The sequence below is a fragment of the Neobacillus sp. DFD-2R genome (assembly GCF_057747865.1).
The window spans coordinates 3,802,621-3,917,963 of the sequence record NZ_CM173228.1; the positions used below are offsets into that span (position 1 = coordinate 3,802,621).

108 protein-coding genes, 2 tRNA genes and 2 pseudogenes (1 of these 112 running past the window's edge) are annotated in these 115,343 nt (G+C 37.6%); 32 read left to right on the top strand and 80 right to left on the bottom strand.

Annotated elements, in window-relative coordinates; genetic code table 11:
- Positions 1-171: 171 nt before the first annotated feature.
- The 3 genes from AC3ANV_RS19000 to AC3ANV_RS19010 form a co-directional block, all read right to left on the bottom strand.
- Positions 172-1,464 (bottom strand): Glu/Leu/Phe/Val family dehydrogenase, encoded by a 1,293-nt coding sequence (locus AC3ANV_RS19000; RefSeq protein WP_488310245.1) that lies wholly within the window; start codon positions 1,462-1,464, stop codon positions 172-174.
- Positions 1,465-1,526: 62 nt separating this feature from the next.
- Positions 1,527-3,161: a glutamate/serine transporter AimA gene (gene aimA, locus AC3ANV_RS19005; RefSeq protein ID WP_488310246.1), complete on the bottom strand. Its 1,635-nt coding sequence runs from the start codon at positions 3,159-3,161 to the stop codon at positions 1,527-1,529.
- Positions 3,162-3,189: 28 nt separating this feature from the next.
- Positions 3,190-4,131, bottom strand: coding sequence for a glutaminase (locus tag AC3ANV_RS19010; protein ID WP_488314273.1), 942 nt, complete (start codon positions 4,129-4,131; stop codon positions 3,190-3,192).
- A gap of 286 nt (positions 4,132-4,417) precedes the next feature.
- On the opposite strand from AC3ANV_RS19010, the gene AC3ANV_RS19015 reads away from it, so the two are divergent.
- Positions 4,418-5,737 carry an ATP-binding protein gene (locus AC3ANV_RS19015; RefSeq protein WP_488310247.1) on the top strand — a complete coding sequence of 440 codons (1,320 nt, stop codon included), beginning with the start codon at positions 4,418-4,420 and terminating at the stop codon, positions 5,735-5,737.
- Between the two features lie 4 nt (positions 5,738-5,741).
- A complete protein-coding gene (locus AC3ANV_RS19020; RefSeq protein ID WP_488310248.1) occupies positions 5,742-6,680 on the top strand; it encodes a response regulator in 939 nt (312 codons plus the stop codon).
- 125 nt (positions 6,681-6,805) lie between these two features.
- Here AC3ANV_RS19020 and AC3ANV_RS19025 read toward each other — a convergent pair whose 3' ends face one another.
- Positions 6,806-8,308 (bottom strand): MFS transporter, encoded by a 1,503-nt coding sequence (locus AC3ANV_RS19025; protein WP_488314274.1) that lies wholly within the window; start codon positions 8,306-8,308, stop codon positions 6,806-6,808.
- 631 nt (positions 8,309-8,939) lie between these two features.
- Between AC3ANV_RS19025 and AC3ANV_RS19030 the strand changes: the two genes are divergently transcribed.
- Positions 8,940-9,086, top strand: a complete 147-nt coding sequence (locus AC3ANV_RS19030; RefSeq protein ID WP_488310249.1) for a hypothetical protein — start codon at positions 8,940-8,942, stop codon at positions 9,084-9,086.
- A gap of 24 nt (positions 9,087-9,110) precedes the next feature.
- Positions 9,111-9,379, top strand: a pseudogene (locus AC3ANV_RS19035) (transposase); the annotation flags it as partial.
- A 258-nt stretch (positions 9,380-9,637) separates the two neighbouring features.
- Here AC3ANV_RS19035 and AC3ANV_RS19040 read toward each other — a convergent pair.
- The 4 genes from AC3ANV_RS19040 to AC3ANV_RS19055 all read right to left on the bottom strand — a co-directional run bounded on the left by AC3ANV_RS19040 (position 9,638) and on the right by AC3ANV_RS19055 (position 13,148).
- The gene (locus tag AC3ANV_RS19040) at positions 9,638-10,495 is read right to left on the bottom strand and encodes an alpha/beta fold hydrolase (RefSeq protein ID WP_488310250.1); all 858 of its coding nucleotides are present in this window, start codon (positions 10,493-10,495) and stop codon (positions 9,638-9,640) included.
- Positions 10,496-10,752: 257 nt separating this feature from the next.
- Positions 10,753-11,841, bottom strand: coding sequence for a class III poly(R)-hydroxyalkanoic acid synthase subunit PhaC (gene phaC / locus AC3ANV_RS19045; protein ID WP_488314275.1), 1,089 nt, complete (start codon positions 11,839-11,841; stop codon positions 10,753-10,755).
- Positions 11,842-11,908: 67 nt separating this feature from the next.
- Positions 11,909-12,652: an acetoacetyl-CoA reductase gene (gene phbB, locus AC3ANV_RS19050; protein ID WP_488310251.1), complete on the bottom strand. Its 744-nt coding sequence runs from the start codon at positions 12,650-12,652 to the stop codon at positions 11,909-11,911.
- Between the two features lie 91 nt (positions 12,653-12,743).
- Positions 12,744-13,148 (bottom strand): polyhydroxyalkanoic acid synthase subunit PhaR, encoded by a 405-nt coding sequence (locus AC3ANV_RS19055; RefSeq protein WP_488310252.1) that lies wholly within the window; start codon positions 13,146-13,148, stop codon positions 12,744-12,746.
- 448 nt (positions 13,149-13,596) lie between these two features.
- Here AC3ANV_RS19055 and fabG point away from each other — a divergent pair, with 448 nt between their 5' ends.
- Both fabG and AC3ANV_RS19065 read left to right on the top strand, forming a co-directional pair.
- Entirely contained in the window at positions 13,597-14,331 is a 735-nt protein-coding gene (gene fabG / locus AC3ANV_RS19060; RefSeq protein WP_488310253.1) for a 3-oxoacyl-[acyl-carrier-protein] reductase, read from the top strand.
- Positions 14,332-14,929: 598 nt separating this feature from the next.
- A complete protein-coding gene (locus AC3ANV_RS19065; protein WP_488310254.1) occupies positions 14,930-16,117 on the top strand; it encodes an acetyl-CoA C-acetyltransferase in 1,188 nt (395 codons plus the stop codon).
- Between the two features lie 361 nt (positions 16,118-16,478).
- Here AC3ANV_RS19065 and AC3ANV_RS19070 read toward each other — a convergent pair whose 3' ends face one another.
- The 9 genes from AC3ANV_RS19070 to AC3ANV_RS19110 form a co-directional block, all read right to left on the bottom strand.
- The gene (locus AC3ANV_RS19070; RefSeq protein ID WP_488310255.1) at positions 16,479-16,826 is read right to left on the bottom strand and encodes a 2Fe-2S iron-sulfur cluster-binding protein; all 348 of its coding nucleotides are present in this window, start codon (positions 16,824-16,826) and stop codon (positions 16,479-16,481) included.
- Between the two features lie 264 nt (positions 16,827-17,090).
- Entirely contained in the window at positions 17,091-17,780 is a 690-nt protein-coding gene (locus AC3ANV_RS19075) for a GntR family transcriptional regulator (RefSeq protein WP_488310256.1), read from the bottom strand.
- 50 nt (positions 17,781-17,830) lie between these two features.
- Positions 17,831-18,370 (bottom strand): chromate transporter, encoded by a 540-nt coding sequence (locus AC3ANV_RS19080; RefSeq protein ID WP_488310257.1) that lies wholly within the window; start codon positions 18,368-18,370, stop codon positions 17,831-17,833.
- Positions 18,367-18,963, bottom strand: a complete 597-nt coding sequence (locus tag AC3ANV_RS19085) for a chromate transporter (RefSeq protein ID WP_488310258.1) — start codon at positions 18,961-18,963, stop codon at positions 18,367-18,369. Before AC3ANV_RS19085 ends, AC3ANV_RS19080 begins: the two co-directional genes overlap by 4 nt.
- A 132-nt stretch (positions 18,964-19,095) precedes the next feature.
- The gene (locus AC3ANV_RS19090; RefSeq protein WP_488310259.1) at positions 19,096-19,575 is read right to left on the bottom strand and encodes a GlcG/HbpS family heme-binding protein; all 480 of its coding nucleotides are present in this window, start codon (positions 19,573-19,575) and stop codon (positions 19,096-19,098) included.
- A gap of 27 nt (positions 19,576-19,602) precedes the next feature.
- Positions 19,603-21,066 (bottom strand): aldehyde dehydrogenase family protein, encoded by a 1,464-nt coding sequence (locus AC3ANV_RS19095; RefSeq protein ID WP_488310260.1) that lies wholly within the window; start codon positions 21,064-21,066, stop codon positions 19,603-19,605.
- Between the two features lie 202 nt (positions 21,067-21,268).
- Positions 21,269-22,000 (bottom strand): iron-containing redox enzyme family protein, encoded by a 732-nt coding sequence (locus AC3ANV_RS19100; RefSeq protein ID WP_488310261.1) that lies wholly within the window; start codon positions 21,998-22,000, stop codon positions 21,269-21,271.
- 264 nt (positions 22,001-22,264) lie between these two features.
- Entirely contained in the window at positions 22,265-23,035 is a 771-nt protein-coding gene (locus AC3ANV_RS19105) for a creatininase family protein (protein WP_488310262.1), read from the bottom strand.
- 61 nt (positions 23,036-23,096) lie between these two features.
- Positions 23,097-23,429, bottom strand: a complete 333-nt coding sequence (locus tag AC3ANV_RS19110; protein ID WP_488310263.1) for a 2Fe-2S iron-sulfur cluster-binding protein — start codon at positions 23,427-23,429, stop codon at positions 23,097-23,099.
- Positions 23,430-23,827: 398 nt separating this feature from the next.
- Here AC3ANV_RS19110 and AC3ANV_RS19115 point away from each other — a divergent pair, with 398 nt between their 5' ends.
- Positions 23,828-24,172, top strand: coding sequence for a hypothetical protein (locus AC3ANV_RS19115; RefSeq protein WP_488310264.1), 345 nt, complete (start codon positions 23,828-23,830; stop codon positions 24,170-24,172).
- Positions 24,173-24,577: 405 nt separating this feature from the next.
- Complete coding sequence (locus AC3ANV_RS19120; protein ID WP_488310265.1) at positions 24,578-25,960, top strand: hypothetical protein; 1,383 nt, start codon at positions 24,578-24,580, stop codon at positions 25,958-25,960.
- Between the two features lie 172 nt (positions 25,961-26,132).
- Here AC3ANV_RS19120 and AC3ANV_RS19125 read toward each other — a convergent pair whose 3' ends face one another.
- Positions 26,133-26,396, bottom strand: a complete 264-nt coding sequence (locus AC3ANV_RS19125; protein ID WP_488310266.1) for a hypothetical protein — start codon at positions 26,394-26,396, stop codon at positions 26,133-26,135.
- A gap of 299 nt (positions 26,397-26,695) precedes the next feature.
- Positions 26,696-28,144, bottom strand: coding sequence for a hypothetical protein (locus tag AC3ANV_RS19130; protein WP_488310267.1), 1,449 nt, complete (start codon positions 28,142-28,144; stop codon positions 26,696-26,698).
- Between the two features lie 631 nt (positions 28,145-28,775).
- Here AC3ANV_RS19130 and nadX point away from each other — a divergent pair.
- Complete coding sequence (gene nadX, locus AC3ANV_RS19135) at positions 28,776-29,582, top strand: aspartate dehydrogenase (protein ID WP_488310268.1); 807 nt, start codon at positions 28,776-28,778, stop codon at positions 29,580-29,582.
- A gap of 44 nt (positions 29,583-29,626) precedes the next feature.
- Here the strand turns inward: nadX and AC3ANV_RS19140 are convergent, their stop codons facing one another.
- From AC3ANV_RS19140 to AC3ANV_RS19165, 6 genes are all read right to left on the bottom strand, one after another.
- Entirely contained in the window at positions 29,627-30,310 is a 684-nt protein-coding gene (locus tag AC3ANV_RS19140) for a GntR family transcriptional regulator (protein WP_488310269.1), read from the bottom strand.
- A 157-nt stretch (positions 30,311-30,467) separates the two neighbouring features.
- Positions 30,468-31,070: a spore protease YyaC gene (gene yyaC, locus AC3ANV_RS19145; RefSeq protein WP_488310270.1), complete on the bottom strand. Its 603-nt coding sequence runs from the start codon at positions 31,068-31,070 to the stop codon at positions 30,468-30,470.
- A 251-nt stretch (positions 31,071-31,321) separates the two neighbouring features.
- A complete protein-coding gene (locus AC3ANV_RS19150; protein ID WP_488310271.1) occupies positions 31,322-32,089 on the bottom strand; it encodes a L,D-transpeptidase family protein in 768 nt (255 codons plus the stop codon).
- 114 nt (positions 32,090-32,203) lie between these two features.
- A complete protein-coding gene (locus AC3ANV_RS19155) occupies positions 32,204-32,992 on the bottom strand; it encodes a hypothetical protein (RefSeq protein WP_488310272.1) in 789 nt (262 codons plus the stop codon).
- 497 nt (positions 32,993-33,489) lie between these two features.
- A complete protein-coding gene (locus AC3ANV_RS19160; RefSeq protein WP_488310273.1) occupies positions 33,490-34,449 on the bottom strand; it encodes an aldolase catalytic domain-containing protein in 960 nt (319 codons plus the stop codon).
- Between the two features lie 572 nt (positions 34,450-35,021).
- The gene (locus tag AC3ANV_RS19165; protein WP_488310274.1) at positions 35,022-36,257 is read right to left on the bottom strand and encodes an ATP-binding protein; all 1,236 of its coding nucleotides are present in this window, start codon (positions 36,255-36,257) and stop codon (positions 35,022-35,024) included.
- 345 nt (positions 36,258-36,602) lie between these two features.
- Here AC3ANV_RS19165 and AC3ANV_RS19170 point away from each other — a divergent pair, with 345 nt between their 5' ends.
- Both AC3ANV_RS19170 and AC3ANV_RS19175 read left to right on the top strand, forming a co-directional pair.
- A complete protein-coding gene (locus tag AC3ANV_RS19170) occupies positions 36,603-37,610 on the top strand; it encodes a permease (RefSeq protein ID WP_488310275.1) in 1,008 nt (335 codons plus the stop codon).
- A gap of 10 nt (positions 37,611-37,620) precedes the next feature.
- Positions 37,621-38,541 (top strand): TIGR03943 family putative permease subunit, encoded by a 921-nt coding sequence (locus AC3ANV_RS19175; RefSeq protein ID WP_488310276.1) that lies wholly within the window; start codon positions 37,621-37,623, stop codon positions 38,539-38,541.
- Positions 38,542-38,748: 207 nt separating this feature from the next.
- On the opposite strand, the gene AC3ANV_RS19180 is transcribed toward AC3ANV_RS19175, so the two are convergent.
- Together AC3ANV_RS19180 and AC3ANV_RS19185 are read right to left on the bottom strand one after the other, a co-directional pair.
- Positions 38,749-40,335, bottom strand: a complete 1,587-nt coding sequence (locus tag AC3ANV_RS19180; RefSeq protein ID WP_488310277.1) for a bifunctional metallophosphatase/5'-nucleotidase — start codon at positions 40,333-40,335, stop codon at positions 38,749-38,751.
- A 215-nt stretch (positions 40,336-40,550) separates the two neighbouring features.
- Positions 40,551-40,742 carry a hypothetical protein gene (locus tag AC3ANV_RS19185; RefSeq protein ID WP_488310278.1) on the bottom strand — a complete coding sequence of 64 codons (192 nt, stop codon included), beginning with the start codon at positions 40,740-40,742 and terminating at the stop codon, positions 40,551-40,553.
- Positions 40,743-41,104: 362 nt separating this feature from the next.
- Here AC3ANV_RS19185 and AC3ANV_RS19190 point away from each other — a divergent pair, with 362 nt between their 5' ends.
- The gene (locus AC3ANV_RS19190) at positions 41,105-41,803 is read left to right on the top strand and encodes a hypothetical protein (RefSeq protein WP_488310279.1); all 699 of its coding nucleotides are present in this window, start codon (positions 41,105-41,107) and stop codon (positions 41,801-41,803) included.
- A gap of 193 nt (positions 41,804-41,996) precedes the next feature.
- Here AC3ANV_RS19190 and AC3ANV_RS19195 read toward each other — a convergent pair whose 3' ends face one another.
- Both AC3ANV_RS19195 and thrC read right to left on the bottom strand, forming a co-directional pair.
- A complete protein-coding gene (locus AC3ANV_RS19195; protein WP_488310280.1) occupies positions 41,997-42,989 on the bottom strand; it encodes a formylglycine-generating enzyme family protein in 993 nt (330 codons plus the stop codon).
- Between the two features lie 266 nt (positions 42,990-43,255).
- Positions 43,256-44,674, bottom strand: a complete 1,419-nt coding sequence (thrC, locus tag AC3ANV_RS19200) for a threonine synthase (RefSeq protein WP_488310281.1) — start codon at positions 44,672-44,674, stop codon at positions 43,256-43,258.
- Positions 44,675-45,687: 1,013 nt separating this feature from the next.
- Between thrC and AC3ANV_RS19205 the strand changes: the two genes are divergently transcribed.
- From AC3ANV_RS19205 to AC3ANV_RS19225, 5 genes are all read left to right on the top strand, one after another.
- The gene (locus AC3ANV_RS19205) at positions 45,688-46,608 is read left to right on the top strand and encodes a hypothetical protein (protein WP_488310282.1); all 921 of its coding nucleotides are present in this window, start codon (positions 45,688-45,690) and stop codon (positions 46,606-46,608) included.
- Between the two features lie 5 nt (positions 46,609-46,613).
- Positions 46,614-47,354: an SH3 domain-containing protein gene (locus tag AC3ANV_RS19210; protein ID WP_488310283.1), complete on the top strand. Its 741-nt coding sequence runs from the start codon at positions 46,614-46,616 to the stop codon at positions 47,352-47,354.
- A gap of 287 nt (positions 47,355-47,641) precedes the next feature.
- Positions 47,642-49,075: a PQQ-dependent sugar dehydrogenase gene (locus tag AC3ANV_RS19215; RefSeq protein WP_488310284.1), complete on the top strand. Its 1,434-nt coding sequence runs from the start codon at positions 47,642-47,644 to the stop codon at positions 49,073-49,075.
- A gap of 690 nt (positions 49,076-49,765) precedes the next feature.
- Positions 49,766-49,927, top strand: coding sequence for a hypothetical protein (locus AC3ANV_RS19220; protein WP_488310285.1), 162 nt, complete (start codon positions 49,766-49,768; stop codon positions 49,925-49,927).
- A 141-nt stretch (positions 49,928-50,068) separates the two neighbouring features.
- Positions 50,069-50,749 carry a hypothetical protein gene (locus AC3ANV_RS19225; RefSeq protein WP_488310286.1) on the top strand — a complete coding sequence of 227 codons (681 nt, stop codon included), beginning with the start codon at positions 50,069-50,071 and terminating at the stop codon, positions 50,747-50,749.
- 62 nt (positions 50,750-50,811) lie between these two features.
- On the opposite strand, the gene AC3ANV_RS19230 is transcribed toward AC3ANV_RS19225, so the two are convergent.
- The 6 genes from AC3ANV_RS19230 to AC3ANV_RS19255 form a co-directional block, all read right to left on the bottom strand.
- The gene (locus AC3ANV_RS19230; RefSeq protein WP_488310287.1) at positions 50,812-51,192 is read right to left on the bottom strand and encodes a VOC family protein; all 381 of its coding nucleotides are present in this window, start codon (positions 51,190-51,192) and stop codon (positions 50,812-50,814) included.
- Positions 51,193-51,276: 84 nt separating this feature from the next.
- Positions 51,277-51,792: an SRPBCC domain-containing protein gene (locus tag AC3ANV_RS19235; RefSeq protein ID WP_488310288.1), complete on the bottom strand. Its 516-nt coding sequence runs from the start codon at positions 51,790-51,792 to the stop codon at positions 51,277-51,279.
- 29 nt (positions 51,793-51,821) lie between these two features.
- Complete coding sequence (locus AC3ANV_RS19240; protein ID WP_488310289.1) at positions 51,822-52,166, bottom strand: ArsR/SmtB family transcription factor; 345 nt, start codon at positions 52,164-52,166, stop codon at positions 51,822-51,824.
- Between the two features lie 1,039 nt (positions 52,167-53,205).
- Positions 53,206-53,829 (bottom strand): FMN-binding negative transcriptional regulator, encoded by a 624-nt coding sequence (locus AC3ANV_RS19245; protein ID WP_488310290.1) that lies wholly within the window; start codon positions 53,827-53,829, stop codon positions 53,206-53,208.
- Positions 53,830-53,851: 22 nt separating this feature from the next.
- Positions 53,852-54,370 (bottom strand): spermidine/spermine N(1)-acetyltransferase, encoded by a 519-nt coding sequence (gene paiA, locus AC3ANV_RS19250; protein ID WP_488310291.1) that lies wholly within the window; start codon positions 54,368-54,370, stop codon positions 53,852-53,854.
- Positions 54,371-54,396: 26 nt separating this feature from the next.
- A complete protein-coding gene (locus tag AC3ANV_RS19255; RefSeq protein WP_488310292.1) occupies positions 54,397-54,849 on the bottom strand; it encodes a MarR family winged helix-turn-helix transcriptional regulator in 453 nt (150 codons plus the stop codon).
- Positions 54,850-54,958: 109 nt separating this feature from the next.
- Here AC3ANV_RS19255 and AC3ANV_RS19260 point away from each other — a divergent pair, with 109 nt between their 5' ends.
- The gene (locus AC3ANV_RS19260) at positions 54,959-55,603 is read left to right on the top strand and encodes a YczE/YyaS/YitT family protein (RefSeq protein WP_488310293.1); all 645 of its coding nucleotides are present in this window, start codon (positions 54,959-54,961) and stop codon (positions 55,601-55,603) included.
- A 301-nt stretch (positions 55,604-55,904) separates the two neighbouring features.
- Here AC3ANV_RS19260 and AC3ANV_RS19265 read toward each other — a convergent pair whose 3' ends face one another.
- From AC3ANV_RS19265 to AC3ANV_RS19285, 5 genes are all read right to left on the bottom strand, one after another.
- Complete coding sequence (locus AC3ANV_RS19265) at positions 55,905-56,201, bottom strand: Rid family hydrolase (protein WP_488310294.1); 297 nt, start codon at positions 56,199-56,201, stop codon at positions 55,905-55,907.
- A gap of 202 nt (positions 56,202-56,403) precedes the next feature.
- Positions 56,404-57,759 (bottom strand): hypothetical protein, encoded by a 1,356-nt coding sequence (locus AC3ANV_RS19270; protein WP_488310295.1) that lies wholly within the window; start codon positions 57,757-57,759, stop codon positions 56,404-56,406.
- 1,377 nt (positions 57,760-59,136) lie between these two features.
- Positions 59,137-60,306, bottom strand: a complete 1,170-nt coding sequence (gene tcuB / locus AC3ANV_RS19275) for a tricarballylate utilization 4Fe-4S protein TcuB (protein WP_488310296.1) — start codon at positions 60,304-60,306, stop codon at positions 59,137-59,139.
- Entirely contained in the window at positions 60,281-61,672 is a 1,392-nt protein-coding gene (tcuA, locus tag AC3ANV_RS19280) for an FAD-dependent tricarballylate dehydrogenase TcuA (protein WP_488310297.1), read from the bottom strand. The genes tcuB and tcuA overlap by 26 nt, the downstream gene beginning before the upstream one ends.
- A 132-nt stretch (positions 61,673-61,804) precedes the next feature.
- Complete coding sequence (locus AC3ANV_RS19285) at positions 61,805-62,986, bottom strand: 2-methylaconitate cis-trans isomerase PrpF family protein (RefSeq protein WP_144568501.1); 1,182 nt, start codon at positions 62,984-62,986, stop codon at positions 61,805-61,807.
- 168 nt (positions 62,987-63,154) lie between these two features.
- Here AC3ANV_RS19285 and AC3ANV_RS19290 point away from each other — a divergent pair, with 168 nt between their 5' ends.
- Positions 63,155-63,541, top strand: a complete 387-nt coding sequence (locus AC3ANV_RS19290) for a hypothetical protein (protein WP_488310298.1) — start codon at positions 63,155-63,157, stop codon at positions 63,539-63,541.
- A 213-nt stretch (positions 63,542-63,754) separates the two neighbouring features.
- On the opposite strand, the gene citG is transcribed toward AC3ANV_RS19290, so the two are convergent.
- The 9 genes from citG to AC3ANV_RS19335 all read right to left on the bottom strand — a co-directional run bounded on the left by citG (position 63,755) and on the right by AC3ANV_RS19335 (position 72,377).
- Positions 63,755-64,648: a triphosphoribosyl-dephospho-CoA synthase CitG gene (gene citG / locus AC3ANV_RS19295; RefSeq protein WP_488310299.1), complete on the bottom strand. Its 894-nt coding sequence runs from the start codon at positions 64,646-64,648 to the stop codon at positions 63,755-63,757.
- 112 nt (positions 64,649-64,760) lie between these two features.
- Entirely contained in the window at positions 64,761-65,297 is a 537-nt protein-coding gene (gene citX / locus AC3ANV_RS19300) for a citrate lyase holo-[acyl-carrier protein] synthase (protein ID WP_488310300.1), read from the bottom strand.
- Between the two features lie 2 nt (positions 65,298-65,299).
- Entirely contained in the window at positions 65,300-66,850 is a 1,551-nt protein-coding gene (gene citF / locus AC3ANV_RS19305) for a citrate lyase subunit alpha (RefSeq protein WP_488310301.1), read from the bottom strand.
- Complete coding sequence (gene citE / locus AC3ANV_RS19310) at positions 66,850-67,746, bottom strand: citrate (pro-3S)-lyase subunit beta (RefSeq protein ID WP_488310302.1); 897 nt, start codon at positions 67,744-67,746, stop codon at positions 66,850-66,852. Before citE ends, citF begins: the two co-directional genes overlap by 1 nt.
- A complete protein-coding gene (gene citD / locus AC3ANV_RS19315; RefSeq protein ID WP_488310303.1) occupies positions 67,747-68,061 on the bottom strand; it encodes a citrate lyase acyl carrier protein in 315 nt (104 codons plus the stop codon). It abuts the gene before it with no gap.
- Positions 68,062-68,077: 16 nt separating this feature from the next.
- Positions 68,078-69,127 carry a [citrate (pro-3S)-lyase] ligase gene (gene citC, locus AC3ANV_RS19320; protein ID WP_488310304.1) on the bottom strand — a complete coding sequence of 350 codons (1,050 nt, stop codon included), beginning with the start codon at positions 69,125-69,127 and terminating at the stop codon, positions 68,078-68,080.
- A 36-nt stretch (positions 69,128-69,163) separates the two neighbouring features.
- Entirely contained in the window at positions 69,164-70,345 is a 1,182-nt protein-coding gene (locus AC3ANV_RS19325; RefSeq protein WP_488310305.1) for an NAD(P)-dependent malic enzyme, read from the bottom strand.
- Between the two features lie 266 nt (positions 70,346-70,611).
- Complete coding sequence (locus tag AC3ANV_RS19330) at positions 70,612-70,773, bottom strand: hypothetical protein (RefSeq protein ID WP_488310306.1); 162 nt, start codon at positions 70,771-70,773, stop codon at positions 70,612-70,614.
- Positions 70,774-70,997: 224 nt separating this feature from the next.
- Positions 70,998-72,377 (bottom strand): MFS transporter, encoded by a 1,380-nt coding sequence (locus tag AC3ANV_RS19335; RefSeq protein WP_488310307.1) that lies wholly within the window; start codon positions 72,375-72,377, stop codon positions 70,998-71,000.
- Between the two features lie 364 nt (positions 72,378-72,741).
- On the opposite strand from AC3ANV_RS19335, the gene AC3ANV_RS19340 reads away from it, so the two are divergent.
- On the top strand, positions 72,742-73,611 hold the full coding sequence (locus tag AC3ANV_RS19340) for a LysR family transcriptional regulator (protein WP_488310308.1): 870 nt from the start codon (positions 72,742-72,744) through the stop codon (positions 73,609-73,611).
- A 373-nt stretch (positions 73,612-73,984) separates the two neighbouring features.
- Here the strand turns inward: AC3ANV_RS19340 and AC3ANV_RS19345 are convergent.
- Positions 73,985-74,081: transfer RNA gene (locus AC3ANV_RS19345), tRNA-Sec, on the bottom strand.
- A 146-nt stretch (positions 74,082-74,227) separates the two neighbouring features.
- Between AC3ANV_RS19345 and AC3ANV_RS19350 the strand changes: the two genes are divergently transcribed.
- On the top strand, positions 74,228-74,653 hold the full coding sequence (locus tag AC3ANV_RS19350) for a DUF2621 domain-containing protein (protein ID WP_488310309.1): 426 nt from the start codon (positions 74,228-74,230) through the stop codon (positions 74,651-74,653).
- 93 nt (positions 74,654-74,746) lie between these two features.
- Here the strand turns inward: AC3ANV_RS19350 and AC3ANV_RS19355 are convergent, their stop codons facing one another.
- The 3 genes from AC3ANV_RS19355 to AC3ANV_RS19365 all read right to left on the bottom strand — a co-directional run bounded on the left by AC3ANV_RS19355 (position 74,747) and on the right by AC3ANV_RS19365 (position 76,605).
- A complete protein-coding gene (locus AC3ANV_RS19355) occupies positions 74,747-75,223 on the bottom strand; it encodes a CcdC family protein (protein WP_488310310.1) in 477 nt (158 codons plus the stop codon).
- A 178-nt stretch (positions 75,224-75,401) separates the two neighbouring features.
- Positions 75,402-75,761 carry a response regulator gene (locus tag AC3ANV_RS19360; RefSeq protein ID WP_488310311.1) on the bottom strand — a complete coding sequence of 120 codons (360 nt, stop codon included), beginning with the start codon at positions 75,759-75,761 and terminating at the stop codon, positions 75,402-75,404.
- A 136-nt stretch (positions 75,762-75,897) separates the two neighbouring features.
- Positions 75,898-76,605, bottom strand: a complete 708-nt coding sequence (locus tag AC3ANV_RS19365) for a cytochrome c biogenesis CcdA family protein (protein ID WP_488310312.1) — start codon at positions 76,603-76,605, stop codon at positions 75,898-75,900.
- A 213-nt stretch (positions 76,606-76,818) separates the two neighbouring features.
- Here AC3ANV_RS19365 and AC3ANV_RS19370 point away from each other — a divergent pair, with 213 nt between their 5' ends.
- Positions 76,819-77,055, top strand: a complete 237-nt coding sequence (locus tag AC3ANV_RS19370; RefSeq protein ID WP_488310313.1) for a Spo0E family sporulation regulatory protein-aspartic acid phosphatase — start codon at positions 76,819-76,821, stop codon at positions 77,053-77,055.
- Between the two features lie 37 nt (positions 77,056-77,092).
- Here the strand turns inward: AC3ANV_RS19370 and AC3ANV_RS19375 are convergent, their stop codons facing one another.
- From AC3ANV_RS19375 to yneA, 9 genes are all read right to left on the bottom strand, one after another.
- Positions 77,093-78,886: an ABC transporter ATP-binding protein gene (locus tag AC3ANV_RS19375; RefSeq protein ID WP_488310314.1), complete on the bottom strand. Its 1,794-nt coding sequence runs from the start codon at positions 78,884-78,886 to the stop codon at positions 77,093-77,095.
- A 1-nt stretch (position 78,887) separates the two neighbouring features.
- Positions 78,888-80,639, bottom strand: a complete 1,752-nt coding sequence (locus tag AC3ANV_RS19380; RefSeq protein ID WP_488310315.1) for an ABC transporter transmembrane domain-containing protein — start codon at positions 80,637-80,639, stop codon at positions 78,888-78,890.
- 244 nt (positions 80,640-80,883) lie between these two features.
- Positions 80,884-81,159 (bottom strand): hypothetical protein, encoded by a 276-nt coding sequence (locus AC3ANV_RS19385; protein ID WP_488310316.1) that lies wholly within the window; start codon positions 81,157-81,159, stop codon positions 80,884-80,886.
- Positions 81,160-81,487: 328 nt separating this feature from the next.
- Positions 81,488-81,703 (bottom strand): YneF family protein, encoded by a 216-nt coding sequence (locus AC3ANV_RS19390; protein ID WP_488310317.1) that lies wholly within the window; start codon positions 81,701-81,703, stop codon positions 81,488-81,490.
- A gap of 78 nt (positions 81,704-81,781) precedes the next feature.
- On the bottom strand, positions 81,782-82,222 hold the full coding sequence (gene sirA, locus AC3ANV_RS19395) for a sporulation inhibitor of replication protein SirA (RefSeq protein WP_488310318.1): 441 nt from the start codon (positions 82,220-82,222) through the stop codon (positions 81,782-81,784).
- Positions 82,223-82,499: 277 nt separating this feature from the next.
- Positions 82,500-84,500, bottom strand: coding sequence for a transketolase (tkt, locus tag AC3ANV_RS19400; protein ID WP_488310319.1), 2,001 nt, complete (start codon positions 84,498-84,500; stop codon positions 82,500-82,502).
- Between the two features lie 180 nt (positions 84,501-84,680).
- Positions 84,681-84,911: a DUF896 domain-containing protein gene (locus AC3ANV_RS19405; protein ID WP_488310320.1), complete on the bottom strand. Its 231-nt coding sequence runs from the start codon at positions 84,909-84,911 to the stop codon at positions 84,681-84,683.
- A gap of 82 nt (positions 84,912-84,993) precedes the next feature.
- Positions 84,994-85,641: a YneB family resolvase-like protein gene (locus AC3ANV_RS19410; protein WP_488310321.1), complete on the bottom strand. Its 648-nt coding sequence runs from the start codon at positions 85,639-85,641 to the stop codon at positions 84,994-84,996.
- A 19-nt stretch (positions 85,642-85,660) separates the two neighbouring features.
- Positions 85,661-85,984: a cell division suppressor protein YneA gene (gene yneA / locus AC3ANV_RS19415; protein WP_488310322.1), complete on the bottom strand. Its 324-nt coding sequence runs from the start codon at positions 85,982-85,984 to the stop codon at positions 85,661-85,663.
- 159 nt (positions 85,985-86,143) lie between these two features.
- On the opposite strand from yneA, the gene lexA reads away from it, so the two are divergent.
- Positions 86,144-86,767, top strand: a complete 624-nt coding sequence (gene lexA / locus AC3ANV_RS19420; protein ID WP_488310323.1) for a transcriptional repressor LexA — start codon at positions 86,144-86,146, stop codon at positions 86,765-86,767.
- Positions 86,768-87,522: 755 nt separating this feature from the next.
- Here lexA and glnA (AC3ANV_RS19425) read toward each other — a convergent pair.
- The 4 genes from glnA (AC3ANV_RS19425) to hflX all read right to left on the bottom strand — a co-directional run bounded on the left by glnA (AC3ANV_RS19425) (position 87,523) and on the right by hflX (position 91,959).
- Entirely contained in the window at positions 87,523-88,857 is a 1,335-nt protein-coding gene (glnA, locus tag AC3ANV_RS19425) for a type I glutamate--ammonia ligase (protein WP_488310324.1), read from the bottom strand.
- Between the two features lie 32 nt (positions 88,858-88,889).
- A complete protein-coding gene (locus AC3ANV_RS19430) occupies positions 88,890-89,264 on the bottom strand; it encodes a MerR family transcriptional regulator (protein WP_488314276.1) in 375 nt (124 codons plus the stop codon).
- Positions 89,265-89,414: 150 nt separating this feature from the next.
- Positions 89,415-90,686: a methionine gamma-lyase family protein gene (locus AC3ANV_RS19435; RefSeq protein ID WP_488310325.1), complete on the bottom strand. Its 1,272-nt coding sequence runs from the start codon at positions 90,684-90,686 to the stop codon at positions 89,415-89,417.
- Between the two features lie 13 nt (positions 90,687-90,699).
- Entirely contained in the window at positions 90,700-91,959 is a 1,260-nt protein-coding gene (gene hflX, locus AC3ANV_RS19440; RefSeq protein WP_488310326.1) for a GTPase HflX, read from the bottom strand.
- Between the two features lie 199 nt (positions 91,960-92,158).
- Here hflX and AC3ANV_RS19445 point away from each other — a divergent pair, with 199 nt between their 5' ends.
- On the top strand, positions 92,159-92,764 hold the full coding sequence (locus tag AC3ANV_RS19445; RefSeq protein WP_488310327.1) for a trimeric intracellular cation channel family protein: 606 nt from the start codon (positions 92,159-92,161) through the stop codon (positions 92,762-92,764).
- 230 nt (positions 92,765-92,994) lie between these two features.
- Here the strand turns inward: AC3ANV_RS19445 and spoVK are convergent, their stop codons facing one another.
- From spoVK to miaA, 3 genes are all read right to left on the bottom strand, one after another.
- Positions 92,995-93,948, bottom strand: a complete 954-nt coding sequence (gene spoVK, locus AC3ANV_RS19450) for a stage V sporulation protein K (RefSeq protein ID WP_488310328.1) — start codon at positions 93,946-93,948, stop codon at positions 92,995-92,997.
- A 418-nt stretch (positions 93,949-94,366) separates the two neighbouring features.
- Entirely contained in the window at positions 94,367-94,597 is a 231-nt protein-coding gene (gene hfq, locus AC3ANV_RS19455; protein WP_307409213.1) for an RNA chaperone Hfq, read from the bottom strand.
- A 26-nt stretch (positions 94,598-94,623) separates the two neighbouring features.
- Positions 94,624-95,580: a tRNA (adenosine(37)-N6)-dimethylallyltransferase MiaA gene (gene miaA / locus AC3ANV_RS19460; protein ID WP_488314277.1), complete on the bottom strand. Its 957-nt coding sequence runs from the start codon at positions 95,578-95,580 to the stop codon at positions 94,624-94,626.
- A gap of 350 nt (positions 95,581-95,930) precedes the next feature.
- Between miaA and mreBH the strand changes: the two genes are divergently transcribed.
- Positions 95,931-96,941 carry a rod-share determining protein MreBH gene (gene mreBH / locus AC3ANV_RS19465; RefSeq protein WP_488314278.1) on the top strand — a complete coding sequence of 337 codons (1,011 nt, stop codon included), beginning with the start codon at positions 95,931-95,933 and terminating at the stop codon, positions 96,939-96,941.
- 222 nt (positions 96,942-97,163) lie between these two features.
- Here the strand turns inward: mreBH and rpsR are convergent, their stop codons facing one another.
- The 4 genes from rpsR to AC3ANV_RS19485 form a co-directional block, all read right to left on the bottom strand.
- Positions 97,164-97,406, bottom strand: a complete 243-nt coding sequence (gene rpsR, locus AC3ANV_RS19470) for a 30S ribosomal protein S18 (protein ID WP_307409275.1) — start codon at positions 97,404-97,406, stop codon at positions 97,164-97,166.
- Positions 97,407-97,457: 51 nt separating this feature from the next.
- On the bottom strand, positions 97,458-97,745 hold the full coding sequence (gene rpsF, locus AC3ANV_RS19475) for a 30S ribosomal protein S6 (RefSeq protein ID WP_488310329.1): 288 nt from the start codon (positions 97,743-97,745) through the stop codon (positions 97,458-97,460).
- A 139-nt stretch (positions 97,746-97,884) separates the two neighbouring features.
- Positions 97,885-98,664, bottom strand: coding sequence for a hypothetical protein (locus AC3ANV_RS19480; protein ID WP_488310330.1), 780 nt, complete (start codon positions 98,662-98,664; stop codon positions 97,885-97,887).
- Between the two features lie 112 nt (positions 98,665-98,776).
- Entirely contained in the window at positions 98,777-99,217 is a 441-nt protein-coding gene (locus tag AC3ANV_RS19485) for a hypothetical protein (RefSeq protein WP_488310331.1), read from the bottom strand.
- 295 nt (positions 99,218-99,512) lie between these two features.
- On the opposite strand from AC3ANV_RS19485, the gene AC3ANV_RS19490 reads away from it, so the two are divergent.
- The 3 genes and pseudogenes from AC3ANV_RS19490 to AC3ANV_RS19500 all read left to right on the top strand — a co-directional run.
- Positions 99,513-99,797 carry a hydrolase gene (locus AC3ANV_RS19490; RefSeq protein WP_488310332.1) on the top strand — a complete coding sequence of 95 codons (285 nt, stop codon included), beginning with the start codon at positions 99,513-99,515 and terminating at the stop codon, positions 99,795-99,797.
- A gap of 96 nt (positions 99,798-99,893) precedes the next feature.
- The gene (locus tag AC3ANV_RS19495; protein WP_488310333.1) at positions 99,894-100,379 is read left to right on the top strand and encodes a hypothetical protein; all 486 of its coding nucleotides are present in this window, start codon (positions 99,894-99,896) and stop codon (positions 100,377-100,379) included.
- 325 nt (positions 100,380-100,704) lie between these two features.
- Positions 100,705-101,075: pseudogene (locus AC3ANV_RS19500) on the top strand (transposase); the annotation flags it as partial.
- A 307-nt stretch (positions 101,076-101,382) separates the two neighbouring features.
- Here AC3ANV_RS19500 and mutL read toward each other — a convergent pair.
- Positions 101,383-103,305 carry a DNA mismatch repair endonuclease MutL gene (mutL, locus tag AC3ANV_RS19505; protein ID WP_488310334.1) on the bottom strand — a complete coding sequence of 641 codons (1,923 nt, stop codon included), beginning with the start codon at positions 103,303-103,305 and terminating at the stop codon, positions 101,383-101,385.
- Between the two features lie 22 nt (positions 103,306-103,327).
- A complete protein-coding gene (gene mutS, locus AC3ANV_RS19510; RefSeq protein WP_488310335.1) occupies positions 103,328-105,982 on the bottom strand; it encodes a DNA mismatch repair protein MutS in 2,655 nt (884 codons plus the stop codon).
- Between the two features lie 251 nt (positions 105,983-106,233).
- On the opposite strand from mutS, the gene glnA (AC3ANV_RS19515) reads away from it, so the two are divergent.
- Positions 106,234-107,583, top strand: coding sequence for a type I glutamate--ammonia ligase (gene glnA, locus AC3ANV_RS19515; protein WP_488310336.1), 1,350 nt, complete (start codon positions 106,234-106,236; stop codon positions 107,581-107,583).
- Positions 107,584-107,643: 60 nt separating this feature from the next.
- Here glnA (AC3ANV_RS19515) and AC3ANV_RS19520 read toward each other — a convergent pair whose 3' ends face one another.
- Complete coding sequence (locus tag AC3ANV_RS19520; protein ID WP_488310337.1) at positions 107,644-108,342, bottom strand: polysaccharide deacetylase family protein; 699 nt, start codon at positions 108,340-108,342, stop codon at positions 107,644-107,646.
- A 157-nt stretch (positions 108,343-108,499) separates the two neighbouring features.
- Between AC3ANV_RS19520 and AC3ANV_RS19525 the strand changes: the two genes are divergently transcribed.
- Positions 108,500-108,573: transfer RNA gene (locus AC3ANV_RS19525), tRNA-Arg, on the top strand.
- Positions 108,574-108,860: 287 nt separating this feature from the next.
- Here AC3ANV_RS19525 and AC3ANV_RS19530 read toward each other — a convergent pair.
- Positions 108,861-109,100, bottom strand: coding sequence for a hypothetical protein (locus tag AC3ANV_RS19530; RefSeq protein ID WP_488310338.1), 240 nt, complete (start codon positions 109,098-109,100; stop codon positions 108,861-108,863).
- A gap of 847 nt (positions 109,101-109,947) precedes the next feature.
- Between AC3ANV_RS19530 and AC3ANV_RS19535 the strand changes: the two genes are divergently transcribed.
- Both AC3ANV_RS19535 and AC3ANV_RS19540 read left to right on the top strand, forming a co-directional pair.
- The gene (locus AC3ANV_RS19535) at positions 109,948-110,712 is read left to right on the top strand and encodes a hypothetical protein (protein ID WP_488310339.1); all 765 of its coding nucleotides are present in this window, start codon (positions 109,948-109,950) and stop codon (positions 110,710-110,712) included.
- A 448-nt stretch (positions 110,713-111,160) separates the two neighbouring features.
- Positions 111,161-111,550 (top strand): YidH family protein, encoded by a 390-nt coding sequence (locus AC3ANV_RS19540; protein WP_488310340.1) that lies wholly within the window; start codon positions 111,161-111,163, stop codon positions 111,548-111,550.
- A gap of 110 nt (positions 111,551-111,660) precedes the next feature.
- On the opposite strand, the gene adhE is transcribed toward AC3ANV_RS19540, so the two are convergent.
- From adhE to AC3ANV_RS19555, 3 genes are all read right to left on the bottom strand, one after another.
- Positions 111,661-114,264: a bifunctional acetaldehyde-CoA/alcohol dehydrogenase gene (adhE, locus tag AC3ANV_RS19545; RefSeq protein WP_488310341.1), complete on the bottom strand. Its 2,604-nt coding sequence runs from the start codon at positions 114,262-114,264 to the stop codon at positions 111,661-111,663.
- An 86-nt stretch (positions 114,265-114,350) separates the two neighbouring features.
- Entirely contained in the window at positions 114,351-114,578 is a 228-nt protein-coding gene (locus AC3ANV_RS19550; RefSeq protein WP_488310342.1) for a hypothetical protein, read from the bottom strand.
- 293 nt (positions 114,579-114,871) lie between these two features.
- Positions 114,872-115,343, bottom strand: partial view of an ABC transporter ATP-binding protein gene (locus AC3ANV_RS19555; protein ID WP_488310343.1) — the 3' portion only. The gene runs 320 nt beyond the window's last position; 472 of the gene's 792 nt are visible here — the last part of the coding sequence; the start codon falls outside the window, past its right edge; its stop codon occupies positions 114,872-114,874.

Genomic DNA, 115,343 nt, shown 5'->3' on the forward strand with positions numbered 1-115,343 from the left:
CATTAAAGTAAATGATCTCAGTAAGGATTTTACAGCCTTGAATTTTTTTGAAAGCTTCTTTTGCTTCTTTTTCAGTGTCAAACTCAAACATGTTAAGGTTGTTTTTTGAATGGACAGTGATGACCCACACGTAAATTCACTCCTTCCAGAAAGTAATAAACATCTTATATTTTATACCCATCCACGGAAATGAGAAGCCTCTGCCACTTTTCTTATTCCAACCATATATGCTGCTAAACGCATATTAACCCGATGGGCCTGTGCTGTTTGATAAATATTTTCAAAAGAACCGACCATTACTTTTTGTAATTTTTCAGCAACCTCTTCCTCAGACCAATAATATCCTTGATTATTTTGAACCCATTCAAAATAAGATACTGTGACACCACCGGCACTTGCCAATATATCCGGAACAAGGAGGACGCCTTTTTCATCCAAAATTTTTGTTGCTTCCAGAGTTGTAGGCCCATTTGCTGCCTCCACTATAATCGAAGCTTTAATTCGGTCGGCGTTTTGTGCCGTAATTTGGTTTGAAATGGCAGCAGGTACAAGAATGTCACATTCTTTTTCGAGTAATTCTTGATTCGTGATAACATTCTTAAATAAAGGTGTCACTGTGCCAAAACTATCACGTCGATCTAGCAAATAATCAATATCAAGCCCTTCCGGATCATAAAGAGCACCATGAGCATCCGAAATACCAACCACTTTCGCTCCGGCATCATGCATGAATTTGGCCAAAAAGCTTCCTGCATTCCCAAAACCTTGAATCACAATGCGAGCATCTTGTAAGTTAATGTTTTTTTTCTTTACCGCTTCTTCAATACATATTGTTACACCGCGAGCTGTTGCCGTTTCACGGCCTTGTGACCCTCCTAACATAAGGGGTTTACCCGTGATGAAACCGGGAGAATCGAATTCACGTAGGCGGCTGTATTCATCCATCATCCAAGCCATGATTTGAGAGTTTGTATACACATCAGGTGCCGGTATATCTTTTGTAGGGCCGACAATTTGGCTGATGGCACGAACATAACCGCGACTTAATCTTTCCAATTCTCCAAACGACATGTTTCTTGGGTCACATTTTATGCCGCCTTTACCACCGCCGAAGGGAAGATTTGCAATTCCGCACTTTAAACTCATCCAAACTGACAAGGCTTTTACCTCTTCCTCATCCACATCAGGATGGAAGCGTACGCCTCCTTTTGTCGGACCAACCGCATCATTATGTTGGGAACGAAAACCGGTAAATACTTTGACCGTACCGTCATCCATTTTAACTGGTATACGAACAGTCAGCATTCGGAGAGGCTCTTTTAATAATTCAAAAAATTCATTTGAAAAATCTAATTTATTCAACGCCTCTTTTATAACTGTTTGTGTTGAAAGAAATAAATCCAGGGATTCCTTTTCTTTTTTCTGTTTCTCGGATAAGCTCTCAATAGTCTTTGTCAATGACATTTATACCACCCCATAATTAAATAATATTTATACAGAAATCGAAATTACATCCAATCTGATTTTTATACAGCTGTTTCTTGATATGATTCTGATGTAATCTCTTCCTCTCTTACTCTCATTTCTTCATTTACCTTGCAGGCTTCTTGCAAATATTCTGTTTCAAACCCGCTTTTTAAACCCCAGACATAAAAAACAAGTGAAATACCTGCAATGATAAGCATATCCCAACCATATGGAATGATGTTTTTTCCGCCAAACTTTTCACTTCCTAAATACGAAACAAGTATCATACATAATAAGTAAATAACCATCCAAAGCCCTGCTCGGAAGTTCTTTCTGAATCCCTTCCATTTCATTTTTGCTTGATAATAAAAGTAGATAGGTAGACCGCCCATAATAATGAATAACACTTGTCCGGTTAGAGGCCATCGCGCCCAATATAGAGTTAAAGATGCAAAGACAAATCCGCATGGGGCAATAATACTCAATCCTTTTAAACGTAAAGGCCGGTACAAAAGCTTACCGGTACGTCTTAATGTCATAACAGTAACAGGACCGGTAATGTAGGATATTAGGGTAGCAACTGAAATAACCTCAGCCAATGTTCCCCATCCTCTAAATAAGAACAAAAATAGTAATGATACAGCTAAGTTTAGAAACATGGCAGGACGCGGGATACCATAAATAGGATGAAGTTTTCCAAACACTTTTGGCAAATATTCATTTTTTTGCATCCCATATATCATCCGTGATGTTGTAGCTGTATAGGTTATTGCTGTACCGGAAGGAGAAATAAAAGCATCCGAATATAATATAATAACCAGCCAATTTAGATTTAGAGCGATTGCCAAGTCAGCAAACGGGGAATTGAAATTTAACTGATGCCAGCCATGAACAAGCAGTGAAGAATCCACAGATCCAATAAAAGCAACCTGCAATAAAACGTAAATAACGGTTGCAATCAGAACGGATCCGATTACGGCAATAGGGATAGAACGACTTGGATTCTTTACTTCACCGGCCATATTTATCGGACTTTGAAAACCGTTAAATGCGAAAATAATACCTGAAGTTGCTACAGCAGTAAATACACTCGCCCAACCATTGGGTGCTACACTATGATGGTACGTAAAGTTCCCACTATGGAAACCGGCAAATAGAAGTGCGCCAATCGTAAGTCCAGGGATAATAATCTTGAATATGGTAATGAAAGAGTTCGCTTTTGAAAAAAAGCTAACGGTCCAGTAATTGATGAAAAAATAAATAAGTAGTAATAAAGAAGCAATACCTAAGCCTTTTCCTGTTAGACTTCCGTTTAACACTAAACCATGTGTCCACTGGGCCCATTTCCAAGGAAGTGAACTCATATATTGAACAGAAGCGACTGCCTCAACTGGAATTACGGAGACAATAGCAATCCAGTTTGCCCATCCTGCAAGAAACCCGATAAAAGAACCATGGGAGTACTGTGTATATTTAACCATCCCACCGGCTTCAGGGAACATAGAGCCTAATTCACTATAAGAAAGTGCAATAAATAAAATGACAATCATACCGATAATCCAGGAGAAAATAGCAGCAGGTCCTGCAATTTGTGCAGCTCTCCATGCTCCGAATAACCATCCTGATCCAATAATAGACCCCATTCCTACCATTGTTAATGAAAACGTACCCATCCGTCTTTGCAATTTATTCATCTATTCAACTTCTTTCATGTAAGATGTTTTAGAAAATACTTAGATCCCATTCCTGTGCTATATGTTTCAATAACATAACACCCGTCAGGCTATTACCATATTCATCAATAGCCGGGCCATAAATACCAATTCCACATCCATCTTGAAAAGGCAGTTCTCTTTTAATTCCCGGGGGAACTAATGTTAAAATCCCACCAGAAACTCCACTTTTGGCCGGAACCCCGACAAAGGCTGCAAATTTACCTGAAGCATTGTACATTCCACAAGTAAGCATTAAGGCTTTGGTAAGTCTAGCCACTTTTTTAGGTAGAACTTGTTCATTTTGAATCGGATGATATCCATCAGACGCAAGAATCATTCCAATCATGGCTATATCTTCTGTGTTTACTTCTATAGAACATAGCTTTAGGTAAACCTCTAAAGCTTCTTCCACCTCAGATTCCAAAAAACCCGTCTCTTTTAGATAGTAGGCTATCGCTCTATTTCGATGAGCTGTCTTCCATTCTGATTGGAACACCTCCTCATTGATTCTTGGGCGTTTCCCTATCATTTTTTCGATTAATTCGTAAAGAAACTCTAATTTAGTCTGTGATGATTCTCCCGGGAGCAGTGAAGCGATGGTAATGGCTCCGGCATTGATCATGGGGTTAAACGGCTTGCCCGGTTTATGCATTTCTAAGCGGATAATTGAATTAAAGGCATCCCCGGTTGGCTCCACATCGACCCGATCTAGCACATAGGGAATCCCGCGACTGACACAAGCAGCTATAAAGCTGATCACCTTTGAAATACTTTGCAAAGTAAAGGCGGCTTGCCAATCACCTGACTTTATTACTGATCCTGTTGGTGTTACTATACAAATACCTAACTGTGAGGGGTCAGCCTTTCCCAAAGCAGGGATATAGCTTGCACAACGTCCTTCATGGGCGTAGGAACGGTAATGTCTCACCCATTCATCAATGCAATCCATCCCTTGATAGTGAAGTTGATTTTTTTCCCTTTTTTTAATCCCTAGAACCAAACTCTTCAAATCCTCCTTTACCTATTTCAAAAAGAATTGAGAAAACGCTTTCTTTTTTAAATAGAACACTAAAATTGATTCTATATTTCAACCTACAGAAGAAAACAAAAAACTACATAAACTTTTTTTACTTTTTAAATAATTTTTTTCAAACAAGGCTGGATTATTTAAAAAGGAAGTAAGATTTGTGTTGCGACGAATCTATCTGTATACTGATTTTCAGACAAATTAGGAAGTGAGATTCATGAACATCAGCCTTTTATTAAAAAAAGACATCTTCATACTTGTTTTGATGATGGTAACGGTGCCATTAGCAGGGGAATTAAACTTTTATCCGATTAATGAAACCTTTCGGATTAGTTTTGCTGTACCGACATTTCTATTCTTTTTGTTATTATTCCGAAAAATCCCCGTAGTTTTGCCCGGTTTATTGACAGCTATATTGATAGTGGGATTTCGAATTCTAATTGAATGGATTAAACAGGAGAATTTTAATTGGACCACCTCTTTTAATTCCAATTTTTCTAGTTTTTTCTTTTATTTCGCCTATTCTTGTTTCTTTTATTTTGCAAAAGTCTACCGTTTTACTAACCGACTTATTATAATTGGATTTATTGGCATCACAATTGAAATATTGAGTGATATGGTAGAGCTAACAATGCAATATTTCGTATTAGGAACAACTATTAAGTTAGCATCACTGAGCGAAATACTGATTATAGCAATTTCTCACAGTTTTATTGTTCTTAGCTTTTTCACTATGATGAAACTGTATGAAGCCCAGGCAAGAGAACGGCATACTAGAAAGCAAAATGAACACATGCTTTTGTTAATTTCCAATTTATATGAAGAATCCATCCATTTAAAAAAAACATTGGTAAATGCTGAAAACATCACAAAAAAATCATACGATCTATACAAAAGCTTAAACGGTTTGAAAAATAAATGGACAACTGCCGATTCTGTCGAGGAGCTCCGGAGAAAGGCATTGAAAATCGCAGGCGAAGTCCATGAGATAAAAAAAGATAACCAACGCATTTTTGCGGGACTTTCTAAACTCATATCTGTTGAAAGTTTTACAGATTATATGAACCTGCACGAACTTGTTTCCATCATTAAACGAACAAACGAAAAATATGCCGGTTTAATAAGAAAAGATATTCAAATTGTGTATTCAATTAAAGGAGATCATCCTCATTACCATGTATTTACCCTTCTCTCGATCATAAATAACATTGTCACAAACGCTGTAGAAGCAATAAATGATGTGGGATCCATTACGATTAACATTGAAAGGAAACAGAATTTAATTGAATTCCGGATTGAAGATAACGGCCCCGGGATTGCGCCGAAGCAAAAAAATTTAATTTTCAAGCCCGGGTTTACTTCTAAATATGATCATTCGGGAAACCCATCCACAGGTATGGGGTTATCCTTTGTAAAAGATATAGTAGAGCAACTTAAAGGTGATATTTCCGTAGAGGATAGAATAGGCGGAACAGGATCAATTTTCATGATTCGATTGCCGGTTGATCATTTAATTGAGAAAGGGTGATTTGATGCTTTTTTATATAACTGACGATGATGAAGCAGTTCGTTCGATGTTGGCCCAAATCGTCGAGGACGGTGGTTTAGGAGAAGTGGCCGGGGAAGCAGAAGATGGCTCATTATTAGATGGAAACATGCTAAATATGCTAAACATAGATATTTTATTAATTGATTTGTTAATGCCGATTCAAGACGGGCTTGAAACAATTCGTCTAATTAAACCGTTATTTAAAGGGAAAATCATTATGATATCTCAAGTAGAATCGAAAGAGTTGATAGCTGAAGCCTATTCGCTCGGCAGTGAATACTATATATCAAAACCGATCAACAGGATCGAAGTGATGGCTGTTATCCAGAAAGTCATTGAACGTATCCGATTAGAAAAATCAATCCAAGATATTCACAAATCACTCAATACCGTTCTTAACTTGGATAGCCCGAAAGATATACAACAAAAATCTTTCAAAGGGGAAGATATAAGAATTTCCGCTCATGTTTTATTATCGGAATTAGGGATAGCCGGTGAAAACGGGAGTAAAGATTTATTAGATATGTTGGATTATTTATATCAAAATGAACCAGTTCAGGCATTAACTAAAGGTTTTCCCACCCTTAAAGAAATTTTTGTCTATCTGGCTCAAAAACGACTTGGAAAATCCGCAACTGAGTCGGAGTTAAAAAAGGAAATAAAAGCTACTGAACAACGGGTGCGCCGAGCTATTTATCAATCATTGAGTCATTTGGCATCCATTGGTCTTGAAGATTTTTCAAATTGGAAGTTTGAAACTTACGCTTCAAAGTTTTTTGATTTTGCATCTGTAAGGAAAATGATGACAGAAATAAGGAATGGCTCCACACCTTCCACCTCTCTTGCTCGTATCAATACGAAAAAATTTATTCAAGTTCTCTATTTTGAGGCGAAGCGGGTACATTCAGAGGCTAATAACTAATCCATTTATTCATTACTTTAGTGAACAAATGGATTAATTTAGGTAATTTTATACGAAGTTTGTTTTTAAATTATGATCCGATTTTATTATCGAACTTTCTCCGAAAATTTTAGGGAATGCCTAACTCAAATAGGATGGTGGGCACCCTCTTTTTTTGTATTTCTCAAAAATGATGCTGCAATTGCAAATAAGGTAAGGAACAACATAACCAAAAACGCAATACGATACCCATTGACAATGAGGTGGGTATCTTCTTGAACAAGATGTGCACCTGCCCCTGAATAAATGGCCTTTTTTAATTGCAAGGGCAATACACTTGTAACAATCATTAATGATAGTGCAGTACTAATGACAGCGCCCATATTTTGCAGCATAGAACGAATGCCATTGGCTACCCCGCGTCGTTCATGCGGAACTGTCAACATAATGGACTGTGTATTTGGCGTCTGGAACACTCCGGTTCCTATACCGATTAGTAATTGTCCAAGACTTATCCAAAATAATGAAGCATGAATTCCAATTTTCCATGTAAGTATGAGCATTCCAATACAAGTACCGAAAAGACCTAAAGTTGACAAAAACCGTGCACTGTATTTAGCGGTTAACGTGCCAACAATTAGGGAACCAATCATTATCCCGATTGTCATAGGTACTACCTTAAGACCGGCATTAAATGGGTTTTCAAGGTCAACCACCTGATAAAAAAGTGCGATTAACAATACCACAGAGGAACGAGCCAGTGAATTAAAAAACGTGGCCAAATTGGCCATTGCGTACGGTCGATCATAAAAAAGCGAAAAATCAATCATGGGAAACTTTACTTCGCGCTCTATCCGGAAAAAAAAGATTGCCAGAACAACAAATAAAGTGACACCGGCAATCACCGGAATGCTCAACCAACCGGCAATCCCTACTTCAGACAGAGCAAGTATTAACCCGCCAAGTCCAAAAAATGCTATGATATTTCCTAGCCAATCCACTTTTTCTCCTTTTGCTTCTCCAGGTACAGCCCTTAGTGTGAAAAACCCCCAGATGACTCCAATAATACCGACTGGAACATTGAACCAAAAAACCCAGCGCCAGCCTAAATGAAAAACCAAAAATCCGCCTACTACCGGACCAATCAACGAAGCAATGGAAGCAACCAAAATATTAATACTTAATCCCGTACCAAGTTTCTTTGCTGGAAATGCATCCGTAATCAATGGGGTTGTGTTCGTAATAATAAGTGCTCCCCCGAGCGCTTGTAAAGCACGTAAAAGGATGAGTACCCAAACATTAGGCGCAAATCCACACAAAAAGCTGACAATGGTGAACTCTATCAGGCCAAACAGATACATCTTGCGCCTGCCAAAGATGTCTGCAATCTTTCCGAATACCAAAATAAATATGGTATTAACCAACATGTAAGATAGCAATATCCAATTGGAAGCCAGTTCACTGGCATGAAAATGGGTCACTACCTCAGGTAATGCAACATTTAAAGTGCTTAAGTTTAAAGTAGCAAGAAGAACTCCAAGACTCGTTACAGAGAGGAGGAGCCAAGGATAATATTTTTCTTTCATAAGACTTCTCCTTTGTTTAAGATACCTTATAGGATCTCTTTTTCTGGTTGATTTGTTTTTTATCGTAAAAAATATTTCGCAATACGATACACTTTGATATAATAACAAATTTAAAATTTTATGTCATACTATGTGCATTACCTCAAATCCTATAAAGCGTAATCTCCCAAAAAACAAAAATAAACAAGACCATTTTGGTCTTGTCAGGCTGTCGAAAAACCCTCGGTAGCCAATTATTTTATTCAATTACTTTAATAATTCACCGCGTTAATTTGTTATAATATTATTAGTATATCAATATGTCTGTTGATTGGCGCTCCAGGCACTTCGCTTTCCGCGGGCGTGCAGGGAAGCCTCCTCGTCGCTTCGCTGACGCCACTGAAAAAGTCCTTTTCTGCTAATAATGAGATTTCCTGCCAACTAAAATCCCAAAAAATTGCGTTTTTCACCATCAAAGTAGGGAGAGGAAAATGGTTTTCATCGATTTTTCAGTCAATAGTGGGGATGGTTTTTTCAGGGAATCACCTATTGCAAAATATCTTGGACTTTTTCAGTGGCCTCGCTTCGCTCCTGCGGGGTCTCCCCTGCCCCGTACTCCCGCAGGAGTCTTCGTGCCTTCCGCTCCAATCAACAGAGTGTTTTCAATACATACCTTCAGTTCAACTTATAAATAAAAAAATAAGTGGAGAATTCAATGTTTAAGCCAAAAGAGTCTAGCCAAAGTGAATATGAATTTGTTTCTATTGATGAATTGGTACCTAATGACCATCTTCTTCGTTTGATTGATAAATATATTAGTTTTCGTTTCTTCTTAAAAGGTCCGTCCTTATTACAGCGATGATAATGGGCGCCCAACTATCACAATGTAACACGACATGTATGGGAGGAGAACAAGGAAAAGGTAAGGTTAAATCGCTTATCTAAATCGGGAAAAATGCTTTATAAATTTAGAAAGGAAAAATTGAGCGAAGCTTCGCAGACTCAAAAGAGCTGCACGGGCTTCGCTACTGCCGGTTACGGGGATTGAGGAATGCAAGTGAGCAGGCTCTTCTAACTGCAGCCTGCCAAAATATAAAAAAGATTGCAATACACTTATCAAGGTTAGAAAAAGTGTGTTGCAATACTTTAGGTTGATTTGCCTCCCTGTTGATTGGAGCGGAGGGCACTCGACTCCTGCGGGATAGAGAGGTCACTGGAGACCCCGCAGGCGCCAAAAGCGCCGAGGAGGCCGCGGAAAGCGAGTGCCCGGAGCGGAAATCAACAGGCACTTTAGCAGGGAGAATCAATAAATTTGGTATTTAGATTCTGACAAAATAAAAAATTGCAGAGAAAAATACCCTTTCTCGACAATCTGACAAGACCATTTTGGTCTTGTTTTGCTTCCTTTTATATTTAAATTTGCTGCAGAAAATTCTCAATGATGGAGATTTGTTCTTTTGTATTTAAAGCCGGGGCATGGCCTAATTTTGGAATCGTTACCATTTGACAGTTTGATTTTTGCTCCATTTTTTTTGCTACATCAAGGGGCAGAACGTCAGATACTTCCCCTCGGATGAGTAGTATTTTCGATTGACTCGTTTCCCAATGATTCCATAAGTTTAAATCTTCCGTGTGCTGAAATTGCAAAGCAATTTTCGGGTCATAATCAGGACTAATACCACCCTCATCTCTTCTTCTGCAAGAAAACCGGGTAAAATCATTCCATTCATCCTCATTCGTGAGACCAAATGTGGCATAAATGTTTTTATAATAATTTTTTAAGTCAGTAAAAGTTTTAAATTGTGGAGGATTCCCAACATAACTTATAATTCGTTTAATGCCTTCAATATTTTGAACAGCGTTGTCAGAAGCACCTGCTCCAATGTCATTTAAAATTAAATGGGTAATGCGATTTTGGTGTAGTGGTGTTCCGGCAATACGTATTCCAATGGCGCCTCCCATTGAGGTTCCAACCCAACGGACTTGTTCAATTCCTAAATGGTCTAATAATCCAATGGCTAGGTTACTGTAATTTTCAAAACAATATTCCTTTTCAGGGGAAGAACTCCATTGGCTTAATCCCCTGCCAATCGTATCAGGGCAAATAATATGATATTTTGGGGCTAAATGGCGAGCTAGTATATCAAAGTCCCGCCCATTTCGAGTTAAACCGTGCCAACAAATCACCTTAGGTTTCTCCGGATCTCCCCATTCTGTAAAATGAACTTCCATTCCATGAATTGTTTCAAATCTTGATTTAGGAGAAAACATAAAAATACCCCCATTCAATTTAATACTATCTGCTTTCTACATAAAAATAGTTTTTCCTTCTTGATAATTATCAGAAAATTAAATATAATTAACATTACAACGACTATTATCTTCTATTCCTGGAAAAAATCTGCAGGTTGTACGTATTGAAAGGTAAAATAAATTCACATAAAATAAAAATAAGTGCTCCAATAGTAATAGTATTGGAGCACCCACACATGTTGAAAGAAATCATCGAGAATTATGCTATTATTTTATTAGTTAGACCGTTCAGCCAACCAGTCGGATATGGTTGGATACGTTATTTTTGAAGCTTTACTTCCAAATGTAATCGACGTATGACCAACCGGTAAATTTTTGAATTGCTTATCTTTACTGGATATAGCATTCATCAATGCTTCTACCATATGGGGTTGGGCTATAAGGTCATTTTGGCCTGCTAAGTTGAGCACATTAGCAGTAATATTCTCTAGTTTAACCTTTTGACCGCGAACAACTAGTTCCCCATTAATTAGCTTATTTTTTTGATAAAAATCTCTGATCCACTGACGATAGGCTTCACCAGGGAATGGAATACCGTCATTTAACCATTTTTGCAGCAATTTAAAGCTTTTTACGAAATTTTCATTATCAGCACGATCAACAAGACTAACAAATGGCCCATAGAAGTTTGCCATCGGTTTAATCATTTTGTTTCCAAAGTCAATCATTTCAGGTGGAATTACACCAAGAGTTTCTACTACTTTATCAATATTAAAGTATCGCTCATCCAGCATTTCACCATATAAGCCAGTATCTTCAAAATCAAACGGACTAGTCATAAAGACAAGGTTGCGGATCGGAAGTTCCGGGTGTAATGCAGCAAATACAGACGTCATTGTACCACCCATGCAATAACCAAGAATGGAAACTTCGTCAGCATTAGATTTTTTCATTACTTTTTGAACCGCCCGTGGGATATAGTCCATAATAAAATCATCTAGTTTCATATTCCTATCTTCGTAACCCGGTGTACCCCAATCAAGGAGATAGACGTCAAAACCCTGATTAACCAAATACTCTATTAAGCTCCCACCCTTAGTTAAATCTAATATATAGGGTTTATTAATTAGAGCGTAAACCAAGAGAAGTGGAATTTTATGTTTTTTCGGTTGTTCCGATATATACCGATATAACTTTGTTTTATTTTTTGTCCAAACTACTTCTTTCGGTGTTGGTCCTATTTCCGGCTCGGCATCGGTCGTTAACACTTCAGTAGCTCTTTTTACACGATTAAATAGCTGTTTATACTCCTGTGGGACAAATTCGGCAAACTCTTCCCATTCTTTATCAACAAGAACGCTAATGACTGCTCACTCCTTACATTATTTAGTTATTCTTTACTATATTGAGAGACTTGCTCCATCATGACAATTACATGTAAAGTCCGCCGTTAATATTTAATTGCTGACCAGTGATATAGGCACCATCTTTACATAAGAAAACTACACCGCGTGCAATTTCTTCCGGTTTTCCTAGACGTTTTTGTGGAACCTTAGCTACAATTCCTTCAAGGACTTTTTCAGGAATAGCTTGAACCATTTCGGTTCCAATAAATCCTGGGCAAATTGCATTAACTGTTACATTGCTTTTAGCTAGCTCTAAAGCAAGTGATTTTGTGTAACCAATCAGTCCCGCTTTTGCTGCTGCATAGTTCGTTTGGCCAAACCCGCCGGCTTGCCCAATAATAGACGAAATATTGATGATACGGCCTGCATCTGATTCAAGAAGGCTAGGTAAAGCAACAGAAGTAGTATTAAACACACTGTTTAAATTGACATCGATTACTTTTCTCCAGTCTTCTTCGCTTAGCTTTTTGAATGTACTGTCTCTTGTAATTCCTGCATTATTAATTAGAATATCTACTTTGCCGAAATGATTAACTGCTTCATTTACAAGGTTAGCTGCTTCCTTACTATTTGAAACATCAGCTTGTACAGCTAGAGCTTCCACGCCAAACTCATTAATTTCTGCAACCATTTTATCTGCTAGTTCTTTACGGCTATTATAGTTAATCACGATATTCACGCCGTTTTTAGCCAATTCTAATGCTATAGCTGCACCAATTCCTCTGCTTCCACCTGTCACAATTGCTACTTTGTTCTTTAGTTCTGTCATTTGTGCACACCTCATCTAGTTTAGTTTGTAGTAATAATTCAAAGAATGCTCGTTTTTTGTTGTTAATCCAACTTTTTATGTAAAACAATTTTTATTTTGTTGTCTCTGAAGATTTTAACAATGTAAGGATCTGATTCATCTTATTATCTAAACTTTTCATATCCTTTTTTAAGTCGGTCAATTCACGTTGAAATGACACTTTACTTCCTTGTGTATCCGATGTTTCTTCTAATAGTTCTTCTAAACTATCAACTTTTGCATCTACATTGACAATCTGGGATGAAAGGTTTGCGATGTCATTTCGAGATGGTACATTCACAAATTGCAAATAACGTTCTGTAGTTTCATCCATCAGTTTTTTAACTTGTAGATTCATGTCTAAAATTTGTCCAAGTCCTTCGGAAGGGAATGACTCCTTCACTTTCTCATCAAATAAATTGGTGGACTGGGAATAAAAATCTTTCCAAATTTCAAATACTTTATAGTCTTGGCTCACTTTTTTTCCTCCTTGATTATTTTCTCGACTTTTTTATCATACTAACATCCTCGGAACATTTAAAGAAGAAACATTAAAAATTATCAAAAAATATTATTGCATATTTCGACAAAAGTCTCCCTTCTATGTCATTTACATATATAGACTTTCTACAAAGAAATTGGTCAAATTCAATGATTGTAAGATTTCTATCAGGATTGAAAAGCTATATGTTAAAATAGACGATTTTTCCACAGTTCTTTTTTTGTTATTGAAAGAATAGTATTAGGTAGCAAATGGATAATACTTGTTTTAAAGGATGATTGGTTGATTACTGTCTGTAGGTAATTTTTGATTATTTGTACCCTAGGACGGTTCTACCTTTCACCGAAAAGTAAAGATTTTCCTAACTGTTGGCTGATGCTCTTATGTCTTCCGGATTAATAGAATTCAAAAAGAGGTGGGAAATTTGAAGTTTACTGAAAAGGTCGTTTTAATTACTGGCGGAGCACAAGGGATTGGAAAAGAGACTGCTAAAAAATTTCTATTGGAAGGTGCAAATGTCGTTATATGTGATTATGATGAATCTGCCGGTAAGGCTGCTTTAGAAGAATTGAACGATGAAAAGGTAGACTTTTTTAAAGTTAATGTAACGGAAAGCTCCCAGATAGATGAAATGGTTCAATCCATTGTCGAAAAGCATGGCAGAATTGATATATTAATAAACAATGCCGGTATAACACTTGATGGATTTCTAACAAAGATGCAGGAATCTGATTGGGAAAAAGTCATTTCCGTAAACCTTTCAGGTGTTTTTAAATGTACAAAGGCCGTAGCCCCTATCATGTTGAAACAGGGTTCGGGCGTCATTCTTAACGCATCTTCCGTAATCGGTATATATGGGAATATTGGGCAAACAAATTATGCTGCGACGAAGGCCGGAGTTATCGGACTGACAAAAAGCTGGGCAAAAGAATTTGGACCTAAGGGGATTAGAGTCAATGCAGTTGCCCCGGGGTTCATTGAAACAGGAATGACTGCAGCGGTACCGCAAAAGGTTCTAACTTTGATGAAGGAAAAAACTCCTCTTAAGAAACTGGGAAAACCGGAAGATATTGCTTCTGCCTACCTATTTTTAGCTTCTGATGATGCAAATTATATAAACGGAACTGTTTTAAGCGTTGATGGTGGTTTAGTTATTTAGACTGGATTGTTCCTTATCCCAAAGTGTCCGTGTGATTCCTCCGGATACTTCCAGTTAGAATAAACCACTTTAGTTTCAGCCAAGTTTAACTGTTAGGGAGAAAACATCAATCGAAGATGATTTACTCCCTTTTTGCTTTTTTCAAAACCCATTACTATTTTACTATTATATTCCTATATTACTAATTTCATCTGTTGAATACCTTTTATGGACAGCTGCGTAATGTATCTTATAGAAAAGAAACTCATTCCCTAATTATTTTTCTACAAATTTTGCTAAAATATTATAAAGTTCTGCATAGTAAAAATTTACATATAGTGGATAATATTATGTTATCAATTTTTGTAAGTAACATTATTCAAAATCACCTTATTTCCTTTTCAAATCTAGCTTTTCCAACTCAAAAGTACAGCGGATAAATGTATTCCTGCCTCTTTTATTTAGACAAAATAATGTGTCTTAAAACACAATTGGCTATTGAAGCAATAAAACAAACACTCTGAATTTGTCGAATAATTAGTAATAAATAATCCACCAAATGTAGTATTATATGGGAGGAATTATTGCCAAGATAATAATCATCATGGGGGAGATTCAAATGACATTGAACGAAGTTGTAATTGTGAGTGCGGTTAGAACACCAATCGGAAGTTTTCTAGGGGGATTGCAAAATGTTTCTGCAACTCAACTAGGGGCAACTGTAATAAAAGAGGCCATTCAAAGAGCTGGAATTACTCCTAATAATGTAGATGAAGTCATTATGGGGAATGTTTTACAAGCAGGAGCAGGACAAAATCCGGCAAGACAAGCTTCCCTAGCTGCCGGCGTGCCACAAGAAGCACCGGCCCTGACCATAAATAAGGTATGTGGATCAGGCTTAAAAGCCGTTCACTTAGCGACACAAGCTATCCTTGCAGGTGAGGCAGAAGTAGTTGTTGCAGGTGGAATGGAGAATATGAGTCAAGCTCCACACTTGTTAATCGGCAGCCGTAATGGATATAAGATGGGCGATCAGAAGGTAGTAGACAGCATGATCCAGGACGGATTATGGTGTGCTGAAAATAACTATCATATGGGAATAACAGCTGAAAACCTTGCTGAAAAATATGAAATTTCCCGTGAAGAACAAGATGAATTTTCCGCTTGGAGCCAGCAAAAAGCTCAAGCAGCGATTGAATCAAATCGTTTCGCTGATGAAATTGTTCCTATTGAGATCCCTGGACGAAAAGGTCAAGTAACTGTATTCAGCCAAGATGAGTTCCCGCGTTTTGGAACAACAGCAGAAAGCTTAGGAAAGCTTCGTCCTGCATTTAAAAAAGATGGATCTGTTACAGCCGGTAATGCTTCAGGGATAAACGATGGTGCCGCTGCATTCGTCGTTATGAGCCGTAAAAAGGCAGAAGAATTAGGCGTTAAACCATTAGTCATCATCAAAGCAAATGCAACTGCAGGTGTTGATCCAAGCATTATGGGAATCGGTCCTGTCCCTGCTGTCAAAAAAGCTCTTAAAGCAGCTTCTTTATCACTGGAAGAGATTGATTTAATTGAAGCAAATGAAGCCTTTGCTGCCCAATCCATTGCAGTTGACCGTGAATTGCATTTTAATAAGGAAAAATTAAATGTAAATGGCGGTGCGATTGCACTAGGTCATCCAATTGGTGCTAGCGGAGCCAGAATTTTGGTAACATTAATTCATGAAATGAAGAAAAGAGAAAATCGCTATGGTTTAGCTACCTTATGTGTTGGCGGAGGCCAAGGTGTAGCAACAATCATAGAAAAAGCCTAATTTACTTTTGAGAAACTAAACTCAAAACGAGACTCCTTAAGAAAGGAGTCTCGTTTTTTTATACCTTTCCAAAGAATCCTCAGGAGGCGTTTTCACATCTTTTTTTCAGGATGTTCTTGATGAAGAAAACATGAATTTTTTTTAGTAAATTGGTAAGTTTGGTGAGTATAATAAACTTTTGCAAACGCACGATTATTACAAAGGGAACACTTAATTTGATAGGAAGCTTTGCTAATATGGGGAGTTTCTAACAATGTCAGTGCTTCTCTCATATGTGTGGTACAGACCCACATAATCTCACCCCTAAATTAATATTTAACCGAAACACTTACTTTCAAAATCAAAAAAGAAAAAGTCTTTTCTAAGTGGAAGACACTTCCTTCTTAAGATGATCCGGCTTTCTTTTCTTCACTTGCTCAGTAATCTCCATATCCCATGAAATCGCAATATCCCCATTAGTCACAAACGTCTGGCATCCGAGACGATAACCTTTTTCCAACCACTCCTCACCTAATTTTCTTTTTTCCTGTATTTTTACTTTATCTAAATATTCCGCACCTTCTTCTGTCTTAAAAACACAAGTTCCGCATATTCCTCCTCCACATCGGTTCGGAAGCTCTCCATCATAACGAAGTGACATTCTCAAAATGTTTGAATCCTCAGGTACCTCAAACTGTTTTTTGCTATTTATGAACCGTATATTTGGCATGTGTTAATTCCTCCCGTCAATTTATCTATTTGGTATACAATATACCATATTTTTATTTTTTGGACAATATATAATATTTAAAATATTATAACTATTTTATTCTATTGAAATTATTACAAGTTTAATTTTTAGTTTAAGAGTCAAATTTCGCGGTCCATAGCAAAAAAAGTAATAAACATTCAATGTTATACCTTTAGTAGATGTATCCCTTCAGGAATAAAAATAAATAAATAAAACAGGCTACTTGTAAACCAGTGGCCTGCTTTATTTATTCTTTTTATTATGTTTATCTTTTAAAGTCTCTATATAATTGATATAGGCCTTTTTTGAGTTTTCAATATGAATTCTCATTAAATACTCAGCTATTTCCACATCCTTATCACGAAGTGCCTTCATGATATCAATATGTTCCTTTAATGATACTTTCCTTCTTCCCGGTGTCTCGTATCCCATATTTGCAGCCATATGAATATAGTCGATTAGCCCGGAAAGAATTTCAAATAATTTTGGGCTTTTAGATGCTTTATTAATTAGACGATTCATTTGAATGTGTTCAAAATTAAAGTTTTCTTCACCTTGTTCTTCCAATTCCTTCAGTTCTTTTATTTTTTGATCCAATTCTTTTTGCGTTTCGTTATCCATCCTTTGCGCTGCTAACCTTACCGCAAGCACTTCTAAAGAGGCAAGAATCGTAAATACCTCAATTACTTCATTTTTGGAAATATTAGTGACGACAACACCTTTCCTGGGTAAGGTTTTTACAAATCCTTGAGATTCAAGCCGGAACAAAGCCTCCCGTATCGGGGTACGGCTAATTTTCAATTTTGCTGCAAGCTCTCTTTCTATTAGACGGTCACCGGCCTGAAATTCACCTTCAAGAATGGTCTTCTTTAAATATAGATAAGCATGTTCCCTAATTGATAATAGATTGTTTTCCTCCCACATTGTTTCCATAATTACACCCGCTATTTATAGGATATTTGTTTGATTGAATACTGTAAGAGTTACTGAGATTTGGATAAAAGGATCCCGCCATAAAATAACGCAAAAATAATGACAAGAGAAGGATGAACCTTCATCTTACTTAAGGTGAAATAGCTGAGTACAGTCAACAGGACAAGGTGAAGTGCGCCACTTTTTTCAAAGGCTGATAAAAAGAATTGGTAAGCCATTACTCCGAGTAATACAGCAATAATCGGCTGCACTGATTTTGTCATTAACTTTACTTTTGGTGAATCTTTAAATAAATTCACAAACTTAAACAATAAAATAACGGCAATGGCTGATGGAAAAATGGTAGCGGCCAATGCCACGATCGAACCTGGAATCCCGCCCATTTGATACCCGATAAAGCCTCCCATTTTGGTTGCAATGGGTCCAGGTAAAGCGTTCGCAATCGCTAATACATTACTAAACTCCGATAAAGTCATCCAGTTATAATGATTAACTACCTCATTTTGAATTAATGGAATGGTTGCAGGACCGCCTCCATACCCCAATAAATTAGCAATAAAAAAGGACCAAAATATATGCCAATAAATCATGAGCTTTTCTCCTTTATTTGAATCACTTTTTTAGAGCTAGTGAGAGACGACTTTTCTTTACGATAGGCAATGAAAAAGGCAGATATGAGAAAAATGGCAATTAAAATACCCGGATTCACCCCAAGAAATTGGATAAATAATAAAGAAACGGCAGATAATAAAAGCATTTTCGATAAACCCAGCCCTTTACGGCCATTTTGGTAGAAACGATAGGCCATCTCCGCTAGCATAAACCCAATTACAGGAGTCACACCTTGAACCATACCACTTACAATCGGTGAGTTACGGAACGAATAAAGCACTCCTAACAATCCAATCATGGCAATAATAGACGGAAGTATGTGGGCCAAGATCGCCACAGCAGCACCCAGGCTTCCTTTTACCTTAAAGCCGATATACGCCGCCATTTTTGTGGCAATCGGGCCTGGCATTGTATTTGCTAGTGCCAAAACTTCCCCAAATTCCTCCTCCGTCATCCATTTATATTTTTGAACAGCCTCGAATTCAATCAACGGTATGGTAGAAGGACCTCCCCCATAACCTGTAACACCCGTGCGGGCAAATCCAATTGATAATTCAACATAGGGTTTCAATCCGAGTCTCCCCTTTCTAATTCCAACCAGCCATTACATCTAACTAGATTTAATCATCAGTAAGAGATAAAAATTCTTAAACCGGACCCCCTCCTACTGATCCTTAATCTAATGAATTAGGTCCGGTAATTCTTATTTTTTTATATCTGCTTCTGTGATGACTTCCAGTCCAACTTTTTCCAAATGCTTCTGCAAAGCTTTTAGTGCTTCCGTTCCTACGGCTGTATCCTGTTCACCATTACCGCCGCTTACACCAATTCCACCAACCACTTCACCATTAACAACGACTGGGAACCCTCCAACAAAAACAGCGAATTTGCCCGGGAGCATCTGTTGAATGCCAAATGCTTCATTTCCCGGAAGTGCAGGTCCGTTTGGTTCTTTATTAAATAAATGGGTAGATCGTTTATGGCCGGAAGCTGTGTAAGCTTTGGCAATGGCAATTTCAGGTCCGGTTATTCGCGCCCCATTCATCCTTTCAAGTGCAATCAGGTTTCCTCCCTCATCCACAATTGCAATCGTTTCAAGCACTTTAATTTCTTCTGATTTTTTCTTTGCTGCTTCAATCATTAATTTTGCTTCCTCTAATTCTAATTTTAAGGCTGTTTTCATATCTATTCTCCTCGAAGTTTTGTTAGTTTAATAGCCAATATATACGGTTTTCAATTGAGTGAAAAACTCCAAACCAACTCTTCCGGATTCACGAAATGTAGATGTACTTGATTTTTTGAGGCCTCCAAAAGGTGCATTGATTAGGTTACCGGTTGTTGTGCGATTAACCTTTACAGTCCCGGCCTGTATTTCTTTCGTAAATTTGTTTGCAATTTTCAGATTATTGGTAACGATAGAAGCAGATAATCCATACTCCACATCGTTGGCAACCTTTATGGCTTCTTCATATGTACCTACTTCTATCACAGCCACAACAGGACCAAAAATCTCTTCCTTTGCAATTCGATGATCAGGTTTTACATTCGTAAAGATCGCCGGCTGTACATAAAATCCCTGTTGAAATTCCTCTTTTGTTAGTCGCTCACCGCCATAAATCAACGTTGCTCCATCTTCTTTGCCGAACTCAATATACTTCAAGACATTTTTCATTTGTTTTTCATTTGCCAGAGGGCCGATTTTTACACCCGCTTCAAAACCATTTCCTATTTTAAGCGCACTGGTTTTTTCAATTAGTTTTTGGACAAACTGTTCTTTCACTTTTTCGATAACAATTACTCGACTTGTTCCAGTGCATGCCTGCCCTGTTAAGGAAAAGCCCCCGTTTACCGTTAAGTCAACAGCCAAATCGATATCAGCATCATCCATGACAATTAACGGATTTTTTCCTCCAAGCTCCATCTGCGTTCGGGTTGTAAAAGACGATTTTTTGTGAATATCTTCACCTGCAGCTGTTGATCCTGTAAACGTAACAGCCCTAACAGCAGGATGGGTTACCAAAAGATTCCCGACATCGGAAGCCTTTCCCGTCACAAAATTAATGACGCCTTTAGGAATACCTGCCTGATGTAATGCTTCAACAAGACGTAAAGCGATTAATGGAGTATCTGATGAAGGCTTAAAAACAACAGTGTTTCCAGTGATTAAAGCCGGAGCGATTTTTCTGGCAGGAATAGAAAGCGGAAAGTTCCAAGGAGTAATAACACTTACAACTCCAATCGGTTCTCTCTCCGTAGAAACCTTCATGGCAGGATCATCATTTGGAAAGGTTTCACCTGTGATGCTTTGTCCCTCTACTGCATAATACCGAAGAGTTTGAGCTGATCGAATTACTTCATTCTTGGCATCCGTTACATGCTTTCCTTCTTCCCTCGTTAATTCCCCGGCGAATTTATCAGCATTTTGTTCCAAAATACCGGCTGCTTTATTTAAGATGGAAGCACGTTTAGAAGGGGCTGTATTAGCCCAATCCGGAAATGCATTATAAGCAGCTTCAATCGCTATTTCTACATCTTTTTGATTTGAAGCCTGGAATGCCCCGACAATATCTTCAGTATTAGCAGGGTTTACACTATAAAACAGTTTGTTGCTCACTGATTCCCGCCATTCACCATCGATAAAGTTATTGAAAGTCTCAACTTTTGTAGTTAACAAACGATCACCTTTTTTCCTTTATTTCGTTCAAAAATTTTACAGTTATACAAATCACTGAAACGCCTACCCTGTTTAAATAAAAAATGAGCCGTCACTTAGAACCTCGAATTGACAAGATTTATATGACGGCCTGGAAAAGAGACGATTTCAAAAGGAAGTTACCCCTCATCAATCAATAGTATATAATTTTATAACTTGAGTTTTATTGAGTTTGGACTAAAGACCCAAGGTCCTGTTCAAGATACTCTCTCCATAGACCATCCATGTACATACGGCGCATTTTAGCACCCACTCGGACAATTTCCAGACAGCGCTGCTGTAATTCAGGAGTATCTGCATGGTCAAGAACAATTTTGAAACCGCGTTCACCATGAATTTCATCGGAGACGATGTGTAAATCGAAGAATTCAATCTCTTCATCAGTAAATTCGTATTGTGACCTTAAAGCAGGAGTCTGCTTCCGGTAAATATCAGGAACTTGAGATTCTAACCCTACAACTAATGCTGCTGTAGCAACAACGAAATGCTCGCGGGCTGCAACAGCAAAACACCAGCTTTGAAGCCCTAACGTAGTTGGAGCCATATTAGCCGGATTCATCACTCGTTCACGGGTAGTACCGCACGCTTCTGCAAAACGAATCAGTAAATCAGTATGACGGTCTGCAGCAATTTCTTCTTCGTACATGTTTTGCAATGTGAAATCTTTTGCAGCTTCAAATTTTGGATCGCTTGGAGTATTGTGGTAGATATATGCTAAGTAGTCAGCGAATGGCCCAACATAGTGGTAATGATTTTCTGCCCATCTTGCAAAGTGTTTTCTTTCAAGCTTACCTTCAGCCCAAGCTACTGTAAAAGGGGCCTTTTGGCTATGGTTTCCTTTAATTGCTTCCTCTAATTCTTTACGAAACTCATCTTTAGATAATAATTCTTGCATTTTTTATTCTCCTCCTCTATTTGTTATGTAGGTTCTCTTGTTTGCTGGTATTTGATATTTTGTATACCATAATAGTTTAAAAATAAAAAAATGTTGCACTTCAACACCTTTTAAAGCTAACTTTTTTTCTATTTGGTATACCTTTAATGAAATATTATCTTATTTTATTTTGTTTGTAAACAAAATTTTTAGAATTTTTAAAAGATTAATAATTTTGTTTTAAAAATAACAAATTCATAGTATCCTACCTTTTAGCAGACTATCTTAAAAATGTACATCTATTTTTAAGTTTAAGAGTTTGCGGAGCTCTTCAGTAAGGTTCTCCAGCGATTCCTCAACAATTTGCCGGCCTATATCCCTACTTGCTTTTGTAGCATCCCCGATACATCCATTATTGGTCATTTCTTCATAGTAATAGAATCCTTGGATAGCTTTACCCGGCCTTAGCTGCTTCCATCTTCCGTCTTCCTGAATATCACCTTTTTCCAGGTTCTGCGGCCTGACAAGTTCCGGTGCTAAATACAATGCTTCTGAAACTTCACGTTCACAGCTGTGGCCAAATAATGGTGATTGAATAAAGTTCCCGATAGATTTCTTAGCAGATGCGGTGGTTTTAGCATAGTAAATTTCTACCTCCAATTCCTTTGTTAGTATCATAGATGCAACATTTAAAGTAGATTGGTTGCCGCCGTGTGAATTTAAAAGTAAAAACTTACTTATACCATGCTGTTTCAAAGATGAGATTACATCCTTAAGAATCGCGATCAGCGTCGTTGGCTGCAATGAAATGGTTCCCGGAAAATTCAAGTGGTGCGGCGAAACCCCCATATTAATAGTTGGAGTAACCCAAGCAAACGGAAACATTCTTTGACCTAGCTTTTGCGCCATTTTCTCAGCAAGTACGGCATCACAGCTTTCTACCATATGTGGACCATGCTGTTCGTGGGCCCCAATTGGTACAATAGCAAGCTGAACCGTATTTAGCGATTCTTCAACTTCCTTCCATGTCATACCGGTAAGATTATAACAATCCATCAGAACTCTCCTTTTTTCATATTGTATTTCGTATACCAATTAAAACTTAAAAAATATATCCCTATGAAGTTTGGATAGCTGATTGCTTCTTAGGGGCTTCGATCGTAATGTTTTCTTGGGAAATCTCAATATCCTGTTGAATCGTTAACTGGCAAGTTAAACGGTAACCGTCATTCACCTTTTCACCCAGCATTTTTACTTCTTTCCAATTCGGCGGAGTTAATGCTTCTGCGCCGTTTATCACTTGACAGGTGCATTTTGTACATCTACCCATTCCGCATCCATACTTCAACATAGGAAATTGACGAGTGGCCGCCAGTACCACTAAGTTAGCAGTTTCCTTCACTTCTTGTTCCACTACAGTTCCATCAACATGAAGAATAACTTTTGGCAAAATATATCCCTCCTTGTTTATTCAGAAAATTTCGATACTTTCCTGAAGTATACAATCTTTTTACTGGAGAAGTAAACTAGATTTTTTGATTTCCTAACATTTTTTTGATTTGACCTAAATACAACTAAAAATTCTTCACCTTAATTAAATGCAGTTTTAATTCCTTTAATTGCCTCTTAAAGGAAATAGTAATAATTTTCTAAAAAATTAGAATATAATATTGAACATTTTAACAGCATGAGATAAACTACAGATAAGTAATTTGGTATACAATGTCCCACAAGAAGAGGTGATCTTGTTTAACAATGCAAAACTATATTTAGCTTCCTGGATATACGATAAACGCTTACGGCAGCTAATGCAGATAACGACCTAAAAACTATCAAATATAAGAAGGAGTGTTCAGATTGGAAAAATATATCGTGTTAACGAATAAGGATACTTTTCAAACCATACTTAACAATAACGGTTTAGAGCCGGTAGAAACCTATCACTTCTATTTTTTTGAAAAACTAAAAGCGAAATACACCATTGCTAAAGTATTAGATGAAAACATTAAAATTCAATTATTCGAAGTATTTGAAGGAAAAGAATATGTGAACCATATTGCTGTGAAATTCTTCGAAAAGTTTGAGACCATTGAAGCCGCACGGGAGGAATTGAATGAGATCGTGAAGGCGTCGGGTAACAACGAGGATTCTGTTAACTCCAGCCTAATAAAGTCCGATGAAGTAGGTGTATAGGGATTAAAAAAGGTGTTCAATTTAAAAGTCCGGAGAGCATCGGCATCTCTCCGGTTTTTGTATTATAAGTATTTTTATATTTAAAAAACATAAATAACCGCCACTTAAAGTGACGGTTTAAATAATAAAAGAAGAAATATTAAAATTTAAGTGTTTTTCTCAACGAAGCTAATTTTCTCTCAGCCTTTGTAGCAGCTTTTTTAGATCCAAATAAAAAGTTAAACATTTTAATTCCCCCTAATTAATGAGTTTATTTGTTACTCTTATTGTATTATGAGGAAAAAAATTTTACAACAAAATTGTATACCAAATACCAAATTTTTAAGTAAATATGACGGATTTGTGACTATTTCATTATAAAAATCCACGTTTGGTATACCGGGTTAGAAAGTGTTAGGTGATGATATGCTGAGGTTAATGTTTTTTTTAGTGATTTTATTTTATTTATTTTCTGTGCTTTTGCCTCAACTGGATATTGGCGTACTTTTATCGATTTTAAGTTTCTTTATTGTATTATGTACATGGTTCGAAGCAAAACGATTTGTTAAATTATTGGGAAGTACCTTCTTAGTTCTTGGTTTGCTATTACTATGGACAAGCGGTGCTCCATTACATCAATACATTCTTTCCTTTGGTCCCATGCTTGACTTGCTTACAATGTTTACGTTAATACCGATTTTAGGTATACCCATTAAATTAGGCGGCTACAGCGGAGGTATTCAAACGGTTATTCAAAAAAGAGTAAAGACCTCCGGGCATCTTTATATGATTACTTCCGCAATATCGTATTTTTTTAGTATTTTTATGAATCTTGCAACCTTACCCATGACTTACTTCTCCATAAGGCCTGCTTTAAATATCATTCCTGTACAGAATAAAGAACGATTCATGAGCAGAGCCATTACCAGAGGGTTTGCAATGCCTTTATTATGGGCACCTGTTACCCCAATTGTTGGAATTGTCATTACAATGACAGGAGTCAGCTGGGTATCCATTCTACCTTATGTTGTGCCCTTAAGCTTAGTGGGAATGGGATTGGATTGGTATATAGGATCACGCAATTCAAAATTAATCAATAAAAACCATAAGAGTGGATCCGTCCATGAAACTGCAGCAACAATAGAACCCGGTCAAAACGACCGCTCCGGCAGAGTCTATCAAATTTTGCTGGCCATCATTATCTTCAACGTTGCCATTTCACTAGTAGAGAAAATATTTCCTTATCCCTTCTTAATTCTTGTATCCTTACTGGTCATCCCATTTGCCTTTACTTGGTCGATATTTTTAAAACAAGGAAAAGAGTTTGCTGTTCATTTACTTAAGCATTTTCAGTCGTTCTCTTATAGTATGAAAGATCAATTCTTCATTTATTTATCTGCAGGTTTTTTTATCTCAACCATTAACGTCTCTCATGCTAATGAATCGTTATCAGGCTGGATTACAAAGTTTATTCATGTGGCAGGTGTAGACATCTTTTTGATTTTGTTACCCTTAATTCCTTTGGCTTTTGCATTCCTAGGTCTTCATCCCGCTGTGTCACTGGCACTAATGACTGAAGGATTAGATCCAAAAGTTATAGGTATTTCACCGCATATTTTGACAGTTGCTATGTTAGCAGGGGCTGTGTCTGCATTTCTGGTAGGCCCTTATAATGCCACATTAGGACTAATGTCAAGCATAGTAAAGGAAAGTTCATATAAAGTGTCGAATTGGAATTTAATTTTCACAGGACTTTATATCGGCTGCGTCATGGTGTATTTACTAGTATTACAATTGATATTTGCGTAAAGTTTGGATTTAGGAAAAGTGGGCAGCTAACTTGTAAGGTCGTTGGTTGATTGGTTTATGAGTTAGCTTTGCTTTTTTACATCTATATATACCGAATTCCTCTTAATAACACCTAATAGAAAAGACTGCTCAAAATATATCAATCTTGGACAGCCTCTTATATTTGAAATAGTTAATTATAATTCTTTTTAATTTCCGTAACAATTTCCATTGCAAAGTGTCCTAGGCTCCCTCCACTATAGGCACGTATCACTTCAGAAGCAATGGATGTCAACGCTCGTTTAACATAGTGTGGAGAAAATCCTTTTTTTGCAAAGTCATCCTCTATCTCAATAGCTGTTTTTACTGCTAAAAAGATTGCCAATTTGTTTACTTGAGTTAAACAATCTTCACTATCAATTTTTATCATCCCAAGATAATGATAGAGTTCCCCCATTGTTAAATGGTTGAACAGACTGTTCTGCTTTTGTTCTGAAAGGGTGAAAAACCCCTATAGCGATGTTATTTTTATTCCAGTGTGCCATCATTGCGGTACCCCAATTTACCAATACCCACCAATCCGATTTTATTTTGTCTCATCTTTTCTCCCTCTTTACCTTTCATTAAAAACCTTGCCACAACTGCTTTAATAATTTTTCTAAAAAATAGGGGCTTTCCAAAAGTTATGGATTAACAACTTTTGGAAAACCCCATATTTCTAACAAAACATAAACGCTTTATTTTGTATGATAAAATTCACCAAATTATTACTGCTAAGATAGTTGCAAGCAGAAGTCCAGAAATGACGGGAATAAAGTTTTTTCTGGCCAATTCTAAAGGTGATACTTGTAAGAAGCCTGCTACAGCTACAAGAGAAGACCATGCAATAAGAGTCCCTCCACCGCTCCAAACCGCCCCCATCTGCCCAATTGCTGCCATAACTGAAGGATCCAGGTTACTTCCATGCGCTAATGCTCCGGACAAAGCGCCCGTTAAAGGAAGACCTGCAAATCCGGAACCATCTAATCCGGTAATCATTCCAACAATCAATATACCAATTGCTGCAAATATTGGGTTATGCGGAATATAATGTTGACCTGCTTGGATCAAATCAAATAGAAAGGCCGGTTTAGCTGCTTTGTCACCTAAAGAAAGGATAGAAGCTGAAAAGTCCCCGCTTCCCATAAAGAAGAAGCCTGCAATTGGAATTACAGGAGCCATTGCTCTAAATGCGAAAACAAAACCCTCGGTAATATGATCGCTTATTTTATCAAGTGCATGAATTCGGTTAAAGGCAATAGTCGCCAAAATTAATAGGATGGTTGCAACTCCACCAATAAAGGCTGCACCGTCCCCTCCCTCAAAGCCGGAACCGCCGCCAATCTTGGTTTGGAACATGAAAATCATTACACCTAACATCGCTAAAGGCACAATGATAGCAAATATTTTTCCCCACGTAGCTTTTCTTTGGATAATTTCAGCACTTTCTTCTACCGTAGCAGCCAGCTCATCAGCTACTTCAAAGAATGCTGTTGCTTCTTTATTTAAGTCACTTACAGATCCGGATTTTTTAGAAATAGCTTTTCGATGTGACACATACACAATGGCTAAAGAACTTAAACCAGTAATAAGAGAAAGAATGAATGCCTTATCCGAAACTAAGGATTTATCAATACCTGCAGCTTTCGCACTTAGCATAGGAGCTACTTGCATTATATAGTCTGATGAAAGTGCCATCCCTTGACCTGCAATGACAATAACCATTGCTGATGTCATGACCGGCAATCCTGCACTCACTGCAGCAGGAACTAACAATGCACAAATTAGCGGAACAGCCGGGGTTGGCCAGAAAAAGAGCGAAATCACATAGGTTGTGACCATTAAAACGAGATAAGAGACATGACCGTTTACCATTATTTTTTGTATTGGTACGACCATCCTTTTATCCGCCCCTAAATCCCTCAAAGAATTAAGGAGACCTATCATGATAGAAATTATTAGGAAAATACTGAATAGCTCCTTTGCGGCAACGAGGTTAGCGTTAAAGACTGCTTGAAACCCTGCAATAAGACTTCCTTTATACACTGCTGCTACTAAAAAGGTACCAATTATAAGAGGTAAAACGATACCTTTTCTAAAAAGCATGATAACAATTACAGCTACAGTGACAATTAGATACATCCAATGAGCTACTGTTAATTCCATATATTACCTCCATCATTTGATAAAATCTAAAGCTCTTTTCATTTAGGTTTTTTGAAAAGGATTGTAGGATGAGGTAATTTTTGTGATATTTATCGTCGAAGACTATGTATTTACCCATTCACAATCATTTAGTCCATTTAATGGTAAATTAGGAAAATAGGAGATCATTTCACCAAATTAATTTTTAATTAATATTGCGAATTTTGTATTTTGTGGATTGTATACCAAAATAAAATAAAGTTATGCACATCTTATGATTCTTGCTAAAATGAATCTTTCCTACATCAGTCAAACAAATTGTTAGTTATACCAAAAGCATGTCCCTATTAATATCCGAGATAAACATCATATTCTTGTTTATTTGTTTAGAAAATCAACACCCCCCTTTTCCCAATGTAGGTAGCTTATAATTTATAATATATTAAAAGTGTTAAACTTGCAAAACAATTTTAAAAATTTAGATATTTTTTTATATTCAAAATATTATTATTGTCTTTGAACAAGTAGTTCAGTAAAATAGAGAAAAATCAGTATATAGTATACCAATTTTACATATTACTTTTTACCCATTAGATTAGAGATTCAATTATATGATTCTAAATTTACAAAATAATTATGAGGTGAATTAGAAATGCTAAAAGCCGGGATCATTGGTTATGGAACGCTAGGAAAGAGTATTGGCGATTTAATTCAAACAAAACAGGCAGGAAATATTGATTTAAAGGCTATTCTAGTTAGAAACCAGCGAAGTTCAATGGAGTCTTCCCTGCATAATTTTACGATTACTACCGATGAAGATGTGTTTTTTAATCAAGATTTGGATATCATCATTGAAGCGGCCGGTCATCATGCTTTACAGCTTTACGGTGAAAAAGCCTTAGCAAACGGAAGTAATTTGATGATCCTTTCGGTAGGTGCTCTAGCAAATATGGACTTTTATGAAAAATTACAAAAGGCAGCGAAAGAAAATAATAAGCAAATACTTATTCCTTCTGCTGCTATCGCTGGTTTAGATAGAATTGCCGCCGGGGTATTAGGAGAAATCGAAGAAATTACACTTATTACTAGGAAACCTGCCAAAAGCTGGTATGGGACAATCGCTGAGGAAAAAGTTGATTTAAAAACGATTGCCGAACCATATTGTATATTTGATGGTAATGCGAGAGAAGCTTCGAAATTATTTCCCGAAAATGTAAATGTGTCCGCTACATTAAGTCTTGCTGGAATAGGATTCGAAAAAACGAAAGTTCAAGTTTATGTTGATCCCACAATTCAGTGTAATACACATACCATACAGGCAAGGGGCTTTTTTGGTAAAGTTGAAGTATCTGTTCAAAATATACCGTTTACTCAAAATCCTAAATCCAGTCCAATTGTAGCGATGAGTGTGGCAAAGGTGTTAAAAAGCTTAACCTCACCTGTTGTTATAGGGGTATAAATTGTTATGGAGAAAGGGCTATTACTAGCTCTTTCTTGTTCATATTATTGTTTTTCCTTATCTTTTCCTTGCTTGACAGCCTCCATGTAAGTCTTTCTAGAATTTTCAATATGGATCTTAGTCAAATACTCTGCCATTTCCATTTCTTGATTAATGATTGCCTCCATAATTCTTACATGTTCTTCCATTGACTGTTCTGCTCTTCCTGGTTTTTTAAAACCAACCTTTGCAAATGCTCGTATATAATCCGCTAATCCACTTAGCATTTCAAACAGTTTTGAATTCTTTGCAGAACTGTATAAAAGATAATTCATTTCAGCATGTAAATCAGAGTATTCAGCTTCTTTTTTATCCCGAAGGCATTCTTCCACCTTTTTAATACAAGCAATAAAGTTACTTTTTGTTTCTTCATCTAACTTTTGAACAGCTAATTTTGCAGCTAAGACCTCAAGAGATGAAAGAATGGTAAACACTTCAATAATTTCCTTCTCCGAAATATCAGAGACAATAACACCTTTTCTTGGGACTGTTTTTACAAACCCTTGTGATTCTAATCTAAATAAAGCTTCACGAATAGGCGTTCTGCTGATATTCAATCTTTCTGCAAGTTCCCGCTCCACAAGACGGTCACCTGTTTTAAATTCACCATCTAAAATTAGATCTTTAATGTGAAGATAAACCCTTTCTCGTATCGAGATTAGATTTTCCTCCGTCCAATTATTGCTCATTTTTTTCTCCTCTTTCTACTTGGTATACAATGTAGTAATTATAACTTAATTTCTTTGCTAACATCAATTATTTTGGAATATATATCCATAGTAAGAGACCAATAAGCTGGATTGAAATGTCTCTGATTGACTTTTGCAACGTTTTTATAAGTGACATCTATTTCACTTGGTCATTTCCCCCGGTCCAAAATACACCTTGAATAATAATCTTTGTCATTATTTCCGCTATTTTTAATACAGTATACAATCGAGTACTATTTAAAGACTGCATGGGAGACAACGGATCGAGATAATTTACAATTCCCTTCATATGGTAATCACCTACACTAGGTAATTCTTTATTTAGAGCATTCCCTGGAATAAATGCTCCTTCCTTTATAAAGATAAAGCCTATTTGTCTTTCATCCCCCAAGCAGGCATCGATCCCAAAAATAAAAGGGTCTTCATACGAATCTTGTATATCCTTCAAAACCCTTTTAAGATTTAACGCATGTACCGGCGCTTGCAATGTTCCATAAACAGGAAATGGTATATTCTTTTCTTTTAACATCGTTCCAACCAATGGTCCGAGTGAATCTCCTGTTGACCGATCTGAACCAATACATAAAAAGATAATCTCCTTAGAAGGATTGTTAAGTACCGCATTAAGTTTATTTGCCATTTTTTCAATTTCAATTACTTCAGTTGTTTCATGTACGTTTATATAATCTGACCTTTCACCCTTTTCTTTAATCTTTTTTTTGTTTCCAAAAGGCCACATATTGATCTAACTCCCCTCTATTTGTTTTCTGCCTATAGAGTTTAGAGATCAGCCAACTATAGAAAGATATCCGGATATTCAAATTTAACAAAGCTTTATTTGAAAATCCAGACTTTTCTACCATATATATATTCTTGAATGGAATAGGGATAGACCTATCATTAGAACTCATACAAATGTGATTTACCGTATAAACAAAAAAAGCTGCTCATTAATTTGAGCAACTAAATTGTTAAAAGTATTCTTTACTATTATATTCCCAGCGCTTTTTTCGTTGCAGGTCCAACAATACCATCTACGGCTAATTTACGGGATTTTTGAAAATTACGGACTGCATTTTCTGTGGTTATCCCAAAAATCCCATCTATCCCTCTTGTATTGTAGCCAAGAGAGGTCAGTTTGCGCTGAAGCTCTTGTACAGCAGAACCACGGCTTCCTCTTTTAAGGACTCCTTCACTTGTAGCAACAGGAACTGAAGGTGTACCAGGCCCACCTGTTACTTTAAATCCATAGGCTGTTGCAATCGAGTTGAAGGATTTCCCCGAAGAAGTGATTATAACCGGGGTATTAATTGGCACTTGATTAAATAGCCACTCTACCTCATTATCATACATCCGAATACAGCCGCTGCTCACATACCCGCCAATAGAGCCGGGGTTGTTGTTTCCATGAATCGCATATGTTGTCCCCCATGTTCCACGGGCATTCAAACCAAGCCATCGGTTACCAAGAGGATTCCGAGGGTCTCCTCCCGGGATGTGTCCCGTATAGTAAGGCCTATTTACAATTTTATTCACAATCTTAAACTTGCCTTCAGGTGTTAACGATTGACTTCTCCCTGTTCCGACTTTAAACTCTCTTTTCAACTGTCCGTTTTCATAATAAGCCAGTCTGTTGTTTTCCTTGTTAATGATAATAAATTTTCCGATAGTAGCCGCTGAACCAGAGGGAACACCTACACTAAAACCCGAAAACAAAAGAAAAGCAAAAATAAAAATAATAAACCATCTTTTCGCCAATCTAATCCCTCCAATGTGACATATAAATCACTGACCGTGTATCCTATGTCGGAGGGGATTGTCCAAATTACAATTTATTAAAAATATTACAGTGTCTTGAGGTCGATGAATCTATTATTCCTTGATACTATTTCTAAAATGATCATAGTCGGTTTTAATGTAATGAAAGGCTGTTGCGTTGCCGCCTTGATCGGGGTGTGTCATTTTTAATAATTTTTTATAGCCTGCTAAAACTTCTTTAGGGCTCGCCGCTTTTGAAAGTCCTAATTTTTGTCGATAATCAATCTTTTTAGGTGGATATGAGGCCTGATTCTTTTCAGGGTTGCTTGTATTTCCTTTAGAAAGTTCTTCTTTTAATTTTAATAATGCATTGTGTAAATCAATATTCTCTTTCAGTAACTTCTTAGTTTCCCTTTGTAATTCACTTATCTCATTTTCCAGGATGAAGATTTCTCTATTTAATTTATCTTTTTGCTGGGTTAAGGTATTTATTGAAGTCCTATGAAGCTGTTCGATCCCTTTTATATGCTCATCCTGTGCTTTTATTCTTACTTTTAATTGACGAATGATCTTATCCTCATCGGTAGGATTATTTAAAAACCGCTTAGAGGTTGCTTCAGCCGGTCTATATTCGGTTTTCCGATTCCCAGTCCCTATGGTTTTAATCTTACCTTCACTCAGCCAGCGTTGGACAATTTGAACACTAAAACTTTCAGCTACACCTGCATCCTTTAACATATTTAAAGCTTGATCTGTATCATCAAGTATGTATCCTGTTTTCCGAAGTCCTGTTCCCTCATAGTTAATCTTTCTTTCTCGCAGCCAACGTCTAACTGTTTGAATACTACTATCTTCAGTAAGTCCAGCTTCCATTAACAATACAAAAGCCTGTTCTGTGTTCACAATGCTCCTCCTTTCCCTCTAAATATCGGCTTACGGGGATAATTTTTTATTATTTATAATATATGAGTTAATGAATAAAGTGAATGGATAAAAAAGACTATAAGGAAAGTGTGAAGAGCAATTGAGGCATACAGCTCACCACTGGATGCATTCAAGGCATCTACATATCTTTTTGACACTAAAAAGAGAGTGTCCCAAAAGTATAACTTTTAGGGGCACCCCTTTTTTGTGTATCTCTCTGAACCTTGTCTGTTGATTTCCGTTCCAGGCGCTTCGCTTTCCGCGGGCGTGCAGGGGAGCCTCCTCGTCACTTACGCTCCTGCGTGGCCTCCCCTGCACCGTACTCCCGCAGGAGTCTACGCGCCTTCCGCTCCAATCAACAGGCCAATTAACAGAGACAATCAATTAATAAAAATCGGTAATTTAGATTCAGGACAAAATAAAAAAATTGCCGAGAAAAATACCTTTTCTCGACAAATCTTTTTTAGCAATTTAACCTATTTTGACGCTGGAGCGAGAGCGACTTCGGGTGATGTTACCTTGTCATAAAAATCTACGAATTTATCACGATCGTTACTGCCCCGGTAAGCCATTGCGACACGCGGATGTTCATTAAGTACACCGGAGATCATATATGGAATGATATAGCCCCACTCCCACTTTTCACGCATTTCTAACATGTGCGTTTCAATTACCTTTAGAACCGGTTTAATCTCATAGCTTGCTTTTTGTATGTAGCTAACGAGAAGCTCTGTGTTACAGTTACCGGCAGCACGGCCCATACCATAAACAGATGAATCAAGAAATGTTGCCCCATTTCGCATCGCAGTCAAGGTATTAGCGAATGCTAACTGCATGTTGTTATGCGTGTGGATCCCAAGCTGTTTATTAGGAAGCATCGCTTTGAACTTTTTCACTTGATGCTCAATATCCGCAGGATCTAAGCTTCCAAAGGAGTCGACGATATATACAACATCAACAGGACTTTCCTTCACCATTTCAAACGCTTCAATAAGCTGATGTTCAGGTACACTGGATAAAGCCATAATGTTAATTGATGTCTCATAACCTAAATCATGAAACATTTGTACAAGCTCTATTCCTTTATCTACTTCGCGGATATAGCAAGCTACTCGAATCATATCTAAAACACTTTGCTCACGTGGTAGAATGTCATTTGGATCTACACGCCCAATATCTACTAGAGCAGATAGCTTCGTGAACTTTTTCTCAGGGATAATTTCTTTCAGGAAGTTATCATCAAGAAATCTCCAAGGGTTGGGTTCAGTCGCTTTAAGAAGCTTAGGGGAATTTTTGTAGCCGATCTCCATGTATTCAACACCCGCTGCACTCAGCCCGTTATACAAGTCTTGAACAAATTCAATACTGAAATCCCAATTGTTAACCAAGCCTCCATCACGAATCGTACAGTCTAAAATTTTGCTACGATGTTCCATTTTAGTAATCTCCCCCTGTTTATCCTGCTTTTATCAATATTATTTTTTAACTTTAAAGCTTTTATGTACTAAAATTCTTATTGTGTTTATATCATGGTTCGTTCGAAGGTGTCAATCTATTTTTCCAAAATTCGATTTATTATAGTAAATTATTTCAAAAATTTTATCACAATCGAATGTAATTTCTACATTAAGAAATCTTCCTATATGTCACCTCTACCAAAATTGGCCGTCAGTTGGAACGCAGATTGTTGAAAAATTTATGAAAAAGCTTGGATAATCATAATTAAATTACTTAAACCATACATTTTTTATAAGCGATCAATAAAAGTTCTTCTCTTGAAAGGGGGATTTTGCAAATGGATGTGTGTATTTCCTGTGGAAACGAGTTGTCAAAAATGGAGAGAATTAGATGTGAATGTTGGAATTGCAGAGACCAGTCAAATGAATCTTATGAAGAAGAATCCGATAGTTGTTCAAATAAATAATAAACATTTTTAGAAGTAAGAGCGCTATCCTTGGGTGACTCCCAAAATCGGTATTTACCGTTTTTTTGGAGTCACCTCTTTTTTCTAAACAGGAATGGATATATGAAAAGTTGTTCCTTTCCCTTTTTCACTATCTACATCAATTTTGCCATTCACCTTATTAATCGTACTATATACCATTAGCATTCCAAGACCCGTTCCTTCTTTTTTCGTAGAATAATAAGGCCTCCCTAAACGTAAGACTTCTTCTTTAGTCATTCCGACACCTGTATCACCTATTTTAATGATAATGTTTTTCTTATGTTCCGAAACATCGATGGAAAGAATCCCGCCTTTTTCTTTCATCGCTTCGATTGCGTTTTTATATAAATTGATTAAACACTGCTGAATTTGGTTTTTATCATATCTAATATGTAAAGTGTTATGAAAACTAAATTTTACATCGACTTGATGCATGTTTGCATACGGAGTCATAATGTTATTTACATACTCTGTTTCATCTTTAAGATTGGAATAAATCATGTTTTCAGATTGAGGCTTAGCGAAAGCTAGAAAATCACTAACTATTTTTTCAGCGCGTTTTAATTCTAATAATGAAAACTCAATATATCTTTTATCTTCCTCCGTTATCGTCTTAGAGTTATTTAAGAGCTGTAGAAATCCGTTCGTTACGGTAAGCGGATTTCTGATTTCATGTGAGACACTGGCCGATAAATCACTCATCACATTTAATCTTTCAGACTGCAAAAAAGATTCACGATTTTTTTTATTCGCAATAATTTTTTCGATTAAAATCATGATGATGATCATTACTACAACATAAGTGGTCAAAGCGTTAATGGTTAAGATCCAGAATTCTCTATTCAATGCCGGTAATTGTAAACTGAGGGTTGAAAGGTAGAGTACCATTGTAAGAAAAGAAACGATTGCCGCACCTGAGATACGTTTCTGAGAGTTCTGTTTCATAAATAGTTTATTTAATAAAGGCACTATAATGAAAATAACGGTAGAAAAAATAAGCGATTGAAAACTGCCTGCCCCACCGATAAGAAACCGATAGGCATTTAAAACCAGATAAATTGGGAAGGTATATTTGTATCCCCCGAAAAGTGCAACAATTATAAAAGGAACGTAGCGTAAATCAAAAATAAAGCCGATTTCTAATTTTATCGGAAATCTCATACATAGAACCATTGAAATTGATGAAAGGAGTATTAGAATGTAATTGTTATATGTATGGAGTCTGTTTTCAAAGAATATTAGAAAAATTAAAACCGGAAAAAGTAGGAAAAGGAAATTTAAAAGTAAAGATTCTATCAATTTGGTACTCCTCTCGTAGCGGCCGTAAACTTTAAAAAATAGTTTAGCAATAATAGTTTAGATTAATAGTGTACTACACTATTGGATTTTCATACAATGACCGATGTGCTATTCATGAGTGAAAGTGGAAGTCTCACCAATTACTTAGTAAAGGGGCCTTTTAATGGTTTTTAATAAAAAGTCACTTATATTAACTATATTAAATTCATCCATCGATTATTAAAACAACCCTTGATCATCTTTCCCAAGTAATCTATTTAGAGAATTAATAATTTTTAATGAATTAACTCCTTCGTAGTGCATAACAATATGATAGAGCTACTAGATTAAGGAGGTAAATGTACGGTGAAAGTATTAACAAGGATGATTAGAGATTGGACGATTTTTCTTCTGTTTTGTGTATTTGTGTTTCTCTTTCTTTTTGCAGAAGAGATTAAAACTAACTCTATTTTTAATAGAATCCCAAGTTCTTTTTTTAATGTTAATACCATTTTTCTAAGTATCATTTTAGAAGCCATACCATTTATTTTATTAGGTGTATTTGTATCAGCAATTATCCAATCTTTTGTTTCGGAGAATACCATCCAAAAACTACTGCCGCGTAATGCTTATTTAGCGATTATACCCGCTGCACTTCTAGGAATTATTTTTCCAATTTGTGAGTGTGCCATTGTTCCTGTCATTCGCAGGTTAATAAAAAAGGGCTTGCCTTCACATGTTGGAGTTGTCTTTATGCTTAGTGCTCCAATTATCAATCCTGTTGTCTATGCTTCTACCTACTTTGCTTTTAAAAGCACATCCTACATGGCAAATGCTAGAATGCTTGTTGGTTTTATTAGTTCAATAATCATTGGACTGATCATTTTCCGAATATATAAAGGGAAAAATATTTTAAAAGATCGATTGGATGAACACCGTAATCCACACCATCATCACCATATACAAGGAAATAAATTTTTAGAAACCTTATATCATGCAAGTGATGAACTATTTGATACGGGAAAATATTTATTTATCGGAGCGTTCCTAGCAAGTATGTTTCAGGCATTCTTTGACCGAAATGCACTTTTATCATTAGGGACAAACACTGCCTTAGCACCGGGAGTTATGATGGGTTTTGCCTATGTTCTTTCCGTTTGTTCTTCAGCAGATGCCTTTGTTGCATCTTCATTTGGTTCAACTTTTACGGAAGGAGCACTGCTTGCTTTTCTAGTATTTGGACCTATGATTGACATAAAAAACACCCTGATGTTATTCGGCTATTTTAAGAAAAGATTTGTTCTTTCACTATTAATGGTAACGCCAATCGTCGTCTATATAACGGTTTCTGTTTTTCAATTGATCTTTTTATAGGAGGTACAAGATGAGGAACAATTATGATGAAGCACCTTCCTTTCATCATCTGATAAGAGGAATTATTCTTATAGGGTTTATGCTGTTTTTATTTAAATCACTCCTAACAAACAATATTACACTTTTAATTGCACCCAAAATGGTTCATTTCATTTATTTTACTCTTTTTATTTTTCTAATCTTAGGCGTTCTGTTAATAATTAGAGGAACTTCGGATCAAAAACATCATTACCATTGTGATTGTGATGGAGAACATTCCTACCCGACAACATTCATTAAAAGTCTATTTCTTTATTTATTGTTTATAATCCCTATTATCACCGGATTTCTTTTTTCAAATAACGTTCTTAATAGCTCAGTGGCAATGAACCGAACGATTAAACTGGGAGCAAATTCACTAGATACGAACAAAAGCAATAATGTTAATAACATCTCAAATTCACAAACAATAAATCCTTCTGCCAATACTGCTTCAACAGCCAATAATCAAATCAGTAATCAACCGGAACCTTTAACTGAATCAGAATACGGCGCATTAAAGGCGCAACTGTTAAAGGCAAAAATTATAAACATTAATGATGACCAATATGTACCCATGATGGATATCATTCAAGTAAATCTAAAGGATATGATTGGAAAAACCGTTACCACAATAGGGTTTGTCTATCGAGAAAAGAATTTCATGCAAAACCAAATGATCGTGGCTCGATTTGGAATTACTTGTTGTGTGGCTGATGCTTCGGTTTTTGGATTTATGGCAAAAGGAGAAGTCGCAGCCTTGCAAAAAGATAAATGGGTAAAGGTGACCGGTACGATTGAGAAAACCCAATATGATGGCTCTACCATCCCAATCATAAAGATAAAACAGATGAAAAAAATTTCAGCTCCAAAGCAGCCTTATGTGTTTGATGTAGGTGTTAAAATAGAGTAGGGTTTTACTAACAATTCTTTTTGGCTGTGAAAAACATTCTAAGAAAGCCTGATAAAACCAGGCTTTCTTAGGTAAATTGAAAATGAAAGGCTAAACACATTTATATCTTTCGTAGAATTGTTTACCAATTCGTCATTCATACCACTAAGGTGAATACCCGAATTGCAAGTTCTTGTATTTTCCCTTCATCCAGTATAGTACTTTCAATTAACGGAGAACCATTTCGTGAGGATACTTCTGTTGGATATAGTGTATAAGTGCAGTGACAACTTGTGGACCGGTTTCTACGAGTCTACCTTGTTCAAATGCAGTGAAGCCATCACCGCCTGAAGCTAAATAATTACTTACCGCAACTTCATATTCCTTGTTTGGCTGAATCGCTTGACCCATTGTGTCTTTTATGGCAACAATACGGCTGCCAATTGGGGCATTCGGGTTCCAACTATACGTTAGACCAACCGTCTGTAATCTATTTTCATAATCTTTCGTCCACTGCTGTTCTAAAGCAAGTTTTATTTGGTCTCCTGTTAAGATTAATTTATTGACACTATGACCAAAAGGCAAGTCTGTATAAAGGTCTTCAATAGTGATATCTCCTTTTTTTAAATTATTCCTCATTTCGCCTTGATGGACAAAAGCTATATTTACCTCCATGGCTTCCCGCTCAGATTCTCCAATCATTTTTGCTAAAGGGGATTCACCGTTTGCATCTTGATTCCGTGTGATTTCTTCAGGCAGTTTTCCTACGATCTGATAAAAATAGCTACCCAATCTTTTTCTATAATTATTTAGAAGGGAAATGGTTTCTTTATCCGGTTTTATATGATCATGTGAAGTGACAATAATCTTTGCCTGTTTCTTAACGATATCTTTAGTATTTGGGTCTATTTCAAGATTTACTTGAGAAAAAGCTTTCCCATAAGAATAAGCTTGAACGATAAGTTTACCGGCTACAACGGTATTGGCATAATCATGGCTGTGACCGGCAAAGATGATATCGACCTCATCATCGATTTTTGGAGCCATCTCCACTATAGCTTCTTGTGGATTTGCTCCTGTCTGATCCGATTTAGCCGACTCATGTGCCAATACAACAATCGCTTTGATTCCTTTTTCCTTTAAAAGCTTAACGGTTCGGTTAATTGCTGAAACTTCATCCGCAATTTCTACTTCTTTTCGATTTTCAGGGGCCACATACAGATCAGTATCGGTTGTGACCACACCGATAAATCCAATATTAATTCCATCAATTTGTTTAATAATATACGGTGGTAACAATGGGGTACCTGTTTTTTTATCGATGATATTTGCAGAAATGTAAGAGGTATCAGAACCTTGAAAATAACCTGTTTTATTATTGAATCCCCCATAAATAAGACGTTTCATTTCATTTACACCTTGGTCTAATTCATGATTTCCCGGTGTCCCGACATCAAAGTGCAGGAGGTTTAAAAATTCAATCGTAGGCTCGTCGTGAAATTGAGAAGAGATTGGCGGACTTCCTCCTACCATATCACCGGCATGAACAAGTAATGTATGTGGGTTTTCTTGTTTATATTTTTTTAAATAGGCAGCCAGGTATTCAGCACCCCCTGCCATGGTTCCCGAAACCCTTTGATACTTGTCTAGTTGACCGTGAAAATCATTAACGCCTAACAATTGGACTTGAATGTAGCGGTTTGAAGTGGAATGAGTCGTAGTGGAATGATTGGATGAGAATGCTGTTCTTTCATACGTTACGAAAATGATAAATGCCAAGATGAACAAAGAAGCTACGATCTGAAATTTTGACAACTTCCGATCCCTCCCTCCAGATGTAAATATAGGATAACTCCGGAATTTTATATCCGTATAAAGGGATCGTAAAGTTTCATTACATTTTTTGTGTCAATTGTAAAATTAATCCAATAGATGCATATCTTTTTAAAATATTCATACGGCTTTACATTAAAAAAGATGCCAAGATTTTAAGTAGGTTCTCACTTTAAAATAAAAAAAGGAGAGAAAAATTACTCTCCTTCCGATACTACGATTTCATAACCAAGTTGTTTTGGACCATTTTCGTATACTTCAGGCGTAACAATGTAATATGTTTCGCCACCGTTATCTGTGATCACGATTTCACTCGGACTTTTATCTACTTTCGCTTCAATTAGATTATCGTATGAAGCACCAAGCAATTCTGTTAAGTTATTAGCCATCGTAACACCTCCTGTTTGAGTGATTCTAACAGATTTTCGCGAAAAGGGGAAGGAGAAAATAGTAGATTATTATGCAATTTGAATTCAAGCTAAACTTCACTGTTTTCTATTTGGAATAATGGCCTTATCCTTTTGAAAAGTAAAAGGGGAATCGTTGAATGAAACGACAAAAAACTGTTCATTCTATGTTTTTCGATAATAGATTTGCTCATAATTACTCAACAAAAGGGAGGAACCATCGCATTTCATAAGAAAGTGACGATGAAAACACTTCATACTTGTACAGGAAAGAAAAGAAACGATATTGAATTATACTCCTACAAGGAAAATACCTTGTAACAAACCGGAAAGGTTGTGAGTTTATGAGACTTCTGGATGTACAACCTAAGAAAAACTTCAGCTACATCTTCGTTCAATTTCCAGGAATGAAAATGAATGTCCCAATGCTCTCTCAGGTTGAGGGAAAGGCGGTGAAAGAAGATGTTGCTTTATGTGTCCAATTAAACAGCAAAGAAAAGGTTAATAATTTGTACCTTGTACGCACACAGAGTATAAAACCCTTTGACTTCACAGATGAAGAAATTGGAGCAAAAGCATTTTTTCGAGTCATCAAGAAAAAAGAAACCTCTCATAACTCACCCACGAATGAATCCGAAGATTTCGTCACGTTTATAACAGATGAAGTGGCTGTTGTCCAAAAGAAAACGGAAACAGGATATAACTTCGTCTTGTTGTTAAATAATCGTGAAATCGGTATTGTCGCTTCGATTGAAGAAGAAGTTTTACAAACTGAGAAAGTATCATTGCAGCTTAAAGAGGATGCGAAAGAGCATGTCGCAGTTAACACTGTAAGTAAGAAAAAGATGGCTGTCCTCGGAAGGAGAGCCAAAAAGAAGTTGTTCTTGGGAGGCTATGTCTTTCAGGATAAGGAAGTTTTTGAGCCCATCCGAATTCTTTTGGAGGGCGTTAAAAGAAAAGTTACCGTATTTTCTCCTGCCGCATTAGATTTTATTGGTCCAGGTGATCATAACCAAACCATTTTTATCATGGGAGGAGGGTGAAGGGGCTTTCCCATAAAAGGAATTCACAACTTCATACAAGTAAAATAATCGAAACAAAAGGATTAAAAGGATAATCCTTCTCGATTGAATAAATTTGAAAATACTAAGGAAAGGAATAATAAAAGAGGCTGCTAGTATTTCCCTTAAAGGAGACCTACGCTAATAAATACATTAAAGGGACTTAACCAAGGTGTTAAGTCTCTTTACTATTTGTTTGTATATATACATCAGCCGCGCAGCGAAATCCAATATTTCCGGTTGAACTATCCGGAGTATTGGAGCTGCGGGCAGCAACTCGGTAACGATTGCAGTAAGAGTTGTGGCAGAGATAAGAGCCCCCGCGAGTAACTTTTGCTTTACCGTTGATTGGTCCCTTTGGATTCTCACATGTACCATCGATATAAAATGTTGGACTAAACCAATCTGAGCACCATTCCCATACATTCCCGGATACATTGTATAACCCATATCCATTGGCAGGGAAAGATTTTGCCGGAGCAGTACCCAGGTATCCGTCCTTCCCTGTGTTTTTTTCTGGAAACATCCCTTGCCAAATATTACACATATGTTTACCGTCAGGATGCAGCCGATCCCCCCAAGGATATCTCTTTTGAACGAGTCCCCCACGGGCAGCGTACTCCCATTCCGCCTCAGTGGGTAATCGTTTCCCCGACCAACGGCAGTAGGCAAGCGCGTCATTCCAGGACACATGGACTACCGGGTGATCCATTCGATCCATAATAGTTGAATCCGGGCCTTCCGGCTCTTTCCAATAAGCTCCTTTTACAGCCCACCACCAGGGGGCATTATGTACAACTTCCGTCACGGTTTTCGCCACTTGTTCTGAAACAAAACCGGAAAATACAAACGACCATCCGTATTGTTCAGCTTCAGTCATGTATCCTGTATCTGTAACAAATTTTAAAAATTCAGAATTTTTAACTGTGCATGGGTCAATATAAAATGGATTGACCTTTACGTTTCGAACAGGACCTTCTCCATCTCCGGGAAATCCTTCATTACTATTTGTTCCCATTAAGAATTCCCCGCCGGAAAGGTAAATCATTCCTTCCGTTACAGACCTATCACGCTTTGCCATCATTTCATGTTGTTGTGTAACCTCCATTTTGTTCAGCGATTTTGGTCTGCTTGCACAACAACATGAGGTTTTCTTTTCATTAGACATTTGTTTCACCTTTTTCCTCTATTTTGTGCAAAGCATACTTAAAATGAAGATGAATCTATTTATTAAACTGCAGTTTTTTTCTTCTCAATTAGATCAACCGTCATTTTAGCTTCTACTTTCACTAATCTATGAAAAAGTACTGCAACAATTTCAAAAATATAACAAATAATTGGAATCCACACAAAGTTGAATTCAATGGCAAATAATGCCGAGGAGCTTTGATTAGCAAGACAAAAGGGGTAGAATATTTACCCCTTTTCAGCATTCTATATATTAGGTTTTACCTGAGCGGAGGGACTAAAAAGTTTCTCTAATTTACGAACGATTTCGTCCTTATCAGCCTCGACAACTTCCTGATATTGCGGTTTATCAAACAATTGACTTATTTGTTCAGGAAATGTTTGCTTAATATTACAACGTTCAATCGATTCATTAAATTTTGCCGGATGAGCTGTGGCAAGTGTGACACAAACCTCATTAGGTTCATTACATGTTTCGTATGCAGCGACCCCACAAGCAGTATGGGGATCTAGTAAATAATTGGTTTGTGAATAATATTTGTTAATTGTTTGTAAGCATTCTTCTCCTATTACTCCATGAGCCGCAAAATCCTCTTTCACCTGACGGAGATGCTCCTCGTTCACGACAATTTTGCCTTCTGATTTGAATTTATCCATTAAGTCAGACACTGCGTTTGGATTTTCCCCCAGCAAGTAGTACAGATAACGCTCGAAATTGCTTGCGACTTGGATATCCATAGAAGGGCTATATGTGCTGCGGAACTCCCCTGGCATGTAGACTCCATCATGGATAAAACGTTCTAAAATATTATTTTCGTTCGTTGCCACAATGAGCTTTCCAACTGGAAGACCCATTTTCTTTGCAAGATAACCGGCAAAGATATCTCCGAAATTCCCAGTCGGTACACTGAAGTTAACGCTCTTTACGTCTGTCTCTTTTGCCACTTGGAAATATGCATAGAAATAATAAACCGTTTGCGCTAAAATCCGAACAAAGTTAATGGAATTAATCGCACGCAGGTGATATTTGTTTTTGAAATCGACATCCGCGAACAATTCCTTTATGATTCTTTGACCATCGTCAAACGTTCCTCTTATCGCCAAATTCAACACACTTTTATCATCAACAGTGGTCATTTGCAATTCTTGTACCTTACTTACTTTTCCATAAGGGTGCAAAATACAAATGCGAATGCCTTCTTTTCCTCTAACTCCCTCAATGGCTGAAGCACCTGTATCGCCGGAGGTTGCGCCAAGAATATGAATGATTTCACCTGTCTTCTTTGATACATACGAATATAAATTTCCTAAGAATTGCAAAGCAATATCTTTAAAAGCAAATGTCGGACCATGGAACAGTTCTAACACATACATATTTTCCTTCACCTTTTGGACAGGAGTTACTTCCGGGTGGCGGAAGGTTGCATAGCTTTTCTCGATTAATTCCTTTAGCTCATTTTCCGGAATTTCCCCATCAACATAATAGGAAAAGATTTCGTAGGCTAATTCCTGATAAGTAAGTTGGGACATTGTCCGGAGCTTTTCTTCAGGAATTTGCGGGATTTTTTCCGGGATTAAAAGGCCTCCATCATTTGCCAATCCCATCAAGACAGTATCAATAAAACCAAGTTTACTTTCATTTCTGCGAGTACTAATAAAGTTCATAGAATCCTCCAAGTTAAAAAATTAAATGTAGTACTATCGTTACCTAAAATTAGATGTAAGTCAATAAATTTAGAATAATAAGATATTAGTAAATTATTGTCTTTGATTCCTAATTGAATGGATTTATCTTTTAGTTTGTATAATTCTAACATGTAACCACATAAAGCATTAAAGTACTTTTACAGTGCAAAAAAACGTCACATGATTAAGGTGACGTAAAATGAATTCGCTTATTGTTAGCTACTAAATTAAATTCCCGGATAGCTTATATTTCTTCCATAATCCTAAATCTCCAAGGTGTTAATTCTACCGTTTCTCCGTTTCGGAATAATTAATAAAAGCTGGTCCATGAAAAATACCCTTCCGAAAATGAATCATATTTTATTGCCCCCCTACTATTGTTGCCAGAAGGAGGGCAAATGGAAATCATAATTTTACTTATTTATTTACAATTTTAAGTTCATTACTACCCGAAAATTGATTTACCTGATCGATCATATTTGTTAGCATTTCTTCAGTAAAGGCACCCATGCTGAAGTTCACCATTACTCCCTCATCCTATCTTGTATTTTTGTAAGATTTTAAGATAATGAAAACCCAAAATTTCATTATTATATTAATGATAGAATAATTGAAAGCCCTTTCCTACCGCTAAAACGACATATTATTTTCACTTTTCCTACTTTTTTGAAAAATAAAGAAATACCTGTAATTGGATGGTGAAATATTTTAAGTGAACTTAAACAGTTAGTGGATTCATGTATCGAAGAGTTCAGTAACCATCGTTACCATTGGGGATTGGCGGGACCCGGTGGGAATCGAACCCACCAGACCACACATGGTGGTCTCAAGCAGTTTTGAAGACCCCACGCCTTTTAAATTATGTTACTTCAACTCCCTCAATCTCCAATTTCTGCAAAGATATCGGGCTTTTCTTCCGATTGTCTGCATAGTATGTAGACAAGGGTAAGTGATCTCTCAATGAAAATAATTAACTTGGAGGGAATAACCTAATGCAATTTATTGAAGATGTTAAAAACGTGAAATTTAGTTTTTTGGAAAAACCGCCGGCGTCGTCTATGAATTATGCTTTTGTTTATGTTAATAATGACAACGAATACTATGCAGTTAAAAATGGAGAGCGTTTGTCACGCAGTGAATTGCGGATTGGTAAATATAAAAGGGTTTATTCCGTCAATATGCAGCAGCAAACCATCACCTACAATGAGGAGGTCCCTTCGGCAACAAGAGGAAGAAGGTTTTCTGTCAATTTATATATCGATATCGCCGTCGAACACCCGGAACGATTAGTTCAACAAAATGCTGGAGAATTTGGCACCATTATAAACAATAATCTGCCCTTCTGGGTGGAATCAGAAGCAAGATTTTTTCCTATTGAGGAGGAACTGAGATTTGCCCGGCATATTGAAGAATTTTTTCAAACCTCGCCATTAGTTAAGGTGTTAAGAGATGCTGGAATTGTTGTTCGAAATGTTCGTGTTTTGATCCGGCAAGGTTTTAGGGACCAGCGCCATGATGAGGTAATCGCCGATTTAGACCGAAATGCAGAACTATCTGCCTATCAAGAGGCTCTGGACTTGGAGGAAGCGCGCCGGATTTCGGCCTTGATTAAAGAAGCTCTTGAAGCAGGTGATTTTATCACTGCAGGGAAGCTTGGAGAAAAGAATGAAATGGCAAAGCGGTTAGTGGAATCGGAGTTTAGCCAAAATCAAACCTTCAAATATGAGGTAAACAAACAACTTTTAAATTTGATCAACGATCACTCTATTGACCAGTTTGAGGCAGAACAAAGATTAGCCAAGCTAAAGAAATTATTCCCCTATCTCCCCGTTAATCCGGAAAAAATAAATAGAAAAAAACAGATAGCCGGTCCAAGGAGAGAACTTCCATCCTATTTAAATAAAGGAGATTAGCGATTGTGGAATCCATTTTAAATCAGCTGTTTTGGATCTGGTCACCTATTTCTGTCCTGCCGGAATGGTTGCGTATTTTTTTGGCTCTCTTTGTGCTCCTACAGCTCGCAAGGCTGATTTTGTTGTACATTGTTCCGCCCTTCTTAAACTTGTTGTGCTTTTTGTTGAAAAAAATGCTTTATCTCATTTCTTATCCAATCATGGCTTTAATTTGCACGATGCAAAGAAGCCGGAGAGAAGCAGGAAAAACGGGCATACCTGTTTGGACAGATATCATTGAAGGAATGTTTGCCTTGTTCGAAAGCTTTTTCAACAAAATAATTCAGCTGTTCATGAAACGGAAAAGGAATAAGACAAGGATTACAAGAGGGACCTTCTATTCCGCCACAGCTTTAGCGATTTTGCTTTCTACAGCAATCATGAACAATCCAAATGAGTGGTATACACAGAAATGGAAGAAAGCTGAGGTATGGTTAAACCAAGAACATGTACACATACAAGCAACCGGGGCTGCTTCTCCTGTTCAAAAAGAATTAATTTTAAATAAGAAATATGAAGATGGAGGAAATATTCGTGAAGCTCCCACACTAACCGCGCCTCGTCTATACACGATTACAAATGGAGAAATAATGCACTTTCTGAATGAAGAACAAGTAGATTCCAAAGGAATTAAGTGGCTAAAGGTTCAAACCGCAAACGGGATCGAAGGCTGGATTTCAGCTGGGATTGTCAGGGAAAAATACTAAATTGATAGGGATATTACCATCATAGTGTCGCAATGAATTGAACAATTCCCGTGATATTATGATTCTTTTTCCAGTTCATAGAACATCTTAAATAAGGAGAGTTGACTCCAATGGGAATAGTCCACTCTCCTTATTTAAATTTACCTAACCATGAACATCCAACTATAAATGCTGGTGCGGAAAAGGGTGCTATGCCTATCAGATTCCCCAGCCTTGATTTAGTACTATTAGAACAGTTCTAATCATATTCTTATTGAAGAAAACAATAAGAAGGAGTGTTAAGTTAGGTGAAAAAAGTTAAGGTCAGTTTACGGCCCATTGTTAGTAAGATAAATTTACCCACTGTCGTGAAAACAACTGTTCTTCCGGGTGACTCAATGGAAAGCTTATTTATAGCAACCCAGGTAGGAGAGATCTTTTACATAAGAAACGGAGCTATAAGGACTTTTTTAGATATTCGCCCGCGAATCATAAAACTAGGTGGCTCTAGTGGTAGTTCTGATGAGAGGGGATTGCTAGGACTAGCGTTTCATCCCGAATTTTATTATAATGGTCTGTTTTATCTTCATTATTCAGTCGCTGGAACACAAGGTCTGGGTGCCCTTTCTGAACATTTTAAGCCTGACCCGTGTGAGCCCGGAACTCTAAACCAAAGGTGGACAAATAGAGAAACTCACTATGATCATATTGATACAGTTGAAGAATGGATTTTACAATCGAATGGTCAAACTCAAAAACGACGGACAATACTTAACTTACGAAGACCATTTTTAAATCATAATGGTGTCAATAGCTTAAACTTTTCACCTGAAACGGGAAAACTTGTTTTAACTACAGGAGATGGTGGAGCAGGCTATGATCCATTTAATTTAAGTCAGGATAATATGGAAATAGCCGGTAAAATAATTGAAATTGACGTAGTTAAGAATACAGTTATCAATAATCCTCCTATAGTCACACGTTTTAATGAACTTCCCGCACCTATTCAGGAAAAGCTTACGGTAATTGCCAAAGGGGTCCGCAATATACCAGGCATTTCATATCAAAGGTTTTCTAATCAATATATCAAATATGTGGGAAATGTCGGACAGGATCTGGTAGAGTCGATTTTTTCATTCGTTCATTATAAACCAATACCGGTTACTCAGCTAGTTCAAGCTTCTTTAAGAAAAACAGAACCTGACCAAGAGGGATTTATTAACTTTGGCTGGCGGGGGTGGGAAGGCGCTTTTCCTACTTCGATTATAAGAGGCTGCACTAAAAATCCCACTTTGGATGAGAAAACAATTGCTTATTACAATGAAGCAGTAAAAACTTCAGTGGAGCGTCTTCAGCCTCTAACTAGTTATTTTCATAAAGACCCCCGACCCGAAAAGTTTGGAGGAACTGCACTTACAGGAGTGCAAGCCTATATGGGGAATGGAATCCCCGATTTAACGGAGAGCGTCGTGTTTATCGATCTTGCCCGGAAAGAAGAATCCCGGCCTCCTGTTAGAGGAGTTTTAGCTTATACCAGGGTAAGAACAAATGGTAAACTAAATGATTTTAGTGTGATCGAAACCGATTATAATTTTGGGTCTCAATCAGCTTATTATGTTAGTTTAGGAACGAATCTGGATCAAACCAGACTTTATTTAGGGGTTTATGGTTCGATGAAAATGACTGAGTTTAACCAAGGTACTGTTTTTGAAATTGTGCCAAGATCCATAAATTCGACTTAATACCAGTTGTCTTCTCCCCATAGATAAATCTAGGGGATTCTTTTTTAAACCTTCATCAAAGTAGCCCTTCAGCCGGGGCTTCCGGGGCTTAGTGCTTCTCCGGTTCATTACGATATAAGGTAAAGACCGCATACCGCAGCCCAATCATAGGCCATTACGCCACTGTTCTTTTCCCACCATTATCCGAAACAATTGGAGTTAAAAGGACTCTGCTCGAACCCAGCAGAGACGTCACGCGCCTCTCAAGCAGTTTTGAAGTTAGGGGGAAACAATCTTTTTGGATTCCATTTAGTTTTATTTAATGCTGTAAAGTCTTGATTTATTGCACTGTTTATAAAGTCATATCAGACACTACTACTTTTGCTCCTTCTTTCGCAAAAAGAATCGTAATAGCTTTACCTATCCCAGAACAACGAGGAAAAGCAAATAACAAGCACAGGGAAAGTCTTCGGTCAACCCAAATGGTCAAAAGACGGACAATGGCTGCTCTATCAAAATGAAGCTACCGCAGAACATAAGGATAAGGACTTACAGCAAGAGATCTAGGCTTATCATGTTCCAACAAGCGAAAAAAAGAAAATATTTTATGATGGCTATGCCCCATCATGGTCGCCAAAGAAAAATGTCATCGCATTCAATCAAGTAGGTACAATTAATATATCGGATTTATCACGGTTCTTTAACATTGCAGTGGGTGTTCACGGATATACTTGGCTGCCGGATGGGAGCGGGTTCCTGCTCTCGTCTGCCGGCACTCTTCAACCGGATGGTTGGACAAGTGCGATTCTTTTTACTAAAAAAGTAGGAGATAATTATAAAGATGTAGTCTTATTTGGCGGTGTCGATCATTAATTTACCCTTCCAAGAGAGATTGGAACAAATAAGGATAACAAAATCATTGCAGTTCATGCAGGAGATTTTAATTATTCACCAAGTAAAAAATGGATTTCATTTATCGTCTCACCAACCGCCTCCTGGTCAATGGATAGTAACATGCTGTGTGTCATTTCAAGCGTAGGCAAGGATTTTAAAGTATTAGATGAACTTATTCTTCACGTTGGTAAACCAAAATGGGCGCCTTCAAAAGATACTATTGCCTTTATTGCCGGTGGGGGAAGAATTGTTTTTGGCTTTAAGAATAAGGATTTAAAAATAGAGGTAATGCCTGCATCAACAAAATATACACCCGAAAACTACGTCGATCTTGATTTTGATTGGATCTCTGACAACGCAATTGTTTCATCTAGAAGCAAAGAAGCAGAATGGTCAAATGATTTTAGGAAACATCCGTTACCGTCTCTTTATTTCATTAATATTAAAGCAAATAAGCAACAAAAGATAACAACACCGCCAAAAGGATATGGTGATTACAATCCTTTATACATTAAATCGATTGATAAGATTGTTTGGTTTAGAGGATCCTCGATTACAGATAACAACAGAAACCTTTTGAAGTCAAAGACGAATGGGACACAAGCAAAACTATGGATAAAAAACGTGGATACAATTGAATTTTATTTATCAAGACTAAAAATAACAAAATACAATAAAAATAAGCCATTCAATATAATAGACATATCTAAAATGTTAAATGGCTTTTCTCTTTATAATTATTATTATTTAACAAACGCCCCCGTTACTTTAAAGTGTAAATCATCAAAATCTGTTTCGTAAATCTAACAAGCAAAAATGCGATGCCTTTATTCAAGCATCGCACTCGTAAGTCGAATAGAAATTCACTTTTTTTCCATTACTGCAAAGTAATTATTTTCACTATCTGCAAAATTAAATACTCTACCTGATGGCATGTTTACAATTTCCCCGACTGTAACGTTTTTGTTTGATAAGTCACTATATAAATTATCGAAATTTTTCGAGAAGAACATTAAAGAAGGTGTCCCAAGATTTAATTCAGGCGACATTTTCGCAATAAATTCCTTATTATGGAGAATAATGCTTGTTTCAGCTTCTTTAGTTGGAGCAATTTCAATCCATCTCATACCTTGACCATTGTCTTCCTCTGAAATTACACTAAACCCTACTTTTTCTGTCCAAAACTCCTTTGCTTCATCTTGGTTATTAACATACAACATGATTTGACCAACTTGACTAATCATTAATTATTACACTCCCTTATAAAAGTAATTACAAAACTCAATGCTCCTAAACCTTACTACACTGAAAACAGCGTTAGGATAACTCTACTTTAGCGACTCCACTAGCTCGTTCAAACGGTCCCAAGTTTCGGTGATGCCCTGCAGCATGCCCATGTCCATGACAGTCTTAAGGGCCTCTTCGGAAACATATTCAGCACGGTTTATTAGCTTTGTCTTTCCACCCAATTCTATGAATTCCAATGTGATCTCGGTCGACGGCATGGAGTCATTCAAATTACCCTCGGCATCCGAAAAGTAATCGGTGTAGACGATCTCCTCCGGCTCGATAATCTCCTTATAAATCCCTTTGCCCCAGGATTCCATACCAAAAAATTGACCCTGATTCTGATCGACACACTTCATACAGTAGTGCCAAACGCCTCCTGGACGGAAATCGACGGTGCAGACCGGAATCTCCCAGCCCCTCGGCCCCCACCAGCGTTTCAGATGCTCCGGCTCTTTAAACATCCTGAATACGAGATCGCGTGGCGCATCGAAAACGCGCTCCAGTACCAATACCCGATCGTTCTCTACTCTCGATACCAATGCGTTGTTTGACATCGTTATTCCTCCTTGAACATGAAATGATTTTATGATTTTTCCTTGTTTTGCAATTCCTTCAAATAATCATCTAGATTGTCGAATCTTTCTTGCATCACGCGCCGGAAGGACTGTATCCAAGAATCCAGCGCTTGGAAGGGCTCAGGCCGGAGCTTGTAGATACGGCGGTTAGCTTCGGCCTGCACTTCCACAATCCCGTTGTCGCTTAGTACTTTTAGATGCTTCGAAGTTTGGGGCTGCCTCAATTCCAGCTGGTCGGCGATTTCCCCAACGGTCAGGGGACCGTCACGCAAGAGTTCGACGATATTCATACGATTTGGTTCAGACAAAGCGCTCAGCGTCGTCATGTTTACGCCCGGAATTTTCCCTGACATGTTGCTCACCTCGTCAAGTGATGGTCTCCGGTTAAAGCACATCTACATCATCACTAGTATTATTGTCCTGTCGAATTGATTATACCCTACGAGGAATATTCCCGTCAAGGAATATTAAAAAATAAAGTATTACCGGATCAGTGCCGAATTCACAGAATCCAATCCGTCATAGGTTAAGTGAAAGTATGTTCTATCCATATCATCCCGATTGGCATCTCTACTCTTCTTAATGAATCCATTTTTGACCAATTTCCCAATCTCCTCATTTTAACTCAGTAAGAACGAAAACAGTTGCGAGTACAATGAAAATCATATTTTACATACCTTATAACCATTAATCTCAGTAGTTATTTCCACTTTATGTAAAAATGAACCTTAGTTAAAGTTCCCTAAAACCCTGTGTTTATACGAGACGATATACAATTTTTCCTATTATTTTCCTCCTCCCACTATCTGCACGTTTGTTTAAGAACATTTTTTCACACATCCATCGTAAATTCGAATCCGGGAATTCAATGCGAGGTTTATACAGCGGTTGTTTGGCATGGCAGGTATGGAGGCTTTTGCCCAACAACCATCAAGAGGAACAAAAAAAGAAGCAGGAAATCCTACTTCACATCAACCCATTCGCTTTTCTTTGTTTATATGTAAACAATGATTCAGATCTTTTATAAGAGCTTTTTATCATTTCTAAATATAGATAAAGATCGAGATGAGCCAAGGTATTGGGGAATGATTCCTAACACGGTAGAATCAATTAGAAAGTTAGGTGACAGCCATTTTGAAGATTGAGGAGCAGCCAGTAAGCTGAGAAGGAGATTCCCTAGCCTTGAAAAAGGCTGAACCAAAAAATCAAAGAAGCTGAAAAACGCTTCTCTTCTTAGAGTTGCCCAAAAAACCAAACCAAGTCAGATTGTGTAGGGGCATTGACAGTTTCGTTCATCTCAGTACAATTTTTCACAATCTGAAAAGCAGCTGTCAATATGACAGCTCCGTTCCGTTCTTAAATTCTTGCATCTGAAGGTTGAAAAAAGTGAACTTATATGTGATTTTTTAATCTCTTCTCCATCAGTTCTGCCATTTGTTTTGAATTTGGATTTCCTTCATTTTGTAATTGATCAATGATATTCATATAATCCGTTTCATTTCGGTTCTGACTTAATTTATATGCAGCCTGAATTTCTCCCACCTTAATCTTAAATCCAACTATACCTTTCAGTTCACTTTCTAAGAGATGAGGAGAAAGTTTATCCCATAAAACAGGATTTTCACTATTTTCTTCATATTTTTCCAGCATTACTGTTAATTCTTCTATTAATTCATCTCTCTTTAAAAAGCTTGCTTTACCATATACATGGACGGCTTGATAATTCCATGTTGGAACTTCTTCATGCCCATACCAAGAAGAAGAAATGTAAGCGTTCGGTCCCTGAAACATAACAAGCACTTCTTCACAGGTTTCAAATGTTCGCCACTGAGGATTTCCATAAGCCACATGCCCAGTAATATAGTAATCATCACCTTTTTTATTTAACCCCAAAGGCAAATGAGTGGCAATTGGTTTCCCTCGTTCTGTTGTGACAATCGTGCCAAAAGAGTTTTTTTGAACAAAATCCCAAATTTCATCAACATTTGTGACCTTAAAATATTTTGGAATATACATAATAATCCACCTTTCAAAAAAGTTATATGAGTGTTTTGGTCATTATAAAGTCTATTTGTTCTTCATCACCCATATAAAAAGAGTGGGCTCCAGTTTGAACAAACCCCATTTTCTTATAAAAGGCAATAGCATTTTCATTTTTTTCCCATACGCCTAGCCAGATTTTCTTTTTATTACGTTCCATCGCAATTTCTATAGCTTCGTTTAGCAGATATTTACCAAGCCCGTGTTTTTGAAATTTGTTCTTTATATAAATCCTCTCGATTTCAAGTGATTCATCACCCATTTCTTCAGACTGAGCATTATTGGTATTGACCTTTAAATATCCAGCGACCTCATTATTAAAATAAACAAAACAGAATTGCGAAGAAATATTGGATAATTCTTTTTCTAATTGTTTTAAGTTAAATGCCCTTTCCAAATAGGCATTCATATTTTCGGGTGAGTTCTGATGCTTAAATGTTTCATTAAATGTTTCATAACTAATTTCTTGAAGTATGCTTAAATCTTCAAGGGTGCATTTTTTTATATCTATAGTCATTTTTATATATCGCCCCTTTTATATAATCAATAAATTCTCTTGTTTCCCTTTTTTACAAATTCCCAGTCTATTTCAATATTTTTTCGAACTCTTTGAAGAAGATTAAAAATGGTTTCTACTTCTATTTCGGAAAATCCCTCAAGTGCAACTTTATTGGAATAATCATTTTCACTTTTTATAAAAGGATAAACTTTTTTCCCTTTCTCTGTCGGAAAGAGCTTTTTTATTTTTTTGTTATGTTGATCGTCTTTCTTTTCAATAAAATCATTCATTTCAAGTTTTTGTATAGCACGAGCAGCTGTTGTTCGATCTACTTTTATCATCTCAGCTAACTTTTCTTGAATGATTCCCGGGTTTTCACATATTCGCACAAGGTACAAATACTGCCCTTTTGTAAGGTCATATTCTTTAAATTCTATATTACTTATAGAATCTAATGCCCTTGCTATCATTCCAATTTCACGAAGAATTTCCTTCATAATTACCTCCTTTTTTGTTGCAAATGCAATAAATCTGGCATATATTAAATTTAACCTAATTTTGTTGCATTTGCAACAAAAAAAACAATGAAAGAGGGGTCGAGTAAAAGTGAATTATGTTTTTTATGTATTAGGAATTTTAATATTAACCCTTGGTATTTCTTTTACTATACAATCAGATCTTGGAACTTCACCTTTTGATGCACTTTTGGTAGGGCTGTCCAAAAATGTGGGGCTTACTGTGGGAAGTTGGGAAATAATAATAGCTTTACTATTGATCTGTTGTAATTCATTTTTAAAAAGACAAAGACCAGAAGTTTTGGGGTTGTTAACATCATTTATAACAGGTATTGGTATTGATATGTGGCTTTTTTTATTGCACAATTTGATAACACCTGAACTATGGTACAGCAAAGTTGTTTGTTTTGGAATCGGCTTAATGGTTATAGGATTGGGAACAGCCATTTATTTACACACAAATTTTGCCCCGATTCCAATTGACCGTTTAACCTTAATCATACAAGAATTAACTAGAACAAATATACTGTTATCGAGAACATTCATTTACCTGGTATTTTGGATGATGGCAATAATATTCAACGGAGCCGTTGGCATTGGAACTTTATTAACCGTTTGTTTAGGAGGGCTAATACTCAACTCCTTCATGCCACTCACTAAAAAAGTAATAGACCGCATATTAACAAATACTAGTACATCACCAATTTATGATAAAGATAAAAACCATTCAATATAGGATGTTTATTATTTTTCTTGTTAAACAAACCTGCCCGGTGACTGGAAGAAGAAAAAAGAACGCCGTAACGATCATTCTTGAGCTCAAGCACCTGTTCGTATTATAAGGTCAGCCAGATATTTCTGGTTGACCATTTTTCATACGGATTTATTATAACGGTAGCCGGGGTAGAACGTAAGCACCCGTGGGACACAATACCGTCAGCTAAACAGTTCGCCCCCTACTTGAAGAAGCATGTTTGAGGCTGGTTGGGACTTGGATCTCGTAAAACAAGCGAAGCTATGATACTGCAGGAAGGATTTTAGAAGGCTCTATCTATTTTGATAGAGCCCTTTTTACCTGAATTATATCTTCTAGCTATCATCCCGATTTCAACCTGTGCACCAAGAGGTAGGGATGACACACCTATAGTTGTACGAGCAGGATATGGCTCAGAAAATTGTTTAGAATAAACCTCGTTCATTGCTGTGAAATTATTCATATCAGTTAAGAATACATTCACTTTTTCAACATTATCAGGAGTTAAACCTGCTGCTTCCAATACATTGAAAAAATTCTTAAAACATTGATTTGTCTGTTCAACAATATCCCCAGACAAATATGAAAAAATGTCTTTTTATGGTGTCAGACACTGATATTTCATTTTTCAGGACAATAAAAAGAAAGAGCTACAGATGCACGAACATCTGTAGCATTCTACCAATCGATACCCGCTAAATGGATGTATAAATTGTAGAGCCCACTTCAGCAATGGGTACTCACTTTTGTACCAACCTTTTGGATAATTCCTCTTTTCATCCTTACATCATAATAATTGCCACGATTGTTGCAGCAGCTAAACCAATGATAACAGGAAGGAAATTCCGCCTCGTTAGTGCTTCTGGATCAACTCCCGTTACACCGGCAATATCCAGAACACCCCACGGAACAAGAGTTCCACCACCGCTCCAAACAGAGCCCATTTGACCCAATGCAGCCAGTACGGCAACATTCGCGCCGATAGGATGGCCGAGTGCTTGAGCTAATGTACCTACAAGTACGAGACCAGAGAATCCAGATCCATCAAGGCCAGCAATAATTCCTACTAAAACAACAATAATGGCAACAGGGATAGCCGATAAAGGAACATGGTGGGCTAGTGCAGTTCCAAGATCAAACAAATAACCTGGGGCACCTTTCCCTAGTATCAGCGGTGAAATATCAGGTGATCCCATAAAGAAGAATCCGGCTATAGGAATAACAGGAGCAAAAATTTTTATGGAGAAAATGAAACCTTCCTGAAGATTCTTCATTACGACTTCATAGGCTTTTCTACCATGTTCGATGAGAGCAATAATGGTGAAGAGGAGTAAGCTTACCCCACCAATGAGAGCACTCGCATCTCCTCCCTTAAGGGATAAGGTGATGGTTAGAATAATGGAAATTAGGAAAGCGAGAGGAACGACAATAGCAGCAAACTTAGAGGCAAAACTAAACTCGGTCTGACTTTTTTCTTCCACTAATTGATCATTTACAATCAATCCGTTCTTCATATCTCGCCGTAAAAACCAATAAGAAAGAATAAGACTAACTAATCCAGTAACGATTACCAAAGGGACACTTGCTTTAATCAGATCCATAATCCCCACTCCAGCTGCGGAGCTTGTGAGCTTCGGAGCACCTTGAATGATGAAATCCCCTGATAACGCGATTCCATGTCCGAAAAGGTTCATCGCCATGGCGACACCAATGATCGGCAATCCAGCACGTAGAGCAATGGGAATCATCATGGGCCCAACCATCATTGTGGCTGGTGTTGGCCAGACAAAAGCAGAGATGATACCTTTTATCAAACCCGTTCCCCAAAAGGCACTACCTGGGCCTTTAAATAAATGTCGAAATGGTTTTAACACGAGCTGATCGGCTCCAATTTGTTCAAGTAGTCTCAGTAATGCAATCATGAGTCCTATAATAATGATAATCCCTAACAATTCTGACGCACTTTGTAGGTTGGCGTTATACACAACCTGAATTCCTTTTACGAAATTCCCAGTGAACACCCAGCCTAAAAGAAAGGTCCCCAAAATACAAAGCGGTATGACACCTCGCCGCATTGCCATCCCTATAATAACTAAAATCACCACAATCAAGAAAATCCAATGAGATGCGGTTAACATAGACTCTCTCCTTCCATAAAGTGATGGCACCGATCACTATATTATATGGTTGGAATTACTTGTCTGGTTCCCATATATTGCTTGTGGGAAATTTGCTTTGAAAAAGAAGAGCTATGCTCAAAAAATAAAAGCGTCAGGCACTATAGAAAGACCTTTGTCCATTTATGGTGCCTGAAGCTTAAAGTTTCGTGTCCTTCAACTCAGCGTAAGCCCGAAAAATAAAAAAGAAGCGTACCTTTCCGGTACGCAATACAAATAGCCGAATATCCGTCACACAGCCCGGGAGTGCATTGTAGGTTCTTTAAGAATTGCTTTATTCGGGAAATTGCTCCATAAGAAACAATAATAAGTGAGATTAAACCAATGTAAATGCCCTTTTCTTATATACAGAACTAGTAGTAGTAAAGCTTTTAGTGACCTGTTTCGTTGCTACAACTCTTCCATGTTTCCTAACACTTTTACGCAAATAAAAAACCTCCAAATATAATATTTGAAGGCTCTGAACACACACAGTTTCATACTTCCGTACTCACACTGTGTCGTTCAAAATCAACAAAAGACTGTGGAGGTGATAAATTATGTAAATGATTGAAAATCTTATTTTGGCGGGACCGCGTGGGAATCGAACCCACCTGACCTGGCACGCAGGTCTCAAGCAGTTTTGAAGTTAGAGGGAAGGTATCATGTTTGATTACATTTAGTTTTATATAATACCGTAAAGTCTTGATTTAATGCACTTTTTATCAAGTCATATATCATTTAATTTTATATAATTAATTATAAAAACATCTACTCTGTGACCAAGTTGTGACCAAAAGTGTGATCAGTTTTCTTATTTTATTAATGGGATAAAATAAGTAATTGAGGAGGTTTAAACATACCTCATCTTCTTCCATTTGTCATCCAAAGGGACAATGAGCTTATTGATCCAAGTGACCACAACCCTCTCAAGGTCGTCAGGTGCATTCGATTATAACAGTTTTAATTTGAAGTTGTTGATTAAATAGGCTTCTTACAGACTCAAATGATATAAACAGATGTTTTTGGTGGCAATATGATTGGTTTTGTTGCCACCAAATGACACCAACCCGAACCCTTGGCATTTTCACGGCTAGATGGCTGCTAGAGCGTCGATAGTACTATTCGATAACGTTAATATTTACCTAATCAATTTTTTACGGTTATTTTCCGGTGGTAAAAATTCTGATACTCTCTTTTCCGTCTGGTCATTTGTTTCGATGTAGCGATTTGCTTAGCGCACAAAAAGGCTTCGCTATTTATTACGCGAAACCTCTCATTTTTATATTTTAAAAATAACTTGTTTATTTTTTAAAGCCTAGTTGTGGTATGTCTTGCGTTGAAAGATATAACCTTTAATTAATGCTTACTCATAACTGTTGCACCAGGCTTAATAGGTTGTTTTTGTGTTTTTACTTCTTGTGCTGCACCCGCTGCTATTCTTTCTTCTTGTGCATAACGAATAAGTGCCAAATAACGATAAACGAAATGAGCAAATTTAGTATATGGAGCTGTAAAGAATAGAGCTGCAACACTTCCTAAATGGATTGCCAATAAAATTCCCATTGCAGCAGTATCACGAGCCAGTAACAAGATCATCCCAGTTACCGCAACAGTCACTAATATAACTGCAAAAGAAGTTCCTGACTGTTGAGCACCTTTATCATGGACTTCAGAGTCACTTTTGGCTTTAAGAGCCAATAATCCGACAACCCCAATAATGATTCCTAGTCCACCCAGGATCCCTAGGATTACTACTGGATGGTACAGAGGATATGGAGCCGGAATGTGTAAAACGTGTGCGTAAAATGCGCCTAATGCTGTTGAAGCTAAATCTAGCATAAATCCATAAGATACAAAATGGTGAAACTTACGGCGAGTAGTCGAAGGTTCATCAGTTGGATACGTACAGCCTGATCCTTCTCCGCCAAGATAGCGAAGGCTTAACGCATATTTTGTACCAGTAACAAAATCTTTTCCGATAACTTTCTCTGATTTTGGTGACTTAATATCTTGCCAGAATCTGCTCATTCCTATAATCCAGCCACCAACCATCCAAATTCCTAATGCCAAGAAAACAACAATCATTACAACTTCAGAAAGAGACTCATAGAATGCACCTGTTCCTAGATGCGTCTTCAAAAGTCCTGAAGTTCCGTTGGTTCCTATAATTAATGCGACCATTAAAATGATTCCAAAGAAAAATGTGATCCAAAAGCCGCTGCGCTTTTCTCCGAGTGCTTTGGCAAATACTCTTGGGCTTGCATATTTTCGGTATGTTTCTTCGCGCAATTGAGCAAACAACTTTGGCGGGTTAATGCCAAACTCGTGCGGTGTCGTAAATGGACATGCATAATAGCAGTCCCGGCAATCATGGCACAAATTAGCCAAATAAGTCATGTCATTATCAGTAAAATCCCGGCGCAACTCTATCGATTGCCATACAGCACAGTATCCTTCGCAATAACGGCAGGCATTACATAATTTCATTTGACGTTTTCCATCATCTAGTAGCTCTTTTGACTGCATTTGCTGCTTCCTCCCCTGCAATTCTCCCTAAAACTGTGCCCATCGTGAGTCCAAAACCAGCCAGATACCCACGGCGCAGTACATTACCTGCTGCCATTTCTCCTGCTGCAAACATATTGTTACAGAGGCGTCTATCCTTCCACTTGATCCTTGCCTGTTCGTTTACTTCTACCGCAAGGTAGGTAAATGTAATGCCAGTCTTCAGTGGATATGCATAAAATGGAGGCTTATCAATCCGTACCGCCCAATGGCTTTTTACAGGTGTTAATCCTTCTGTTTTACAGTTGTCTAGCTCAGCTGGATTAAATGTTCCTGGGCGAACGGCCTTGTTAAAGTCATTAACGGTCTTAGCAACTACTTTAGGATTAAGACCAAGTTTTTCGGCCAATTCCTCGATTGATCCGGCAGAAATTGGTCCGAATACCGAAGGCATGAATTTTCCAAGTGCCTTACTGTCAATAATCGAGTATGCAACTTGATTGGGCTGCCGGGCAATGAGTCCACCCCAAATAGCATATCGTTTTGGCCAAAAATCTTCTCCCTCGTCGTAGAACCGCTGACCATTCTTATTTACCACAATCCCAAATGGTACACTGTCAAGACGGGTAACAATTCCTCCGTCAAACTTTGGTGCCCTGCCATCAACCGCAACGGCGTGAAACGCGTCTGGTTCTCCTACCTGGGCTGCACCTTTATTAAGAAGCATTTCAAGAACATTACCTTGATTATATGGGGTACCACGAATGATAAAATTCTCAGCAGCCTCTCCCCAGTAACGTTTGTGCCATTCTATATTTGCTTCAAAACCGCCCGAAGCAAATATTATAGCTTTCGCTTTGATCGTCTCGATCCCGTTATTCCTGCGAACTTTAGCAGCCTTGAACTCAGTGCCATTCATTTCTATATCTTCTAGCATTGAATCGTACCAGACTTCTACCCCTTTTACCTTAGCGGTTTGATAGTATGAATTTATCACAGCCTTGCCGCCGCCAAGTTGAAAAATATTCGTTCTTCCTAAATGAAGGGTTCCGGATAGTGCCGGCTGCCATTGAATCCCCTGCTTGTTAAGCCAGTCCGGGAGTTCTTCGGATTTACGCACAACTAATCTTGCAATTAATTCATTTATTTCCCCTCCTGCAACTCGCCTTAAATCCTCCATAAATTCTTCCTCAGGATAAGTGCCTGTCATATACTTGTTCTCACGTGTATTCATCACCCTATAATCCCGGGTGAGTCGGCTATTTCCGCCGCGATAAAATTTAGGAGCCCGTTCAATGACCAGCACCTTTACCCCTCGATCACGAGCTGACAGTGCAGCACTTAGGGCAGCGTTCCCGCCGCCGACTACTAAAACATCAGTCTCCATATTTTAAAACTCCTTTCAAATTAACCTTTTAGCTAACTAATTGGTTAAGCGATTACAAGAGAAAAAGAGATTACTAATTTACATGTCAAAAAAGAAAAGAAGGGATACTCCTTTTCTTAATATGAAAACTGATCAAGCCATCATGGCATCCTTCTTACCAACAAAAATGGAGGTAGGTACATAGGCGTAGCCTTCCATTAGCCTTCTTGCAGTCCGGCCATTGCCAGCCTGTGCCACTAACCATTCTTCTCCCATTTTTTCTACGGATGCATCAGCATATAAAGTTCCCGAAGGATGCCCTACACTAATACCGGTATGGGTATTTAGAACAATTTGATTAGGGATCGTTCCATTAATTTTTGCAGCTGCTGCAAGAGCCATCGCCCCACTCACTGCATGTGCGCTATGAAGAGATCCCATCGTAATATAGCGTGAAAGAACATCAACATCTTCTTGTTTAACAAGCTGTTGATTGACTGTTTTATATTCTTTTGGCTTCGAAATCATGGCAATTTTCGGCAATGCATGGGTTGAAGGAGAGACACGTTCGCCTTCTTTAATCAGGCCGATCTTAATCCCGGCTTTAACACGAATTTTCTCTAAGGTATTAAGCAATACAGTATTCCCGTTAACTTCATTGGGAAGCTCTGTTCCTGTTTGCCCGACATCTTCTGCCCGAACAAACACCAGCGTATTAACACAATCAACAATACTTACCTCATACTCCTGGCCATTCTCCAACTTGATGATATCTGTTGGGCTATTGGTAGGGAGTGTTTTTCCTGTAAAGGTTCCGCCCGCATCTAAAAAGTTAAGCATGATTCTGGACGATGAACCAGGAACACCGGCAATTGAAAATCCCCCCTCATATTGAATTTGCCCATTTTTTACAGGTATTTCTGCAACAATAATTTTTTTTGTATTTGTGTTGTATATTTTTACGGAAGTAATGGGTTCAGTTAATGGAACATATCCTTCTTCGACGGCATACAAACCTACTGCAGTGACAAAATTTCCGCAGGTTACATTATAGTCAACCACTTGGCGATCTAGGCTCACCTGGCCAAAAGTATAATCAATATGCGCATCAGGAAGAGAGGATGGACCGACAATTGCTAATTTACTAGTTGTTGAGGTTCCTCCTCCCAAACCATCAATTTGGCTGTTGTCAGGACTGCCATAAATCCTTAAGATGACCCCATCCCTTAATGTTTCGTCTGCAGGGAGGTCTGATCTTCTTAGTATGAGCCCCTTACTTGTCCCCCCTCTCATAATAACAGTTGGTATCTTGTGTAATTGACCATAATCAAACATACTTTAACCTCCATTGTCTTTCTTTTTTTAAACTATAATATAGAAAAATATTATGTTTAAGTTTCGACTAATTCATCTCAAACGACTCAAAGGATGAAATGATTCTGGCAACCTAATACTGTTTTTAAGTATTAGAGATTTTGTGCTGCTGAATAAGGATTATCTGACTTGGTTCAATTGATTTCTTCCAAGCTTCTTTTAGAGGTTCGAGGTCCAAAGAATATGGCTAATCCTGATACAATCCAAACAAGTGAAATATTGAAGAGAAATAATTATAGATTTCTTTCTTCCTACTCTATCACCGAGCCATCCCCTGCAAAGATTCCTAAAAACATTCCAAAGAAGGCAATGGAGTTGATTGTTGCTATAACACTTAATGGCAAGTGCCAATATTTTACCGAAGCCGGAGATGCCTATGAAAACGTATTTAAATCGGCGTACTCAAAAAAAATAGGCAATAGACAAAGCAATACGAACCATTCTGTGAATCGAAGAAAAAGGCAACCGATCCATCCGATTTACTATATTAAGCCCACTGGATCAATTGGTAATTAAAAGTTATCATAATGTAAAGAATAAAAAAAATATTGATTGTTTATTAACTATCATAAATACCTTTTATGATGGAGAGAAAAAGTTTATATTTGTTTCAAATAAAAGGATTCTTGATTTTTAAATAAAATTAAGTGTAAATCAAATTTGGAAGACTGAAGAATTTACATGGATATGTACAAGTTTTTCGGGGGCAGTTATATAGTACTTTTTTATTTATACCACACAATTTCGCCGGATACTTGAACCAGAAAAAGGTAATCCCTCTAACAGAAGGTCCAACATAACGGTTACTGCCAGAAGGTCTGCTGACCCTCCCGGACTGATGTTTCTTCCAATGAATTCCTTGTCCATTTCAAACACTATCTCCATACCTTTTGGTGTTAACATACCTCCTAAATCCAGTACCTGTTGGGCATAACGTTGAACATATTCCAAAGTTTTTAAATCATGTCTTGCAACGATATTGGTATCCTCGTTTACCGCCATTAAATGAAGGAGTACCTGCACTAGAATATCGTTGATATGGAAGGATTTTAAAGATTTTAATTTCCTTATTACAGGAAGAGAGTAATTGCGCACGGTAGCAAAGCCGCTTTCTACTTCTCCACGTATACCCCTCAGACCATATTTCAGAAAAAGTTTTTCCCCGTAAGTAAGACCTTCGGACTTGTTCAAGAAAGTTAGTTCCCTTAAACATAAACCCTTAGTCATTAGAGAAACCTTCTCACAGATTATCTCGATATCCATATTTTTGGATTTATTTTCCACCATACTGCAAGAAGCTGCCGCACAAATGACACCTAAGGAAAAAATTAGACCTTTATGAGTATTTACACCGTCCGTTGCCTCAAACATCACTTTTTCAGCATTAATCCCAAGGCCTCTTAAGGCTTGAAACAGTTCTTCAGGATTTTTCCCTGAGTACTTTACGCCTTCAACAACACAGTAAGAGAAATAGTTACTCAGTGCAAAGCTGCTGTCTATAAACGTAAAGAAATCCATATCGGTATGTGCCCCTTTGTTGAATCTGTCAACAAGCCCAGGTTTGGGGCTAGCGGAAACCTCATAAAGTAAAGCACGCAGCGCTTTTTGCGAAATGGTTTGCATCCAGGATTCCTCCATGTTTGATCTTTTTCTCCTTTCAAGCTTGCAAACATATTATTAATATGACCAAACCCCATAATTTCCTTAGAGGATTATCGGAGTTTGGCCTTCATATCTAATTTAAGGTATAATTTTTTATATAAGAATCAACCATACTATGGATCTTCTCAATAAGTGCTTCTGTTGTATGTCCTCTGTTCCGCACGCAAATATGGGCATCCTGTTCACAGAGCAGGCATTTACGTTTTAAACTACCTAAGGTTTCTCTAGAAATAGGCTTTCCATCAATCCCAAGGACATCTAAATCAAACAGCCGGCCAAGTGGATGCTCATTCTCAATCCCAAGCATAAGTGCTTTTAAAGACCGTTCAGCGGTTTTCACCACAAAGAACGCCTCATGTCCAGTATCTAAATCTTTGGAATCATAATACTCCAATCGACAATCGGTCTCCTTGAGTTTTTTAACCAGTGCATTGCAGCCCTCATGAAAAATGATGGAGCTGTCTGCCGTTTTCTTGCTCGCACCTGGCATATTCACAGTGAATGATACCAATGGCAATCTGTATTTCTCGATTAATTCCTTCTGATGGGCTGCCCTAAGCTCACGAGCCTCTAATAATTGCTCAAGGGTTATTTGTAAAGTTGCAGTCATCTTCAAGACTCCTTCTTTATCTGGTGAATTACATCAATCACTGATCCATCCCGGTACTTAACCACACCGACAATCTTATCTTCTACCTTGATTGGTTCCGGAATTCCGACTATTTGATTGGCTTTTGCCTTGAGTGCTTCAATGGACATAACCGGCAGATTTGCATTTTTTAGGTTATGATACAAATCCTGCCTTCGAGGATTCACAGCAATCCCTTGGTCAGTAACCAATACATCAATAGAGCAGCCCGGAGTGACTACCGTATGCACCCTGTCGAGAATAGTTGGCATCCTGCCCCTAATGAGTGGAGCGACAATAATTGCGCAAGCTGCACCTGCTGCTGAATCACAGTGTCCCCCTGAAGCGCCGCGAATGACTCCATCAGATCCGGTAATGACGTTCACATTAAAATCAAGATCGATTTCCAATGTGCTTAATACTGTTACATCCAATTGATTTACTGCACTTCCCGGATTATCCGGACTTGCATAATACTCAGCATCAATCTGTTGGTGAAACCGGTTATTTTTAAGTGATTCGTCTGCTTGAAGGTCAAAGCCTTGTACATCTAGTAATCTATTAATTAGCCCTTCTTCATGGAGAGCAACCAGCTGACCTGTAATCCCGCCCAACGCAAAGCTCGCTTTGATATTTCCCTCAATCATCTTTTCTCTTAAAAACCTTGTTGCCGCCAGGGAAGCCCCGCCAGATCCTGTTTGCAGTGAAAACCCGTCTATGAAATAGCCTGAAGCAGCTATAACTTCAGCTACATTCTGAGCGATTAGCAAATCTTTGGGATTCTTGGTAAACCGAGTCGCTCCCGACATAATTCCTTTTGGATCACCGATTGCATCCACAACCACGATATAATCGACCTGAGACTCAGGTATAGCGAACGGTGTATTAGGATATTCCACCAAATGATCCGTGATTAAAACCACTTTTTTGGCATGTTGGGCATCAACCTTGGCATATCCCAATGAACCGCACTCTGATGCCGCTGTATTGTCCCTTGCATATCCATTGGCATTGCCGGCAGGGTCACAGGATGGCACACCTAAAAAGGCAACATCAATGGGCAATTCTCCTGAGGCGATCGCTCTGGCTCTGCCGCCATGAGAATTGATCACAACGGGTATGTCCATCAAGCCGTTTGAAATAGCATCAGCCAATTCACCTCGCAGTCCGCTTGTCTCAATCCTCCGAATGACTCCTCTTTTGATATGATTAATCAATGGTGCATGGATGCCCGAAAGAGAGCTTGGTGCTAAAACAAGATCCTTAATTCCCATACGTGAAATGGCATTCAGAACCATATTAATGATATAATCACCATTTCGAAAATGATGATGGAAGGAAATCGTCATCCCATCTTTTAAGCCTGTTTCACGAATCGCTGTTTCAATAGAATCAAGGATTTTATTTCGATCAGAATTCTTAAGGCGGTCTTTAGAACGCTGTGTATTTTTTACCAATCCATTTGAATCAAACAGTGGTAATGCTCCGAGTCCAAAAATCACTTCCGGAATATTTCGTCCAACTCTATTAAACATTATTGCCACACCTCCTCCATACTTTCTCTATATACAACATCAGCCAGTTCAAGGACACGATATGCTCTTTCGATGATCGGTTTGTCAACCATTTTACCGTCCATGCTTATAACACCCGACCCTCTTTTCTCCGCTTCCTTCGCTGCTTCGATAACCCGAATGGATTTCTGAATTTCATCTTCTGTTGGCGTAAAGATATGATGCAAAATATTAATTTGGCGTGGATTAATAAGGGATTTTCCATCAAACCCTAATTGTTTGATAAGTTTAGCTTCGCGGATAAATCCTTCTTCATCATTAACATCAGAAAAAACAGTATCCAAAGCATCAATCCCGGCTGCCCGTGCCGCAAAGAGGATTTGACTCCTTGCAGCGAGTAATTCAATCCCATCTGGGGACCTTGTGGTTTTAAGGTCAGTTACAAAATCCTCCGCTCCAAGCGCAATACCAATAAGCCGCGAACTTGCCATTGCAATTTTATAAGCATTAATAACTCCCAAAGCGCTTTCAACAGCCGCCATAAGTTTGATGGTCCCCAGTTCGATGCCATTTTCCTTTTCAATCTGTGTAATTAATTGATCAGCTTCCACTACATCTTCTGGTGTCTCGGTTTTGGGCAGCCGGATCGCGTCTGGCATTGCTCTGACCATAGCTTCAAAATCATCTCTGCCATAAGGTGTATTTAAACCATTTACACGGACAACAACTTCCGTTCGTCCATAATCACAAGTTCTCAGCGCTTCATAGACTAAAAGTCTCGCCGCGTCTTTTTCATTAAGGCAAACTGAATCTTCCAAGTCAAACATGATGGCGTCCGACCCATAGATATGAGCGTCCCTAATCATCCCTGGATTGTTTCCTGGTACATACAACATACTCCTTCTCAGTTGGTCCACTTATTTCACCCCCCAGGGAAAACAATTTTGATGGGCAGCCCTGCTTACTGCCGACCTAACTCTAGCCCGGATGGTGCAATCTAAAGCCCCTTTATCATTCGCCAGGACTAACGCATTCTCTACCCCTAACTCTAGTAATGTCTCTAAAATCACCTTTTTGATTTGTTTACCAAACTGATTAGCGACAGTGCTTTTGAGTTCAAGTTCGATTCCTTTACCTTCATTCTTTTCAATCTGAATGGTGATATCGCTTGACTCAAGCGTCCCTGCAATTCCTATATCCAAAATTTTTATTCTTTCTGGCAACATCAACATTTTTCTTCAACCTCCATTAATGCCGTTTATGGCCTTTCATAATCTGCTTGATAATCTCCTCTGCGTCAGGGGATAAAAGAAATTGATACGTTGTTTCGGGAACCAGCTTCTTCACTTCGTCAAGCTTACCTGCATTGATCAGTTCCCGTACTCTTGAAGCGCTAATCGGTTCCTTTTCATACAACATCCTTGGAATAACCTGAACCTCAATATCATGGGCAGGGAGAATTTCTTGCATAATCGAGTTATACATTGATGTAACCTTGCAGAAGGGTTCCTCACCAACAAATCTTTTTTGAATTCCAAGTGTCGGAGCAATACAGCGTGCAAATATGTCTATGTCCAGCCTAGCATGGGTTTCGACCACATCATGGAACTCTTTGATAAAATAGGATGGGAAAGTTGCATCCGATATGATATAATCCTTTCCAGAATGAACAACAACATTATCCAAGTGTTTAACTCCTTCTTTTACAAGCCTGTATCTGACTGCAGAAGGAAAACTTGACTTGTCCTCCTGGAGAAAAAAAATATGGAGCGTTTCGCATTTCGACGCTGCAAACTCGATTAGGTACTGATGCCCAAAAGTAAACGGATTGCAATTTACTATGACAGCTCCTGCTTTCTTGCCCCCTGTATCAGGGATAACTTCTTCTTTCTCTTGGATGATTTGTTTCAGGTAGTTTTTAATCCCCGCCGGGCGGTTTTCCATTAGAACGACCTTTGAAGGAACTTCGGCGACTGGATAAAACCCCAAGTCAGAGAATATGCTCTTGTTTTTCGGCTTTGTATAGATAAAAAGATGCGTGTTTCCTCTTGAATAGGCCTCATGGACAAGATGGGTGACAAGTTTTGCTGACAGCCCCATGTTCTGATATTCCTCATCCACAGCAATGCATTTTAGAATTCTACCGCCAAGGGAACCTGTAGCCACGATCTTTTGACCATCAAATATAGCAATTGTATATTCAACATCCGCATCCAGAGATAAATTCTGCTTTTTGAGAAATCCCTTCAACTGACCCCTTTCTGCGTTTGATTTAAGGGTTAGAATCTTTTCAGTCAATTTGACATAACACATTGCATGTTCACCTTTTTTATGTTAGATTGCAACTAACTTCGCAATTCCAGTCGACTCGGCTACCATTTTCACAGCATTAGCGACAACCTGGCTCACTCTCTTATCAAAAGCATCCGGTATAATATAGTTTTCGTTAAGTTCTTTATCGGTAACAAGATCAGCAATTGCTCTTGCCGCCGCTAACTTCATTTCATCCGTAATATCTTGGGCTCTCACTTCCAACGCACCTTTAAAGATCCCTGGAAAAACCAACAAATTATTGATTTGATTAGGGAAATCCGAACGACCGGTTGCAATGATTCTTGCGCTGCCAGCTTTCGCATCATCCGGCATTATCTCTGGAGCTGGGTTTGCCAGCGCAAAAATAATATTATTTTGATTCATCGTATGTACCATTTCTTTAGTTAAAACATTTTCTACCGAAACACCGATAAACACATCTTTATTTTTGATAATGTCTTGAAGGTTGCCTGTTTCAAATTCCTGATTAGTCAATTTAGCTATTTCCTTTTGGGCATCATTAATCGTTGGATCTCCTGCAACAATAGCTCCGTTGATATCACATAATACGATATGCTCTGCCCCTGCAGCCAAAAGGATTCTGGCAATCGCAATGCCTGAGGCGCCTGCGCCGTTTATCACAATCTTAAGTTCTTTTAAAGTCTTATTAAGAAATTTAACGGCATTATATAATCCTGCTAACACAGCAACTGCTGTTCCATGCTGGTCATCATGGTAAACGGGGATATCCAATGTTTCTTTTAATTGTTTTTCAATATAAAAACATTCCGGTGCTTTAATATCCTCAAGATGGATTCCGCCGAACCCTGAAGCAATCATTTGGATGGTTTTAACAATTTCATCAGGATCATTACTGTCTAAACAGATTGGAAAGGCATTCACATTACCAAATTCCTTGAGGAGCAATGCTTTCCCTTCCAGTACGGGTAAGCCTGCAAGCGGACTGATACTTCCCAGACCTAAAACAGCCGTACCATTGGTGATCATAGCAATGGTTGTTCCTTTGATGGTATAATCATAAGCGTTATTCTTATCTTTATTAATCTCTTTGCAAGCTTCGGCTACTCCTGGAGTATAAATGAGAGATAAGTCTTCCTTACTTTTTAACTCTATTTTTGCGTTAATCTCTAATTTTCCGTTATATTCCCTATGCAATTGCAAGGACTTTTCTTTAAGATTCAATATACTTACCTCCATCTAAAGTTTTGTAGATTAATTTTGAGTTATCTTTTGACATATCGGCATTCAGAACAGCCTTTCCGCTGCCGGCTACAAAATGATCATATTATAATTTTTGTAATAAAAAAAATATTGGAAATTTATATAAGTTCATTAAAAAAATTTATGGTAAATACCTTTTTTAATCTTTATAAAAGACAAAAAAACTTTAGGGATTCCCCCTAAAGCTTTCTAGGCACCTATTAGTTTGAATATATTTTTCATTAATATTAAACTGCTACTAAAGCAGGAGATTGTTCATTTAAATAAATAATCTCTGAAAGAATTTTAAAACCCTTAACATCCTGTAATGCTTCTCTTGCTTCCTTTTCGCTATCAAACTCATACATTGTAATGCCTTTTTCGTTTGAATAAACAGTTATAATCCACATTGAAATCCCCTCCATGAAATCGGTCCTTTTATGATGAAAATCTTTAATATAAGCATATTATAATTTTTGTAATAAAAAAAATATCAATAATTTATAAAAGTCTATTGAAAATTTTTATGATAATATGGGAATCTATCAATTTGGTCGGCTAGAAAAAAAAGAAAAGAAGACTAAAAACTAATTAGCTTCTTTTCTTAGAGTTCCATATTAGTAAAATATTAATATTAGAGATTGGATGATGCTGAGTAGGTATTCAAAGGCTGAGTTCCATTGATTTCTTCCAGGCTTCGCTTGGAAGTACGTGGTCCAAAGAAGATTGCTACTGCTGTTGCAGCCCAAACAACTGAAATTAGAATAAATACATTAAAGTATCCGAATCCTGTGTAAACAAAACTAATAATAAATGGCCCGATTACATTGGAAGCTCGACCGATTCCGTAAGTTAAACCTTGTCCAAAGGAACGTACTTCTGTTCCATAAAGTTCTGATGTATACGTATAAAGATTAGATGAGAAGGTTCTTTCGATATAATTAATAAGGAAGCCGAATACAACAATCATCGTCGGATTTAGTGTTGCTCCGAATAAAAATACTGCAATTGCAATGAAGAAACAGGAGACAATAATATTTGTTTTTCTCTCGAATCGGTCTGAAATCATTGCACCGGTTAAGGAGCCTAATGGAGCGCCTAAAGTAATTAAAGTACTGTAAAGTAAAGAGTGGGAAATTCCAATACCTTGTTTTACTAATAATGTAGGAACCCAGGACCCAAAGCCATAAAAGGCTATGGTTTGAAGGATCCAGACGCAAATAAGAATAATCGTACGTTTAAGGTAAATCCCTTTGAAAATATCTGACATTCTCCCTGTAGTTACTGGAGCAATCATTACTTCAGGCTCCGGTTTAGCAAGGGGCCCTTTTTCATATGCCACGATTTTTTCTATTTGTTCCAAGGTTTCTTTTGCTTTACTTACTTGTCCTTTCATTTCATACCAACGAGGTAATTCAAACAATTTAACAATTCCGAATAACGCAAAGATCCCCAGTGCTCCCCATACAAACACGAGTCTCCATCCATAATCTGCGATAGGTATTATCCAAGTGGAAACATAACCAGTGATCGGAATACCCGTAATTCCAATCGCAACAGCCAGGCCTTGATATTTACCGCGAACAGCTTTTGGAAAGAATTCGATAATATACGTATTCGCATTAACTAATAAAGACGAAGATGCCATCCCTGTTACAAATCGGAAGATTGCAAGTGACCAAATATCCCACGAAAGCGCATTCAAAGCAGAGAATAAAGATAACAGTACAAGTGAAATAATTATCGATTTCTTTCTTCCTGCCTTATCGCCAAGCCATCCCCCTGCAGTGGCTCCTATAAACATTCCGAGAAAGGCACTGGAGTTAATAATTGCGATAGTATTTAAAGGTAAATGCCATTTTCTCACTAATGCAGGTGCAGCGTATGAAAACGTATTCAAATCTGCGAATTCAAAAAAGTATGCAACAGCTAAAGCAATAATTATTTTCTTGTGAACAGAAGAAATAGGTAACCGATCCATTCGATTTGCTATATTAAGTCCCGATTTATACATGACAATTCCTCCCCTTTTGTCTCATGTTTTTTTCATTCCTCCCCTTTCTGTCATTGTCATTGACATGTCTATCAAAGTTGTTAAATAAAAATTATCATAATTCAAAAAATAAAAAAAATATCGATTATTTATTAACATCCATAAAATCTCTTTATGATAAAGAAAGATTGGAGAAATTTAAAAATTATTTTATCGCTTTTTATTTATTTTAGAGGAATAAACAGTATACTACTAATTGTTTATGTATAAAAAAGTAAAATGTAATTTTATATTTTCATATTTATATTTTTAGTATAGTATTAATCATTGAAATAATTTGTATATTTACAAAATATAATTTATGGTTAAGGAGGTAAGTGCTGCAATGGATGAAAAAGATTGGGTTATTCTCCAAACCATCTTTCAGGAGAGAAATATTTCTAAAGCCGCAGAAAAACTGTATATTTCTCAACCGGCATTAACCTATCGCTTACAGCAATTAGAAAGAGAATTTGATACAATGATTGTTGCGAGAGGAAAAAGAGGTGTAGAATTCACGGCACAAGGTGAATATATAGCCCAATATGCAAGAAATATGATTTTGCAGCTTCGAAACACGAAAGAATTTGTACAGAACATGGATAAGGAAATCAGAGGGGTATTAAGAATTGGAGTTTCCGGTATTTTTGCAAGATACGAACTTCCAGCCATATTAAAAGAATTCATTAATCATTATCCAAATGTTGAAGTTAACGTTAAAACTGGTTGGAGTGCTGAAATAAACCATCTGCTTCATAAAGAAGAGGTTCATGTTGGTATTGTCCGCGGAAATTATATCTGGCAGGAAGAAAAATATTTATTTCGTGAAGAGCCTATGTTAATAGTATCGCAAAAACAAATAAAAAATATAAAGGAATTACCTAGCCTGCCCAGAGTTAATTATGAAACGGACCAAACCCAAAAAACATTAATTGATAATTGGTGGCAGGAGACATTTGACCAGCCTCCTACCGTCACAATGGAGGTAGACCGCATCGATACTTGTAAAGAAATGGTTCTTATGGGTTTAGGGTATGCCATTCTTCCATCAATTTGCTTAAAAAAAGAAGACGATGTTCACAAAATAATATTAACCAAGAAGAATAGAGAGCCTTTAAAAAGAAATACATGGCTGCTGTACCGGGAAAGGTCACTTTCACTGTCGGCTGTTCACGCATTTGTCGACTTTTTAAAAGAGTACGATAATATAAAATAGATGCTAAAGATCTTATAAGGCAAAAATTTGCAAAAATTTCAATAACCTTTTAGAAGGATTAAGAAAGAGAGTTGAGGTGGGATTGTACGACTATAAGTAGGTTCCACCCTAATTTTCACTCACGAAAGACTGTGTTAGACTGAAATGAAAAACCGTTTTAGACTGATACATAAAACCGTTCGACCTCTTACGTAATTATTATTAAGGAAGGGGTTTTTTATTTTGCGTCAAGGTCAAATGAGACGTGTTAAACGTGAAACGAAATCAGTCAATGTTGGAGGATATTCTTATTCCATTTCAGAGATGTACTGGTCGAAATCCGTTTGGGAATAAGTGCAAACACTTATTCGATATTGTTTCAGGAATCTTATTTTGGCGGGACCGCCTGGGAATCGAACCCAGCAGCGACTACACGAGCCGCTCAAGCAGTTTTGAAGACTGTGGAGGACACCAGTACCCCATTCAGCCCCATTTTGACAGCAAGATTATTATACTAATAAAAGCAACGTGGTTACAATACTTTTCACATAATTGTAATTTTACTTTCTATTGCTTGTTTTATTTGCCAAAAACAGACTATAATAAGATGAAAAAATGTTTTTGTAGGTGAATGTGAATGCTTCATGGTTGGTTTTTGTGGTTTATCCTATTTTGGATTTTAATATTGGTTTATTCTTTCGCGGTTGGCGGGTACTTTATGTTCCGAAAGTTTTTGAAAAAAATGCCAAAAGCCGACGGCAAATCGGTAATGGATTGGGAAGAACATTATGTGAATGAATCACGACATCTGTGGAGCGATCAGGAAAAAGCTCTACTGGAAGATTTAGTCAGCCCCGTTCCGGAACTTTTCCGTGATGTTGCCAGGCATAAGATTGCCGGGAAAATTGGTGAGATTGCGCTTAAAGAAAATGCTCCAAAAATAACCGAAGAATTGGTGATTCGCGGTTATATTCAGGCAACACCAAAAAGAGATCATAAATTTTTACGTAAAAAGCTGTTTGAAAATAGAATTGACGTCGCACCCTATGAACACCTTTTCTAAAACCGTCCGGTATCATGGACGGTTTTATTTTTCAAAAAAATTATAAAAAACACTGGTCCTCAGAGGAGAACCAGTGTTACCGGCCAAACCATTTTAATGTTTCACCCCATGCAGCTGATTAAAGAGCCTTTTGTAATCTCTAAACATCGCCACGCGCCATGGCACGATCATGCTGAAGGCAAGCAGGAAGAACATTCCGCCTAATTGGGTGTAGACGATCGTTGTACTTAAAACTGCCTTCATAATGATCCTGACAATCAATAGTCCAATTAGGATAAAGATAAAAGCCTTGGAACGCTTCAAATAAATATCATTATCGCGAATCTCAAACTTTGAAGTTTTAATAAGTAAAATGGAAAAAAGCATCCCAACTATTATAGCTTCGACAGTTTCCAATGTCGTTAGGCGAAATTGCGGCCATATATACATTAAGGCACCTGTACTCATGAAAAACGGCGGTAAAATGATTTTTCTCGCATTAGTAGGTTTTTTTGCCGCTTTTAAACGGATGAACAAGACGAAAACGGCCATGAAAGCCGCGCCAATCGAAGAAGCAACAACCATGTTCATTGGTACTCATTCCTTATCTAATTATTTTCATACTCATTATATATCAAACCATAGAAATAAGAAAAAAATATCTACATATTATTTATCTTAATTTTGTTACCAAAAATGAATAACTAAAAGCAATACAACCAAAAAAAGGTAAAAACAAAAACCATTTCAGGAGTCCCGTAAATGGTTACTATTTTAACGCTCTATTGATGGCATCAAGAACCCGGCAATCATCAAAGGGTTTCACAATAAAGTCTTTAGCACCGGATTCAATCGCTTCAACGATAATTTTTTGCTGTCCCATGGCCGAGCACATAATAATTTTCGCATTCGGAAATTCATTGCGAATGATCCTTACCGCTTCAAGACCGCCCATTTCCGGCATTGTAATATCCATGGTCACAAGGTCAGGCTTTAATTCCCGATAAAGCTGAATGGCCAATTTCCCGTTTTCCGCTTCCCCTACGACCACATGGTCAGCTTTATTTAAAATACTGTTCAATGTTACTCTCATTAATTTTTTATCATCAACAATTAATATTCTTGCCAACACATCTCCCCCAGGAACCACCAAAGATACCAAGCCATCTGAATCTAGCATCCTCGAAATCAAAGAATCCATATTAGACTATTCAAATAAAATATAAAAAATCTTAGCAAGATTATCAAATCATTTCCAGAAGAAATTAAAATCCTGAGAAGTTACCAAACAATCCTTGGAAAATGGTTATTATTTTGGTCATCCAATCGAAAAAGAGCACAATCCCCATTACAATCATAATGTATCCGCCAATTTTTACAATCTTTCCGCTATGCTTCCGAATCCATTTCATCCGCCCAACAAAGAAAGATAAGATAAGAAATGGCACAGCAAAGCCAAGCGAATAAGCAATCATGTATAAAACGCCTGAACCGGGATTTGATGCTGCAAGTAGAATAACAGAAGAAAGAATCGGACCAGTACAGGGTGTCCAGCCGGCAGCAAATGCCATCCCGATAAGGATTGAACCAACATAGCCGGAAGGGCGATTTTTAAATTCGAAACGACGGTCCTTCATCATAAATTCCGGATTTAATATCCCTACAATCATTAGACCAAAGAAAACGATAAATATTCCGCCAAGCTGACGAATCAATGTTTGATATTCAAGGAAAAAGCGTCCAATAAAGGAAGTGCCAAAACCGATTGCAATAAAAATGATGGAAAACCCTAATAGGAAAAATAAGGTATGAAAAAGGCTCCTCTTTTGCAGCATCGCATTTTCACTTTTTAATTCCCCTACTGACATTCCAGTGATATAGGATAAAAAGGCAGGATATAGAGGCAGGCAGCATGGTGAGATGAAACTTAAAAATCCTGCTCCTACTGCTAAAAATAGATTTACGTCATGCATATTAACACTCCCACTATAGTCGATACTCATTCATTCTAACAAAACTTTTAAACAAAAGATAATGGTTATCATGAATATTTTGTGTCTCCATCTATATTTCATATCCATTTCATAAATATATTAAGATTTCAAAGATTCACCTTGATTAATGGATATTATTTTACATATCACCTTTGAATTTATTCCCATCATAGGTTATACTAGTAAAACGAAATGATAGTTTCTGTAAATTATATTTTGCCGCCAATTTTAGGAGATTCTCCGGAAAGGACATCAGCCGTGATCAAACAAGATTTAATCACATTAATTGAAAAAAAGCGGGCTGAATTAATTCAAGTCGCGATCACTAACGGCTTAAGTTCCTCCGTTGCGATACGCCACAGTCAGGAGCTTGACAATCTATTAAATGAATATAATCGAATTTACATAAAAAAAAATTCATACTGCTAGCTATTAAAAGCCCGGTTAAAAACCGGGCTCTTTCTTTTTAATTCAAAACGTCCTCTAATCGTTCAACGGCACCATTCTGCAAAAGGAACATTTTATGATATAACCCGCCAAGTGTGAGAAGTTCTTGATGTGTTCCTCGTTCGACAATTTCACCATCGTGAAGAACGAGAATTAAATCGGCATCCTGTATCGTTGATAATCGATGGGCAATCGCAATTGTCGTCCGTCCTTTACGCATCTTGGCTAATGCGATTTGGATAGCTTCTTCTGTTTCGGTGTCAATATTGGCTGTTGCTTCATCAAGAACAAGGATTTTCGGTTTGGCTGCAATCGTCCTTGCAAAAGCGATTAATTGCCTTTGTCCGCTTGAAAACGATGCCCCCCTTTCCACTACCCGATGCTGATACCGATCTTCCAATTTTTCAATAAAGGAATGGGCTTGAACAAACGCAGCTGCTTTTTCTACCTCTTCGTCCGTTAACCCTAAATTATGGAGACGAATATTCTCCTTCACCGTACCATAGAACAAAAAAGGATCCTGTAAAACGAGACCCATCTTGTCTCTAAGCTCATTTTTAGAGTAGCTCCGAATCGATTCACCGTCAATTAATATTTCCCCGCGCTCAAATTCATAAAACCGCATCAATAAATTAATAATCGAGCTTTTTCCACTGCCGGTATGGCCTACTAGTGCCACCGTTTCCCCAGGGTTGGCTGTAAAGGATATATGTTTTAGAACATCACGCTTTCCATCGTAAGAAAAGCTTAAATTCTTAAAAACAATTTTTCCTTTTTCGATTGATTTCGTTTTTTCTGCATTTTGCGATGGTTCCAATTCTCGCTCATCTAACAGTTTAAAAACTCTTGATCCTGCAACAATGGCTTGTTGGTACAAAGATAACCTCATCATCATCTGATTAACAGGTTCAAAAAAGCGATCTAAATAATTGAAAAAGGCGTATAATACTCCAATTTGGACTGTGTGCTGAAATGAAGTAATTCCGAAATAGCTGATAACGATGATTAAACCGATAAGATAAATTAAATCAATCGCAGGCCTTAATAACAGGCTATCGATTTTAATATTTCTCATTCCTGCTTTAAAATGCTGATCATTGATCTCACCGAACTCGCTGCACAGGCGTTTTTCCTGACGAAACACCTGGATGATTGCCATCCCCTGCAAGGATTCACTTAACTTTGCATTTAACTGGCTTAATCTTTCACGCATATCAGAATAAAAGCGCGAACTTAATTTTCTGTACAAGTTTATAACAAACAATAGAATCGGAATGATAATCACGCATAACAACGCAAGTTTCACATTCAAAATAAACATAGCGATGAATATCCCTGTTAGTAAAAAACCACTTTGGATAAATGTCGCTAAAACGGTTACAAACATTTCTTTAATGGCTTCAGTATCATTCGTAACCCTGGAAACAATGCTCCCGGCAGGTGTAGTGTCAAAATACTTAAGACCTAATGACTGAACCTTTGAAAAAACATCAATACGAAGCTGTTGAATGATCTTTAAGGCAATCTCCTGAAATTTCACCAACTGAAAAAACATGATGACGGATTTAGCAATTTGAATCCCCATATAAACGGATCCCAAGATTAGCAAAGGCTGAAATGCAATCTTCCCGGGTGTTAAATAATCATCGATAAAGTTTTTGACTAAAAGCGGCCCAACGATGTCTCCCACCGTTGTCAAAAGCAGCAGACTGAAGGCCAAGGTTAATGAATTTTTATATGGCTTTGTATATGAAAGAAGGCGATATAAAACCCTTCGTTGCTCCTTCTCTGTCAACAATTCAGTCTTTTCCATGTTAACGTCCTCCATGCTCTACCAACTCTTCTAACTGCTGTCGCAAATACATCTCCTTGTACCACCCGTCACGATCCATCAGAACTTCATGTGTACCTCTTTCGATAATGTTCCCGTCATCTATCACAAGAATCAGTGTCGCGTGTTGAATGGCACTTAATCGGTGCGAAGTAATAATCGTTGTCTTCCCTTCCCGTTCCTGCCTGAGGGACGAAAGGATCGCTTCTTCCGTTTTGGCATCTACTGCGGATAAGGAATCATCAAGGACCAAAACTTCCGGAGTCATCAGTAAGGCACGGGAAATTGAAATTCGTTGTTTCTGTCCACCCGATAATGAGACACCCCGTTCGCCAACCATCGTCTGATAGCCGTCAGTAAATTGAAGTATATCCTGATGGATACTTGCCAATTTGGCAGCACCTTCAATTTCCTCCGGTTTTGCCTGCGGATTTGTAAACGCAATATTCTCAGCTACCGTTGCTGAGAATAAAAAATGATCCTGTGGAACATAGCCAATGGCTTCACGTAATTTTTCAAGCTTGTATTCCTGAATGGCTTTCCCGCCAAAAATGATTTCCCCTTTATAGCTTTCATACTCACGAATAAGAAGTTTTAAAAGAGTAGTCTTACCTGCTCCGGTTTTGCCTACGATGCCAAGTGTTTCTCCTGATTTTAATGAAAATGATATATCCTTCAAAATCGGCTCTGTTTCTCCAGGGTAGGTAAATTCAGTAATCTTAAATTCGATATCACCGCTTGGTACGATATCTAATGCCTTTTCATCGTCGGTTATTGCAATTGCTTCGCCTAGTAGAGAGGTAACTCGTTCATAGGAAGCGCGGCCGCGCTCGACAATGTTAAACAACCAGCCAAATGCCAGCATCGGCCAAATCAGTAATCCTAAATAAGTGGTAAATGAGATTAATTGGCCAATCGTTAATTCGCCTGACAACACATATTTTGCTCCGAATACGATTGATAAGAAAAAGGAAATTCCAACAATGATAGAAATGGTCGGGTCATAAAGAGAATCAATTTTGGCCACTGTGATATTTTTTCGAACAACATCCTCTGATTGCTTTCGGAAGTCTTCAATATCTTCCTGTTCCTGGCCGAACGTTTTGATGACTTTTATACCAGTTATACTTTCTTGTGTTTTATCATTTAAAGAAGAAAATGCTTCCTGTGCCTTATGGAAGGTTCGATGCAGCATTGTCCCAAACCAACTTGTCAATAATGCCATAAATGGCATCGGAATCAAACATATTAGGGTCAATTTCCAGCTGATTGTGAACGCCATTGTGAGTATGACAAAGCCTCCAGTGGAGAGAGAATCCACAAAGGTTAACACCCCTGCCCCGGCAGTTTGCTGGATGGCCTGTATGTCATTTGTTGCATGGGCCATGAGGTCGCCAATGCGTCGTTTTTGGTAGAATGCCGGTGACATATTTGTGAAATGCCGGTATAAACGATTTCTTAATATCTTACTAAGCTTTACCGAAGAACCAAAAATCATGATTCGCCAATAATATCTTAGGATATAGGTGACTAGACCCACAACTGCAAGGACAATTACCCATTTCACAATGATCCCTTTTGTCATCGTTCCATTTTTTATATGATCCGCAATGATACCAATTACTTTAGGCGGCACCAGCTGCAGCAGTGCCACAAACAACAGAAGAAGAATTCCGGATATGTATGCTTTTCTCTCTTGTTTAAAAAACCAGCCTAATTCTAAAAAAACCTTCATGTCACACCCCCGAATGCTACCATTATCTAATTTTTCTAAAAAAAACCAAATCAGCGTAGAGGTTTTATTTTAACAAAAATTCTTAAAATAATAAATATTTTGAAACACCATTTAATTTAAAAATACAGCCACAGCTTGAAGTCTAAAGTCTTATCTTTTGATAATCATTTAAATATTCCTATAATAGGATAAATTGTAAATATTTAAGGAACAAAAAAGATAAGGCTCAGAATGAACCCTATCTTTAACAAACTTTTATTTTAATTAGATTATTTATCGTTTTTCTAAATACCCAAATAATCTCCATCAATATATCATTGTCCATTTTAATTTCTTTAATATCCCAATAATTTTCATTTTTTCTGTGATAAGTAAATTCCCCATTAGGATACTTCATTAATGTCAAGGTTCCCTTTGGATTAATTGTATCAAGAGTTAGATAATACTTTTTTCCGTCCCAATTGGTGTAGGTTTCAAAGCCGTTGATAAATTCCGGTATTTCCTTTTTTCTTCGAATCAAAAATAATCACTCCTTAAATTAGTAGATTTTTAATATTCATTCTTCACGGAATTCTTAAATTCCTGCAATTTTATTTTCTTTCATGGTCTTAGGTGAGTATCCTCTGGTTAGACAATAATATAGATACTCTTGCAAAGTTTCATTTAAATACAAAAAACCACTCCTTCCGATTTATCTTTCAACGGAAAAAGTGGTTTTATAAGTTAATTAGAAGATTAGCAATTATTGAATAAATTTTGAGGAAGGATTAAGTCAATAAGCTTTTTACCTTTCCTCCTTCATCTATTAATAGCCATTACCATCTGTTAGCCCTTACATATCAAGGGTTTTACTTACCGCCTTGTTTATTCATGGCGTTCATCATTTGGTTAATCTTCTTCTGAGAAGGCTTCATACCCATTTGCATCATCATCATTTTTAACATTTGTTCATTGATTGGTGGATTTTTCTTTAAATAGCTCATCATATATTTACGAGCAATGAAAAATCCTAGTGCTACACCAGCTGCTAAGCATAGTATACCTACTAGAATGTACATTCCCATTAAACTTCCTCCTTCATGTTGTCTACCATACAGTGTACTAAATAAAATGGGAATACACAATATCTACTCAGCTTTAAATTAGACAAATTTACGTTCTTTTATTGGCTTTAACCACCCAAACCGCTGATGTTCGAAATCTATGGCTAAAAAAGAAGATTCGCACTTTCTCAATACTTCAAAAAATGCCGTTTCTGCTTCGTAGCTTCCGCTTGCGTCTACTGTAATTAATTCTTGATAAACTTCCAGCTTTGCTGTACTTAGCTTTCCGCTTAATTCTATTGAGTAGGAACCATGCTCAGCACGATAGCCTTTAATTTTTCCCAGTTGCTTTTGAATAAGCTGATGGATTTTTAAAACTTCCAGGGTTTTTGTTATATAGTTAATTTGTTTTTTCGTTATAAATTTAAGCTCGCCGTTTGCTTTTTCATGTTCCTGAAAAAGTCGAAAAAACATGCGCTCTCTTCCGAAGTAATGGGCGGCAAATTCATCTTCTATTAAATATAGCTGATATTTTCTCACACCGTTCTCTCCTTCGTTGAAACCCTTTTTCCTATTATAAAAAAACATATTCAAAACATTTGTCTTTCGGCGGCAAAAACTTTCACTATTTTTGTCGATAGTACGGTAACTATTAAAAAGTATTTATCCTTGTCAATACTTAATAGCTATTTAAAGCAAAAAAACCAATTAAATTATAACGATAAAAAAAGTATAAACTTGTGAAAGTTTATACCTTCCTATTAGCCAAAAAAAGAGAACGACTCATTAGCCGTTCCCCCGTTTAACTTTATTTATATTATAAAAGAGCTTTTACGCGATCAACAACGTTAGCAACGCTAAAGCCGTATTCTTCCATAATCTTCTCACCTGGTGCAGAGGCTCCGAATTTGTCTATGGCCAATACGTCACCTTCATCGCCGGTATATTTATGCCAGCCAAAGGAAGAACCTACTTCAATACCAAGGCGTTTCTTCACATTTTTAGGAAGAACAGAATCTTTATACTCTTTTGCTTGTGCCTCGAAGCGATCCCATGAAGGCATACTGACAACAGAAACTTCAATGCCTTCGCTTGCCAGTGCTTTTTGTGCTTCAACCGCAAGACCTACTTCTGAACCAGTGGCAAGGATTAATGCATCAGGAGTTTCTTTTTCAGCAGCAGAAATGACATAGGCTCCTTTTGAAACCCCTTCGTAAGCATTTGTATCAGTTCCTTTAATTGTCGGTAAATCTTGACGAGTCAACACGAGAGCTGTTGGCTTGTTTTTTGACTCTACAGCAAGCTTCCAAGCAGCTGCTGTTTCATTTCCATCTGCCGGACGGATAATAGATAGATTCGGCATTGCTCTTAATGCAGCAAGCTGTTCGATTGGTTCATGTGTTGGTCCATCTTCACCAACTGCAATACTATCATGGGTAAATACATAGGTTACAGGTAATCCCATTAATGCTGCAAGACGGATTGCCGGGCGTAAATAATCAGAGAAAACAAAGAATGTTCCTCCAAAAACCTGTACTCCACCGTGAAGTGCCATACCATTCAAAGCAGCACCCATCGCAAATTCACGGACACCAAACCAAAAGTTACGACCTTCGTATGCACCTGGCATATAGTCTTCTGAGCCTTTGATCATGGTTTTATTCGAACCTGCAAGGTCCGCAGATCCACCAATAAAGGTTGGTAAATTCTTCGCAATTGCATTTAGTACTTCTCCTGAAGATGCACGGCTTGCAAGACTCTTTCCTTCACTGTAAACAGGAATATCTTTGTCCCATCCCTTTGGCAATTCTTTATTCAATGCCTGTTCAAGCTGAGTGGCTAATTCAGGATACTCTTTTTTATACTGTGCAAACAGGTCGTTCCATTCTTTTTCCTTTTTCTCGCCATTTTCTACAATAAGTTTTTGGAAGTTTTCATAAACTTCTTGCGGTACATAGAAATCTTCTTCAAATGTCCATTTATACGCTTCTTTAGTAAGTTTTAACTCTTTTGCTCCAAGCGGAGAGCCATGAACACCGGATGTACCGGCACGATTTGGTGAACCGTAACCAATGATTGTACGAACTTCAATCATGGTCGGTCTGTTTAAATCATTTCGAGCTTCTTCAAGTGCTTTTGCAATTTCCTCAAGGTTATTCCCATCCTCAACACGAAGATATTGCCAACCATATGCTGTAAAACGATCTTTAACACTTTCAGAAAAAGATTTATTTAAATCACCATCAAGAGAAATATCATTTGAATCGTATAATACAACTAAACGTCCTAATTTCAAGTGTCCTGCAAGAGAAGCAGCTTCAGCAGAAACACCTTCCATTAAATCGCCATCACCACAAATACTATATGTATAATGGTTCACAAGTTCAAATTTATCTTTATTATAAACTGATGCCACATGGCGTTCTGCCATTGCCATACCAACGGCCATTGCGATTCCTTGACCAAGAGGACCTGTTGTCGCTTCAACACCTTCAGTATGTCCATACTCTGGATGTCCCGGTGTTTTACTTCCCCATTGACGGAATTGCTTTAAATCTTCCATTGTTACATTGTAGCCGGATAAATGAAGCATGCTGTATAGCAACGCAGAACCATGCCCTGCAGATAAGACAAAACGGTCACGGTTAAACCAATGGGGATTTTTTGGATTTTGATTCATAAAACGAGTCCATAACGTATACGTCATTGGTGCTGCACCCATCGGCATACCCGGATGCCCGGAATTTGCTTTTTCGATTGCATCAATGGAAAGCGTTCTAATGGAGGTTACGCATAAATCATCAACAGTATTAAACATTAGTTACATCCTTTCTTGTTTCACTAGGATAATAAGTACATCCTTAATATTATAGTGCTCTGGATTTTTATTCAAGAAATTGGACTAAAATATGTAACAAAATTCAGTTTGTTTTATATTTTTACATAGAAACGACCTCTTTATGTAAAAAAGGAATACAAAAATTGTATTCCTTTGCAATTAATGAAGAGTATTTTTTTTCCTTGCTTTTATTTTTTCCGGTGTTACATCATTTCCTTCAGGGTCAATAATCTTTGTATGTGTTAATGTATCCAGCATAGCAGAACGGAATGTTGTTAAATACTCACTTCTTAATTTTGTTTGTTCTTTCGCCTCAGATTCTGATAATCCAGATGCTTTTGCTTTTTTTGCCAGCTCATTGATACGAGCCATTTTTTCTTTTGAGAGCATTCAAGGATCTTCCCTTCGGTAAAATATCAGTTCATGACATCTGATTTTACTAAATAAAAGGCCTTCTGACAAGGTAAAAGGCCTACACTTCTTGTGAATCAATATAATCCTGGTATCTTCTATGTACAGTTGCTTTCGATATGCTATAGCCAAAACCTCTTAAAATAGCTGCAATTTCAGAAAAGGTCAACTTATTTTTTCTTAAACGGACAATCTCTTCAATTGGGACTTCAATTTTTTCTCGACCGGAACTCTCACCAAGATTTTTTAAATTTTTCTCAGGCTTATATCCTTGATTAACCGCCCGTTTCATTCCGCGCTTAATTTTTATATTATGGAGTTTGCGCTGATATTCTTCGACCATACCTACAATTTGTAAAACCATTGAATCAGATTCAGATAACTGCAATTCACCATTATGTGAAATACTATAAAGCTTTATTCCCTCTTTTAATATGACGTGCAAAAGAGCAATCTTTGCATTTCCTCTTCCGAGCCTGGTTTCATCCTGAATTAAAACAGTTTGTATGTGCCGATTTTTTATTTCCTCTAATAATTGAAGTATTCCATCCCGTTCGAGATCATACCCGCTAGCTTGCTCCTTTATAATCGAAGTGACTTCGAATTGATATTGTTTTGCCAGCTGGGTCAGTTCTTCCTCTTGACGATTTAAAGAAGTTTCCTGAGTTTCTTTCGTTGTACTGACCCGGCAGTATATAATTGCCTTCATAAAAAATCAATCTCACTTTCTATTCCCCAGCGGCACTGGCAAACTCCGTAGCAGTTGATGCTTTTTTTGGCACTGGGATGACTATTTCTTCACCTGGAAAAATATGATCATCTTCTATTTTATTATGACTTTTAACCCAATTAACGAATTCTTCGTTTGATAGAGAATGCTGCCCGGAAAATTGATCAGAAATTTTCCAGAGCGAATCTCCTTCCGAAACGGTAAGCTTTACAAACTTATCTTGGTCATCGGATTTAAAATGGCAGGATATCATCATTGCAACTGAACAGCTTAAAACGAAAAGTATAATAGCATAAGAGTATTGGTTCCACAATTTTCTCATAATTAACACCTCGTAAAGGAATATATGTTCGCTTTTGTTGAATTAATTATAATACGAACATCCGTTTGATGTCAATAAAAATTCGAACTTATGTTTGTATAAAATTGGAGAACATGTTATAATTAAGACAACATTAACCAGAGCGAGGTGTAACTTTTCATGGCAAAAATATCAAAACGGCAACAGGATATTCTTGATTTTATAAAAGGAGAAGTAAAGAGTAAGGGATATCCTCCTTCTGTACGTGAAATTGGCGAAGCTGTTGGACTGGCATCCAGTTCAACTGTTCATGGACATTTAGCACGATTGGAAAGCAAGGGGCTTATTAGACGCGACCCTACCAAACCAAGAGCAATCGAAATACTGGAAGTCGATGAAAGTGCACACATCCCAAGAAACCATGTTGTAAATGTTCCTGTGGTGGGTAAAGTTACTGCCGGTCTTCCTATAACGGCAATTGAAAACGTTGAAGAATATTTTCCTCTTCCTGAAAGGCTGGCACCTGCAGATGAGCAGGTATTTATGCTGGAAATCATGGGTGAAAGTATGATAGAAGCAGGAATTCTTGACGGAGATTACGTGATTGTCAAACAGCAGCCAACGGCAAATAACGGTGATATTGTTGTTGCAATGACGGAAGAAGATGAAGCCACCTGTAAGCGATTCTTTAAAGAAAAAGATTATATTCGTTTGCAGCCGGAAAATTCTACAATGGAACCGATTATTTTGAGGAATGTTTCTATTTTAGGCAAAGTTATTGGTGTATATAGACATATTCATTAAAAGAAAACGAGCCGGCACAAAAGTGTGCCGGCTCATTTTCTTTGGACAATTTTTTACGATCGCTGACTTTGGCCCTTATTGTTTGGATCGAGGATAAAAATACAATTTTTCGTTGATAATTCATTTTTAAATTATAGGGGCATATTAAAAGCATAAATGTTAGCGGTTTGGGGAAGGTTATTGTTCAATATCGAGGATTCAGTCCTTACAACTTGAACCCTCGATGACATCAAGTAAGAATAACTAATGAATTAAATTATTGTAATTGATTTTGTTGGCCCATTTGTCCCATCCCCATTTGCTGATTAGATTGTTGCTGTCCTTGCTGTAAACTACTAAGTGTACTTTGCAGATGCGTTAATTGCTGTCTAACGTCACTAAATTCTTGGGCAATTTCAACATCAACCTTTTTTTCACTTCATCTTCAATTTTTTTCTTAGTGTTATTATCCATAATTACCTCCAATTTTAATTAATAGACCTCTTAAGGCCCAGATGCTCTATTGGAGATTTTCTATCCTTAAAATTTTTTATCAATAATTTTTTTTAAATTGAATAAAGTTGTAATTAGGGAAAACAGAAAGTATCCTCCTAAACACTGGCGATACTCTCACCTAAGTCGGAGAAATAAGGGCACCCGCTATCATTGACCTCATCCTTCATTTTGCGGGGATCATCTTTAACTAATTAAAAAAAAATCCGGATTGCCCATATACAAAAAAAGCCTTGAAGCATAGAGCCTCAAGACTTTTTTTATTAATACATGCTCAAATATTGTTCGCGTTCCCAAGGGTGAACGACTGTACGGAACATATCCCACTCGATTTCTTTCGCTTCTACGAAGTGTTCGAAGATGTGCTCTCCAAGACCCGAAACGATTACTTCATTAGATTTTAATTGATCTAAGGCTTGAGCGAGTGTAGCCGGAAGATCAATAATGCCTTCTTCTAATCTTTCATCCTTGCTCATCACATAGATGTTACGGTCAACTGGTGCCGGTGGAGTTAATTGGTTTTTAATGCCGTCTAAACCAGCTTTTAAAAGCACAGCCATTGCAAGGTACGGATTTGCTGAAGGGTCAACGCTACGCACTTCTACACGTGTGCTTAATCCGCGTGATGCCGGAATACGAATTAGTGGTGAACGGTTTCTTGCAGACCATGCTACGTAGCAAGGCGCTTCATAGCCAGGGACTAAACGCTTATAAGAATTCACAGTTGGGTTTGTTACCGCTGTAAAGCTTGGAGCGTGCTTTAGAATACCAGCAATGAATTGACGGGCTGTATCGCTTAACTCAAGATCGCTAGTTGGCTCGTAGAATGCATTTTTACCATTTTTGAATAAAGAAAGGTTACAGTGCATTCCGGATCCATTTACACCAAATAGTGGTTTTGGCATAAAGGTTGCATGTAAGCCATGCTTACGGGCAATCGTTTTTACAACAAGCTTGAATGTTTGAATTTGGTCACAAGCTGTTAAGGCATCTGCATATTTGAAGTCGATTTCGTGTTGGCCGGGAGCTACTTCATGGTGAGAAGCCTCAATTTCAAAGCCCATTTCTTCTAGCTCAAGAACGATATCACGACGGCAGTTTTCACCTAAATCTGTTGGTGCTAAGTCAAAATAACCGCCTTGGTCGTTTAATTCTAATGTTGGTTCACCTTTTTGATCTAATTTAAATAAGAAGAATTCAGGCTCAGGTCCTAGGTTAAAGTTTGTAAAACCAAGGTCTTCCATTTCTTTCAATACTCTTCTTAAGTTATTACGCGGATCACCTTCGAAAGGTTTTCCTTCCGGAGTGTAAATATCACAAATTAAGCGAGCTACTTTTCCTTTTTCAGCTGTCCAAGGGAAAACAACCCATGTACTAAGATCCGGATATAGTAACATATCTGACTCTTCGATTCTAACAAAACCTTCGATAGAAGAACCGTCAAACATCATTTTGTTATCTAGAGCTTTTTCTAATTGGCTGATAGGAATTTCAACATTTTTGATTGTTCCTAAAATGTCAGTGAATTGTAAACGGATAAATTTAACATTTTCTTCTTTTGCTAATCGTTGGATATCTTCCCTAGTGTATTTAGCCATTTTACTTCCTCCTACTTTAGAAAAAATTATTTTTAATGGAAAAATCGTGACATATCTCCTTGCCGCAATGTCGAACGATTTAATCTTCCAGAATGCATTAATTCATTACGTAGTAGATTTCTTAACTGGTCATCCGTTAACTCACGTTTCGCTTTTTCCGTCTGCTGCTCAAAAACATGTGTTTGTTGCTCTTTTACCAAGAATAGCTGTTTTACCCCAGCCATATTGATTCCTTGATCAATTAAGTCCTTGATTTCTAACAGTCTATCAATATCGTTCAAACTAAATAATCGCCTGTTTCCATCGGTTCTTGCCGGAGAAATCAATTGGTGTTCTTCATAATAGCGTATTTGCCTTGCGGTTAACTCAGTTAGCTGCATGACAGTTCCAATGGGAAACAGTGGCATAGAGCGGCGAATTTCCTGTCCACTCACCGATTTCTCCTCCTTTAGGTTCATTCATATTGCTATTATATTAGCTGTCAGAAAAGTTGTCAATTGAATGGAAGATTTTCTGACATGTTTTTTAGCAATAACGATTACTCATAGTATTTTTACCTAATTTAATTCAATTAATCCTTTTTCGACTAAACTGTCTAAGGCGATACATATAGCCATTTTTACATGCGCATACGTTAAACCGCCTTGAACATAGGCAACATAAGGTGGTCTAATAGGACCATCCGCAGTTAGTTCAATACTTGCACCTTGAATAAACGTCCCCGCTGCCATTATCACATCGTCTTCATAACCGGGCATATAGCTGGGATACGGTGTCACATACGAATTAATTGGGGATGCAAATTGTATTGCCTGGCAGAAAGCAATCATTTTATCACGGTCACCGAACTGAACGGCTTGAATTAAGTCCGTACGCTCCGCATCCCACTTAGGAAGTGAGTTCATTCGCAGTTTTTCAAGCATTGCAGCTGTAAAAACGGCACCTTTCAACGCCTGACCCACCACATGCGGTGCGAGAAAGAAGCCCTGGTACATTTCTTGAAGGCTATAAAGCGAAGCACCTGCTTCAGCACCGATACCCGGTGATGTCATCCGATAGGAGCAGGCCTCTACCCATTGTTTCTTACCGACAATATATCCGCCCGTTTTCGCAATGCCTCCGCCCGGATTTTTAATCAGTGATCCTGCCATTAAATCCGCTCCAACATGACAAGGCTCCAGTTCCTCCACAAATTCCCCGTAACAGTTATCAACAAATACAACGACATCTTTTTTGATTTCTTTCACATAGGAGATCATTTGCTTAATTTCAGCAATCGTAAAGGATGGTCTGGTTGCATAGCCTTTCGAACGCTGGATTCCAATCATTTTCGTGTTCGGCTTCATTTTCTTTGAAACAGTATCCCAATCAATTGTACCTTCATTCGATAGTGAGACACTATCATACGAAATGCCGAATTCTTTTAAAGAACCGACACCATTTCCCCGAATCCCGACGATTTCTTCAAGTGTATCATATGGCTTTCCCGTAATATATAGGAGTTCATCTCCCGGACGAAGGACTCCAAATAAAGCAATTGAAATCGCATGTGTCCCTGAAATGATTTGAGGGCGGACGAGTCCAGCTTCACCGCCAAAAACATCGGCATAAATTAATTCGAGCGTATCCCTTCCGTTATCATCATATCCATAGCCCGTGCTAGGAATAAAATGTGAGTCACTTACCCTTTTGTTTTGAAAACTTCGCAATACCCTGAATTGATTGGTTTCTACTCTTTCATCGATTTTTTTATGTACTTCAGTAATTTGCTTTTCTACTTCTTTAACGATTGGCTGAAGTTTTCCCCCATTTTTTAACTGTTGAAACATGATGCGCTCCATTCTAGACGTTAAATTTATTTAATTGTCCTGTTATTTGATGATCTTGAAGAGAGTATCCCCTACATAGATAGAGCTGATTTTCTTCATCAAAGGACAGCTCCCTTAAAACTGTACCATTTTTTAATTGTGAAAGCAGTTTTCCTTCTGTTGATGGAACCCGTACTTGGTAAGGAACCATCATTTCAATAGCAACATCCTCAATTTTTTTCTTTAATGCTTGACGGTCTACTTTGTCAAAAGCACTAATAAACATTGTAGGCGTATTAGCAGTCGGAACAAAGTCGGGATGCTGAAGATCTCTTTTATTATAAACCGTTAACTGCGGAATTTCCTTAATATCAAGATCCTCGAGCAGCTTATTGACCGTCTTTTCATGTTGGAAATAATCCGGGTTCGACATATCCACAACATGGAGAAGCAGGTCTGCTTCCTTTACTTCTTCCAGTGTCGAGCGGAAGGCTGCAATAAGGGTTGTAGGTAGGTCTTGAATAAAGCCTACTGTATCGGTAAGCAACGCAAGAAAACCACTTGGCAAAATTAATTTTCGTGTCATTGGGTCAAGTGTTGCGAACAATTGATTTTCTTCATACGAATCCGCTTCGGATAGCCGATTAAACAGCGTGGACTTTCCTGCATTTGTGTAGCCCACGATTGCCACCTGGAATGTTTTATTCTTCTTTCTCCGTTCCCTGTATCGGTCCCGATGCTGAACAATCACAGAAAGTTGACCCTTAATATCATCAATTCTTCGGCGAATATGGCGTCGGTCGGATTCCAATTTTGTTTCCCCCGGTCCTCTTGTACCAATCCCCGCCCCCAGGCGGGATAATGCTATACCTTGACCGGCAAGACGCGGCAATAAATATTGAAGCTGGGCTAGTTCAACCTGCAGCTTACCTTCCTTTGAACGGGCCCTTTGTGCGAATATATCTAATATAAGTTGAGTTCTGTCAATAATTCTAGCATTTATTTCAGAAGCAAGATTTCGCTTTTGGCTTGGGGAAAGCTCATCATTAAATATGACTATTTCTGCTTCCAGCTCTTCTACCAGCGCATTTAACTCTTCAACTTTACCTTTCCCTATGTAGGTAGCAGGGTGGCGTCGGTCTCGTTTTTGAATAACAGAGGCCAGTACTTCACCCTGTGCAGTTTCCGTTAACGAAACAAGCTCCTCCATCGAATAGTGAAAACGCAAATCATCTTCACCTGTTGTTTGACAGCCGACAAGGATTGCTTTTTCTGTTGTTTCTTTTTGTTCCAAAAGGTATCCTTCCTTCCTTTTTCCTCTTATTCCATCATATCAAAAAAAGATTCTATACTCTAATTTTCCCACTATTTTTTACTTTTAAAAAAATAAGTTGAAATTTTGCACTTCCATGGTAAAATCATATTGTTTGCCAGAAAAATAAATACCTTTACACGGTGTAAACCAAGATAAAGATTGAGGGGAAATCAGTTACATGACATGGGAAGTACTAAGTATGATCGGGACGATCGCTTTTGCCGTAAGTGGTGCAATTGTTGCGATGGAAGAGGAATATGATATTTTAGGCGTGTATATTTTAGGAATTGTTACTGCCTTCGGCGGAGGAGCGATTCGAAACCTTTTGATCGGCGTCCCCGTTTCAGCCCTTTGGGATCAGGGTTTATTTTTTCAAATAGCTTTGTTATCGATTACAGCTGTATTCATATTTCCAACAAATCTTTTAAAGCATTGGCAAAAATGGGGTAACCTATTTGATGCCATCGGTCTTTCTGCTTTTGCGATACAGGGTGCGATTTACGCCTCGAACATGAATCACCCAATAAGCGCTGTCATTGTTGCAGCAGTTTTAACGGGAATCGGCGGCGGTATAATTCGTGATTTATTAGCAGGCAGAAAACCAATTGTATTACGATCAGAAATTTATGCCGTTTGGGCGATTCTAGCGGGACTTATGATCGGCCTTAAAATCACAACAAATTCTTGGGAAATGTATATTTTGTTTGGTATTGTTACTATTTTACGCGTCCTTTCATACACTTTTGATTGGAAATTACCAATAAGGCGTTTGAATGAGAATTAAGAAAAGCGAAAGCGCCCGTTTAGCGGCGTATGGACTGGAGCGCTTCGACTGAGATAAAGGAAACACGGAGAGCGGGGAGCGATCCGATGTTGACTTATCGTAGGGAGAAGAGCGAAGTACACTAGCCGCTGGGCGCTGGAGCTGGACAGTTATCGAAGTTCAACGATATAAATTATATTATTATTAAAAAATCGACGGATGTATAGCATCCGTCGATTTTTTATTTTCCGCTAAACTTCATCTTCCTCAAACACCAAATCATTGCTTCGAAGTGTCATTAATTCATGCCGGTCATAGCTATTTAGCATAAGTAAGCGCATCGCCTGTGAACGGATAGATTTTTCAATAATATTTCGGACATATCTCCCGTTTGAAAAGGTCGTAGGACTTAACACTGCTTTGACCCAAATCAAATGCTCCCTTAACTTTTTTTCAGCTTCATGACTGAAGGAGTATTCCCTCTCAACCAACATCCTGCTTGCGATTTCCATTAATTGATCAATATTGTAATCAGGAAAATCAATCACTAATGGAAATCTGGAATGCAGTCCGGGGTTCAATGTCAGAAAAAAGTCCATTTCTCGGGAATACCCCGCAAGTATAAGAATAAACTCGTGCTGCTTATCCTCCATATGCTTCACAAGGGTATCAATTGCTTCTTTGCCAAAATCCTTTTCTCCGCCACGGCCTAATGAGTATGCTTCATCAATGAACAAAATCCCACCCTGCGCCTTTTTTATTAAGTCCCTTGTTTTTTGAGCCGTATGACCAATATATTCACCTACGAGGTCCGCCCGTTCCGCTTCAATTAAGTGGCCCTTGGTTAATACATTCATTTTTTGAAAAAGCTTTCCGATTAATCGTGCCACTGTTGTTTTTCCAGTTCCGGGATTGCCTTTAAACATCATATGCAGAGCTTGTTTCCTTGCCTTCAGACCGACTTCTTCCCGTTTTTTATTAACATAAATCCATGCATAAATTTCTTTTATCATTCGTTTCATTTCTTCCATGCCAACCAATGCCCCTAGATCCGTTTCGATTTCCTTTAACGCCGAATGTTCCGGGGGAATATCCTTTGGAACAACTTGAAACTCAGGCAACTCTTTTGTGAGGGTTTTTCTTTTTTGCGAGTTGAGGACGATGCTTATTTGGCCGTTACTTTTCATTCGAATTGGTTGATCCAAAGCTTTCACCTCTCATTTCTGCAAACAGGTTCCGTTAAGTAGCTATTTATGTTTCAAATCCCTGAATTATTTCCATTATCTCTATTTACGGAAAACTCTTTTTCCGACAAAAATTGACGAATCGCCTATGTTTCATCTGTCAATACAACACCAATCGACATATTACTTAGGCAAATCACAAAAAGTACGCCATTATGTCAAATTGTGCGCTTTCCCAAGAAATAATCCTTCATTCTATTTGTATTCAAGAGATAAGCAAATCATTAAAAGAATTTATTGATAATAGGCACGGTTAAACTTGTCTGTTGATTTTCCGCTCCAATTAACATAGAAGCTTAATAATCATCAATGAGCTTTAATATAGCCTTACAATAAAAAAAGCCCATTGAGTAATGGGCTCGGATTTATAAAAAATGTTTTATTGACCATCCAAGTCAAGTTGAACATTTCTTTGCGGCGCAAACGTTGAAATCGCATGCTTATAAACCAGTTGTTGTTTCCCTTCTGATTCAAAAAGCACGGTAAAATTATCAAAGCCTTTGATCTGGCCTCTTAATTGGAATCCGTTAAGCAAAAATACGGTTACGTGCGTGTTGTCTTTCCTACATTGATTTAAAAATTGATCCTGAATATTAATTGTGGTTTTCATTTGTATATCCTCCTCTTTTATCTCTACTAATATGTATTCGATTTTACTTGAAGCTTTCCTTCAACATAATGTGAAATTTCGGCGATTTTTTTTTCGAAATTCCAAGCATCTGTCATATCAAACCATTCTACATCCATTTTGTTACGAAACCAAGTTAATTGTCTTTTGGCATATCGTCTTGAATTTTGTTTTAAATTTTCGATAGCCTCGTTCATGGAAACCTTACCCTCAAGAAATTCATAAATTTCCTTGTAGCCGATCGCCTGGATGGATTGGCAATCACGCAATCCATGCTGATATAAGGCTTTCACTTCCTCTAAAAGTCCTTCTTCCAACATCAAATTGACCCTGTAATTAATCCGCTCATAAAGCTTTTCTCTTTCCATCGTTAAACCAACGAGTGCGGTTTGGTACAGTAGATCAGGCTGCTGCTCTTTTTGAAATTCACTCATGGTTTTACCTGTACAATGAAAAATTTCAAGTGCACGAATGACTCTTCTTACATTGTTCGGATGGATTTGGGAGGCACTTTCCGGATCAATGACCACTAACTCCTGATACAAGGCATCACCCCCGATACCCTTTACTTTTTCTTCAAGCATGGATCGAAAGGCTTCATCTGCAGGAGCATCTGAAAATTGATAATCATATATGACCGACTGGATGTAAAGACCTGTTCCACCTGCAATGATCGGCAGTTTTCCTTTCCCGGCAATCTCACTTATTTTGGCTCGTACAAGATGTTGAAACTCAGCTACGGAGAAGCTTTCGTCAGGTTCTTTAATATCAATCAAATGGTGAGGGATACCTTCCATCTCATTTTCTTTTATTTTCGCTGTCCCGATATCCATTTTACGATAAATCTGCATGGAGTCCCCACTGATAATTTCACCATTAAATCGCTTTGCCAAATTGATACTTAACTTTGTTTTTCCAACTGCTGTTGGTCCAATTATAACTAATACCTTTTGTTTTGAATCCAATATTTTCACACTGCCTTATTCCATTTTCAAGCAAAAGCTATTTACGCTCTCACACTTTCATCCTAACACAAATTTAAAAAGCAGTAGAACATCAAACAAGTATATACAAAAAATATCTTTTCTATGCATTTTAGTAGGATGTATTTCCATAATCCATTTTAAACCCAAATAAGCAAAATTTTTCTTACTACTTTACAAAACGATAACGTTTCATTACAATCCGGAAAAAATTTACCAACATCATTACAATAAGATAACGTTTCATTTACAAACACCCTCCTACCCCCTTATTCATGTTAGGCTTAACCGTAGCTTATCTTGTAGAAAAATAGGGGAAATAGGTGAAAAATATGTTATCTACATTTGATATTGGAATTGATTTAGGTACTGCTAATATATTAGTTTATAGTAAGAATAAAGGGATTGCACTCAACGAACCCTCCGTTGTAGCGATTGATACTGAAACAAAAAGTGTTGTCGCGGTTGGGATTGAGGCTAAAGAAATGATTGGGAAAACACCGGAAAAAATTGTGGCTATCCGCCCATTAAAAGACGGCGTTATCGCTGATTATGACGTTACAACCGATATGCTGAAGCATATTATGCGAAAAGCGTCTAAGAAAATGGGGTTTGCGATTCGCAAACCAAATGTTGTCGTTTGTACACCATCCGGCTCCACGAGTGTTGAGCGAAGAGCCATTCAAGATGCAGTTCGAAATGCAGGTGCGAAAAAAATTCATTTAATCGAGGAACCGGTAGCTGCAGCAATTGGTGCCGGACTCCCGGTTGATGAACCGGTCGCGAATGTCGTCGTGGACATTGGCGGCGGCACAACGGAAGTTGCGATCATTTCCTTCGGCGGTGTTGTTGCCTGCCATTCAATTCGAATCGGCGGTGACCGTCTTGACGAAGAAATTATCCAGCATGTCCGTAAAGAATACAATGTGTTGATCGGTGAGAGAACGGCCGAAAAAATTAAAATGGAAATCGGTTATGCGTTGATAGATCACGAGGAAATGTTTATGGATGTCCGCGGTCGCGACCTGGTGACGGGATTACCAAAAACTATTAACCTTTCATCCTATGAAGTTAGGAATGCAACGAAAGAATCATTACTGCATATTTTAGAAGCTATAAGAGCTACGCTGGAAGACTGTCCTGCGGAACTTAGCGGTGATATCGTAGACCGCGGTGTCATCCTTACCGGCGGCGGGGCATTAATGAATGGTATGGAGCAATGGCTGAGTCAGGAAATCTTTGTGCCCGTTCAGCTTGCACCAAATCCTCTTGAATCAGTAGCAATTGGTACAGGAAAAGCACTTCAATACATTAGTAAGCTAATGATGGCTTCTACCAAATAAGGAATATTTTTTATGACGGGCACATCCATTTCTGATTTCGACAATGGATGTGCCCATTTTGCAATTTCGGAGGATTCTTCCAATTCGTGCGATTAAAATAGTAAGACTTAGGTGAATTTATCCAGGAATATCGATTTAAAATTAAGATATTTACAAATTTTAAAATTTACTACAAAATTCACTAAAAAAAAGACAGCCCAAGGCTGCCTTTTTTACCGTTTTTTATTCACCTGCTACGTATGGTAATAATGCCATCGTACGTGCACGTTTAATCGCAACTGATAGTTTGCGTTGGTACTTAGCGTGTGTACCAGTTACACGACGAGGTAAAATTTTACCGCGTTCAGAGATGAATTTTTTTAGTAAATCAACATCTTTATAATCGATGTTGGTAATACCATGTGCTGTGAAGTAGCACACTTTACGGCGTTTTGCGCGTCTGCCGCCGCCTCTGCGTTCTCCCATTGCCATGATTATTTCCCTCCTTTTAATGTTTTTGTATGGTCAAATTGTCAATTATTCTGCTTCTTTAACAACAATATGGCGAATAATGTCTTCGCTGATTTTTGCAAGACGGGAGAATTCTTCTACCGCTGCAGCAGGAGCATTTGTTTTTACGATTTGGTAGTAACCATCGCGGAAATCATTGATTTCATATGCAAGACGGCGTTTACCCCAATCTTTTACTTCTGCATTCTCAGCACCATTATCGCTTAGAATCGTAGTAAAACGCTCAACAAGAGCTTTTTTTGCTTCATCTTCAATATTTGGGCGGATGATGTACATAATTTCGTACTTTCTCATCACAGTCACCTCCTTTTGGTCTATGCGGCCTGTAAATAGGCAAGGAGCAATTTATATTACTCACAAGGTATAACTATACCAGAAAAATTCAATAAAGACAAGTCCAAACCAAAATAAAAAGAACTATCGAAAGTTCTCTTTACTGTTTCACAATTTTTGAGGGATTATTAATTTTATATGCTACTGCCACATCTAATGTATATTCTTCCGGAACATCCTTCCCTTTGGTCAATTTCTTCGCTGTCACCTTTCCGTCAAACTCTAATAAATCACCTGCTGCCAGTTCAAACTTTTTTAATGTTTTACTGTGACTGCACCAGGCGTATTCAAGATTCAAAGGCGGTTCGCATAAGATTTCCACATTCTCAAGAACAACCACTTCATCATTTTCCTCGTTAAAAGGGTTATAGGTCATGGCAAACTGTTTTACTTTGGCTGTAAAATGAACTTTCTCATCAGGCAGCACCACTTTAGCAGCTTTCTCTTTCTTTGGTTTTGGCTCATTTGCTTTCTTTGGTTTAGGAGGAGCTTCCTCATTGGATTCGTTTTTAGAAACCTCTATAATCGGTTCAGCTTTTTCTACTCCTTTATTCTCTTCCTGCCAGATGCTTTCTTTCCCAAAACTTGATTGTTGCATTTCCTTTAAATAGGCAGGATGAATGCAGCTTAAATTTCCATCTTGAAATTCAATAACGAGCGTATTGAATTCTGTCTTTACACCAAAAATTTCATAGCCTTTTATCGTGACAAGTTGTTGAATCGTCTTGTCCTTGTACCAGAATTCCTTTTTCACTTCTTTTGTAGCAGATAATCCCCATTCCTTCATTTTTTCTCGATAATGCTCTTCATCTCGGAAGGTCTCGAACCCCCCTTTGGGTGGAATATATTGAATTTCTTCAATTTGCTGCTGATTTATCATTTTTTCACTTCCTATTTTGATTCAATATTGATTTGATTATATCATTTTTAAATAAAACTATTTAACCCAAAAGAAAAGCGATACCTCTTACGTATCGCTTTCATGATTTCGTTTAATCACTTTGTCGTTTTCTCAAACGGTTGAAGTAAAGGAAAATCGGAAGTGGGATCACGATAAAACCAAGACTTTTGATAATTTGATTTTTTGCACTTTCTTTCATCCGATTTTTTTCATCTTTTACTGTCTGTTCGTAATTAGCTCGCATTTCAGTTTCACTAATATTTTTATTTTCCGTTTTTCCTTGGTCATACATCTGCTTATAATCTTGAAAATTTTGATTATAACTTGGCGGACTAATTAAATCTGCTGCTGCCATAAAAATCGAAATCCCGCCTCCAATTACCATCATAAGCGTTGCAAACAAGACTAAATAGGTATAAAGATGGCGTATCACAGCTTCTTCCCCCTTTTCTTTGTTTTTCACCGCATAAACAATCACAAAAATAATAATCACAATCGGTAGAAATAAACTTAACAGGGTAAAAGCGACCATTGGTTCACCCCCTTTTGAATTCCTACTCTTCAAACATTCTCTATTTATATTAATATTTCAATTTTGTCCATTCATACCAATACCAGGAAATATTCCTATTCCTATCCATTTTATCAGAAAAACCTTACAGAGCAAATATAGAAGTAATTTATTGGATTTTGGCAATTAACTACCTTGCTTTTAATCATCATGACCAATTTTGCAAAAGTTTTTTTAAAATTAGACTGTTTGTCCAATCCTTTCTTGTAATTCTTAATAGACTGCTATCAGTAGTTTTTTAATTCAAGGAGGGCTAATGATGTTAATTAACAGTAATAATGATGATTGTGTAAATTGCAGCGGAAATGTGAGCAGTTCAAGCAGCTGCAGAGGATGTGCTTGTGACCAACTCAGAAGATTACAAACAAATACAGAAGTGGATGTATTTTTAGCTAGCGGAATCATTCTAGAGGATGTTGTTTTTGTTAGCTTCGATCCCAATAATTGTTGTGCTTTCTTTAATGATCCTACGACAGAGCCCGGTTCGATTATTGTTGTCGATTGTAATTTTATCCAAGCCATTCGTTTCGAAGCTGATTGAGAAAAAAAAGGATTTTGATTTATATAATTTTGGATTTATTTCTTTTTTTTACAAATAATAAACCTAACTAAAAAACGTGTTAGGTGGTCAGTTTTAATGAATAAAAAGAAAGCCTTATCTTTATTTATATTATTTGGGCCTTGGTTAACCGTTCCGTTAATTGGAAAAGGATCATTTATTCGATTCCTACCCGCTACTACATTTGTAAATCTAATTATAAGCTTATTAAGCGTAATAGCTGATAAGAAAAAAATGTGGAAAGTTAAAAACCCTATTTTCCCCTATTCCGCTCTAGATTTTTCCTATCTACTGGGATTATTCTTCATTACAACTATTTGGGTGTTCAAATTAACATACGGAAATTTCACAAAGTATTTAGGACTAAATATCGTTTTAGATTATCTTCTTTCCTTTCCAATCGTTAAATTTTTTACAAAAGTAGGCATTTTTGAATTCAAGAAGATGCGACCAAAACATTTTTTCTATTTTAGTGTTTTTTTAGCCATCCTAATTTATTGGTATCAACACATTGTGGAAAACAATATTATAAAATCTAAAACAAACGTGAAATACAATAGTTAAATTCATTAATTATTTGTTGAATATTATCAAAAAACAAAAAGCATCGGTTTAAAAACCAATGCTCAGGCTGTCGAAAAACCCTCGGCAGCCAATTATTTTATTCAATCACTTTAACAATTCACCGCAAATTTGTTATTAGTATATCGGTTTCAACATGTCTGTTGATTGGCGCTCCAGGCACTTCGCTTTCCGCGGGCATGCCGGGAAGCCTCCTCGTCGCTTCGCTCCTGCGGGGTCTCCCCTGCCCCGTACTCCCGCAGGAGTCTTCGTGCCTTCCGCTCCAATTAACAGAGTGTTTTCAATACAGACCTTCATTTCAACTAAAACTTGCCCTAATAATCAAGAATTAACATACAGAACAACAACCCGTGAAGGTTATAGAGAATACAAGTCTTATTCAAAGAAATGTCAGAACTGCCCACTTTTATCCCAATGTACACAATCAAAAAATAAGGTAAAAGTGGTAACACGACATGTATGGGAGGAGCACAAGGAAAAGGTAAGGTTAAATTGCTTATCTAAATGTAAAATGCTTTATAAATTTAGAAAGGAAAAAATTGAGCGAAGCTTCGCAGACTCAAAAGAGCTGCACGGGCTTCGCTACTGCCGGTTACGGGGATTGAAGAAGCAATTGAACAGGCTCTTCTAACGGCAGCCTGCCAAAATATAAAAAAGATTGCAATACACTTAGCATAGTTAGAAAAAGTGTTTTGCAATACTTTAGGTTGATTTGCCTCCCTGTTGATTGGAGCGGAGGGCACTCGACTCCTGCGGGATAGAGAGGTCACTGGAGACCCCGCAGGTGCCAAAAGCGCCGAGGAGGCTCCAGGACCTCCCCGCGGAAAGCGAGTGCCCGGAGCGGAAATCAACTGGCACATTAGCAGGGAGAATCAATAAATTTGGTATTTAGATTCTGACAAAATAAAAAATTGCCGAGAAAAATACCCTTTCTCGACAATCTGAGCATTGGTTTGTTAAAAACCAATGCTTTTTGTTTTTGAAATTACATTACTCGTTTAAACATCTTCTCCATGTCATATGAAGAGTAGTGCACGATAATCGGTCGTCCATGCGGACAGGTAAACGGATCAGAAGCTTTACGCAAATCATCCAGCAGTGCCTGAATTTCATCATTGCGCAAATGACGATTAGCTTTAATCGATGCCTTACAGCTCATCATGATCGCAGCTTCCTCACGAAGTTTTTTAATATCCACCTTTTTCATTGAGAGGAGCTGTTCAATCATTTCCTCAATGATTTCCTTTTCTTCCCCTTGTGGAAACCATTGCGGATGTGAGCGAACAATAAAGCTATTTAGGCCGAATTCCTCAAGAAAAACTCCAACCTTCTCCAGTTCGTTTTGATGTTCTGTTATTTTTACATACTCATCCGTTGAATACTCAAAGGTTAACGGTACAAGCATTTCCTGAAGCTCAGATTGGACTTGCCCCACTTTTTCACGGAAATATTCATACTTGAGTCTTTCCTGCGCAGCATGCTGATCAATAATATATAAACCATTTTCATTCTGAGCAAATATATAGGTTCCATGCATTTGACCGATCGGGTATAATCTCGGTACTCTATTTTCACTTTGCGGCTGATGCTCATTCGTTTCCACAAAACCGACATCGTCTATTGAATCCACAAATGTGTCATTTAGTTCTTCGTCATTTTCTTCGATAAAAGCCACTTTCGATTCAACGGTTTGACTTAATGTCTGATAACATTCCTTATTGTTTTCATCTTTAATTTCCCTTTGGATCATAAAAGATGGTTCGATCCACGGATGGGATTCCTGCATTGTCCCGAAAATTGGACGATCGATTTTAATTTCCTTTGGATCACTCGTGTTCGTCGTTCCTTCATCCAGTACGAGCGTTGTTTGTTCCGACTTAGGAGTTTCTTTTTTCACTGCATGATAAGCAGTCGGGATTAGGATCTTTGACTTAAAGGCATTTTTAATGATAGTCGTAACAAGTTCATTTAGTTCCGCTTCTTTACTGATACGGACTTCCATTTTTGATGGATGGACATTCACATCAACCAATAATGGGTCCATTTCGATATTAAGAAGAACAATCGGGAATCTTCCGATTGGCAGCAACGTATGGTATCCTTCCTGGATCGCTTTGGCCAACGGATAGTTTTTAATAAATCTTCCATTAATCATCGTCGAAATATAATTTCTTGATGCTCTTGTTACCTCAGGCAGGGACGCAAAGCCGAAGACCCGATAATCAAGCGAATCTCCGGAAATAGGGACAAGCTGCTTAGCAATTCCCATTCCATAAATAGCCGCCAGAACCTGGCGGACATCGCCGTTTCCGTTCGTTTGCAGCAGCTTTCGCTCGTTATGGATCAATCGAAAGGCCACCTCGGGATGGGAAAGAGCCAAGCGATTGACAACATCCGTTATATTCCCTAATTCTGTGTGAATTGTCTTCATATATTTCAACCGCGCTGGTGTATTGAAAAATAAATCGGTAATCGTGATATCCGTTCCTCGTCTACTCGAAGCTTTTTCAAACGATTCAACTTTTCCGCCTTCAATGATCACTCGATTTCCTGCACCTTCCCCGGTAGAGGTCTTCATCTCAAGCCTGGAGACAGAGGCGATACTTGGCAGGGCTTCTCCACGGAAGCCCAGTGTCCGAATACGGAACAAATCATTTTCATCTTTGATTTTACTCGTTGCATGTCGCTGAAAGGCAATGAGGACATCCTCTTCGTCGATTCCGTTACCATTATCGGTAATGCGAATTTTCGCAAGTCCTGCTTCTTCTACCTCAATCTCGATTACGGTACTGCCGGCATCAATCGCATTTTCAACAAGTTCCTTCACAACAGAGGCAGGTCGTTCAACTACCTCACCCGCTGCTATCTTGTTAGACAAAGCATCATCTAATTGGATAATCTTGCCCATGCTATAGTCACCTCCTAAACACCTAGCCCTTTAACTTTTTGTGCAGCTCGTATAATAAATTAATAGCCTGAAGCGGCGTAATATCTAATAAATCAAGTTCTTTTATTTTCTCTAAAACCCGTTTTTCTTTAGAAGAGTGTTCCTGTTTTTTCGGCTCTTTTGGTTCATCAAAAAATGATAGCTGTGCAGGTTGTTCCGGAAATGTTTTTTCTATAATTATTTCTTCTTTTGCCGGAACCATTTTACCAACATGTTTTTTCGGGATTTTCCGCTCCTTAGTCAAGAGGTCAAACTGAACATCTTTTTGTTCTAATGCTGTTAAAATATCATTTGCCCGTCTGATTAACTCCGGAGGCAGCTCCGCTAGCTGTGCGACATGAATCCCGTAGCTCTTGTCGGCCGGTCCTTCTTTTATTTTATGAAGAAAAACAACCTTTCCATTATGTTCGATGGCACTAACGTGAATATTCTTAAGCTTTGATAGCTCTTCATCCAAAACTGTCAGCTCATGATAATGGGTTGAAAAAAGTGTTTTTGCACCTATTCGATTATGGATATATTCAATAATGGCTTGGGCCAGAGCCATCCCATCGTAGGTGGAAGTACCTCGGCCAATTTCATCAAACAAAATCAAACTGTTTTGTGTTGCATTGGCTATCGCATTCTTCGCTTCCAGCATTTCAACCATAAAAGTACTTTGACCGGAGATCAAATCATCGGCAGCACCGATCCGGGTAAATACTTGGTCAAAAATTGGCAATACTGCTTCAGCTGCGGGAACATAACAGCCGATTTGCGCTAAGATTGCAGTCAAGGCTATTTGGCGCATGTACGTACTTTTACCCGACATGTTTGGCCCCGTGATTAAAAGAACTTCACGATCGTTATCCATAAAGCAGTCATTTGGAACATATTCTTGAGAGTTCAGCACTTTTTCCACGACAGGGTGTCGGCCGTCCTTTATGGCAACCCGACGGTCAGATGAAAATTGCGGTTTCACATATCGCCGCTCTTCACTCAACTGTGCAAAGCACTGGAGGACATCAAGTTCACTAACCGTTTTAGCTAATGCTTGCAAGCGGGGAATATGTTCTTTTACAATCTCACGGATTTCGGTAAACAGCTCATATTCAAGTTCCCCGCATTTTTCTTCCGCTTGTAAAATTAACGCTTCTTTTTCTTTTAGCTCCGGAGTAATAAAGCGCTCGGCATTGGTTAAAGTTTGCTTACGCTCATACTGCCCTTCTTCTAAAAGGTGCAAGTTGGCTCTTGTTATCTCGATATAATAACCAAAGACACGATTATATCCAACCTTTAACGATTTAATGCCGGTTTTTTCCCGTTCCGCTCGCTCGAGCTGAGCGATCCAAGTTTTTCCGTTCCGACTGGCATCCCGATATTGATCTAACTGTGAGTTATATCCATCCCGGATCATATTTCCCTCTTTTAATGATAGCGGCGGATTCTCTACAATTGCTTGTTCCAACAAATCAGTGATCTCTTCGCACGGATCAAGGAGGTCGGCGATTTTATCCACTTCTTCTATTTGCATACCGAGGAGTGTTTGTTTTAAAAGCGGAATTTGCAAAAGGGATCGCTTTAATTGCACCAAATCGCGGGCATTTACATTGCCAAAGGCTACCCTTCCTGCTAATCGCTCTAAATCGTATACTTCCTTTAATTTTTCACGAAGCTCCTGTCGTTCAAAATAATGGTTCATCAAGATCTCTACCAAATTGTGACGGTGCTCAATTTCCCCCTGAGTGATTAACGGACGGTCAATCCAGTGTTTGAGCATCCGGCCGCCCATCGAAGTCATTGTCTCATCCAAAAGCCATAATAACGAACCTTTCTTTCCCTTCGAACGGATGGTTTCGGTTAATTCGAGGTTGCGTTTTGAATAGTAATCAATTTTCATATATTCATGAATTTGATAGGTTGTTACAGGCTGAAGATGGTCAAGACTTCTTTTTTGGGAACGGTACAAATAGTGAAATAATCTTGCAGCGGTTTGCTTCAATTTATCCTGATTTAGATCTTCAAGCAAATGGGAAAAATTCATTTCTATTGAACTATTATCTTCAAACGAAATGGCTAGAACATCTCGTTCGCGCATTTTCTTTTGCAGTTCTCCATCAAAGTTAGTTGCCACTACAACTTCCTTGGCACTCAATACCGCCAATTCATTTAAGACTTCTTCAAAATTATTCGAAAGCAAGGTGACACGGCTTTCACCTGTCGAGATATCATTATAGGCAAAACCATATGTTCGGTCATCAAATGAAGTAATAGAAGCAATGTAATTATTCTCTTTATCGGAAAGCCCTTTGCCCTCCATCACAGTCCCCGGAGTAATCAGCTGGACGACTTCCCGTCTAACCACACCCTTTGCCTGTTTGGGATCTTCGGTTTGTTCACAAATCGCCACTTTGTACCCTTTTGAAATAAGCTGCTCGATATAGTTAGGAGCCGAATGGTACGGAACACCACACATTGGAATCCGTTCCTCAGAACCGCCTTCACGGCTTGTTAGTGTTATCTCTAATTCTTGTGATGCATTGATGGCATCTTCGAAAAACATTTCATAAAAATCGCCTAAGCGAAAAAATAAAAAGGCATCTTGATAGTCTGCCTTGACTTGTAAGTATTGTTGTATCATCGGCGTATAAGCAGCCATAATGACCTCCACGTTTTTAATCATTTCGAGTTTCTTCGACAAACTATTATAACACAAATAGGTGCTTCATTATTAGGAAGTTAAAAACCATCTTTTTACGATTGACAGTTTTAAAAGGTAACAAAACTTTTGTTTATTCGCATGATAAATTTAAATTTTACAAAAATTATTGACATGTTTGTGTATATGAATATAATAGATTCATAGCCACGTTACAAAACCTAACATGAAAATAGGAGGAATATTAACATATGGTATTAGCACTAGAAATCGAAAACAAGTTAAGCGAAATTAAAGAAATTATCGAGAAGAAAAATGTCGAGCTTCTACATATGCAATTTGTAGATCTTGAAGGAACTTTAAAGAATGTTACAATCACAGCACAACAACTTGAAGATGCTGTTGAAGGAAAAATCATGTTTGACGGTTCTTCTATCGTTGGATTCTCTCCTATTAACAAATCTGACCTTTACCTCCAACCGGACCTTAACACTTTTGCTGTTCTTCCTTGGTCTGTTGAAGAAGGATATTCCGAAGCACGCTTCCTTTGCAGCGTAACGAATCCTGATGGAACTTTATTCGAGGGTGATACACGTAACGTATTAAAAAAGACTGTTGAAAAAGCTGCTAAAAAAGGTTATAGCATTTCCGTCGGACCTGAATTGGAATTTTTCTTGTTCAAAACCGATGAAGATGGAAGGCCTACTGTAAAAACGCATGATGTGGGCGGCTACTTTGAGCCATCACCTCACGACATTGGCGAACGCGTTCGCTTGGAAATTTACCGCGCTTTGAAAGCGATGGGCTTTACAATCGAAGCTTCTCACCACGAAGTAGCAGAGGGACAACATGAAATTAACTTTAAGTACGCAGATGCTTTAACAGCTGCTGACAACGCTACAACGTATAAGTGGGTTGTTAAAACTGTTGCTAAGCAATTCGGATTACATGCTTCTTTCATGCCAAAACCGGTATTTGGTATCAATGGCTCCGGAATGCACGTAAATATGTCTTTCTTCAAAGATGGTCAAAACGTTTTCTTCGATGAAAACGATGGTCTTCAATTATCAGAAACTGCTTACCAATTTATCGCCGGTTTATTAGAGAATGTAAAGAACTTTGCTGCGGTTACGAATCCGCTAGTTAACTCATACAAGCGTTTGGTTCCGGGATATGAAGCTCCTTGCTATATCGCTTGGTCTGCTTCCAATCGTTCTGCCTTGATCCGTATCCCAGCCAAAAAAGGAATGGCAACTCGCGTAGAACTTCGTTGTCCGGATCCATCTGCTAACCCATATTTGACGTTTGCTGTTATTGCAGCAGCTGGCCTTGACGGTGTTGACAGAGAATTAACTCCTGTTAGCTCTGTAAATGAAGATATCTTCCATATGTCAGTCGAAGAGCGTGAAGAACGCGGAATCGACAGCTTGCCAGGAAGCCTTGAGACTGCTGTAGAAGCTTTGGAAGACGGTCATATCGGTCGGGAAGTTCTTGGAGAGCATGTCTTTAACGAATATGTTGCTTTGAAAAAGTCTGAATGGGATAGCTACCGTACAGCTGTTCATACTTGGGAACTTCAAAACTACCAAGCTAAGTTCTAATTTTAATAAAAAAAGGGAGTCCTCCAAAATTTGGAGGACTCCTATATTTTTTCGAAAACATTATGATTTTTGAAGCTCATTTACAGTGACAAAACGATAACCTTCTTTTGTTAAACTCTTTAGTATTCCTTCTATCGTTTTGAGTTCGTTGCCGGTTTTATCATACATAGGATGAAGTAAAATAATAGAACCTGGTTTCACACTTTTGCTTACGTAATTTACTTTGTCAGAAGCCAAGGTATAATAAGTGTCCGGTTCAAGACTCCATGTAATGGTATCTCTGTGATGTTTCATTAAATAATAGGGCAGACCGATTAGCTTTTTGCCATTAGGCGGCCGAAAATCGATTTCTCCCTTATATCCCGTTTGGCGAATTAATTGATCGGTTTTTTCAATTTCTTCTTTTATGAAGGATTGACTTTTGAAAACCATCCGTTGATGGGAGTAGGTATGATTGCCAATTTGATTCCCTGCTTCCGCTATTTTCTTTCCTTCTTCGGGATTTTTCTTTAGCTCATTTCCAATAAGGAAAAAGGTTGCCTTCGCATGGTATTTGTTTAAAAGGGGCAAAATTTGGTCCACATTTTTTGTCGGCCCATCATCAAAGGTTAACGCAACAACCTTTTTATTTGTTTCAACATGACCGGTTAGCCCGCCAAATAACTGATATGTTCGTGAATTCATTAATTTATAAGTGCCAAATAAAAGTATGAGAAGTGCCAGCAATAAAATTCCAAATATGTATAGCCTTTTTTTCATGTATTTACCTCTATTTCTTATTTCTGCAAAACTGATTCTATTATACCGTAATTTTTATTCATACGATTGGGATAAATATATTATTCAATACCAACTTATTTATTTATTGACCTTTTTCGATTAACTTATTATAATTAATAACGTTCCTTATTTTAATGTCCCAGTAGCTCAGCAGGATAGAGCAACAGTTTCCTAAACTGTAGGTCGGAGGTTCGAATCCTCTCTGGGACGCTATACATTTAAAAACGCTATGTTATGCGATTTGTTACTCGTTCAATCAGACGGTGACAATGACGTGACATAGCGTTTTTTCATGTAACTTTAGGACGTGTTTTTTTACGCTATAGGACTACAAATCAGTACATTTTTCCACTTTCTGTTTAATATGCTCTTACATTTAGGCGTATCCGATATGATAACCCCCGTCTTTCTTGGCGATGGGGCACTGATCCCCTTTGTAGTTTGATACAACAAAAAAAACGACCCAAATTACGAGTCGTTGACAATTTAAAATTTTATTAGGCTCGATTTAAAACAGGATAGTAGTAGTCATCTGTTGGATGTTTTTGAAATTCCAGTTCAACATTACTAATGATTTTCGTAGTTTTAAAACCCTCTTGAACTTCAATGAAGATTTTTCCATCGTCTCTTTCACTTATAACAACATTGCTTTTTCCAAAATACAAATTCTTTCTACCACAGTGTGCTGTCCCTTTAATTCTTCCGCCAATAGTCTCAGGAGTATAAGTATACAACATCCTCTCACCTCCTTAATGATTTATTCGACAGAACTGATGTTAACCCTTTCAATTGTAAAAATAAATTTCAAATCTAATATCGTTTCAAACATATTTGTCAAAAAAGCACACATAATAACTTCACCGATTCGTACGGCAACGTCTACTAAGCGTAATATTCAACTGTAAAGTCAAAAGGGTATTCCTTTCGTATTGGGTTACGTGCTGATAGTTTCCGTAATTTTTCGGAAATGTTCCTACTGTAGGTAATCCGCTTACTGCTTCAAGGCTCGATCTTCTCTTCGATAGAACCCGTTTCAAATGTATCCAATTCTATGTCGAGTCTAATAACTTATCTTGACGCTTCTGATTCTCGGATTATTTTATTCAATATGCTTTAATCGTTTCAGTAAGTAAGCAAACTTTTACAACACTTTAGGGATACAGTCTAGTCCGAGTCACACAGTCTAGTTCCGTCTAGTACCGCTTCTGCAAACGACAATAAATCGTTGTAAACTGAAATTATTGACAATCACGAAACTATTCTGCAAAGGTTCATAAACTAAAGGTCGTAGGACTAAGGTTACACTATGAGTCATTAATACCGTCCAATCACCGTAATGACAATACATTGACATATCGTTGACATACCGTTTAGTTTCCTAGACTGTAGGTCGGAGGTTCGAATCCTCTCTGGGACGTACAAAAACCCTTGCCATGGCAAGGGTTTTTCTGTTTTAACTGAGTAAGAACTATCTATTTTTAAGCTTCAATTTTGTGAGATTCTATTAAAATAGAAGCTTGGAAATCACTACTTATAACTAATTAAGTTATAATAATAAAAAAAGATTTTTGAGGTGAATAGGCATTGGATTTTTATTCAAATTCAGACCAACAAGTAAAAAAAGTTGATGACGAAGAATATAAAGAAAAAGATTATGCTACTAGACAAGAAGTAGAAAGCGAACCAGAAGAAAGAGGATATAAACAATGGATTATAGGTAAGAAAAAGAAAAAAGGAGATGAGAACGGCCAAACGGGAGTATATTTGCCATCCAGATCCAGATCGTCAAATAAGAAAAAGAAAAGGGAAATGTTCTCAGTAAAACTAGTCTTTAAGATATTTGTAGTAGCAGCTGTTTGTTTCAACTTCAAATTCATTTGGAACTTTATGAAAGATCCTATTGGTAATTTTACGTTTTACCATACATTAGTTGTACTTGGCATATGTGCGGGCATTAATTTTTTGGCTGTATGGATTCTGTTTTATAAAAGGCCGTTTATGAGATTTTATCTTTCCTTATTTGCAATTTTGGGATCATTTGGGTATTACTTCTACGTAAATTACACTAATCACTCCTTTTTGGGGAATAATATGATAACTTCTTTGCTTGTTGTTATTTCAGTTTTGATGGTCATTAATCCTAAAGTAAATTATTACCTAAAAAGCATCGTACTTCTGTTGATACCTATTATAGGAATATATTTAAGCGGTAATAAATTCGCACTTGTATGGGCTTTAATGATGAGTGCGGGATTGGTCCTATTATTTAGAGTGTCTAAATTAAGAGCAAAATCAAAATCAAATAAAAAGGAAAATCGAGCAAGAAGAAACCAAAAGCAATCAGCTTAATATTTATTATTTGGCGATTAAAAAATGCTGGTGATATTTATACGAATGAAAATAATCCGAAGATGTATAAGGGGGCGAAAACAAACTTGTAAATCTTCGGGTTATAAAATTAGAAAAGCCCCTGTATGTGATGTAAACGTAAAGGTAAGTGTAACCATTGCCGGGATGGGAACAATGAAGTAATACAAGCCAAGGATGTTTTATTTATGCTATCCAAAACCAAAGCCCATCCCCTATAGGGGATGGGCCTTGGTCTTTCATACTTGTTCATAACGATTTTTACAATAATGTAACCAACTTTTTTATTATTAAATGATATACTCTTAGAGGATTATTTAAAGCTTCGGTAATTTTGTTCGGCTTATAATAGTGAGGATAGTTTTGATAACAATAAGAAGAAAAAAAATTTCCTCTGACCGCAAATTAGCATAAGAATGAGGTAATATACATGGAAGAAACAAGTAAGGGAAAAACAATTGATTCGAAATACATTCAGCAGCATTTAGCCAATGAACGAACGTTTTTGGCATGGATAAGAACGTGTATTACCTTAATGGGAGTAGGTTTTCTGATAACCAATCTTCACTTTTCAACCCTTTCGGAGAAAATCGCATTAGGAGATATTTTAGCAAAAATCATTGGATTGGCCTCTATTATTGTTGGTATCCTGACATTGTCAATAGCGACTTTTAGCTATTTTAAAAAAGGAAAAGATATAAACCAACAATCCTTTCGCTATTCAAAATCCTTGGTATATTTCTTATCCGTTGCCTTAATTCTTATCATCATTGTTTTTTGTTTTTATTATTTATTTGTTTGGGGAATGCTAAAAACATAGTTCCAGTCAATATAAAAGTAGTGCCTATACTGTTATATGACCGCAATAGCAATAAAAGCCATCCTCAACGAGATGGCTTTTATTGGTTATTAAACTATTATTTAAATTAATTAAACACCTTTATATGACAGACGGTAAATCTCAGCCAATTCGGTTACTAAAGGAAGCTTTGGATTGGCAGTAGTACATTGGTCTTCGAATGCGCGTTCTGCTAAGACATCCACCTTGCTTTCGAATTCTGCTTTATCAACGTTATTTGCTTCAAGGCTCATAGGAATGTCGAGTTCTTTAGCCAATTTTATAATGGCCTGAACAAGACTTTCAACGCCTTCTTCGGTTGTACGTGCAGGAAGGCCTAGTGTTCTTGCAATTTCAGCATACCGTTTGTCGGCAACGAAATGATTATACTTCGGAAATGCAGTAAATTTTTTCGGTTTTGTTGCATTATAGCGAATGACATGCGGTAAAAGGACCGTATTGGCACGTCCGTGAGCAATATGGAATTCTGCCCCTAACTTATGCGCAAGGCTATGGTTAATTCCTAGGAATGCATTGGCAAAGGCCATACCGGCAATCGTTGAACCATTATGAACTTTTTCACGAGCCACTTCATCACTGCCATTTTTGTAAGCTCTTGGCAGATATTCAAATACTAACTGGATTGCTTTCATTGCAAGACCGTCCGTAAAGTCATTTGCCATACAAGAAACATATGCTTCAATCGCATGAGTCAAAACGTCCATACCAGTATCAGCTGTGATATGTTTTGGTACCGTCATAACAAACTGCAGGTCAATAATCGCTACATCCGGTGTCAATTCATAATCAGCGAGCGGATATTTTTCATTTGCTTCTTTATCGGTAATAACAGAGAATGACGTTACTTCAGATCCTGTTCCGGAAGTTGTTGGAATCGCCACGAATTGTGATTTTCCGCCTAAATTAGGGAATTTCACAATCCGCTTACGGATATCTAAAAATTTCTGTTTTAATCCAAAGAATTCAGAATCCGGATACTCATAGAACAACCACATACCTTTCGCCGCATCCATTGCAGAGCCACCGCCAAGAGCAATGATTACATCCGGTTGGAATTTCGCCATCATTTCTGCGCCTTTCATAACAGTTTCGATTGATGGATCAGGTTCCACTTCGGAGAAAATTTCGCAATGGACATAATCAGGACGCTTTCTCAAATAGTAAAGCACCTTATCGACATAGCCCAATTTCACCATACCGGGGTCGGTTACAATGAATGCTTTAGAGATATTCGGCATTTTTGCTAAATATTGAGTTGAATTCTTTTCAAAATATATTTTTGAAGGGACTTTGAACCATTGCATATTTACGTTCCTCTTCGCTACTTTTTTAATATTAATCAAGTTAATAGCACCCACGTTAGTAGAAACAGAGTTTCCTCCATACGTACCGCAGCCAAGTGTCAAGGATGGCATATAGGCATTATAAATGTCTCCAATCGCACCTTGAGAAGTTGGAGCATTTACAATGATCCTTCCTGCTTTCATTCGCAAGCCAAATTCTTTTATAGCAGCTTGGTTCGTTGTGTGAATGGCTGCAGAGTGACCCAAACCGCCAAACTCAAGCATTTCTTCTGCTCTTTTTAATCCTTCTTCTAGGCTGCTCACCTTGAAGCAAGCTAACACCGGACTTAATTTTTCTCTTGATAGCGGATATTGCGGTCCGACACCTTTTAATTCTGCAACAAGAATTTTGGTTCCTTCCGGAACAGCTACTCCGGCCATTTCAGCAATTTTGTATGCAGGCATACCCACAATATCTGCATTAACAGCACAGGATTGTTCATTAATGACTAATTTTTCGACCTTTTGTTTTTCTTCTTCATTTAAGAAATAGCAATTGTTGGCAATCATCTCTTTCTTAACTTCATTATAAATTTCTTTATCGATGATGACAGCCTGTTCAGATGCACAAATCATACCGTTGTCAAACGTTTTTGATAAAATCAAATCATTAACCGCTTGATGTAAATTAGCTGTTTTCTCAATATAGCAAGGAACGTTACCTGCACCAACACCAAGAGCCGGTTTACCGGAGCTGTATGCGGATTTAACCATGCCAGGGCCGCCGGTTGCAAGAATCACCGAGATTTTCGGATGTTTCATCAAGGTTTGGGTTGCTTCAATAGATGGGGTTTCAATCCATTGAATACAATTTTCAGGAGCCCCTGCTTTAATTGCTGCATCTCTAAGGACTCGTGCAGCTTCACTGCTACATTTTTGCGCAGATGGATGGAAAGCAAATACAATTGGATTTCTTGTTTTAATTGAAATTAAAGATTTAAACATTGTAGTTGAAGTTGGATTTGTAACCGGTGTTACACCTGCAACCACACCCACTGGTTCAGCAATTTCAATCATACCCTCATGTTCGTTTTCATTAATGATGCCTACTGTTTTATCGTATTTGATATTGTGATAGACATATTCAGTAGCAAACATGTTTTTGATGATTTTATCTTCGTAAACGCCTCTTTTTGTTTCTTCTACTGCTAGTTTTGCAAGCGGCATATGTTGATCCAGACCTGCTAAAGCCATTTCCTTTACTATTTCGTCAATTTGCTCTTGATTAAATTCCCGGAACTCCTGTAATGCTTTCAAACCATTTTCTACCAATTGATCAATCATTTTTGTTACATCTTGTTTTTGTTTTGCAACTTTTTCTTCTACTGCCATTGAAAATCCCTCCATTGGTTTTAATATTGTGAAATTCTTCACATAATTATTTTAAAAAAAAGGTTTCATTTAACATGGATTTAATTTTACTCACAAACTGGATTTCTCGGAATCTTTTCAAATGAAATGTCGGTAAAAAGCTTTGAGCATCTTTTAACAATGATTACATAATTTACTGTCCAAATGTACGATGGAATCTCTTCGTTTTCTTTGAACAACATCGCTTCAAATTCGTCTCCTACAGCTGCTTCAAAAGCTTCTATAGAATATGTTTCTGAGTCTGTTGAGAAGTTCTTCCATTCACATATCATCATTTGTTATCACTCCTTGTTTCCTTTGTGATTTCATCATATCATAAAATTCGAAAAATAAAATGTGAAATATTGAACAATCTATGAACCATTTTGAAAAATCGTTACAAATAGTGTTTTCTTCATATGAGCGGCTTTTTCTATTTATTATTATGTAAAATTTAAATTTAGATATATTATTTTGAAAACGCATTCAAAAATAATATTATACTAATATAGCTTAATATGGTATGCAGACTATAAAATAAAAAGGGTTCACCCAATTTATCGGAACCCCTTCTTTTAGATGACTCGTTCTATTTTTCATTTCTTTGTACCTTAGAAAGTAAAGGCCGATTGTTTTTCCAATAAACACTGACCGGGAGATTGAAAAATTGGGATAGCTGTTCACTCGAAATCATCTCAGGTGTATCTCCGGATGCAAAAACTTGACCTTCTTTTAATAACAATGTTTTATTGAAAACAGGTAAAATCTCTTCTACATGGTGGGTTACGTAAATCATGGTTGGAGCATCCGTATTTTTTGAAATCCTTTCTATCGTTTCCAACAACTGCTCTCTCGCAATAAAGTCTAAGCCGTTAGTTGGTTCATCAAAAATAAGTAAAGCGGGTTCAGCTATCAATGCACGGGCTATTAGCACACGTTGCTTCTCCCCTTGTGATAGTGTTTCGTAGTTTCGGTTAGCATACTCAATGCATCCGAGATCTTCTAAGAGGCAGACTGCTTTTTTTCTCATTTCATCTGTCGGTGATTCATAAAGACCTATA

Coding starts and splice junctions, on each gene's coding strand:
- AC3ANV_RS19340 (WP_488310308.1), top strand. CDS start 72,742: ATGGATGAAAAAGATTGGGTTATTCTCCAAACCATCTTTCAGGAGAGA.
- AC3ANV_RS19540 (WP_488310340.1), top strand. CDS start 111,161: ATGGAAGAAACAAGTAAGGGAAAAACAATTGATTCGAAATACATTCAG.
- AC3ANV_RS19140 (WP_488310269.1), bottom strand. CDS start 30,310: ATGAGCAATAATTGGACGGAGGAAAATCTAATCTCGATACGAGAAAGG.
- AC3ANV_RS19040 (WP_488310250.1), bottom strand. CDS start 10,495: ATGTTTTCTCCTAAATCAAGATTTGAAACAATTCATGGAATGGAAGTT.
- AC3ANV_RS19410 (WP_488310321.1), bottom strand. CDS start 85,641: ATGAAGGCAATTATATACTGCCGGGTCAGTACAACGAAAGAAACTCAG.
- AC3ANV_RS19480 (WP_488310330.1), bottom strand. CDS start 98,664: ATGATAAATCAGCAGCAAATTGAAGAAATTCAATATATTCCACCCAAA.
- lexA (WP_488310323.1), top strand. CDS start 86,144: ATGGCAAAAATATCAAAACGGCAACAGGATATTCTTGATTTTATAAAA.
- yneA (WP_488310322.1), bottom strand. CDS start 85,984: ATGAGAAAATTGTGGAACCAATACTCTTATGCTATTATACTTTTCGTT.
- AC3ANV_RS19020 (WP_488310248.1), top strand. CDS start 5,742: ATGCTTTTTTATATAACTGACGATGATGAAGCAGTTCGTTCGATGTTG.
- AC3ANV_RS19330 (WP_488310306.1), bottom strand. CDS start 70,773: ATGTGGATTATAACTGTTTATTCAAACGAAAAAGGCATTACAATGTAT.
- AC3ANV_RS19120 (WP_488310265.1), top strand. CDS start 24,578: ATGCTGAGGTTAATGTTTTTTTTAGTGATTTTATTTTATTTATTTTCT.
- paiA (WP_488310291.1), bottom strand. CDS start 54,370: ATGACTATAGATATAAAAAAATGCACCCTTGAAGATTTAAGCATACTT.
- AC3ANV_RS19255 (WP_488310292.1), bottom strand. CDS start 54,849: ATGAAGGAAATTCTTCGTGAAATTGGAATGATAGCAAGGGCATTAGAT.
- AC3ANV_RS19230 (WP_488310287.1), bottom strand. CDS start 51,192: ATGATTAGTCAAGTTGGTCAAATCATGTTGTATGTTAATAACCAAGAT.
- AC3ANV_RS19270 (WP_488310295.1), bottom strand. CDS start 57,759: ATGTTAACCGCATCTCATTGGATTTTCTTGATTGTGGTGATTTTAGTT.
- mutL (WP_488310334.1), bottom strand. CDS start 103,305: ATGGGCAAGATTATCCAATTAGATGATGCTTTGTCTAACAAGATAGCA.
- AC3ANV_RS19380 (WP_488310315.1), bottom strand. CDS start 80,639: ATGAAGGTTTTTTTAGAATTAGGCTGGTTTTTTAAACAAGAGAGAAAA.
- citX (WP_488310300.1), bottom strand. CDS start 65,297: ATGACTGCAACTTTACAAATAACCCTTGAGCAATTATTAGAGGCTCGT.
- AC3ANV_RS19350 (WP_488310309.1), top strand. CDS start 74,228: ATGCTTCATGGTTGGTTTTTGTGGTTTATCCTATTTTGGATTTTAATA.
- AC3ANV_RS19405 (WP_488310320.1), bottom strand. CDS start 84,911: ATGCTCTCAAAAGAAAAAATGGCTCGTATCAATGAGCTGGCAAAAAAA.
- AC3ANV_RS19125 (WP_488310266.1), bottom strand. CDS start 26,396: ATGGGGGAACTCTATCATTATCTTGGGATGATAAAAATTGATAGTGAA.
- AC3ANV_RS19160 (WP_488310273.1), bottom strand. CDS start 34,449: ATGGAACATCGTAGCAAAATTTTAGACTGTACGATTCGTGATGGAGGC.
- AC3ANV_RS19240 (WP_488310289.1), bottom strand. CDS start 52,166: ATGTCAGGGAAAATTCCGGGCGTAAACATGACGACGCTGAGCGCTTTG.
- AC3ANV_RS19485 (WP_488310331.1), bottom strand. CDS start 99,217: ATGGTCGCTTTTACCCTGTTAAGTTTATTTCTACCGATTGTGATTATT.
- aimA (WP_488310246.1), bottom strand. CDS start 3,161: ATGAATAAATTGCAAAGACGGATGGGTACGTTTTCATTAACAATGGTA.
- AC3ANV_RS19000 (WP_488310245.1), bottom strand. CDS start 1,464: ATGTCATTGACAAAGACTATTGAGAGCTTATCCGAGAAACAGAAAAAA.
- mreBH (WP_488314278.1), top strand. CDS start 95,931: ATGTTATCTACATTTGATATTGGAATTGATTTAGGTACTGCTAATATA.
- AC3ANV_RS19225 (WP_488310286.1), top strand. CDS start 50,069: ATGCTGTGTGTCATTTCAAGCGTAGGCAAGGATTTTAAAGTATTAGAT.
- AC3ANV_RS19370 (WP_488310313.1), top strand. CDS start 76,819: ATGATAGTTTCTGTAAATTATATTTTGCCGCCAATTTTAGGAGATTCT.
- AC3ANV_RS19185 (WP_488310278.1), bottom strand. CDS start 40,742: ATGGCTAATAACTTAACAGAATTGCTTGGTGCTTCATACGATAATCTA.
- AC3ANV_RS19105 (WP_488310262.1), bottom strand. CDS start 23,035: ATGGATTGTTATAATCTTACCGGTATGACATGGAAGGAAGTTGAAGAA.
- citG (WP_488310299.1), bottom strand. CDS start 64,648: ATGCAAACCATTTCGCAAAAAGCGCTGCGTGCTTTACTTTATGAGGTT.
- mutS (WP_488310335.1), bottom strand. CDS start 105,982: ATGGCTGCTTATACGCCGATGATACAACAATACTTACAAGTCAAGGCA.
- AC3ANV_RS19205 (WP_488310282.1), top strand. CDS start 45,688: ATGCAATTTATTGAAGATGTTAAAAACGTGAAATTTAGTTTTTTGGAA.
- glnA (WP_488310324.1), bottom strand. CDS start 88,857: ATGGCTAAATACACTAGGGAAGATATCCAACGATTAGCAAAAGAAGAA.
- yyaC (WP_488310270.1), bottom strand. CDS start 31,070: ATGTGGCCTTTTGGAAACAAAAAAAAGATTAAAGAAAAGGGTGAAAGG.
- thrC (WP_488310281.1), bottom strand. CDS start 44,674: ATGAACTTTATTAGTACTCGCAGAAATGAAAGTAAACTTGGTTTTATT.
- AC3ANV_RS19520 (WP_488310337.1), bottom strand. CDS start 108,342: ATGAAAAAAAGGCTATACATATTTGGAATTTTATTGCTGGCACTTCTC.
- AC3ANV_RS19365 (WP_488310312.1), bottom strand. CDS start 76,605: ATGCATGACGTAAATCTATTTTTAGCAGTAGGAGCAGGATTTTTAAGT.
- AC3ANV_RS19335 (WP_488310307.1), bottom strand. CDS start 72,377: ATGTATAAATCGGGACTTAATATAGCAAATCGAATGGATCGGTTACCT.
- glnA (WP_488310336.1), top strand. CDS start 106,234: ATGGTATTAGCACTAGAAATCGAAAACAAGTTAAGCGAAATTAAAGAA.
- AC3ANV_RS19030 (WP_488310249.1), top strand. CDS start 8,940: ATGTTTAAGCCAAAAGAGTCTAGCCAAAGTGAATATGAATTTGTTTCT.
- citD (WP_488310303.1), bottom strand. CDS start 68,061: ATGTTGATGTTGCCAGAAAGAATAAAAATTTTGGATATAGGAATTGCA.
- AC3ANV_RS19130 (WP_488310267.1), bottom strand. CDS start 28,144: ATGGAATTAACAGTAGCTCATTGGATGTATCTAATTGTCACTGTAGCT.
- AC3ANV_RS19375 (WP_488310314.1), bottom strand. CDS start 78,886: ATGGAAAAGACTGAATTGTTGACAGAGAAGGAGCAACGAAGGGTTTTA.
- AC3ANV_RS19445 (WP_488310327.1), top strand. CDS start 92,159: ATGACATGGGAAGTACTAAGTATGATCGGGACGATCGCTTTTGCCGTA.
- AC3ANV_RS19100 (WP_488310261.1), bottom strand. CDS start 22,000: ATGCAAGAATTATTATCTAAAGATGAGTTTCGTAAAGAATTAGAGGAA.
- AC3ANV_RS19190 (WP_488310279.1), top strand. CDS start 41,105: ATGAGACTTCTGGATGTACAACCTAAGAAAAACTTCAGCTACATCTTC.
- AC3ANV_RS19245 (WP_488310290.1), bottom strand. CDS start 53,829: ATGTATATTCCAAAATATTTTAAGGTCACAAATGTTGATGAAATTTGG.
- AC3ANV_RS19235 (WP_488310288.1), bottom strand. CDS start 51,792: ATGTCAAACAACGCATTGGTATCGAGAGTAGAGAACGATCGGGTATTG.
- AC3ANV_RS19435 (WP_488310325.1), bottom strand. CDS start 90,686: ATGTTTCAACAGTTAAAAAATGGGGGAAAACTTCAGCCAATCGTTAAA.
- AC3ANV_RS19065 (WP_488310254.1), top strand. CDS start 14,930: ATGACATTGAACGAAGTTGTAATTGTGAGTGCGGTTAGAACACCAATC.
- AC3ANV_RS19430 (WP_488314276.1), bottom strand. CDS start 89,264: ATGCCACTGTTTCCCATTGGAACTGTCATGCAGCTAACTGAGTTAACC.
- AC3ANV_RS19090 (WP_488310259.1), bottom strand. CDS start 19,575: ATGAAAACAGCCTTAAAATTAGAATTAGAGGAAGCAAAATTAATGATT.
- tcuA (WP_488310297.1), bottom strand. CDS start 61,672: ATGGAGACTGATGTTTTAGTAGTCGGCGGCGGGAACGCTGCCCTAAGT.
- adhE (WP_488310341.1), bottom strand. CDS start 114,264: ATGGCAGTAGAAGAAAAAGTTGCAAAACAAAAACAAGATGTAACAAAA.
- AC3ANV_RS19530 (WP_488310338.1), bottom strand. CDS start 109,100: ATGTTGTATACTTATACTCCTGAGACTATTGGCGGAAGAATTAAAGGG.
- AC3ANV_RS19070 (WP_488310255.1), bottom strand. CDS start 16,826: ATGCCAAATATACGGTTCATAAATAGCAAAAAACAGTTTGAGGTACCT.
- AC3ANV_RS19490 (WP_488310332.1), top strand. CDS start 99,513: ATGATGTTAATTAACAGTAATAATGATGATTGTGTAAATTGCAGCGGA.
- AC3ANV_RS19010 (WP_488314273.1), bottom strand. CDS start 4,131: ATGGATTGCATTGATGAATGGGTGAGACATTACCGTTCCTACGCCCAT.
- AC3ANV_RS19550 (WP_488310342.1), bottom strand. CDS start 114,578: ATGATGATATGTGAATGGAAGAACTTCTCAACAGACTCAGAAACATAT.
- hfq (WP_307409213.1), bottom strand. CDS start 94,597: ATGAAAACCACAATTAATATTCAGGATCAATTTTTAAATCAATGTAGG.
- tcuB (WP_488310296.1), bottom strand. CDS start 60,306: ATGCAGTCAAAAGAGCTACTAGATGATGGAAAACGTCAAATGAAATTA.
- AC3ANV_RS19355 (WP_488310310.1), bottom strand. CDS start 75,223: ATGAACATGGTTGTTGCTTCTTCGATTGGCGCGGCTTTCATGGCCGTT.
- citF (WP_488310301.1), bottom strand. CDS start 66,850: ATGTTTAATAGAGTTGGACGAAATATTCCGGAAGTGATTTTTGGACTC.
- AC3ANV_RS19080 (WP_488310257.1), bottom strand. CDS start 18,370: ATGATTTATTGGCATATATTTTGGTCCTTTTTTATTGCTAATTTATTG.
- AC3ANV_RS19495 (WP_488310333.1), top strand. CDS start 99,894: ATGAATAAAAAGAAAGCCTTATCTTTATTTATATTATTTGGGCCTTGG.
- tkt (WP_488310319.1), bottom strand. CDS start 84,500: ATGTTTAATACTGTTGATGATTTATGCGTAACCTCCATTAGAACGCTT.
- AC3ANV_RS19175 (WP_488310276.1), top strand. CDS start 37,621: ATGAGGAACAATTATGATGAAGCACCTTCCTTTCATCATCTGATAAGA.
- AC3ANV_RS19285 (WP_144568501.1), bottom strand. CDS start 62,986: ATGTTTGATTATGGTCAATTACACAAGATACCAACTGTTATTATGAGA.
- phbB (WP_488310251.1), bottom strand. CDS start 12,652: ATGACAGAACTAAAGAACAAAGTAGCAATTGTGACAGGTGGAAGCAGA.
- AC3ANV_RS19075 (WP_488310256.1), bottom strand. CDS start 17,780: ATGGAAACAATGTGGGAGGAAAACAATCTATTATCAATTAGGGAACAT.
- AC3ANV_RS19195 (WP_488310280.1), bottom strand. CDS start 42,989: ATGTCTAATGAAAAGAAAACCTCATGTTGTTGTGCAAGCAGACCAAAA.
- AC3ANV_RS19390 (WP_488310317.1), bottom strand. CDS start 81,703: ATGGGAATGTACATTCTAGTAGGTATACTATGCTTAGCAGCTGGTGTA.
- rpsF (WP_488310329.1), bottom strand. CDS start 97,745: ATGAGAAAGTACGAAATTATGTACATCATCCGCCCAAATATTGAAGAT.
- rpsR (WP_307409275.1), bottom strand. CDS start 97,406: ATGGGAGAACGCAGAGGCGGCGGCAGACGCGCAAAACGCCGTAAAGTG.
- nadX (WP_488310268.1), top strand. CDS start 28,776: ATGCTAAAAGCCGGGATCATTGGTTATGGAACGCTAGGAAAGAGTATT.